This is a genomic window from Mesorhizobium sp. M2E.F.Ca.ET.219.01.1.1 (genome assembly GCF_004016445.2).
In the GTDB taxonomy this organism is placed as follows: Bacteria; Pseudomonadota; Alphaproteobacteria; order Rhizobiales; family Rhizobiaceae; genus Mesorhizobium.
On sequence record NZ_SADT02000002.1, the window covers coordinates 1,010,400 to 1,117,253 of the forward strand.

The following is a 106,854-nucleotide window of genomic DNA, read 5'->3' on the forward strand; positions in this document are numbered from 1 at the left end:
TCCGGGGCTGACCATGAGCCCGCCGCTCAACCGCGAACGACCGCCGTTAACCCGCAGTCCGCCCCTATCTTTCCGCAAATGCCCGCGCGAAGGAATCCATCATCGGCCGCACCAGATATTCGAAGAAAGTCCGGTCGCCGGTGCTGATGAAGGTATCGACCGGGGCGCCGGGGTAAAGCTGTTCGACCTTCACGCCGGGCGGCAGGGCGTCTGCGATCTTCAGCCTGGCGCGGAAATAGGGTTCGTGCGTGGTTTCGTCGATCAGCCGGTCGGCGGAAATCTCGCTCACCGTGGCCGGCACCTCCGGCGTGAGCCGCGCGTTGAGTGCCGACAGCCTGAGCTTCGCCTTCTGGCCGACATGCACCTGGTCGATGTCCCTCGGCCTGAGCTTTGCGTCCACCGCCAGGCCCGATGACGTGGGCAGGATCTCCATGATCTTCTCGCCGGGCGCGACCACGCTGCCTTGCGCATTATAGGTCGAGGACACGACGATGCCCGCCGCCGGCGCGGTGATCGTCGTGCGCTTCAGCACGGCTTCCGCCGCGCGCATCTGCTCCTCGATGTCGGCGAGGTTGGTGCGCACGTCGTCGAGCTTGGTCAGCGCCTCCTCGACGCGCTGCGTCGTGGCGCGCTCGGTCTGCGCCTCGGCCTCCGCGATCTGCGTGTTGGCGGAGGCAAGGTACGCCGCCAGCGCGCCGGCCTGGCCGACAAGGTCGGCCTCGGAGCGCAGCAGCTGCGAATATTCGCTGCGGTTGGTGAGGCCCTTGCTGAGAAGGTCGGTCTTGATGCCGAGCTCCTTCTTCACCACCTCGGCCTGCTGCTCGATCGCCGCCTTCTGCGCGTTCAGGCCCTTGACGGATTCGCGATGCATGGCGACGCGCTGCGCCAGGATCGACTGTTCCGAGCGGAAGCGCGCGAGCCTGGCGTCGAACTCCTTCTGCTGTTCGCGGATGAGGTTCTGGAACTCCGGCTGGAACGGCGCCGGCGCGGGCTCGGTCATCGGCGCCAGCCGGTCCAGCCCGTCGCGCTCGGCCTCCAGCCGCGCGGCGCTCGCCTTGAGCGCGATCCACTGCCGGGTCAGCCGGTTGAGATCGGCCTCCGGAGCGGTCCGGTCGAGCAGGATGAGCTCCTGGCCCTCGCGCACGCGGTCGCCTTCATGCACAAGTAACTTGCTGATGATGCCGCCCTCGCGATGCTGGATCAGGATGTTGCCGCCGGTCGCGGCGATCGTGCCTTGCGTGATCACCGCGCCGGCCAGCGGCGCGCTCGCTGCCCAGTAGCCGAAGCCGCCGACTAGCAACGCGATTGCCGCGTAGCCGGCAAAGGCGGTGCGGCGGAAGTCTGTGCGCGGCCGGTTGTCGAAGGTGAGGCTTGGCGCGGACATCGTCTACGACCCGTGGCGGATGGTTTGCGAGGCGCGGATGGTCGGCACGAACGAGCCCGTCACCACCGTGTTCTGCCGCGCGCCTTTGCCCTTGTCGACAGTCGATTGCCGCAGCACCTCGGCGCTCGGTCCGAACGCCTCGATCACGCCGCCGCGCAGAACCATCACGCGGTCGCAGGCCGCGGCGATCGAGGGCCGGTGCGTGATCACGATCGTGGTGACGCCCGCCGCGCGCGCGGCCGCAAGCACCGCTTCGAGCGCCGTTTCGCCGGCGCCGTCGAGATGCGTGCTCGGCTCGTCCAGCACGAGGATGCGCGGATTGCCGTAGAAGGCGCGCGCCAGCCCGATCCGCTGCCGCTCGCCGCCCGACAGCGTCCCGGCGACCATCGTCTGGTAGCCGTCGCGCAGCGAAAGGATCAGCTCATGCGCCTCGGCGCGCTTTGCCGCCTCGACGATCGCGGCGTCGTCCGCGCCTGCGTCGAAGCGGGCGATATTCTCGCTGACCGAGCCGGGGAAAAGCTCCACCTCCTGCGCGAGATAACCGATATGCCGGCCAAGCTGATTCTCGTCCCAGGTCCTAAGCTCGGCGCCGTCGATCCTGACCGAACCGCCGCTCGGCTGGGCCGCTCCGACAAGCAGCCGCGCCAGCGTCGATTTGCCGGCGCCGCTCGGGCCGACGATCGCCACCGCTTCGCCGGGCTGAATCGCGAAGCTCAATCGCTTCAGGATCGGCTCGGCGCCGAACGTGGCATCCGGAGCGATGAAGAAAAGATCCTGCGTTGCAATCGCGCCGGTCGGATCGGGCAAGGCGAGTTTGCTTGCCTGTGCCGGCTGCCCCGCAAGCGCGACCTGCAGCCGCGACCAGGCGCGCCTGGCCTCGCCGATCTGCCGCCACGAGCCGATCAGCTGGTCGAGCGGCTGCAGCGCGCGCGACGACACCAGCGAGGAGGCGAAGATCATGCCGGCCGTCATCTCGCCCTTCAGCACCAGCCAGGCGCCGGCGCCGAGGATCGCGAGCTGCAGCATCATGCGCAGCGCCCTGGAAGCGCCGCTGAAGACGGCGTTGGCGCTGGCCGAACGGTCATGCAGCACAAGCGCCTCCGCCACATGCCGTCCCCATGCGCGCGCGGCGTTTTCCACCATCCCCATGGCGCGCAGCGTCTCGGCGTTGCGGGCAAAGGCCTGCTCGGCCCGGCTGGCCAGAGCCGAGCGCTCCGCCGACATCGCATCGTTCCTGCCGATGGCAAGCTGGTTGGCCACGACCAGCACGACCAGCAGCGCGGTGCCGCCGAGCGTCACCCAGAACAGCACCGGATGGATCAGATAGAGCAATGCGAGGAAGACCGGCGCGAAGGGCAGGTCGAACAGCACCGCTACACCGCGCGAGCGGATGAAGGCGCAGACCGCGGCGAGGTCCGTGAGCGGCGACGGCGCGCTGCTGGCGCCGAGCGAGGCGGCGAACATCCTTGCGCCCAGCCTGTCGTTGACCGTCGCGGCGATACGCTGCGTGTAGACCGCGCGGATGGCGTCGAGGAAGCCGAGGAAGCCAAGCGCCGCGACCGCGATGACCGACAGATAGACCAGCGTCTCGACGCTGGAGGAGGGCAGCACCCGGTCATAGACCTGCAGCAGGTAAAGCGGGATCACCAGCAGCAACAGGTTGATCAGCAGCGAGAACAGGCCGACATCGCTGACTGCGCGCAGGAACACGCGGCGAAGGGGGACCGGCCGCAAACCGGTCGGAGCGCTCTCGCGCGACATCGCCCCGCCGCCTAGGCCGTATGCTCGCCCGTGACGCTCAAATGGCTTTGCTGCAGCTCGTCCAGCGTGTAGGCGTGGATGTAGTCGATCTTCATCTGCGCCGGCGTGGCGAGATGATCCGGCGGCGCGCCGGCCTGGCCGCCGACCGCGAGATCGACCAGCATGTACATCGGTTTGTTCATGTCGGATGGCGTTGCCGCCCACGCGACCTGCACGCCGTCATAGGTCCAGACCAGCTTGTCCGGCGTCCACAACAGGCCATAGGTGTGGAAGCCGGCGGTGTCCATGACGTTCACCGTCGAGCCGACCGTCGTGTGCTGGCCCGTCTGCATGGTATGCGCGGTCATCAGCAGCGAATTCGGCTTCTGTCCGTACATCTCCATCACGTCGAGCTCCGGTGGCCACGAGCCGTCTTCCGGCAGCAGCCAGAAGGCCGGCCAGGCGCCGGCGTTTTCCGGCAGGTCGGCGCGCATTTCGAAATAGCCATAGGTCTGTGAGAACGAGTCGTGCGTGGTAAGCAAGCCGGAGGTGTATTCGTAATTGTTGATCAGCGGCTTGATGTCGGCCGATGCCTGCGCCGCGGTGATGGTGAGCACGCCATTGTCGACGCTGAACGGATGCACCGAGCTGGTCGGCGCGTAATTGGCGTCGATATACCATTGCAACTCGTTGTTCCGGACCAGCGTGCTGCCGTTCGCCGCGCCCCACCAGAAGTTAGTGTCCCAGGTGCCGCCCTGGCTGTTGTGCAGGTTCAGCGTGTTGAACTCGTCGCTGAAGGACAGCGTCATGCCGGACTTGTCGATCGGCAGCTGGAAATTGTTGGGCTGCAGTTTGTCGATGGTGGTGTTCTTGAATTCGAGGATTTCGCCCGATCCGAGGTTCAGCACCACATTCGGTCCCGCCTGCATCATCGCGTCGTGGACGGCGGCGAACGAAGTGAAGCCGTAGCCATCGAGCCGCACGGCATCGTTCGAGGCGAAATTGAGGATCGAGTCACTGCCATTGCCCTTGGCGATGATGAAAATGTCGGCGCCGCCGCCGCCGTCGATCAGCACATCGTTGCCCGCGCCGCCGTCGATCGTCTGGCCACCGCCCGTGGCGGTGATGATGTTGTCCAGCGCATTGCCGAAGGCATAGTTGTGAGCGTTGGTGACGACGAGGTTCTCGACATTGTTCGGCAACGTGTAGCTCATCCATGTGTTGATGGTGTCGACGCCCTGGCCGGCGTACTCGACCACCTTGTTGCCCGACGAATAGAGGTAATAGATGTCGTCGCCTTGGCCGCCATACATGGTGACGTTGACGCCGCTGGAGGCCCAGATGGAGTCGTTGCCGCTGCTGCCGTTGAACGTCCCGGGCGAGGACGCCGAAAACCAATGATTGGAAGCGCCGCTGTAATAAAGAGGAACGCCTATCGCGTTGACGACGAAGCTCATCGGACACTCCCTTCCTCGGTGGTGGCTGGTTTTCAGGCCAACCTACAAAGCCGGCCTATGGTTCCAAGGAATCGCGTAACAGTACAGATAAAAAATTACCGTTCATCGATTAATGATCGGAAATAGACATAACAAGCGGTTTCTAATACAATTTAAGCGCGATAATTACACCTTGAATTACTCAATTTTACTCAAAATTGCGAGGCTCATGCTGAAATATTTGGCAAGATGCTGCTCGTGGCCGAATTGATCAGCGTAGCCGCGTGCGATGAACGAGGGCTGAGTCGCCAAGTGCGACGGTGGACATTCGAGCTGGAATGCGGATCGTAGCACCTACGTCCTGTCCCCGTTACAAAGTGGCGCGCTAGCCGCCGGGCAAAAAATTCGGCAGCCTCTGTCGGATCGGCTGGAGGCCGCCCGTCCTTGGGGCATCGATCAACGAAACCAGAGAGAGGATATCGAGACATGCCGAGCACCATCCATCTGCACCGCGTCCTGGCGACCAAGCCGGAGAAGGTCTACCGCGCATTTATCGAAGCCGATGCGCTGGCCAAGTGGCTGCCTCCGAACGGCTTCACCTGCACGGTGCATGAGTTCGAGGGCAAGGTCGGCGGCGCCTACAAGATGTCCTTCCGCAACTTCACCACCGGCGGCAGCCATTCCTTCGGCGGCGAATTCGTCGAGCTCGTTCCGGGCGAGCGCCTGCGCTACACCGACCGCTTCGACGATCCCAATTTGCCGGGCCAGATCGAGGTGACGGTGACCTTGAAGAAAGTGTTGGTCGGCACCGAGATCAACATCACCCAGGCCGGCATCCCGGACGCCATCCCCGCCGAAGCCTGCTATCTCGGCTGGCAGGAATCGCTGCGCAACCTGGCCAAGCTCGTCGAGCCGGAGATCAATCAGTGATCGCGGGTAAACCGGCGCGGCAGCAATCTTTCCGTCTGCGCGTGCGTCAAACCGACAAATGTGGCGGCTGGTTTTCCGGCCGTCGCGTTCCTCAAGGTAAGCAAAATTTCACCAAGCGCTGATAAAAGCCGCTGCCATGGATCGCAACAAGAACAACGACCTATTTGTCCTGATGGCGGCGCTTGCCGCCATCGCGATCTACAACATTGCCTGCGGCATTAGGACAGGCGAGGTCCGAGGCAAGTTGCATTGGGTCGCGCTCTCGGATGATCCGACACGATTCTGGAACATCGTGGTCGGCAATTCGATCGTCCTGGTGGGCTCGATAGCCTTCCTATGCGTTCTGTGGGTGCTCAATTCCCGCAGGCCGGGATGATCTGAGGCGGCGTCCTGGCCGTCCTCACAGAGCCCTTGTGATGCCGCCGTCGACGCGGATGTTCTGCCCCGTAATGTAGGCCGCCCCATCCGAGGCGAGGAACGAGATCGTCGCGGCGATCTCTTCCGACGTGCCGTAGCGCTTCATCGGCACAGCATGGCGGCGCTCCTCGGTCGCCGGCAGGCTGTCGATCCAGCCGGGCAGCACATTGTTCATGCGGATGTTGTCGGCGGCATAGGTGTCGGCGAAGATCTTGGTGTAGGCGGCAAGCCCGGCGCGCGCCACGGCCGAGGTCGGGAACATCGCGCTCGGCTCGAACGCCCAGGCGGTCGAGATGTTGATGATGACGCCGGATTTCTGTTTCTGCATCACCGGCGTCACCAGCCGGGTAGGGCGCACGGCGTTGAGGAAATAGGTGTCGATGCCCTTATGCCAGTCCTCGTCGCTGATCTCGATGATCTGCGCGCGCGGTCCATGGCCGGCGCTGTTGACCAAAACGTCGATGCGCCCCCAGCGCTCCAGCGCGCCGTCGGCAAGGCGCTTCAGGTCGTCGTTCGACTGGTTGGAGCCGGTGACGCCGAAGCCGCCGAGCTCCGTGCCCAGCGCCTCGCCCTTGCCGGAGGAGGAGAGCACGCCGACCTTGAAGCCGTCGGCCGCCAGGCGCTTCGCCGCCGCCGCCCCCATGCCGCTGCCGCCCGCCGTCACCAGAGCTACTTTTTCGCCTGCCATGTCGCTGTCCATCTGTTGAAATTGTTGAAAGCGCCTCTGTTAGCATGCGCAGGGCAGGGGAATGAACTAGATTGGATTGCGCCAGGTTGGTGATTGGCGAAAGCCGCGGAGCTGCCAATCTCCCCCCTTGCGGGGGAGATGGTCGGCAGACCAGAGAGGGGTGCTGTCCCGCCGACGTATCAGCGGCTATCCTTGCCTCAACTACCAAAGAGGTTCGCATCCAAGGAGTGTCAGCGCCGCGTTCCGTCACACCCCCCTCTGTCCTGCCGGACATCTCCCCCGCAAGGGGGGAGATTGGCAGCTCGCGCGCCGGCTCACCCTAAAAAAACCCATCAGCACCTTCGAAACCCTCGCGCAGCGCCCCGGCTTCACGTCGCCCGCCTTGAGCGGCACGCCTTTTCCCGGCGCCACCGCCGGCTGGTACCAGCTCCGCAGCGCCTGGTCGGCGGCGCAATAACCCCAGTTCACCAAATCGACGGTCTCTTCGCTGCCCAGGAAATGCAGCGATGTGCCGATATCGGCCGGCGCGGTCGCGGCGGTCTGCACGAAAGTCGGCTCGGTCGCGTCCGGCTTGCTGGCGATCGACCAGAAGACGCCGCGCGTCGCCGCATAGTCGGGCCGGGTCGCGTCTTTGGGCAGGCCGCGATCGTCGGCGTCCTTGGCCGCCTGGAAACGCGCCACCAGATCCCGTCGCCGCAGTGAGCGCACCTGGTTGTCGGTGGTGTCGAGCACGCGTTTGAGCTGCGAGAACCAGTTCCAGTAACCCGCCTTCGAAGCCTGCCACGGCGCGCCGGCATCGCTCACCAGCAGCCAGCGGCAGCGCTTCAGCGCCGGCTCGATGCCGTGATTGTCGTAGACGCCGCCATCGGTGAGCACGGCGCGGGAAGGCGGCACCGGCGCGCCGACACCCGGGTCGAGCTTGTCGTTCTTCCACGCGAAGGGCGTGAGGTCGAGCCGGAGCGGCGACAGGAAAGGCGGGAAGGCCGATGAGGCGGCCACCGCGGTTGCGACTGGCAGGTCGGCCTGGTAGGCGACGCCGATGCGGTAATCGGCGATGTAGCGCCGCGACAGGCGAAACAGCGAGCCGGTGCCAAGATTGCTCGAGCAGAACACGAACCAGGGCTTTTCCGGCAGGCCCTTCAGCATCGGCCTGGAGCCGTCGAACAAGTTCCGCTCGTAGCAGGCGGCGACCTCGCGCGCGGCGCTGGAAAACGGATTGAACAGGCCCTTGAGGATCGACGGCGCGTCGAGAAAGACCTGCGAGAACTCCAATATCCTGTGCAGATAGATATCGAAATTGGTGGCGACACCGCCAGCGAAGACGAAGCGTGGCCAGAGCACCGCGAGCAGCCCGGCCGCGATCGAGCCGCCCGAAACCGAGCTCACCATGTCGAGCTTCTGGAGCAGGCCCGCCTCGTTGAGACGGCAGAGCGCGCCGGCATGAAACAGCATGGCGCGGTAGCCGCCGCCGGACAGACACAGGCCGAGGTCGTAGCGCTCGGCCTTGTTGTCGATACTAACTGGCGCCGCCTCGGTATCCGGCGCTGCCGTCTCACTGGCCATGAATGACTCCGATCGTTCGGGCATGGCTGTTCCGGCGCCTAATCCAGCCCAGCACGGCCATTCTGGCAAGCGGCGGAATCGCGGACCTTCGGGGGTGTGCTGGTGATCGGCGAAAGCGACGAAGCTGCAGATCTCGCCCGAAAGGGGAGATCAAGCACTCCGCCCCCTACAGCTCCTTCTCCGCCAGCTCCCGGAACCCGTCCGGCACCGAGCGCGGGCCTTCCAGCGCCACCGTGCCGTAGCCGACGGCTTGCCTGCCGAAACGCTGGCGGATCTTGTCGATGGCGCGGTCGGCGCCGAAGCGGGCGAGGCCCTTGCGGCTGCCGGGCTTGCGCTTCTCATCCATCAGGCCGAGCGGCAGTTCGAGCTGCAGCTCGGCATGCTCCTCCAGATGCGAAACGGAGATGGCGAGCAGCGATATGTCCCGCTCGCCGGGATGAGCGGCCAGCACGCCGCGCACCAGCTCCTCGGCGATCTCGGCCAGCATTACCGTCGCCTGGATCGGCTGCTCCAGCGTCACCGAGCGGGTGACGGCGCGCAGATCGGCGAAGCGCACCCGCACCGTCACCGTGCGGCCGGGCCGGTCCTTGACGCGCAGGCGGCTCGCCACGCGGTCGGCCAGATGCAAGAGCGTCGGCACGAAGACGCGCGGCACCGCCGGCTTCCTGCCCAGCGCCGATTGCGCGCCGGCGGAAATCGCGCGCCGATGCGTCTCGAGCTTGCGCGGGTCGCGGTTCCAGGCGAGCGCGGCAAGCTTCTGGCCGGCGGCATGGCCGATCAGCCGCTCCAGCGCGCCGCTATGGGTGCGCGCCAATTGCCCGATGGTCTCGACGCCGATCTCGGCGAGCCGCGCCTTCGTCGCCGGGCCGACACCCCACATCAGCGTGACGGGCAGGTCGTGCAGGAACGCAAGCTCGGTGCCGGGCTCGACTACCACCAGCCCGTCCGGCTTGGCCACCTGCGAGGCGATCTTGGCGAGATGCTTTGTCCGCGCCACGCCGATCGAGATCGGCAGGCCGAGCTCGGCCTTCACGCGCTCGCGGATTCTTCGCGCGATCTCCTGCGGCGGACCGAACAGATGCGTGCAGCCGGCGACGTCGGCGAAGGCCTCGTCGATCGAGATGCGCTCGACCACCGGCGTGAAATCGTCGAGCACCTTGATCGCGGCGTCGCCGAGGCGCTGGTACTCGGAAAAATGACCGCCGACGAAGATGAGCTGCGGGCAGAGCTCGCGCGCCTTGCGGCCGGGCATGCCGCCGCGCACGCCGAACACCTTGGCTTCATAGGAAGCCGCCAGCACCACGCCGCCGCCGACGGCGATCGGCTTGCCGCGCAGTGACGGATCGAGCAGCTGCTCGACGGAGGCGTAGAAGGCGTCGAGATCGGCATGCAGGATGGTGGCGGCCGCAGCTTCATTCGTGGCGGCCATCGCGCGCTCCCATGGCCATTTGTGTGGCATTGCAGCATTAGCTGCGTCTTTTGTAAGGGGAATTAGTAGAACATAAAGAGAACAAAAGAAGCTCTCTGTCAAGCCGCCACGCTTGTACGTGCAAGCTTCCACAACCTGAAGCTACAGCCGCGAATGGACCGCAGCCTGAGATCACCCCTGGATCAGATCCTGCGAACTCGACAGGAAGCCGCCCACGGCGCCCCGTTCTTCACTGCCGAAATGAGGGCGAGGTCTGCGCTACGCCGGCTTGGCGTATTGTTCGGCGCTCAACACCTCGATGCACTGGAACGGCTGGTTGCCCTCCACCCAGGCGTCATGGCCGGGCGGGATGGTGTAGGAAGTGCCGGCCTCGAAGGTCTTTTGCGTGCCGTCGGTCATCCGCACGGTGATCGCTCCGGATACGACATAGCCGACATGCGAGACCTGGCAGCTCTCGGTCTTGACCACCGGCTTGACGCATTCGGACCATTTCCAGCCCGGCTGCATGTTCATCCGCCCCAGCGTGTAGCCCGGCAGCCGCACGATCTCGACACGCGTCTTGGCGGGCGCGCGGACCTCGTCGGGATTGTTGTGCGATTTGGATTCGAGTTTCGTCACCTGCATTGCAACTTCGGCCATGGTTTCCCTCCCATGTGAAGCGGCGCCCGACGTTGCGATCGTCGGCGACCGCAACCGGATTCATACACCCGATTATGAGAGGTTGCTAATACTTGAGCGCTCCCGGCGCTCGAAGATTTTTTTGGCGCCTTATCGGAAGTTAATGCGGAACCTGGTCGCCGGTGCTTTCCTGTTCTGGCGCTGGCACGGCGGTGGTTGAGGGACCCATCCGTTTTCGCCCGACAGGGAGAGAATTCGATGCGACCCTCGGCAACAATCAAGGCGCTATCGTCGCGGCCTCGTGCGTTCCCCCATCAGCCTCATGCCGAACCTGCTTCACCGCTGGCCGAGTGCCACGGCGGCGCGACATGTCGGCCAGGGAGGAACCTTGGGCGGGGATAATCGACAACCACCAGGAGGAAACCATGCTTGATCAAGCCGTCAAAGCCTATTCGCGTCCGCCGGTCATTGCCGCTCGCCGCGGCTCCCCGGCGCTTCGCCAATGCTGCGACAGCTACATCTCTCCGGTCTGCACGCAGGTCGTCGAACTGACGGATTATCGCCAGGTGCTTTGGCACCAGCAGCCCGGTCATCAGCCGATGGACCTCGAGGCCTGAATTCTACGTTGAATTGAAGGAGCAACAGTTGGCGCGGCCTGTCAAAAGGTGAAGCCGTCAGTTGGCGATGTCTTTTCTCCTTTCGCCGATTTCGAGGGCCGGGCAACGGCAGCCGAAAACGACTGTTCGGGCCTTCGGGCGACGGTCCGAGCCCTTGTTCGGACTGAAGTCTCATGCGTCGAGCGCAGAGGCCCGAGGCGCAGATTTTCGAGCAACAAGAGCGCCATCAATTCATTTGACTAGCAAGCCGCCGGACAAAGTCCCTTCATCGGCGGTCGACCACGGAGTGCCCATCATTCCTGCGATGTGATGGGCACTCCATTCCCTCTGGAAATCGACTTGGAGTTGCTGCCGTGCAACCCGGCAACATGATCGCGAACCTGATTGCCGCGCTGCTCCTGGCGCTGATGATCGGCGGCGTCTTCCTCCTCTTCGGCAGGCCGCTCTGGCCGCAACGCGATGCCCAGATGATAGTCCTTCTTCCAATCGACACCATGGCAACCGGATCGGTGCGCAGGGCCTGTGTCGAGCCATGCCTGCCGGCCCGCTTCGACCTCAAGCTCGCGCCGGCAAGGCCGCAGGGATGAAGCCGGCACGGGAACCGGTCCGCGCCTCACGCCGTTGACTGAGCGAAGGGATGGCCCAGCGGAGGCCGCCATGGACAATTTCGAACTCATCGATCTTCTGTGCGTCATCGACGCATGCGTGAGCGACCGTTCGGCCGGGCGCGTGGTGCCGATGTCGAGGGCCGTCGAGGAACTGCGCGTCCTGACCGGCGATTTCGTCTCGTCGGACGAGGATGCGGCCAATGCCTTGACGCAGGTCGCGCTCGAGCGCGGCTGCTCGGTTCTTTTCGACGAGCGGCCGGGCGCCGACATTATCGCGTAATTCAGCGCGGCGGCTGGGGCGACGGTTCCCGGCAGGGATCGGTCGTCGCGGCCCTTGGGAGCCGCCGCTTTGCGTCTCACTTCACCAGGGTGATCATCCGGCCTGCATACATCTCCCGGTTCCCCAGTTCGGCCGTGCAGTCCGACTTCACCGCGGAGTTTCCCGTCATCGCCACGGTGTCGCCCACCAGCCGCAGGCAACTGCCCTGCGCGCTCATGTCCGAATTTCCGGTATAGGTGATGGCCGCGTCCGGCGCGTAGATGAAGCCGCTCACCAGCGAGCCGGATCCGCCGTTCAGCGTCAGCGCCTGCGTGTTGCCATGCGCCTGGTAGATGGTGATGCCTTGATAGGGGCCGCTGGTGGGCGGCGAGAGGTTCACCTGCTCGTTGGCATTGATGTAGAGCTGCGAGTTCTCCATCAGGAAGATCGTCACGCCCTGGCCGCTCAGGCTGCCGTTGCCGCCCGGCTTTATGACGACGTTGCGCATGATGTAGGTGCCCGGATTGAGGGTGATCTTTCCCGACAGGCTCTTGTCGCAATAGGTGCCCGGCGAGAGCGTTATCGTCTTGCCGTTGGGCACCGGCAGGCAGAGCGTGTAGGCGGGCGGAACGACGTCGGCCAATGGATCGAACGAGGCGTACTGCTTTTCGTGCGGCGTGCCGCAGGAAAGCGTGGCGCTGGGCGGCGTCAATCCTTGCGTGCCGCCGACCGTCGAGACGCAGGCGGCGCTGACGATCGCCGAGCCGCCGCGATTGACGGAATCGGCGGCGTCCGAATTGGCCGCGATCACGCAGCCGGTCATCGCCACATTGGTCGAGCCCTGCAGGTTGACCGCGTTGTCGGCATGCTGGTTGAGCGCCAGCACGCAGGCCTGCGCGCCGGGCTTGATCTTGACCGAGGCGGTGCGAGTCGCCTGCCAGGCCGGCATGGCGCCGATGAAGGCCGGCCGGCTGATGCTCGACGACGCCGAAATGAAATAGGCGCTTGGATCGCCGCTGGCGGCGGCCTGGAAGGCGGCGAGGCTGCCCGACAGCTCCTGCGCGTCGGCCGCGCTCATATTGGCCGCGAAGAAGGTCTGGCCCAGTTGCTGCACGTCACCCGCCGACATGGTCGGCTGGTACTTCGTGCCGATTGCAAGGCCGGCGGCGTCCAGGGAATTCTGCAGCTGGGCGGCGTCGTCGCTGGTGCCGATCAGGTCGACGGAAGCTGCCACGCCAAGCATCAGCGGCACCATGGCAACCGCGGTCGCGACCGCGAAATTGCCGCGCTTCGAAACCCAAAACCGTCCAAGCATGGAGCCCGCCCTCGTCGTATTCCACAGAGTGATATGCGTGCCGTCTCTACGGGCGATTTCCAAAAAAGTTAAAATGCAGAAAGTGCTAAAATATTAGGTTTTACTGACGCTTAAACCTTAAGTCCTAAAGCAGTTGGGCCTTAAGTCTGAGTGTGCGCGGCGCAAGATGGGGGCCGAGGCCCGCTGCGGTCCTACCGATGCAAGTCGAGCGAAATAATTAGGCATTCGTTCATAAGGCAATGATGACGTGACCGCTGGGATACCGTGGGTGCGCTCGGCCATGGCCTTTTCAGGTCCATTCTTCAGGAATTTTTTTTCTCGGCTGACCCTTCGGCGCTTTTGCGAAGGCAAGGGCGGCAATGTCGCGACCATCTTCGCGTTCACCCTGCCGGTCGTCGTCGGCGGCGCGGGGCTGGGTGTCGAGACGTCCTACTGGTACTATTCGAGCCTGAAGCTGCAGGCGATCGCGGACGCGGCCGCCTATGCGGGCGCGCTGGAAAAGATCCAGGGGTCCGACACGGCCGCCATCACCGCAGCCGCCACGACATCGGCCGCCTCGAACGGGCTGGGCGGCGGCACCATCGTCGTCAACACGCCGCCCACCTCGGGACCGAACACGGCCAACAAGGCGGTGGAGGTCATCCTCGACCAGAACCTCGACCGGATGTTCACCTCCATCTTCACCCAGACAAAGGTGCCGGAACACGCGAGGGCTGTTGCGTTGATCACCGACGCTTCAAAGGCCTGCGTGCTGGCGCTCAACCCCTCCGCCTCGTCAGCGGCGCTGTTTTCCGGCAGCACGAGCGTGAAGCTCAACGGCTGTTCCGTCATGTCGGATTCGATCGCCAGTGACTCCATCAAGGTGCAGGGCTCGGCTGGGTTGCAGACCGATTGCCTGATTACCGCCGGTGGCGTTTCGCTGAGCAATCCGGTGACCACGGTCTGCAAGTCGCCTATGACCCAGGCCTTGCCGGCGTCCGACCCCTTCTCCAACGTGCCGGCGCCCGCGGCGACCAACCCGTGCAAGAACGTCAACGGCAACAAGACATCACAGACGCTGCAGCCCGGCACCTATTGCAGCGGCATGAGCCTCAACGGCATTGTCACGCTTTCTCCCGGGGTCTATGTCGTTCAGGGCAATATGAAGATCAACGCCAACGCCGTCGTTGTGGGCGCCGGGGTCACCATCTTCATGTCCGGCAGCAACACCGTCAGCATGAACGGCAACGCCACGGTGACGCTGAGCGCGCCGACCTCGGGCACCTATTCCGGCGTGCTGTTTTACGGCGACAGGACCGGCACCGCGGCGCAGAGCACCTTCAACGGCACCGCGGACTCGCTGTTGACCGGCGCGATCTATTTTCCCAGGCAGCAGGTCAATTATCTCGGCAACTTCTCAGGTGTGAACGGCTGCACGCAGGTCGTAGCCGATACCATCCAGTGGTCGGGCAACTCGACCATCAACCAGGACTGCTCGAGCCTCGGGATGAAGGACATCCCGGCCGCCCAGGCGGTTGCGGTCGTCGAGTGAGACGCCTGGTCCATCCATTGGTCCGGGCCATTCGCGATGAAACGGGCATCGCCGCGGTGGAGCTTGCCATGGTGCTGCCGGTCCTGTGCGCCGCATTGCTCGGTACCCTGGACGGCTGGTCCTATGTCACCAGCTCGATGTCGATGCGCGCCGGCGTGAAGACGGCCGCCAACCTCGTGATGGCCGGATCCTCCGACGACACGGCGATCCAGGCCGCCGCGCTGGCGAGCTGGGAAAACAAGCCTTCCGATGCCCAGGTCGTCATCAGCCGCATCTATAAATGCGGAACGACCGTCGTCGACGCCTCAACCCTTTGCAGCGGCCCGAAAGCGCCGTCGGTCTATGTCCAAATCCAGGCGACCGGCACCTGGACACCGCCCTTCACCTTCGGCCCTTACCCAGACAACACCACGCTCGGTCATTTGCAGGTGGTCCGTGTTCGATAGGGCAGTTCCAGGAGCGCGCAGCGGTTGGACCCGGCGGCTCCGGGCATTTGCCGGCAACGTGTCCGGCGGAAGCGGCATTGAATTCGCCCTGATCGCGCCCGTCCTGATCATGCTCTTGTTCGGAATCTTCGCTTTCGGCTGGTCGATGAACTCTACCTCCAGCGTGCGCTATGCGCTGGAAGCCTCGGCGCGCTCGCTGCAGCTCAACAACACGCTGACGCAGGCCGACATCCAGGCGGTCGCCACGCAGAAGCTGAAGGCGCTCGGCCTGAAGAATGTGAACGTCACCATTAACACCGATCCGGCGAGCGGCGGCTTCCGCATGGCCCATGTCAACGCCAGCTACGCCTTCGTCATCAACTTCCCCTATTTCAGCGACTATCAGATCAACTACACGACATCCGTGACCGTGCCGCTGGTCGGCGGCTAGTGCGTTTCAAGGGCACGCGCGAGCCGACATGGGCCAGCGGCATATATCCGCTCCGGCCGGCGCGTCATCTTAGCAATCCCTAAAGTCGCAAGCTTGACGCCAGCCAGGAATGCTAGGGATTTGCCGTCGTCCTGTCAGGAGGCAGCCATGACTTCTCCCGTTGGAAGCCAGCATTCCGCTGGCATCGTGCATCATTCGAGCAAACCTCAGGGATCGTCGGAAACCTTCCCGGGCAAGAGCGCGCAAAGCGTCGGCCACCTTGCAAAGGCCTCGGTTACCGAGACGGATGCGGGCGAGCCGAACGCGCAGGGAAAAGCCGCGTCCCGCATCGCCCGCATGGATCTGACGGTGCTCTCTCCAGCCGGCTCGGGCGAGGAATCGGATACCGCGCCCGACGCGCCCAACGCCGCCGGCGACGTGGAAGCCGCGTGAACCGGCTTTCCGTCCGCACTTGCGTCAAGTTGGCCTATCAACGTCCGTCTGGAATAGTCAGTGCAAGCGCTGGTGGTGAGCTGAAGGCTCTGAACCTCGTCATTCCAGGGCGGAGCAAGGAGCGAAGCGACGCGCGCAGACCCTGGAATCCATGCCATTACCTGGACCGAGGTGTGCAACGGTGCAGAATTTCTGGACCGCCGCGGCGCTTCCAAGTCACGGCATGGATCCTCGGGTCTGCGCGCGTCGCTTCGCTCCTTGCTCCGCCCGTGGATAACGACCGCGATAGGCGTCTCGGCCAATCGCCAAGGCATGGGATCTACCAACGCACACTAACCAACCGGTCAAAACTTCTGTGTTAAGGAACAACTAGCAGCCTTGCGTCGTCGTCTTCATCTGGCCGGGAGCGTTCGATTTGGCGCTGGTGTCCTGTTGTCCAGGGGCCGCCTGCTTCGCGGTTCCGGTCGTCTGTTGCCCGGGCGCGCAATCCTTCGCCGAATTCGGGTTGGTCGAGTTTGTTTTGGTCTGATCCGTGTCCTGGCTGCTGGGCATCGTGGTCGTGGATGAAGAACCCGACGAAGTGCCTGACGAAGTTCCAGACTGCGCTGCAGCCAGCCCCCCGGACATGGCGAACAGGGCGGCGACAAGAATAATGCGTTTCATCACGATTGGTCCTTTTGGGTAGCGTCCCTTCAGGTGTTTAACATCGGCCGGGCATGAGTGTTCCCGCGACCCGAACGCTCCCGATTTGCGGACTTTCGTATACCCAAATGCCCCCTAGGGACCATGGTCCGGCGAGACAAGGGCCCTCATTGTTCCAAACGGCCCAAACACGCACGGCCCTTTGTATTTCTGTTTTATTTCAACGGGTTAATGTAGTTTTTCGCGAAAAGCACCGGGCAAAGGCCGCAATGCTCTCATTTAACGACCGCAATTGCCTAAAGTTTATCCGACGCCGTTAGGAAATTCTCATATGAGGCTGCCTAGCGGTTGGGCCATACGAAGATTCATCTGCGGAGAAGCACAATGACATTGCGTAAGACACTTCTGGCATCCCTTGCCATTCTGGCCCTCGCGGCGGCCCCGGCGCTTGCCGACAACGGGCATGGCGGCGGCAACGGCAATGGCGGCAGCCATGGCGGCGGCAATGGCAATGGCGGCAACGGAAACGGCGGCGGCAATGCCGGTGGCAACGGCAACAGCGGCGCCACGCATGGCAAGTCGGCCTCGGCCCCGGGCCACAACAAGACCACCGACGACGGCTCGACCGACGACACGACGACCGCCGCCGCGCCGACCGCCGCCACGCCGAACATCCATTCCAAGCTCGGCCGGTTGAACTCCTTGCAGCGCAATATCAACGCCTACATGCATTCCAAGAGCAAGAAGTTCGCCGGCATCCAGTCCTATGTGACCCAGGCTGCCGCGGCCCAGAACGCCCAGGCCGCGCTTGACGCGGCGAACGCCAAGCTGGCCGCCGACCAGGCGGCCCTAACCGAACTTAGTGCCCAACTGGCCGCGGCGCAGTTGGATCCGACCACCCCGCCAGCGACAATCACCGACCTCGAAAATCAGATCGCAGCTCTGAACACGGCGATTACCGTTGACGATCCCCAGGCGATCGCCGATGCCCAGGCCGCGGTTACCGCTAATCCTGCGCCCACCGATGCGTCGCTCGACACGGCCCTGCAGGACATGGCCAACAAGCCGGTCGATCAGGAAGTGACGGACTGGGCTAAGGGCGTCCTGGCTGACAAGATCGACCAGGCCGCCGCGGCGACGGCGCCATAAGGCCGGCCGAACCGACCAGAGGGTGGACGAAACGCCGCCGGGCCTCGCCCGGCGGCTTTTTTGTGCGCCATAGCCTCAGCATGAAGCCATCCTCTTCGGCGTGGCCAGGCCGGGCCCATTTCGGCGGCGCGTCAGACCTCAGTCGTCTTGTCTTCGGCGGCGCACGGGGCCTATTTCATTGCTGCGCTCCCTGTTCTTGCCCTTCATGGCGCATGGTTCAGGCTCCGCTCTACCCCAGCGGAACCGAGCCCAGATATGGGGAGTTCAGGAGACGACAGTCGATTCCCCCGGGATGTAGCTGCTCCTTCATCGAGCCCGCCGCTGGTTCAGGCACCAGTAGGCGGGCTTTTGATAGGTCGGACGACGCAGCCCGGCCGAATGCAATTCGAGGGAAGTAACCTTCAGCCCCGTCCGACCAAACAGATGCAGCGTTTCGCCTTTTCCCGGAAACGGTGAAACGCTCTAATCGGCGTGATCGAGCAGGCGGGTGGCGTCCGGGCGGTCCCGGCCCTGTTTGCTCCCGGCGTGGTCGATGCCCTCGACCGTGATGGCGAACGTCCCGTTCTCGGTCCTGCCGATGAAGCCCTTCGCCTTGAGGTACCACAGGTGGAATTCGAGGTGCTCGCGCGGGCAGCCCGACAGGCGTTCGAGCTCCTCGTCGCCGATGCCCGGATTGTTGACGTCGCGTCGGCGCCGCACATAGAGAAGCGACAGCAAATTGGCCTGGATGACCGCATCCCTGTCCATGCCGCCGCCGTCGCGCGCGCCATCCGTGAGTTCGTGGCGAAGGCCCAGATGCTCGCGGTAAAGGATGTCGTACTGTGCCCGCTTGACTGGATCCCGCAGCGTATTGTGGGCCTCAACAATCTCGCTGAAGCGCGATTCATTGCCTGTTTCCCGATTATCGGGATGGTAGCGCATAGCAAAATAACGGAAAATCCGCTCGATTGTCTCAGAATTGGCGTTCGGGCTTATTTCCAGAACTTCGTAGTAGTCAATGAACATTAATCGTGCTTCCGAAATTACGGAAACCACTCCCCGAATCCAAGCATTGCCCAAACGCTGCGCATATGCAAGGCGGGCTTCGACAATCAGCCAAGTGAAAAGCCGTTCTTCCCGGGACGACACTCCCGGCGGAAACCGCTCACACATTTCCTGGAATTGCTCTAGGTTGGCGCGGTTTGAAATTCAGGTGGCAACCTGGATGGGAGCCGACCTCAAGCCCGGTTCCCTTTTGGCTCGCCTCGAAAGAGGCGAGCCTTTTTTTCGCGAAGCGCCTTTCGGCTTTCGTCCGAAGGTTTCACCGACCTAAAGCATGTCTCCCGAAAGTGGGAACCGGTTTCCGGATAAAGACATGCGTAAAATAAAATACCCTGAAGCGCATGGAGCGAATCTGAAAGATCGCGACGCGCTTTAGGTGTGCCATGGCTAATATGGCTTGGGGGATATAGACTTCACAGAGTCGGGTCCACAGAGGCATTGGGAGGGACAACAGAATGCCACGCGTATCGGAACTCTTCTTCAAGACGGCCATCGTTTTTCTCATCCTTGGCATCGCCGCCGGGCTGCAGATGGCGATTTCGGGCGATCACGGCGCCTTCCCGGCGCATGCCCACATCAACCTTCTTGGCTGGGTCACCAGCGCCATCTTCGGCGGCTATTATGCGCTCAATCCGGCCAAGGCCGAGCGCCGCATCGCCATGATCCACTACGGCCTCTATACGGTCGGCATCGTGATCATGCTGCCGGCGCTCTACTGGATGCTGGCGGCAGGCCATCCGGAGATCGAGCCGGTGGTGGCGATAGGCTCGCTGATCGTCGCCGCTGCGGTGCTGGTCTTCGGCTTCGTCGTCTTCTCGTCGTCGGAGACGGTGCGCTCCGCCTCGCCAGCCACGGCGTGCTAGCTTGCGGTCGGGCAGGGGCTTCAGCCTGGACGGGCTGAAGCCTCCGCCGGCTAAGGCAACAGCTTCGGAAACAGCAGCGAAATGACCGCCTGGATGATGCCGTCGCGCTCGAACGGGCCAGGCAATTTCGCGGGCGAGGCGCCGTCGCTCGACTTGGCCTCGTCGGTCACGCGGGCCTCGCCATGCACCAGCCACAGCACCGCCGCGAAATAGCCCGCCTGCAGAATAACCGCGGCAAGGACCGTCCAGCCCAATGCCGCCCAGAGCGATCCGGTGGACGCGAATGTCCAGCCGAGGACCACCAGAAGCGTCGCCGCCATTCCCACAAGAAACTGCGGAAAATACATTTGCCCAACCGAGCGCCGCGACCATTTCCAGTCGTCGACGACCTCGCCCATGTCTCTACCCGTCATGACCCTTGCACCTTTTCCGGGTGGACCGCAAGCTTGAACAATCTGCCCGGCGGCTTGGTCGCACCATCGTCCGCCCCCGACAGGGACCAAGGATGCAGGACTTCCTTGCAACAACCGGCAATTGCGCCGATCGTTCCGTGGGCCCGCATTCAAGCAACACTTATGGAACGTGCCGTCGGCCGCGCTGGCTATTTTCGGGCCGCGGCGGGACCTGGAAGAAAAAGGCCCGCATCGGCGGGCCTTGTTCTCTTCGTGCCGGTCCCTGTCAGGTCAGGATCAGGACGATCTTGTAAGTGTCGGGGTCGACGATGACGATACGCCCGTCGGCCAGCACGAAATAGTCGTAGGATTCATAAGCGGGCACGATCTTGACGATGCGGGCCGGCAGGCGGTGCAGCCGCACCTTATGCCGCGGCACCTCGACGCCGACCGAAATGTCGAAGCTGACGTCGCGGACCGGTTCCACCCTGGTCTCGTGAATGATCTGCGTGATCTGCGTCTTCTGCTCGACGGTCACGTTGTTGATCGAGGCCGTCTTGTCCTGGTCGGTCTGGACGGTGGTGTTGCCCTGCGCATTCTGCTGGGTCTTCGTGCCGGTGTTGGTCTGGGCATTCTGGTCGGTCTTGGTGCCGGTGTTGGTCTGAGCGTTCTGCTCGGTCTGCGTCTTGGTGTTACCCTGAGCATTCTGCTCGGTGGTGGCGCCGGCCTTGCCCTGAGCCTGCTGCTTCTTCTTGAGCTGCGTGTTGTCCTGGGCATTCTGGTCGGTCTTGGTGCCGGTGTTGGTCTGAGCGTTCTGCTCGGTCTGCGTCTTGGTGTTACCCTGAGCATTCTGCTCGGTGGTGGCGCCGGCCTTGCCCTGAGCCTGCTGCTTCTTCTTGAGCTGCGTGTTGTCCTCGGCGTTCTGATCGGTCTTGGTGCCGGCCTGACCCTGGGCCTGCTCATCGGTCTTCATCTTGGCCTTGCCCTGAGCCTGTTCCTGCGTGTTGGCGCCGGCCTTGCCCTGGGCGTTCATCTCGGTCTTCGATTTCGTTTCGCCCTGGGCCTGCCCGCCTGCCTTGCCGCCCTTCTGGCAATCGGCCGTGCCGGCCGCGCAATTATTGTCGCCGCCGCTTGGCTGCGCGGATTCGGTCTGCGCCATCGCGGCGCCGCAACTCACACTGAGCGCAATCATGCTCGTGATCAGCAGATGTTTCATTAGATTTCTCCTCGGAAAGTCGGTCCCTTCGCATGGGTAACCCCGCCCGAAACGCATTGTTCCGAAATTGCAGCAAGGGGCGATGAGCATGGTTTTGCGGAACACGGCGGCATAAATTTTTTGCAAGCGCCGGTCCGAAATTCGCAGGAACAACGCCGGACGATCGGCGTTACGAGAATGCCGACCGCTGTGGAAAATCGCAGGCGCAGCATCAAGGCGATTGATCCCACATAGGAGAGACGAACAATGAAAATGCACATCACCTCCGCCGCCGCCGGCCTGCTGCTTCTTGCCGGCATTGGCGCCGCTGCCGCGCAGGATGTCGTCATCGCGCCTGAGCAGGAAACCGTCATCAAGGAATATGTCCACAAGCAGCCGCTGGCTTCAGTGAAGGTTCCGGGTGTCGAGTTGAACATCGGCAGCACGGTTCCCGACACGGTCGAACTGCACGAGGTGCCGAACGTCAAATACCGTTACGTTGTCGTCGACAACCGGACGGTCATTGTCGACCCCGGCACGCGCAAGATCGTCAAGGTCATCGAATAGTCGTGATCGAATAATCGATACCGTGCCGCAAGCAGTTGGCCCGTCGTTCTGCGGCGGGCCATTAACCGATTATTATTTTGTTACCATATGCTAACGGAACCTTCCCGCCGCGCTTGAGTTAGCGGCTCTGGGCCCACGCTGTCTCAGAGACAACACAAATCAATGGCAGCGTGGAGATTCGGGCGGCGGCGAACAGGTACGGGCGGGGTCCAGGAGGAGTTTGACCAACATGTCGAAACGAGAAATCGGAACATCCCGTTCGCTCGGGATGCGCGTCGCCGATCTCAAAGCCAGGATGCGCGACGCCCGGATCACCGAACATGAGATGAAGACCTTCCAGAAGGTCGCGGCCATCATGGGGGGCGGCGAGGGCTCCCTACGCATCGAAGCGGACGACCTGATCGCCGCGTCCTTCGTCACCGAGGCGCTGGGCGAGTCGGCGCCGACCTGACCGCGGCCACCAGCCGAAAATCCCCGATCGATCCAGTCGACCGTCAGCCGCCAGGCGGCGGTCCGCGCGGACCGCCAGGCGGACCGCTCGTCGGGTATTTCGTCGGTCAGATCCTGAAACCTGCAGGCAACGCCAACGCGGCGGCCGTCAGTGCGCCGGCCGCTGCTGAGCCCGGCTTTCGCGCGCCCGGTTGCGCCGGATCTTGGCCTCGCGCAGCACCGCGACCGGATCGGCCCCGGTCCACTCGATCCCCGCCTTCTTCGCGAAGGCCAGGAACGCCTGCCGCGCCTTGTCGAGATCGATCTCTCCGGACCGCGCCGCCTCGCAGGCGCGCAGCGCCGTTGCGTGGCTCTCGCCCCGCGAGGCCGGTGGCCATTCCTTGAGGAAATTCTGCATCCCTGTGAGCGTGGCGATCTCGCGCTTGAACCCGGCGCCGACGGCGATCACCACTGGGGCGCGAAGTTCAATGTCGCTTCTGATGTAACCTTCTTGCATGACGGCGGCGCCCTTTGGATTTCAAAGTCTTGCGGAGTTTCAATGCCTTCCAATGCGGAGCCCATGCGAAGGTTCCGCCACATCAATTAGTCGTCGCTGACGGAACAACACCTCACCGGGGACGTTTGCCCCGGGAGCTCAACTATTCGACCTGCCGATGTTTCCGCCACCCGCGGAGGCAGGGCGGAGCTCGCCAACACGCGATCCGCAGGATCGCTTTGAATCCAACAGGAGAGAAACGATGAAACACACCCTCATTCCAGCTGTCGCCGGCCTGGCTCTGATGGCCGGTATCGGCATCGCGGCCGCGGACGAGGTGATCGTCACCCCCGAGCAGCAGACCGTGGTCAAGGAATATGTCCACAAGCACCCGATCGCCTCGGTCAACGTGCTCGGCCTCGAGCTCGGCGTCGGCTCGACCGTGCCTGACACCGTCGAGCTGCAGTCGGTTCCGGATGTGCAGTATCGTTATGCGGTCGTCAACGACCACACGGTGCTGATCGATCCTGGCACGCGTCGCGTTGTCCAGGTGATCCAGTAACATTTAGTTCCGAAGAGCCCGATCCTTGCCCGATGCTTCGGTGAGGGACCGGGCTCTTCTCGCATCAGGGCAAAACGCCTAGAATGCAGTGGTTTGGGAGGCAACGAAGCGCGGAAGGAGTCGTTGCCATGCATCATCCACATGTCGAATCACCGAGTATCGCCGCCACGGTCGACAAGCTGCTGGCCGAGCACAGGACCGGCCTCCTGACCATGCAAGAGGCAATTTCCCTGCTGCGGCAGCGCACGGGGACCGACCGCTCTGACGCGGATTTAGCCGGACTGATCGCAAAGAAGGCAGCGCATCTGGGCATCGCGGTCGTCGTCGACGGGCATTGAGCGAATTTGCCGTCTAAGTCGGTCGCATATGCGTGAGAGCGAAGACGCCGCGTGAAAATTCCGCTAGTGTTCGCCTTGGGGAACCCGTCCCAACCTTAGGAGGCGACAGTGACGGACGACAGGCACGAACGTATTCGCCAGCGCGCGCACGAGATCTGGGAGCAGGCCGGTCGGCCCGAAGGTGCTCATATGGAGCATTGGGAACAGGCGGCCGCCGAGATCGACGCGGCAGGCAAGCCGAAGAAAGCGCCGAAGAAGGCCGCTGCCGCCAAGGTCGAGAAGCCGAAAGCCGCCAAGGCGGAAAAGCCCGCTAAGGCCCCCGCCAAGGCAAAGGCGGCCAAGCCGAAAGCCAAGGCCTGAATCTCCGGCGGCCGCGCCGCCGGCTATCCCGACAAGGATCTCCGACAACGACCGGACGTGGCTGCGCTGGCCCCGCCGGTAGCCGGCGCCGCCGTGCTGAGCGAAGGCTTCGCCCATGGCGGCCGCCTGACCGCCACGCTCGGTATCGCCTTCGCCGGCCGGCAGGTTGGCGGCAATGCGGGGCTGCAGTGTAGGAAGAGGAAGAAGAGGGAAGGCGCGCCGCCGAACCGCTCTAACTCTTTGTTTTTACGCAATTCCGGACGGAAGGCTACGGCGAAGGCGCCGAGCCTAACCGCTCACACTTTTCTGCTCTAGCGCCCTCCCTGCTTCCTGGCGTATTGCGCGACTGCGCAGAGAAGGGCAAGCGCCGCGGTATCGCAGGCGGCCCGCGACGGCGACGGGCCTTTGGCGAAAAGGACCGCGTCCGCGACCGGAACCGTCAATCCGTGCTTTCTGGCAAATGAGGTGACTTCGTAGGGCTGATCCTCGGGCAGTGCGCCGATGTCGATTTGCGGTTGCATCAAACGTGTTCCTCCCTGGTATGCGTCTCTGTCCCTCCTTCACCCGGGAGGAATTAACGCCCGGCCACTCACCCGCGTCCACCAATTGGCGATTGTGTGAAACGATGCATTTGCCGGGGCGGCGAGCCAAGGGTTGCAGGCGGCCGGTTGAGGGGTCTGCGGCGCGGGCTTCTGCATTCTTCCGCATGGGGAGAGGGAGCCGCCTCACCATGCATCACTCGACCTGGCGAACCTCACCCCCGCCGCGATCATCGCGCTTTCGCACTCGCTGATCAGCCTGAGGTTTCGCAGATATCGCGCCACCGTTTCCGGCAGCCAGGCGGCGCAGGCTTCGACATAGGCGCGGCCATGCACCAGCGTGCCGGTCGAAAGCCGCTCGTCCTTCTCGGCGATCACTTTCAGATATTGCCGGATGAAGCGGATGTCGTCGGCTATGTCCTGGCTCGCCATGCGCCAGGCTCCGGCGAGGCGTTCGCGCTCGGCGAGCGGCAGCGGCGACAGCAAAGGGCGGGAGAGGTCGGCAAAAGCGGCATGATTGGCGGTGTTCAAGCAGATTCCCTCAAAGAAAGGTATCGTACTTTATGTACGAAATGCGGTCAAGCAAGGTTCGTACAATTTGAACGATATACTTCGACTTGAGGTAAAGATCAGGCGATCCGCACCGAAAAGCCTTCGAGCTGTATGCCGACTTCGCCAAGTGCCCGCCCCAAGACCGACTGGACCATTTCATGCCTGTCCGGCTTCAGCAGGCCCAAGCCCTTCCGCAATGCGTCCCGCCAGGCATCGCCGCGCTCCCACGCCTCCGCGAAAGCCAGTGCAAGGTCATCCTGTCGGCGCGTCGTATCCAGCGCCTCGACCAGGAGGCCCGCCTGATGGAGGTCCTTCTCCCGCTTCGCCGCCGCGCCTCGCTCGCGGCGGGTCGCCACGATCAGCTTGTGGACGGCGAAGCGTTCGGGCGAGGGGACAAGCACCGGCACGCCGGAGCGATGCAGCAGCACCGTCCTTACCGGATCGCGGATCAGGAAATCGAGGAAGCGCAGCGGCTGCGCCGAAGCGCCGCCGAGCGACGGCATCGGGCTGGCGCGGTCGGCGTGGTTGTCGCTGCCGCGGTTGGGGGTGAGAAACTCGATCCTGTAGCGCGAGGCGTTCTCGTACTGCGTCGTGCGGCCGGCATCGGTCCGGTGCGGGATTTCGCGAAACTTCGGGTCGACGGCCCTCAGCACGTCGATGACCGGCGGCATGCTGTCTTCCACGTCGGCCGAAACGGAATGGAACTGCGCGAAATCGGCATCGCCTGTCTGCAGCGCGGCGCCCGGCAGCCGCACGCCGAGATGCCCGGCATAGGTCTGGAAAGCGACGGTGCCCACCAGCACTGCGCGCAGCCGGAAGAGCCCCGCCTTTGCCAGCGCCTCGACGACATCGCCGGTGAAGGTCTCGGGTGCTGTCAGGCCGGCATCGCGCACCAGCGTGGAGACCAGCTTGCGCCGGTTCCTGAGATCATCCTTGATCTCCCTGAAGGCCGCAACCCGCCTGGCGATCTCGGGATCCTCGGCCGGACCGACATAACGCCTCGTTTTCTCGGGGCGGGTTTCCTCGAAATACCAGTAGTCGCGGCCCTTCACCGGCACGCGCACGAAATTGCCCGCCGTCGAGAAATCCGTCTCGAAGGAAGCATCGAGGCTGCGCTGCACCAACTCGGCGTAGAGGGTGCGGTAGGCGAGGTCGATGGTCTTCATGGCTCGTACCAGCGTTATAAGATTTCTGCAGTTTTCTTATAATTGCGCGTCGCCGGACGTATTGCAAGTTCGTTATAAGAAATTCGTGAAAATCTTATAACAACGGACATCTCCCCCTAGGGGGAGATGAGACTCGTGGCCCAATTGGCTTCGCAAAAAACGCTTTCCGTTTCGCTCGAACAGTGCTTTAACGCGCCCATCCACAGGGGTGCTCCGTACGGTCGGGGCTGAGATGGTGGCGGCAAGCCTCCGGACCCTAAAGCTGATCTGGATAATACCAGCGGAGCGAGGCGGGCCATGTTTTCCGGCGCACAGATTTCCCTTTATCCCATGGCCGACGATTTCGTCGGCGTCATCCTCGGCGCGTTGGGCGCGCTCGATCCTTACCGCGACAGGCTCAGGATCGAGACCGACGACATCTCGACGCTGCTGGTCGGGCCGCCCGAAGTGCTGTTCCCGGCCATGCGCGACCTGTTCGTGGCGGCGGCGAAAAGCGGCAAGCACTGCGTGCTGTCGGCGGCGGTCTCGCGCGGCTGTCCCGGTGAGCCGGACGACCCGATCTGCCGCTCCGACGAGATCGGCGGCCCGGCGATCCCGCTCGACGAACGCAAACGCGCGGCGCTCGGCGCCGTGCGGTCGACGCCCTCGACCGACCAGCCGGTGGCGGCGCAATTCTCGCTCTATGTGATGGGCGCCAGTGACCACATGGACGAGATCTATGGCTGCATCGATTTCCTGAAACAGTCCGGCGTGTTCGACCGTTCCAAGAACTTCTGCACCCGGCTGCGCGGCGACGCCGGCGCGGTGTTCGCCACGCTCAACGAAGCCTTCTGCCGCTTCGGCCCAGGCGCGGGCCACGTGACCCTCGACATCACGATTTCGGCGAACAGCCCGACCGCGGTTTGAGCGCAAGCTCTACCTGTCGAGGTGGATGCCATGGCCGCCATGTGTGATTCCGTGCCGCAAGAGCAACCTTCCGCGATTGGCGAAGGCCGAGGCGACAGCCGATCTCCCCCCTTGCGGGGGGTAAGGAGTGGTCCGCAAAGCGGACGCGAAGCCAATTGCTTGGCTTCGCGAACGACGAACGCCCGGAGCGACAGCGAAGGGCCGGCCAACCCGGCAGGGCAGAGGGGGGTGCTGTCCCGCCAGCCTCTCAACTGGTTACGTGTGCGGCATTCATCGACTTCTCACGCGGAAGTCTCGAAGGCCGGCGTTCCGTCACACCCCCCTCTGGCCTGCCGGCCATCTCCCCCGCAAGGGGGGAGATCAGCTCTCACGACCGCCTTCGCCAAGCTGGCGCCAGCCGCCATCTCCCTCGCGCTCGTCCTCCTCGCCTGGGAGCTCTACGCCCGCCTCGGTGGCATCGCGCCCACCGTGCTTCCCGCACCCTCGCACGTGCTGGCGCAAGCCTGGGAAAACCGAGCGGCACTCGCCGAAAACACACTCCCCACCATCCGCGCCACGCTTGCCGGCTTCGCCTGCTCTCTCGCCGCCGCCTTCGTGCTTTCGGCGCTGGTCGATTTCCTGGCCCCCCTGCGCCGCGCGCTATTCCCGCTGCTGATCGCCAGCCAGACCTTGCCGCTGGTGGCGATCGCGCCGCTGGTGGTGTTGTGGTTCGGCTTCGGCCTGCTGCCAAAGATCCTGCTGGTCGCGCTGGTCACCTTCTTCCCGATGATGGTGGCGCTGGTCGAAGGCTACGCCGCCACGAGCGCGGAAATCAGCCAGATGCTTGCCGCCATGGGAACAGGGCGCTGGCGCATCTTTTGGCTCGCCCGGCTGCCGTCGGCGCTGCCCTATTTCTTCGCCGGACTGCGCATCTCCATCACCTATGCGGTGGTCGGCGCGATCTTCGCCGAATATGCGGGCGCCGCCAAGGGGCTGGGCATCTACATGCTCAGCGCCAAGAACAACTTTCGGCCCGACCTCGTGCTTGCCGCCGTTGCCGTCAGCTCGGCGTTGACGCTGGCATTGTTTGGTCTGGCCGTCCTGGTGCAGCGCCTCGCCATGCCGTGGGAGAGGGCCGGGCGCGACCGCAAGGCCGAACCCTCCGAGCGACGGTCATGACCCGGCTCGAGCTCCGCGATGTGCGAAAAAGCTTCGGCGCGCTCGAGGTTCTGGCCGGCGTTTCGCTCGATGTCGGCGCGGGTGAGTTCGTGTCGATCCTTGGGCCCTCCGGCGCCGGCAAGTCGACGCTGTTCCAGCTCCTCACAGGCGCGATCCGGGGCGAGGGCGAGATGCGCTTCGACGGCGCGCCGCTCGATGGCGCCCGCTTCGCCTTCATGCCGCAGCGCGACGCGCTAATGCCGTGGCGGCGGGTCATCGACAACGCGACGCTGGGGCTCGAAGTGCAGGGCATGAAGCGCAGCGCAGCGCGCGAGCGCGTGGCGCCCTTGTTCGCCGAATTCGGTCTTGCCGGCTTCGAGCGCGCCTGGCCGGCCGAGCTGTCGGGCGGCATGCGCCAGCGCGCGGCGCTCTTGCGCACCGTGGTGCAGCAGCGCGACATGCTTTTGCTCGACGAGCCGTTCGGCGCGCTCGATGCGCTGACCCGCGCGGCCATGCAGCGCTGGCTGGAACGCATGTGGCGGAGCCACCGCTGGACCGCGCTGCTGATCACCCATGACGTGCGCGAGGCGGTGCTTCTGTCCGACCGCATCTATGTGCTTTCGGCACGGCCCGCGCGCGTGGTCGCCGAAGTGGCGGTGCCGCTGCCGCGTCCGCGCACCGAGAACGCCGCGCTCGCCCGCGAGGCGGCCGCGATCGAGGCCGGCATCCTCGACATCTTGCTGGGCACCGCCGATCCGATTTCCGACCATCCTATGGAGAGATGAAATGACCGCTTTCACCCGCCGCCAGGCGCTGTTCCTGGCCGCCAGCCTGCCATTTGCCGGGACCGTCACACGTGCCCGGGCCGCCGCGCAAAAAATCACCGTCGCGCTCGACTGGACCGTCAACACCAACCACATCGGCCTGTTCGTCGCCCGCGACAAAGGGTTCTATCGCGACGCGGGGCTCGACGTCGAAATCCTGCCCTATGGCGACACCGGCTCAGGCACGCTGGTGGCCAGTGGCAATGCCGATTTCGGCATTTCGGGTTCGCTCGGCCTGTTCACCCAGAAAAGCGCCGGCGCCGACCTGAAGGCCGTCTATGCCGTCGTCCAGTCGGAGACCGGCCGCGTCGTCTTCAACGCCGACCGCGCCGCTATCAAAAGCCCGAAGAATCTCGACGGCCTGACCTATGGCGGCTTCGGCAGCGCCTGGGAGAATGCGCTGCTCCAGACCATCATCCGCCATGACGGCGGCAGGGGCGATTTTTCGACCGTGACGCTGGGTACCTCGGCCTACGAGGCGCTGGCCAATGGCGCGGTCGACTTCACGCTCGAAGTCTCGACCTGGGAAGGCGTCGAGGCCGAGCTGAAAGACTTGAAGCAGCGCAGCTTCCGCTACGCCGATTACGGCGTGCCGGACGAGCACACCACGCTGATCGTCTCCAGCAACGCCTTCCTCGCCGCCAATCCGAAGACCGCCGCCGCCTTCGTCCAGGCGACGCGGGCCGGCTATGCGTTCGCGGTCGATCACGCGAAGGAGGCGGGCGAGCTGCTGGTCGCCGCCAACAAGAATACGCTGACCAACCCGGCGCTGATCGATGCCTCGCTGAAGGCGCTGAACGACGGCCATTTCCTGAAAAGTGCTGCCGGCGCCATCGGCACCATGGACAAGGCCAAGATGGAAGCGATGGGCGGATATCTGTTCGCCTCGGGGATCCTGCTCGATGGCAACGGCAAGGCGCTGAAGAACAAGCCGGATCTGTCGGCGTATTTCACGAACGAGTTTCTGGTGGGGTAGGAAAGGCCCAGGCTTGGCGCGAAGGGACGCCGCGCCTCGCCAGGCGCGCCTAGTTCCTCGACGTAGCGTAGAGCAGGGCGGTTTTGATATGCCGGCCGGGCTCGCCAGGCATCGACAGGGCTGCTGTATAGAATTTCGCCACGGCGGGACAGAGTCCCGAGAAATCCTGGTCCATATTCGCGATCGCATCCATCTCGGCTGGCGTGCCGCCGCTCCTGGTGAAGGCGTCGGCGATCAGCGACCAGTCCTCATCGCTAGGCTCGGCCGCGGGAAGGCTGCTCCTTTTGGCTGCGCCGTAGGCGTGGAACAGCGTCGCGCCTATCCGGTCCAGGTCCACCAGAAAATCGTTGCCGGGCGCGCTGACCGCGTCCGGCCCGTTGCGCAGGTAATTGTTGCAGGTGGCCGGCGTTTCGCGTGCCATCAGGTGATTGACCATGGTGAGCTGGGCGGCGAGCGCCTGCGAGACTTCACGATCTGGGGCGGAGGGCAAAAGCGGCGCGTATTTGCGCCGCAGGTCGGCCACCGCCACCCTGCTCGCGTCGCGCACCGCCTGCTGGTTTCCCGAACCGGCCGCGAGCGTGATCTTGTCGATGAAGGCATTGTAGTCGTCCGGAAATTCCTGGGCGATCGCCTTGAAGATCTGAAAATCCTGTTTCTCGATTTCGGCATTGACGTCGGCTCTGGTCGGCGCCTTGCGCGCGGTCGATCCCGCCACGGTCTGTTAAAGATATTTGCCGCCGGCGAAACCGACCCCCCACGGCAGCACCTTCACCGCGACGAAAGCCAAGGCGGCCACCGCCGCCGCGCCCAATCCCTTCCACCGCGCCATCCGTCGGCCCTCCCGATCCCGTCAATTTCCCCCGAGGCTCAGCGCCTTCTTACGGTCGGCCTTGGCGCGTTTCAAATCGCCCTTGGCTGCCCAAGCCAGGCTTCGGGCGGTGTAAGCATCTGCATATCTGGGGTAAAGCTTGATGGCTTGATTGAAGCTGTCGATTGCCCCGTCCTGGTCGCCCGCTCGCGCCCGCAGAAGGCCTCTGCCGTAGTAGCCGCCGGGGCTGTTCCGGTCGATCTGGATAGCCGTCTCAAAGTCGGCCTGGGCTTGCTCCAAGTTGCCTTTGACTACCCACAAAATTCCACGATCGACATGCACCTTGGCAACGTTCGGATCGAGTTCGATGGCCTTGCTGTAGTCTGCGATCGCGCCATCGTAATCCCCGACGATCATTCGGCTGATGCCTCGACCATGAAAGTTCGAGGCGTAGGTGGAATCGAACTCGATCGCCTTGCCGAAATCGTCGATGGCACGCTTATGGTCGTTCTTGGCCGTCCAGGCGAAAGCGCGAGCGGAATAATAGCTGCTGTTCTTTGGCTCGATCGCGATCGCGCTGCCATAGTCCGTTATGGCCCGATCGTAATTGTCCTTCTGCCCCCACGCGAGACCGCGATACCCAAAAGCCTTGGCATTGTTGGGATCGAGCGCTATCGCATGGTCGAATTTCGCGATTGCAAGATCGTATTGACCCTTGTTGTAAAGGGCTATGCCGCTCTTTGTGGCGTCGTCCACCGCCGCGTCCGCAGTCGTTGGCTTGTATGAAGCCTTCGCCGCGGCCGCATCGTCGCGCTCCTTGCGGGCGTTGGCGTAGTTTGGATCGAGGCGCAAGGTTTCATCGAGGTCGGCGATGGCGCGGTCATATTGCTTCTTCCTGTTCCAGCAGAATCCGCGATTGAACCATGCTTCGGCATTCGTTGGCTTCAGTCCGATCGCCTTTGTCGAATCGGCGATGATGCCCTCGCAATCGTGCTTCACGGCTCGGGCTCGGCTGCGCAGCACATAGGCGTCGACATTGTTCGGCTGCAACGAAATGATGGTGGTCAGATCCGCGATGGCGCGGTCGATCTTGCCCCTCTGCCGCCAGATGAGAGAACGATAGAAATAGCTGTCAGTCGACTTGGGATCGAGTTCGATTGCCTTGTTGTGGTCCGCCAACGCCCGGTCTGAATCGCCCTTCAGCGTATAGGTGAAGCCGCGCAAGGTATGAGCGTGGGCATTTGATGGGTCGGCGGCGATCGCTATGCCGTACTGCTCGAGCGCGCGGTCGAGTTGGTTTTGACCGCGCCAGACATCGCCCGCTCTGATAGCGTCTTCCGCTGCCTTGTTCCGAAGCCGGTCGGTTGGTTGCGAGGCTGCGGTTTTGTCCCTCGCCGCCACTGCCAGATCGCGGCCTTTGAGGGCAAGCGTCATCTTCGGATCGAGCTTCAGCGCCTGTTCGAAATCGGCGATCGCCCGGTCGTAGTCGCCCTTGGCGGCGAAGGCGCCGCCGCGCCCGAAATAGGCCTGCGCGTCTTTGGCGTCGAGCTCGATCGCCCGGCTCAAGTCGGCGATGGCGCGATCCGGTTGGTTCTTTTTGGTCCACGCGACGGAGCGGCCAATATAAGCATCCGAATAGTCGGGGTAGAGCTCGATGACCTTGTTGTAGTCCTTGATCGCCGCGTCGTACTTGCCTTTCTCGACAAGCGCGATGGCCCGTCCGACATAAGGCGAGGCATCTTGCGGATCGATCGCCATCGCCTTGTTGAATTCGGCGATCGCACGATCATATTTGCCCTTGTGGTAGAACGCATAGCCGCGATCGACGACAGCGTTGAGCTTCTTCGAGGACGGCGCGATCGCATTGTCGCCGCCGCCTCCTTTCGCCTGCGCGGCCGTTGCTGCCTTGCGCGCGGCGGCGTAGTTTGGATTGTGCGGGTCTAGTTTGGCCGCTTCGTCGAAGTCGCCGATGGCATCGGCGTAGTTTTTAGCGTCGACCCGCGCGTTGCCGCGTCCATAGTAGCTGGCGGCGTATTTGGGATCGATCTCGATCGCCGACGAAAAGGCCTCGATCGCTCGCTTCTGGTCTCCGGTGCCGTACCAGGCCGCGCCGGAACAGAAGAAGGCCCGGCTTGCTTTCGGGTCTAGCCTGATGGCTTTGATGCAATCGTCAAGCGCGCCGTCGGCGTCGCCCGCCGCGCCCTTGGCTAGACCGCGGAGCGTGAGGGGCACGGCGACGTTGGGAATAATGGCGATGGTCTTGTCGTAATCGGCGATGGCGCGGGCAAAATCCTTCTTGCCATCAAAAGCCTTGCCTCGACCGAAATAGGCGAGCGGACTATTGGGATCGATCGCGATGGCCTCTTCATAGGCCTTAATCGCTTCGTCATAGTTTTCTTCGTGCAAGAGGCTGTCGCCCTTGGCCACCGCGACCAGGACACGGGGATCGCTGGTGTCGATAAGCTTCGCCAACTTCGGATCGGCAGGCGAAAGCTCGTCACTCGCGCCTGGCTCGGCCGAAGCCGCGGTCTCAGCCGGCGCGACGGCGGCGGTGTCCGGTTCGTTTGCCGCGATGTCGGAACCAACCGCGTTGGCAATGCCCGCGGCGGGCTCCCCGCTGGCCGCTACCGCCGCCTTGCGGGCTACGGTGTAATCGGCATTGCCGGGATCGAGCTTGAGCGCTTGGTCGAAATCGGCGATGGCGCCGGCATAGTCCTTGCTGTCGGCGCGAGCCATGCCGCGTGCGTAATAGCTGGCGTCGGCCTTGGGATCGATGCCGATCGCCACCGTATAGGCGGCGACCGCGCGTCCGGCGTCGCCCTTGGCGTGCCAGGCCATGCCTTTGCAATAACGGGCGTCGCGCGCCTTCGGGTCGAGCGTGGCAGCCCGGTCGCAGTCGGCAAGGGCGCCATCAACATCGCCGGATGTCACCTTGGCGAGGCCGCGGCGGAAATATGCTGCGGCAAAATTGGGGGCGAGCTGGATGACCCTGTCGAAGTCGGCGATCGCCTGGCCGTAGTCGCGTGTGGCGGCCCTGGCCCTGCCGCGGCCGAGATAGCCGAAGCGGTTGTCGGGTTCGAGCGCGATCACCACGTCATAGGAGCCGATCGCCTTGTCGTATTTGCCCATGTCCAGCCAGGCATCGCCGCCGAGGATTGCTTGCAGCGCGCGCGGGTCTTTTGTCTCCAGCGACTTTGCAGCCAGCGTGTCGTCCGTCGCCGCCAAATTCGGATGTATTGTTTGCGCGTCTGCAGCGGCAGCGGCTGGCTTTGACCGCCCCGAGTCCTGCGCTTGTTCAGCTTTGCCCTCATCGCCGGCAGCCTGCTGATCGCAGCTTCCCGATCGGGCGGGATCCAGCTCCGCGGCACGCCGGCAATCCTCCGCCGCGCCGGCCTGGTCGCCCTTGAGCGTCCTGGCGCGGCTGCGGCCGAGATAGGCGTCGGCATTTTTGGCGTCGAGGCTGATTGCCTTGTCGAAATCGAGCAGCGCGCCGTCGACGCCGTATTTTGCCAGGCGCGCACCGGCGCGTTCGACCAGTATCCTGGCGGCGGCCCTATCCTGGGCAGTCTGGTCTTGTGTCGTGGCGGCCGGAACGGTTTGCCGGCCAGCCATGAGCGCGGCGCACGCGTCGGCGCGTCGCGGGTCGAGCTCGACAGCGCGCCGGCAGTCGCTCGCGGCAAGGGCATTGTCTCCTTGCGAGGCCGCGGCGACCGCCCGGTCGTAATAGGCCTCGGCATTGTCGGGATCGAGTGAGATGGCATAGCCGAAGGAAGCGATCGCGCCCGGCACGTCGCCGGAGACCTGCTGCTTCAATGCATCCCGGATTTGCGCGGCAGCTTCTTTGGAACGGATCTGCCTGCCGGTGGCCTCTATCTGCTTGGCCAAAGAGGAAAGATCCGGCTCGGACACCGTTTCCGCCGCGGGCACCTCGGCGTCGGCCAGCCCGGCATCACAACCGCCTGCCTTCTTCGGATCGAGCGCGATGGCCTTGCGGCAGTCGGCCGCCGCGCCGGCGCTGTCTCCCTTGCGTGAGCGCATCAGCGACCGGCCGAGCCACGCCCGGGAATCGGTCGCATCGAGCGCGACCGCCTTGTCGAAATCGGCAAGGGCACGATCGTCGTTGTCCTTGTTCGCCCAGGCGACGGCTCGGGCGTAGTAGGCATCGACCATTCCGGCATCGAGCTCGATCGCCTTGTTGGCATCGGCGATGGCGCGCGCCCAGTCGCTCTTGCCGATCCAGGCGGCGCTGCGGTTGGCATAGGCGTCGGCGCTCCCGGGGTCCACGGCCAGCGCGGCGTCGTAATCGGCAATGGCGCGGTCGAACTCGCCCTTGGCGGCGTAGGCGAGGCCGCGATTGACCAGCGCGATGAAATCGGCCGGATCGATGCGTATCGCCTTGTCATATTCTGCAATCGCCTTGTCGCGTTCGCCGGTCTTGCTCCAGGCGGTGCCGAGGCCCGTATGGGCGTCGCCGTTTTGCGGATCGGCCTCGATTGCCTGCTGGAAATCAAGCATGGCCGCGTCGATCTTGCCCTTGCGAAGGAAGGCCGAGCCGCGGCTGGAATAGGCGTCGCTGGCGGACGGTTCGAGGCTGATCACGATGTTGAAGTCCGCGATCGCGCGGTCGTAATCGCCCTTGTTGGACCAGTCGGTGCCGCGGTTGAACAGCGCCGAGGTCGCCTTTGGATCGAGCGCGATGGCCTGGCTGTAATCGGCAATCGCACCGTCCCAATCCTCCTTGTCGTCCCGGGCGGCGCCCCGATAGAAATAGGCTTTGATCCGCTGGCGCTGCGCTTGCGTATCGTCTTCGGCAATCGCCGTGCAGGCAGCGATACGCTGATCGACCGCGGCCTGGTCGACATTCGCTTCCTTTTGGTCACTGCCCTGATCGCTGCTTTCGTCGCCGAAGCAAAGGGCATAGTCCCCAGCAACGGCGGGCGCGGGCACGGCCAGGGCGCCGAGCACCACCGCAAGCGCCAGCCCATGCGAGAGCACGGCAACAAATATGCGCGAGACCGCGCCGGTGCGGCGAGACATGGTTTGATCCTCCCCCCGGAGATGCCGCGACGGCGGCTGGCAATTCCTATATAGTTCTGTTTTTGTTCCGGAATGCAAGCAGAAATTGCGAGAGCTGCGTTCCTGCGCTTCTAAGGTTAACGTCAGCGGGACCGAGGCGGCCTCTGGCCCAGTTCCACGCCCACCCCTCACATGTCGATTATCGACCTTCTCACCCGGCCGATGATGGTGATCGCGCCCTCCAGTTCCGGCGGGGGGATATCCAGGTAGGAAGCCGGCTGGAAGGGCGGGTTGTCGTTGGGGCGGTAGCGTTTGTAGGTGGCCCGTCCGGTCTCGTCCGAGATCACGTAGCAGCCATTGGTCACCAGCCGCTTGTCGCGCAAATTGACGAAGATGATCGAATCCGGCGGCGAGATCTTGTTCATCGACGGGCCGTCGACGCGCAGCGCGATCCATTCGCCTTCCTCGAGGTCGGCGGTGGGGATCGTCGGATAGTCGGAGAGGTTGACGACGCTGTCCTGGCTGCCGAGCTCGCCGGCGCTGATCCACGACACGATCGGCACGTCGACCGTGACGGGCGAGGGCATGAGATTGACCGGCGCCGCTTCGGCGCCATCGCCCCCCAAACTGCCATCGAACAGCAGCCAGCCGGGGTCGACGCCGAACAGCCGGCCGTATTTCTCGGCGGCTTTCCGGGACAGCGGCCGGTTGCCGTTCTCATGGCTGATGAGGGTGTTCTTATTGATGTCGCGCAGCGCCCGCGCGGCATCGCTGGGCGAGGCATAGCCGGCCTGGGCGCGCGCCTGCTGCAATCTGTGGCGGGAATCCATCATCGTACAAAATGCCTGAAAATTATCGTGCAAGATGTACGATTTCGCTTGCGCGCCATTCGTACATAACGTACGCTTAGCGCATGAATGAGCATCCCGCAAGCATTTCCGCATTACCCGTGATTCCGTCGCAGCCCACAAGCATCTCAGGTCTGCCCACGAGCATCTCGGGGCTTATCGACCGTTGGGGCAGCATCGGCGCTTTCGCTGCCGATGTCGGCTGCGGCTACGAGGCGGCGCGCCAGATGCGCCGGCGCGGCCGCATCGCGCCGCAGCACTGGCCGCATGTGGTGGCGGCCAGCCGCCGGCTGGGCATTGCCGGCGTCAGCTACGAATGGCTGGCCGGCTGCGCCGCCGCCATGCAACGGACGGCCGCCATGCAAGGGGAGGCGGCATGAACGCGCTGCCCTCACCATTGGAATTCCAATCGTCCGGCCTGTCTTCCTCCCCGGTCCGGGCGCATTCCGGGGCGCTTGCCCCGGATCCGGTCGAACCGCCCGCACCCCGGTTCACCGGAACGGCCGGAGCCGCTCCTCCCCCGGCTCCGGCCCCCAATCCGGGCACAAGCTGCATCCGCACCGAGGACGGCACCGTCATCCTGTTCGACCGCGTGTCGGGCCGGGCGGTGTCGGGCCTGACGCGGGCGGCGGCTGAAGCCAGGCTTCGCGAGCTGGAAGGGGCCGCGCGCCCCGCCTGATCCCACCCCTCTTTCCAAACCCCACCGACGGCCTCGCGGCCGAACCCAGGCGCTTGGGCCCAGCCCAACGCTTTCGCAAGCCCACGCCCCAGCAATCGACGGAATGAGAAGATGGCAGCCGCCTACACCGAAAAGGAAATCGACGAGATCGCCGCCTGGCTGAAGGAGGGGCTTTCGGCCTCGCGCATCGCCGGCCGCTTCAGCGCGCTGCGCGGCGCCCCGGTCTCGCGCAACGCCATCATCGGCATCGTCCACCGCAACGCGGGCTTGCGCGCCATCGGCTTCGCCAATCCCAAGGGCGGCCGCGCTGGCGGCAGGCCGAGGAAGCATGCCCGGCCGGATCGTCCGGGCAGGCGGGGCAGGACGGTGATTGGAGCGCTTTCCGAGCCGGCCGCGCTTTCCAGATATGCCGAGTTCGTGGAAGGCGCCGGCGCCGAAGCTGCCAATCTCCCCCCTTGCGGGGGAGATGTCCGGCAGGACAGAGAGGGGTGCTGTCCCGCCGACGTATCGGTCGTAGGCAACCCCACGCAGGCGCAAACTACCACTCGCACCCCCAAGCCGAAAAAACCCAAACCCCGCAAGCCCGCGCGCGCCTTGCCGCCAGCCTGGCTCGCCCCCGGCGAGCGCCAGAAATCCGAAGCGCATCTCTACAAGCTGCCGGCGCCGCCGCCTGCGGTAAACCCCGGCCGACAGCCGCATGTCGCGGCCATGCGCTTCCTCGATTGCCTGTTCGGCCGCTGCCGCGCCCCGCTCGACCTCGCGCTGCGCGAGGATGCCGAAGCCGATCCGCCGGGCGCGCGCCCGGGGCCGGACATGCTCTGCTGCGGCCTGCCGACATCGGCCACGCGCAGCTATTGCGCGCATCACCATGCAAGGTTCCACGGTCATCGCGGGAGGGGGATGTGATGGGCGGGGCGTATTCATGCTTGGGTTCCTCGCCCCCGCCAGAGGCGGGGGGTCCGAAGGACGGGCGAGACCCGTGGCTCGCCCCGGAACGGTGGCCGCGAAGCGGACGGAGAGGGGGCCTTCGTAGGGCGCTCCCCTCTCCGTCTCGGCTTCGCCGAGCCACCTCTCCCCACTTCGTGGGGCGAGGAACCTTAATCCTGAGGCGCTGCGATCCTTCGCGCCCCCCTCTGTCCTGCCGGACATCTCCCCCACTTGGGGGGAGATTAGCTAATCCCCACCGCCCTGCCTCTCGTCAGGCAATCCCATGAGCGGCACGATCTGGTCGAAATTCTTCTGGTCGGACTGGGAGTCCGATCCGAACCTGCGGCTGTGCTCGCTGGCCGCGCAGGGCCTGTGGATGCGCATGCTGTGCATTGCCGCCGCGCACGAGCCGGTCGGCTATGTCGCGATCGCCGGCAAGGGGCTGGAGGAGGCGGCCCTTGCCCGCCTGGCCGGCTGCGCGGAGGCGGAGCTTGGCGCGCTGCTTGGCGAGCTCGAGCAGAACCGCGTCTTCTCGCGCGACCGCTACGGCCGCATCTATTCCCGGCGCATGATCGCCGACGCCCGCAAGGCGCGCGCGGCGCGCAAGAACGGCTTGAAGGGCGGCAACCCAAGTCTTTCGAAGGAAAGGGTTTTTCCGCCCTCGGATAAGCGGCGGGCAAGGGCAAGGGATAAGGCGGGCGATAAAACCCAGAGTCCAGACTCCCAGAGTCCAGGATCCATCGATCCATCGGGAGAAAACGCCCCGGCGTTTTCTTCCCCCGCTTCGCGGGACAGGAATGGAAAAGCGTCTTCAGGGCAACGGACCGAACAGAAATGGCAGCGGCGCAGGACGCATGTCGACGCCGCCAACGCAATCATCGAGGAGATCAATGACCGCAGCCGAATTGCAGCAGGCGGCGAAGGCGCTGGCCGCGATGTTTTCCTGCTTCCCGCAATCCGCGCTGGCTGACGCCGAGATGCAGCTGCGCGGCTATCTGGCCGCCGTGCAGGATGCCGAGCTTCAAGACGTCGAGGCCGCCATCCGGCGCTTCATCCGCGGCGAGGCCAAGGTCGACAACGCCCAGTTCTGCCCGTCGAGCGCCCAGCTTTCGATCGAGGTGCGGGAGCGGCGCCTGATGCGGGAGCTGACGGCGAAGCGGGCCTCGCTGGGCGCCAGTTCCTCGCCCCCGCAACGCGGGGGAGAGGTGGCGCGGCGAAGCCGCGACGGAGAGGGGAGCGCCCTCCGCGAAGCCAAAGCCGGCTGAGAACCCGGCTCCTCGCATCACGAGCGGAAGCCACCACGAGGGCACCGCAATCTCCCACGCCATTGGCTTCGCGGAGGGCGTCCCCCCTCTCCGTCCGCTTCGCGGCCACCTCTCCCCCACCGTTGGTGGGGGCGAGGAACCCAAGTCCTGCAACGCTCACCCACAAAGGACCGCACCCATGCCCCGCAAGCCCGCCAAGAAACCCCAGCCGCCAAAACTCCCCAAGGGCGAGGCCGAGCAGGTGCGCATCCGCCGCGAGCTCGGCCACGACTTCGCGCTGAAACCAGACGCCTTCGGCCGCCAGCGGCTGACCGCCGGCACGGCCGAGGCGCGCCGGGTCTACGAGGTCTCGAACGGCGGCTACACCTCCACCGGCGGCATCGTGCGCCTGCGCAATGTCGATCCGCTCACCGGCATCACCTCGCTGACGCGCCAGCAGCGCGAGGCCGGCCAACGTTTTCGCGACGATTTCGAGCGCGCCGCCCGCCACGGCCTGCAGCCGCAATCCTGGAGCGAGCGCGTCGATGCCAGCCGCATGGGCGGCGTCCCCGACCGCGTCCTCTCAGCCGGCCGCGCGCATGCTCATGCAGCGGCCGCGCTCGCCCATTGGGAGGTGGCGGAGGTGGTGCGCGAGACCTGCCTCGAAGGCCGGTCGGTGAAAGCCATCGCCGAGCGCAGCGGCGACGGCCGCGACGTGGTGGTGAAGCTGCTGAAGGTCGGGCTGGACCTACTGGCGGTGCATTACGGGATGATGGGGAGGAAGGCGGGGTGAAAGTCTTGCCTGGCTTATGAGGTGGATTCTTAGGAAAGAAAGCACGATGGTTGAGATTCGAAAGATAGGAAAAAATGAACTGCCGCCGGACGAGGGGGATTGGGTTTTGATCGAGAGATTAGGTGATAGGTTTACAGCCAATGGTTCTGCCACCGGCAAAAAGAGTGCGAATTTCTATACTCCAGACCTGTTCAGCACGGTTGAAGCAGCTATTGCCGTATCTCGCCGATGGTGCGCAGAAAATAGTGTTTCGCTAGTCTATGTCAGGAACGTACACCGTTCCGGCCCGAGAACCCGATCTCAGGAGCATACGATTTTTTCGGGGAGGGGTTCTCACTAAAATCTTGTCGTGCTATGAAAAACTCATTCCTCGCTCGTTATCCGTGAATTGGTGCGACGCGGGTCGGAGGTCTGAGAAGCGAGGCTGTCATGTAACCGCTTTTGCACTGTCAGGAAAAAAGGCCGCATTTTGCGGCCTTTTTCACATGCTTAAGGCTACATGCAACGCTGAATTGATCACATAGGTGGCTTTTTCGCCTGCGCGTCTGGCCTCAGCCTCAAGCCGCTTAAGACTGTATTCATAGTCATATACGAAGCGCTCGCGCCCTTCGCTAGTCACAATTCCCAGCACCCCATACCAAAGCATCAGTCTGAATGCCTCATCAAGTGAGTCTTCGCTGAGCCCAGCTTTCAAAAATTGCGCGATCACGATGTCCTTTGTGACGTGCATGGGTAACCCAATCAGCGAATATAGAATATCAGCTGAAAATCCCGATACGTCTCTGATTTCGTAGCCAAAATCGCTTATAAGATAGTTGGAGTGCTGCCGAACGGCGTCCCTAAAATCATCGGCTTGAACCAGGACGTGACCGCGATTAACTCCATTGGCTATCGCACTTTCAACAATATTAATAAGAAACCGAGGTCGCATGAGGCAATGATCGATGCAATATTCGAGCGATGATCGGTCATCAACCAGGGGCACAAAGAGTTGAGCCCAGAGATCTTCGAAACCAAGCTGGTAATTATTGAGCGCCGTTTGCAATCGTCGATAAATAATTTGACGAAGCTTGGCGCGATCTGTCCAATCGATACGCAGTTGTCCGGATTTTCCTCTGTCCGGCGTCTCTTCAACCATAAGCTCGTATATGTCGTTGCGAAGAAATACGACGCTATTAAAGTCTCGATCAAGTACAGCGAAATCTCGCTTGATCTTGTCGAGTGTCTCAATCATTAGGCGAATCAAGCGAATGTCAAATCTTTCAACTCCATTTGTCGGCCATCCTTTGTCAAGATTGTCGAACAAAAGGAGTATGTTTGTTTTGCTATCGGTATACCTTATAATTGCATTGTTTATATCGGTGATCCCCCCACGGAAAACTATATTTGTTAATCGCTCGTAAGATATGGCTTCGCCTTTGGATTTTGCTGTATTTATTTCCTGAAGTATGTATGTGCCTAGTCTGTTTATCCTTGCTGTAAAATCCCCAGTTTCTGTAATGCCAAATTCGCCGAGGATCCTTTCGATATCATGTTCCGCGGCGAGGGTGGACGAACTGTACCGCGACCTTCTTTTCATATCGCGGAGTATCGTATAAAGAGTTTCTGACAAAAGTACGAAGTACCAAAAAGCAGCAAGGGTGTGGTCGAACACGCCCGTATCAACAAGCTTGAGTAACTCCTGCCTAAACAGGCTTAGCTGGTGCGACTCAGGTTTCAAATCCGTAACGACGGTATTCCTTTGTGTTCGGATTGTATTTCGGACCATAAAGAAAATGGCAGTTTTCCCTGATCCTTTCCTGCCGGCGACTACCCCTATCTCACCTCTCAGTGTCCTCAAATATTCAGAAGTCTCGACGAAATAGCTCTCCAAGGATCGAAATTCATTTTCTGCGGCAGACGCACCCAGAGTAATCGTCTGCAGAAGCGATTTGCGTGGGCGTTGAACTTCCGAGCGGGTTAAATTCTGTACAGCCAATACGCTGCCTTTGGCGAAATCGCTGACCGCTGCTTGGACGTCCTCGACGTTGTTGGCAGAGACCACAAGCTCTCGATAATCAATGGGAATCGTGGTTTCAGCAGTCTTTTGCTGTATCAAAAGCGTCCTGCGTTTAAGGCCGTGGGCAAGCCCCGCAAGGAAAGCTCCGCGCAGGTTGTGGCGCGCGGAGTCGTCTATCATAGGAGCGAGGATTGGGATCACAACTCCTGCTGAGGCCGTAATTTCCGCGACCATCGAGACCGATGAAAATCGCGCCATTTCGATCGGATCGAAGCTGCGATAGTGGACATTAGAGTCTTTGATAGTCGTCACTACTGAATTACGAAAATCGGTCTTCCGATAGGCATCGAGAAGAAAAAGAGGCTGTGCAGTATTGATTGGCTTGCTGTACAGCTCGCGCAGTCGTGTTTCGGGAAGCGTGCGCAGGAGCTCGGCAAGTTCGTCAGAATTCTCGTATGACTTAAAGCCTACTATGTCAAAAAAACCCTCAGCCTGCACTCGCTTCGATGCGTCTGAATAGGACACATTGACAACAGGGGCAAAGGCCTTCCCGCTGCCGATAGCGAATGCAGCTTCATAATACACGTTGTAGTTCGGAAAGGTGACGTCACAAACAATTACATCGGAGGATTGGATTTCGTCGCGGACCTTGTCCGGAAGATGTTGACCAAAAATTTCCATTTGAGGCCAAGGTCGTATAGCGATCCCGCCTCGGCGCGCGTTGGCGCGGATGCACGCTTGTTCTATAGTCTTTGCAAGTTCAGGCGGAGTAGCTGGAAAAGCAAAAAAAGCCTTCCGATTTGTACTGTAAGCCAGTTTCGCCTCCCCAGATCGCTGTGCAATTGATGACTTAGTATCCGCGCTTTCGCAAGCAGTCGCTTCTCAAATCCATTGATAAATGAAAGTCTGGGTTTGTGGCGTTCGAGTTGGAACACCTCACGCGGTTAAGGGTTCTTGATATCCGGCGGCCCCTCCCACCCAAACACACTCCGCCCGCCCAGAAGATGCGACTGGTCCATCTCGCCCGCCACGATCTCCTTCAGGCTCGGTCCCGTCACATACCTCTCCATCCGGCGTGACTCCCCATCCAGCCTTCGCAGCGCCTCCAGCTCCTCGCCGCGCCCGAGCTTCGCCTTCCCCACCGCCGATTTCAGCACCGAGATCGTCTCGTCATAGACCTTCAGCGGCACGGGGAAGGGGTGGCGGTCCTTGCCGCCGTGGGCGAGCGAGAAGCGCGCCGGGTCGGAGAAACGGTAGGGCGCGCCGTGCACCACCTCCGAGACCATGGCCAGCGCCCGCACCGTGCGCGGGCCGACGCCGGGGACAAGAAGCAGCTCCGGGAAATCCTTCGGGCCGCTTTCGATAGCCGAGGCGATGTTGCCGTGCAGGCGGCGCATGACGATGTCGCTTTCGCGCACGTCGTGATGCGCGGGCATGACGAGGTTGGGGAGCAGCGGCTGCGCGGCTGGTTCCGGCTCGGCCTTGACGATTTCCGGGGGTTCCAGCAGGGTAAGCTCGGCTAGGATCTTTTCCGGGCTCATGGTCTTGAGCAGCTCGACCTGGCCGCCGCGCGCCTTTTCGGCGCGATGGTCGGTGAGGTTGATGATCTCGCCCTGGCGCTCGCCCTCGATCGCCGCATGCGGCTGGTCGACGAAGCTGGTCAAGCCTTCCGACAGCCAGTGGTAGCGGCGCGCCTGGCGGGCGTCGCCGTTCATGCCTTGCTGCACCACCACCCAGCGCCCGTCATCGGTGACGATGAAGCCATGCAGATAGAGGTCGTAGCCGTCCTGCACGGCGGCGCTGTCAACCTTGGCCACCAGCCGGCTGGCGGTAGCGAGAGCTTCGCCGTCCAGGCCGACGCGCTCGCCGATAGCCAGCAATTCGCCCGGCGTCTTGCGCGAATGCGCGCCGCGCCCGCCGCAGACATGGATGCCGAGCTCGCCGGCCATCGGGTTCAGCCCGCGCTTCAGCGCGCCGATGACGGAAGTGGTGATGCCTGAGGAGTGCCAGTCCATGCCCATCACGGCGCCGAAGGACTGGAACCAGAAGGGATGCGCCAGGCGCCGCAAGAGCTCGTCGCGGCCGTAATGGTGGATGATCGCCTCGCACAGCACCGCGCCGAGCCTGGTCATGCGCTCGCCCAGCCATTTCGGGACCCGCCCGCCATGCAGCGGCAGGTCGGCGCTGCCGCTTCGCTGCGTCACGTGATTCTCCTGGATGCCGAGGATTTAGATGGCATTTTGGCGGGGATTTGCAAGGCGATGCACGAAGCGCTGGCGAACGAAGCCCAAAGCATCTTAGTCATCCTTGGGCTTGACTCAAGGATCCATGCCGTGACTTAGGCCGAGGAATGCCGCGGATCAGAATTCTGCGCCGTGGCAGCACTCGTACGTCACGGCATGGATCCTAGGGTCTGCGCGCGTCGCTTCGCTCCTTGCTCCGCCCTAGGATGACGACCGCGAAGCGTGGCCTACGCTTGCGTCTCGTCAATGCCGCTTCGGTACGCTGCTGCCCGCCGAGCCCGCCGCCTAGTACCTGTAATAGTACCGGTGGTGGTGATGCCTGTGGTGCCAGTAGTGGTGCCTATGGTGATACCGGTGGCGATACACGTAGTAGTGCCTGTAGTAGTACCGGTGCGGATAGCGGACATAGCCGGGATAATAGTCGTCATAGTAGCGCGGGCCGTAATAGCGGCCGCCATAGTCGTAGAACGGGCCGCCATACATCGGACCGCCATAGAACGGATAGCCGCCGAACCCGAAACCGAGACCGAAGAAGCCGTGCGCATCCGCCGGCGCTATCGTTGCCGCCGCCGACGCGACTGCGATCACCGAAGCAAACAGAAGTTTTTTCATGGGGCAACCTCCTCCTGAAGGTCGATCACCCTGTAAACGCGCCCAAGCCAGCCCGTGTTCCCGCAAGTGCTAATATTCGCTCGCGGGCCAGCAGCCTTAGCAAGATCGGAAAGGGTCGAGAACCGGACCCGACAACCCCACGCCCCTGTCCATGGCGCGAAATCGCGCGGGGCGGCAGTGCCGCCCCGCGCGGTCATTCAGGCTTACTGGCTCCTACTAGTAGTTGTTGTAGTAGCCGTTACCGCAGACGCGCACTTCCTCCACCACGCGGTGGTGGTGGCGCCAGTGGGTTATCAGCTCGGTGCGGCAATGATGGCGGTGATAGCGGTTATGGTAGCGCACCACATAGCCGCCATTGTCGTAGTAGTCGTCATTGTAGACATGGCGGTAGTAGCGGTGCGGGTAATAGCCGCCATAGTCGCCATAGTAGCCGTCATCATAGCCCGGGCCGACGCCGATTCCGAGCTGCACGCTGCCGGCGCTGGCCGGCGCGATCGCGAACGCCGAGGCGATGGCGATCATCGAAGCAAGCAGAAGCTTTTTCATCGCTGCCTCCTTGAGTTTCAAGGCCCCTTCGGCAAGACAACGATTTCGGGCGGTCCATGTTCCCGGCGCGCGGCCCGGTTGCCACCCCGGACAGGGCATGGGCGGCACGCAAGGCGGCGGATCCGGCGCTTCGTCCCCGCAACCTCATGAGCCCGGATATTTATTAGGGCAACTGCAACCGACCGGGCCCCGGCGCGTTGCACGCCGGCGAAGTATCTGGGATCATTGCCGGGCGGACGGCATGGAGGCTCGATGGTGGCGGCCAATCGCGGGAACGGGGCGTCAGAGCCAAGGCTGGCGAGCCTGCTTGCCGCTTCCGGGGGCCATTCGCGCACGGCGCTGCCGACGGTGGCGAGCGTGGTCGTCACGGTCGCCGCGCTCTATTTCGGACGCGAGGTGTTCCTGCCGATCGCCGTCGCGCTTCTTTTGACCTTCGCGATAGCGCCTGTCGTGTCCTCGCTGAAGCGCGCCGGCGTCCCGCGCATCGCGGCGGTCATCGCCAGCGTCGCCGGCGCCTTCGCCGCGCTTTCGCTGTTCTCCTTCGTCGTCGCCACCCAGGTCAGCGACCTCGCACAGAACATCCCCCTCTACCAGATCAACATCCTGACCAAGGTCCGCGCGCTGAAGGAAAACGGCCTCGGTGGCGGCATCATCTCGCGCCTCGGCGGCGTCATCGAGCGCGTCGGCCAGGAGATCGACCGCCAGGAGCCGCAACTGCCCTCGGCCGCCCAGGCGCCGAAGCGCGAGCCCATCCCGGTCGAGGTCGTCTCGCATGAAAAGCCGCTCGAAGTGCTGCAGAACCTGATCGGGCCGCTGCTCAGCCCGCTGGGCTCCGCCGGGCTCGTCGTCATCGTCGTCATCTTCATGCTGATGGAGCGCGAGGACCTGCGCGACCGCTTCATCCGGCTGGTCGGCTATGGCGACCTCCATCGCACCACGCAGGCGCTGCAGGATGCCGGCAAGCGCGTCGGCCAGTATCTGCTGATGCAACTGGTGGTCAACATCATCTACGCCGTGCCCATCACCATCGGGCTCTGGGTGCTCGGCATCCCCAACGCGCTGCTTTGGGGGCTGCTGGCGCTGGCGCTACGCTTCGTGCCCTATATCGGCCCGATCATCGGCGCGCTGCTGCCGCTGTTCCTGGCTTTGGCGGTGGCGCCCGGCTGGTCGCTGCTGTTGTGGACCGCCGCGCTTTTCGTGGTCGTGGAGCTCGTCACCGGCAACGTCATCGAGCCGTGGCTCTATGGCTCGCACACCGGACTCTCGCCTTTGGCCATCATCGTGGCGGCGATCTTCTGGACCTGGCTTTGGGGGCCGATCGGCCTGGTGCTGTCGACACCGCTCACCGTCTGCCTGGTGGTGCTCGGCCGGCACGTGCCGCAGTTCGAGTTCCTCGACGTCCTGTTCGGCAACGAGCCGGTGCTGGAGCCGCATGCCAGGCTCTACCAGCGGCTCCTGGCCGGCGATCCGGACGAAGCGACCGACCATGCCGAGGAGATGCTGGAGGAAAAATACCTGTTCCAGTTCTACGACCAGGTCGCGATTCCCGCGCTGCTGCTCGGCGAGCAGGACCGGGAGCGCGGCGTCATGGATGACGTGCAGCGCCGGCAACTCGCCGACAGCGCCATGACGCTGGTCGCCAATCTCGATGACAGCGCGCAGCAGGAGGCCGAGGAGGAAGAGAGCGAGCAGGCGGCCGCTGCCGATGAGAAGGCAGCCGAAAGCAAGGCTGGCGAGAAAAACAAGGCTGGCGAGAAAAGCTCTGGCGAAGCCAAGCCTGCCGAGGAGGAGGAAGAAGAGGTCGATCTGCCCGACGGCTCGGGCATCGCGGTGCTCTGCGCCGGCGGGCGCGGCGAGCTCGACGACGCCGCCGCCGCGATGCTGGCGCAGGTGCTGGAAGTGCAGGGGGCTTCGGTGTCGAAGACGAGCTTTACCGAACTTGAACCGCTAGCGATCCGCCGTCTCGACCTCGAAACCATCGATGCCGTCGTGATCGGCTTCCTTAACCGCCAATCCACCCGGCACGCGCGCTTCATGGTTCGCCGGCTGAAGCGCATCAAGGCGAAGCTTCGCGTCGGCATCGTCTTCTGGTCGGAAGTCGGCAATGGTGACGTCGAGGCCGCGGCAGAACTGGCTACCACTCTTAACGCCGACTTCGTCGCCTTCGGTATGATCGACGCGGTGACCGGAGCGCTTTCCAAAAAGACGGCCGTCACGCTCAAGGCCGGCCACCGGCGCAGGCAGCCGGCGCGCAGGAAGCAGTTGCAGGCCGCGGAGTGAAGGCGGGGCGCCCGCCACTGGCGTAACCGTGTCGGCATAACGGTGGGAAAAGAAAAACTCGCCGGACCTACCCTGATGCCCAAAAGCCCACAGGCCCGGCGAGATTTAAACCTGATCCCCCGATCAGGACCGGCGGGAGGACACCGGCAATCTCTTCATAGCAAGACGGATGCCAGTCCCGAAACGGGACAGTGATGCTTAATGCCGAAAGCCCTGCGGAACGTCTGTGAACTGTTGCTAATGTGCTACAGATGTTGCGAGGCTGCAACAACTGCTCGCCACCAAACCCGTCGCCTCCTCGCCTCGCATTGTCGCATCGCCGGGTGCATTGCGCGCCATCATCGGCTATGCCGTCCCCAGCCAATACCGGCGAACCGAAGGAGCATCCGATGACCAGACCCACCATCCTCAAATTCGGCGCTGTCGAGCATGCGGAGGCCGGCGACCTGCCGGGCTGGATCGTCGTCGAGGGCAGGCCGACCATGCAGACCGCCGTGCAGCACACGACCGAGGACGGCAAGGTAATGTCCGGCACCTGGCGCGCCTCGCCCGGCACCTACCATGCCACCTACACCGACTATGAATTCGTCCACATGATCCCCGGCCGCATCATCATCACGCCCGACGGCGGCGAGCCGGTCGAGGTCGGCCCCGGCGACGCCTTCGTGGTCGAGGCGGATTTCAAGGGCACGTGGAAGATCCTCGAGCCGGTGACCAAGCATTTTGTGGTTGTGGTGGGGTAGGAGGACGAGGGTGAAGGAGCGCCGACGCTCTTCCGGTCGTCATCCTCGGGCTTGACCCGAGGATCCATGCCGTGACCGCCGCCGTAGAGCGTGACGGTGCAGAATTCTGTAACCGTTGCAAAGCCTTACCGTCACGGCATGGATCCTAGGGTCTGCGCGCGTCGCTTCGCTCCTTGCTCCGCCCTAGGATGACGAAGGCGCGGGGCCCGCCCTACCGCCCCACCTTCGAGATCACCCTCTTCTCCACCTCCGGCTCCAGCGATTCGGCGAAGGGCGTGGCCATATGGTGCTGGTCGCGGAAGGCGAGCTTGCCGTTGATGAAGGCGTGGCAAACGGTGGCGCTGCAGAAGCGGTCGGTGAGGTCGACGTAAGCGGCGTTGGGGATGCTGTCGACGATGTCGCGCTCCACCGCCGCCATGGCGTCGTTGGCGGCATAGGCGCGCGTCTGGTCGCAGCGCGAGGGTGCTTCGTCCCGCCACAGCGCCCGCGCCACGCAGGTGTCGACATTGGCGTTGTTGAACGGCACGTCGCGGATGAAGGCGACCTTGAGGCCGGCCTTGCTCAGGCTGGTGAGGGTGGAGCGCAGGCCCGCCCGCCATTCGGCATCCTGCCTTGCCGTGTCGCCGTCGCGGCCCGCCATCTTGCGCCCGCTGGTCAGCGCCAGCTCGGAGATGACGACCAGCGCCGGCTTCGCCTTGATGATCCCGGCGATCGCCTGCTCGCGCCAGCGGTCGCATTCGGCATAGGGGCGCTTGAGCTCGGCCGACCATACGCTGATGCGCGAGGCGCGGCAGGAATTCTTCAGCCACGTCACCACCCGGTAGCCGTTCTTCCGGCCCGCCTCGATCAGCGGCGTCGACCAGTGGTCGGCGTGCGAGTCGCCGAACAGCGCAATAACGCGCCGCCCGTCGCCGAAGACGCAAGGGGCCGGTGTCACCGTCTCGTAGTCCTGCACGCAGCCCGCCCTGGCGCGGGCGGTGGAAGGCTCGGCCGCGCTCGCGGCGATGATGCGCTGCTGCGGATCGAGGTCGCGCACGGCAAGCCTGGCATTGCCATAGGCGGCTGCGACGCCGGTGCCGGTCAGGAGGAGGGCCGGCACCAGCGCCCGCGCCGCATTGGCCATCAGCCAGCCGTTGCGACGGATCGGGTTCTCGATGAGGTGGTAGGTGAGGGCGGACAGCGCCAGCGTCAGCGCCAGGCAATAGAGCCGCTCGATGGGCGTCAGCTCCGGCGCCAGCATGCCGGCATAGACGATGACCGGCCAATGCCAGAGATAGATCGAATAGGAGAGCCTGCCGGTCCACTGCAAGGGCGACAGCGCCAGGGCGGCATTCACCCAATTCCGTCCGGAATTGGGCGAATAAGGAGTGCCGTCCCTGGCGCCGGCCGCTCCCGCCTTGAGCAGAAGGACCGTGCCGGTGACAGGCAGAAGCGCCAGAAAGCCGGGGAAGGGAGCGTCCTCGCTGAAGGTGAGATAAGCGGTCCCGATCATCGCCAGGCCGGCCAGGCTCAACGCCCGCCCCAGTAGCGGACGCTTCTGCAACAGCCGCGCCGGCACCATCGATGCGAGGCCGCCGGCGGCAAATTCCCATGCGCGCAGCGGCGAGAAGTAGAACGCCCAGGGCTGCGAAACGCTTGTCAGCCAGGCGCAGAGGATGAAGGAGACGAGGCCGACGACGCCGATGGCAACGATGATGGCGCGCTTGCCGGGTTTCATCCACGCGGCCAGCATCAACAGCGCCGGCCAGGCGACATAGAACTGCTCCTCGACCGACAGCGACCAGTAGTGGATGAACGGGTTGGATGTGGCGTCATTGGCGAAATAGTCGAACGACCAGCGGATCAGCCACAGATTGATCATATAGGCCGAGGCGAACATCGCGCCCTTGGAATAGAGCGCCTGCTCCTCCGGCGACAGGATGATCGCGCCGGCGGCAAGCGTCGCGGCGATGACGAAAAGCGCTGCCGGCAGCAGGCGCCGCGCGCGCCGGGCATAGAAGCGCAAGAGGTCGAGTCGGCCTGTTTGAGATATCTCGGCGACCAGATGCCGGGTGATCAGATAGCCCGAGATGACGAAGAAGATGTCGACCCCGGCAAAGCCGCCCGGCAGCGCCTTGAGGCCGAAATGGTAGGCGACGACGCCCGCCACGGCCACCGCTCGCAGCCCTTCGATATCGGGTCGGAAATCCTGCGCCGATGCTGACACGAATACGAACCTCGTAAATGCTCGCTCGTATCCCGCCTGTGGCAAAGCCTCGGCCCTGTGCGCCGATATCGCAATGCAACAAATCTAACGCAGTGCAACATAAGGGGAGATTGGCCCCCCAATCACGCCTTCTTCAGGAACTCCGTCTTCAGCACCAGGCCCTTGACCTGCTTGGTGTTGCATTCGATCTCGCCGGGATTGCCGGTGAGGCGGATGTTCTTCACCAGCGTGCCGCGCTTGATCGTCTCGGATGTGCCCTTGACCTTGAGGTCCTTGATCAGCGTCACGGAGTCGCCATCCTTCAGCGGCGCGCCGTTGCTGTCTTTCACGATAGGGTCGGTCATGGCGGTCTTTCATCAATCGGATGGCCTGCGCCCGCCTATCGCGCCGGCCATGGCCTGGTCAAGCCGCGCGTTTGGCCCGCGCCGACCGCATCGCAATCCGCGCGAGGGCAGAGGCCGCGCCGCCGCGGCGCCAAGCTCCCAGCCCTCAGGCTGGCCGGGTAGCTGTTGGCTGGGGTTCGCCCACTGCCTTTCCTCGCCGATCCCGGGTGGCCGCCATCGGTTTAGGGCGGTTGCCGACCCGCACCGCCGGGCGCGTTCCCTGCAATTGCCCTAGAAGGGCAGGTCCAGCGCCTCCGGATAGGCCTGGCCCAGATCCGCGGTCTTCGGCGTCTGGCCGGCCAAGGGCTGGATGCCGCCGGTTGCCGTCTCATCGAGCGGCGGCCGATGCTTGCCGGTTGTTGTGGCGGCCTTTTTTTCGGTCACCACGATTTTCGTCTTGGCCCCGGCGCCTTGCATCAGCGCGACCGAGACGAGAAGCGCCGTCAGCGCGGATAGGAGGATCTTCATGGCAGGTTTCCTTTCCTGGTTCTGCGGCCTCCTCATGGCTTGAAGCCAGATGCGTCGAGCAGCGCGACCTGCTTGCCGTCGACATAGAAGCGTATCGCATGCGCGTCGTTGTCGATGTCTATGCGCGTGGGCGACGCTCCTTGCGTGGCGGGCGTTGCCTTGACGTATTTCGACTGGAATTCCCCCTGCGGCGCGTTGATGAACAGCAGCGCCAGGGCTATGCATCCCGAAACAAACAAGACGAAGGTGAGTGTCGAAGAGGTGGTCGAGGTCATCTGAACATTCCTCCAGGATGAGGTGGCAACACGGTTAGCTCGTCGCCGGCTTTGGGCCGGGACTCGCCGTCGCTCGAAATCGAGCGTGTCACAGCTCTGCGAAGGAAGGGGATGACGTGCTCAAGCCCACATTCAGCGCGTTTTTCATGACGGTCTGCCCCTTGCCCGATGCGAGCTTAGCGCCGGCTCCCCGGCGGCAAAGGGCGGGCGTGTGGAAGGGCGTGGAATTCTGCGGAATTTCCACGGCATCGACCTGTGGAAGGTCGCAGCACCGGACGTCGGGCGCAGGACGAAAGTCCGGCGCGCAGCGTCGCGACCATGCGTATCATCACGAGTCGACGCCGTGCCCCGGGGGCGGCCGCGGCCAGGCATGATTCTCGGAAGGGCATGGGGTCCGAGGGGGGCTTCGATGGCACAACATATCGCGCAGAAGCTGCGGCTGACATCGGCGCTGCTCGGCACCGTCACCCGCAAGGATCTCGCGGCGGCGTTCCGTTCCGTCAATGCGAGAACGGCATTCGACCTTGGCCGCGCCGACAAATGGCTGCAGGGCCGGGCTCAGCCGCGCGAGCAAAGCGTCTACGACGATTGGGCGAAAGTGCTGCGCCTCGAGCAGCCCGGCGCCTGGATCGCTGAGAGCGATCTGCCGAGCTTCGCGTCCGCCATCGCGGCCCGCCACGGCATCGGCGTGGCGGAGCTCGAACGCCGCGCCCACGCGCAGTCCGCTGCCTTGCCAGGGCATGAGGACAGAGGCATCGGACTGGCGCTCGCCGGGACCTATGCGTGGTACACTAGAGCTTGGTCGCCCTATTATCGCGGCCAGCTCATCAGGGGCCGCCTAACGATCGAGGCGGGGCCCGGTGCGCATGCCTTCACCGCCATATATCGCGAGACATCGCCGACCGGGCAGTTGCAGTTCTCCGGGCCGGTCACGCCGGCAAAGCGCAGCCTCTATCTGCATCTGAAAGAGGTGGGCGGCGAGGCGCAGTCCTTCCTTTGCCTGTTCCCGCATACGCAGCCGGTGAGCGTCCTCGGCGGCTATATGGTCGGCACCGCCATCTTCGCCCCGGAACCGCAGCCCTCGCTCACCAGGATCCTGTTGGTGCGCCTGCGCGATGCGCCCGCCGCCGAACAATGGGGCCCCCTGCCGCCCGGCATCTCGATCGCCGCCGACCTGGCCAGCCTCGGCATCGTCATGGAGCACCCGGAAGCGGTCGACCGCCAGCTCGGCCAATTCCTCAGCGCCGACGGCGATGGCGGCGTCAACCAGATCCCCCCGTCCGAGTTCCGCGCCATCCTCGACGTGTTCGACCGCCATTGGCTGCAGCATGCCGGCTAATTGTCCTGTGTCATTCCCGGCGCGCAAGCGCGATCGGTTACGTTGCAAGCAGCGGCAGAACTGGAGGCCGGGCTGGCCAGGAGCGGGCGGTACACTGCATGTGCCCGCCCGTCCGGCGCCGCCGCCAAGCTGCTGAAACCCCGTCCGTCCCCAACAGCAACGGTCATGGCGTGACCAGTGCTTGCGGAGTGCCATTGGCGCGGTGCCCTGTCAACGCCGGCGGCGGTCGACCCGGAAGCGGCTTTTGGGCCGGCTTTTCGTGCTGGAAGTGTCCCTTGCAGCCATTCCCGCGCTGCCGCGAAATGGCGGGATTCCGGGCTTTTCCCGCTTGGAGGAGCTTATATGCCTATCTGCTTGAATAGGCTGATTTTTCGCCGGCCGACATTTCCCGCCGCCCCCGACTTTTTTTGGGTGCATTTGGCGGCGCGGCATCGGGCGGCCGGCAGCGGCCGATTCCCCTTGAAGCGGCATCGGAGGCTGTGTGAGTCATTTCATGATGTTCTCATGAAAGGCATGCTACAATGTCGCGCAGCGAAGGGGGGAAGTTGCGATGGCCAATCGGTTGTTCGAGATCCTTGCCAGACGGCGCGCGTGGCTGGATCGGCTCGCACTGGGGCTGCTTGTCTTCCTGGCGACCTTGGTCGCCGCGCTGATGGGCGGCGCCAGCGCCTGAAGTGCGCCGCGATATTTCGGATTCGCTGCATGCGCCACAGGCTGGCCAGCCCAGATGCCGCGATCGCCCTGTCGCGGCTTAGTCCTGCAAAAGAGGGGGTGCGCCGTAGCCGCGCAGGCCGGTTCCGTTGCAGGCCTGGCAGGAAACCCGTTGTCCAGGGCAATTGTCGCGCAACATGCCCGAGGGACAGCATGAGCCTTTCGACGCCACCTGCTTTTCACACTCGAACACCTTGCCGGCGCCCAGGCACCGGGGGCACGCGAACTTCCTGAATTCGCTCAAGCGAGCCTCCGGCTGTTTCAAAAGCGCCCGGCAACGCGCTGACCATGCCACGGGTTCCATGAACGGCGCGCATTATACGTTAGTAATGACTAATATTAAAGAAGTGTCCCGCGGACGCGTGGCCGGTTCCTCGCCGCGTTGATCTCCTCTCAAGGGCCGGGACTACGCGCTCCGCCACACACCTCCTTCACAAGCCCCCGCAGCCAGCGATGCGCCGGATCGGCGTCGAGCCTCGGGTGCCACAACAGCGAGATCGTCAACGGTGCAAGCTTGACCGGCAGCGCGAAGGTGAACAGGCCCTCGCGCAGCGTGCCCGTATAGCGCTCCGGCACCGTGGCGATGAGGTCCGAGCCGCGCGCCAGCGCCAGCGCCTCGGCGAAGCCGCCGACCACGGTCGCGATCGTCCGCGTCAGCCCGGCGAGCTCCAGCGCGTCATCCACCGGGCCGCGATCGAGCCCGCGCCGCGAGATCAATATGTGCCGGCCGGCCGCGAAGCGGGCGGCGGTGACGCGGCCTTCGCTCAAAGGATGGCCGGCCCGCGCGACGCCGACGAAGCGGTCGCGGAACAGCGCCCGCGAACGCACCTCCGGCCCGGTCGTATTGCCGATCACGCCGGTCTCCAGATCGACCGCGCCCTCGCGCATCGGGCCGCTGTCCTTGTCGGGCTTGGGCACGAAGCGCAATTGCACGCCCGGCGCTTCCCGCGACGCGCGGGCCAGCAGCGCCGGGCCGAAATTCTCGACGAATCCGTCGCTGTTGCGCAGCGTGAAGCTGCGGTTGAGCCGCGCGAGGTCGAGCCGCTCGGCGGGCCGCAGCACCGCTTCCGCCTCCTTCACCAGCCGGCCGACCTCCGCGCCGAGCTCGACGGCGCGCGGCGTCGGCACCAGGCCGCGCCCGGCGCGCACCAGAAGCGGATCGCCGGTCGCCTCGCGCAGCCTCGCCAGCGCCCGGCTCATCGCCGAAGGGCTGAGCTTCAGGCGCCGCGCCGCATTGGCGACGCTGCCTTCGGCAAGCAGCACTTCCAGCGTGACGAGCAGGTTGAGATCGGGTCGCGACATGAGCGCAACCATAGCATGGTTGTCGCTCGATGACATGGCGTTCCATGCACTGATCAAGTGCAAATGCTGCGCGTTCCGCCACATCGGCTGGACGCCTATCTTCCCGCCGAGTTCACCCGACGGAGAAGACATCATGGCCGATATTGCCGAGACCCGCGCCGCGCCCCTAAGCCATTCGACGGCGGGCGCGCTGGCCAGCCTGTCCTTGGCCATGCTCGTCTCCTCGCTCGCCACCAGCATCGCCAATGTCGCGCTGCCGACGCTGAGCGTTGTCTTCGCCGCGTCCTTTCCGGCGGTGCAATGGGTGGTGCTCGCCTATCTGCTCGCCATCACCGCGCTGATCGTCAGCGTCGGGCGCCTCGGCGATCTCGTCGGCCGGCGGCTCTTGCTGATCGCCGGCCTGGCGCTGTTCAGCGCCGCCTCGTTTGCCGCCGCGCTCGCGCCGTCACTGGCGCTGCTGATCGCCGCGCGCGCCGTGCAGGGGCTGGGCGCGGCAGTGATGATGGCGCTGACGATAGCCGTCGTCGGCGAGACGGTGCCGAAAGAGCGCACCGGCAGCGCCATGGGCCTGCTCGGCACCATGTCGGCGATCGGCACGGCGCTCGGCCCCTCGCTCGGCGGCGTGCTGATCGCCGCTCTCGGCTGGCGCTCGATCTTCCTCGTCAACGCCGCGCTGGGCGGCGTCGCGCTGCTCGCCGCCTGGCGCTTCCTGCCGGCGGCGGGCATCGTGCGCCAGGCGACGGGCGCGAAGGCCCGCTTCGATGTGCCGGGCACGCTGCTGCTCGCCGCGACGCTTGCCGCCTATGCGCTGGCCATGACCATCGGGCGCGGCCATTTCGGCGGCCTCAACGCGGCGCTGCTCGGCGCGGCCATGGCTGGCGCGGCGCTGTTCGTCGTCGCCGAGGCCAAGGTGGCATCGCCTCTGGTCAAGCTCGCGCTGCTGCGCGACAGGGTGCTGGCGCCGAGCCTCGCCATGAATGCGCTGGTCTCGACGGTGATGATGGCCACCCTGGTCGTCGGACCGTTCTTCCTGTCGCGGGCGCTGGGCTTGAGCGAAGCGGCGACCGGGGCCGTGCTGTCGATCGGCCCCGTGGTCTCGGCGGTCTGCGGCATCATTGCCGGGCGTATCGTCGACCGGCTGGGGGCGGCCGCGATGGTCATCGCCGGCCTGGCGCTGATGGTCGCCGGTTGCGCCGCGCTCGCGGCACTCCCGAACCTCTTCGGCGTCGTCGGCTACGCGGCGGCGATCGCCGTGCTCACGCCGGGCTACCAGCTCTTCCAGGCCGCCAACAACACCGCCGTCATGGCCGATGTCGACGCTAACGAGCGCGGCGTCGTCTCGGGCATGCTCAGCCTCTCGCGCAATCTCGGCCTCGTCACCGGCACGGCGGTGATGGGCGCGGTGTTCGCCTTCGCCGTGGGGACGAGAGATATCGCGGCGGCAGCCCCCGCGGCCGTCGCGCACGGGATGGCAATGACCTTTGCGGTGGCCGCGGGCGTGGTCGCGGTCGCGGCAGCGATTGCGTTTGCTGGCGGTCGGAGGGAGCGCTGCAGCGCCTGATCTCCGCAGCCAGCCTGCTGTGACACAAGGATGCGGGCGGGAGCCGATGCCGGGTCGGAGGAAAAGGGAGACGCCGTTAACAAATGCAAGTGTCAGAACTGAGAAGTGTGGGCAGTGTCACTCTGGCCAATGCATGAAGGTCTATAACGTCTCCACGGGCAGGGCGGGGCAGCGGTTCTGCCGGACTGTCGAGTGGGCGTCGCGGGGAGGTAGAAGCGATGCATGAAACGTGGTGGCGGCGGCGGGAAGCTCAGCCTCTGATTCCGGAACGTGAACTTCGCTTTATGATGAAACTCGGGCGTCTGGAGCGCGACGAGGCAATGAGATTGCTAGGACGGTACCGTGGGCACCGCGAGGCGGTATATGCCGAGTTGAGAGCGCGCGATCTGATCAGGGAACGCAACGCGCGGCCTCACTGACGGTTCATGCCGCCCTTGCCAACTCACCACCGGTCACAGCCCGAGCGTCCAGCCGGCCGCTGTTTGAGGTTTCCTGTCTGACCGGAATGGTGCAACGAAGATGGTCGGCCGATGGGTCGCCTCGACGAAAGCGGCCGCGGCCCTCTCGGCAGCATCGGCTGAATGATCGACCCTGTCGAAGCGCTTTACCACGCGGTCATGAAGCAGCGACAGCCTTGCGGCCCGGTGGAGATCGGCGCGCTTCTCGCCGTGCATATCGAGGGGAGCGAACATAACCATCCCCACAAACGGCGACGCCGGGCGTTTGTTCCGATCGGCCCCGCCGGGGTGGCTTCACGGGCGCTTCCGCGATCGCGTAATTTCGCCGCCGCCCGCGAGGCCTATCTTTGCCTGGCGGCGGTGCCCATTCCGCCTTCGGCCGGTGCCTCAGCTACCCCAACGAAGCCCCACCCACTGGGGCGCCGGCCTCATCCCTTGCCCCCGTTCAACGTTTCCGAGGCCGCCAGGCGCTCGGCCTCAATCTCCAGTTCCACCAGCTTGGACTTGATCTCATGCGGCTCGGAATGTTCGAGCCCGACCACGTCGTTGCGCGTCTCACGCAGCGCAATGACGATCTCGTCGAGCTTGGCGTGGATGGCGGCGGTGTCCCGGTAGCCCTGGATGAGAACCACCCCGGTGATGATGATGGCCGCCACCGACAGGGCATAGGTCACCACGTTTGTAAGCCCGAACGGCACCAGCAGCGTGCAGGCCGCCATGGCGGCAAGCATCGCGTAGAAGCCTGGCGGACGCGACAGGAAATCCGCCGCGCGGAAGAGCAGGCGGTTCATCGGCCGCCTATCCGAGCAGCATGCCGGCTATCAGCACGGTGAGCAGCACCGATGCCGGCACGGCCAGGAGCCAGCGCGCCTCCAGAACACTGTTGCGATTGTCGTCCATGTTCGTTGCTCCTGTTGGCCGGCACTATGCCGCAAATTCACGTCGGCAAACGAAGCTGGGAAGCCTTCGTTCCCACGATCGGGCGACGGTCGCAAAGCGGTGTCGGACTGAGGTCGGACCGGCGCGCGAAGAGGGCTGGGCGCCGCAACCAAAGCCAGCGCTCCGCATTGGCACGCGCGCCGACTTCCGCGCGCCGCCGATAGGGAGCAGACATGAGCCTCGATAGACCGACAGACGATGTGGACGACCAACCATACGAGCCGGCGTTCTTCGCCAGCAAATACGGCCTGCCGCCTCGGCTCGCCAAAACGATGATCGAGGCCAACGGCCCCGGGCGGCGCGCCTGCGACGCCGCCGCCAAGACCTACCTGCGCTACATGGCGCTTCGGCGTCAGCGCGACAGCTGAGCCTCGCCGCCGGCTGGGCTTTTCCGTCTGCCGCAGTCCCATTGCGCAATGCAACCCGGGCCGGAACCAAAGCGGCGGGCGTCGGTTTATCCGGCGAAGGGATGAATTCAGGAATTAGGAATAGAGCAATGAAAACAGTGCTTCTTGCTGCCCTGGCGCTCTGTGTCGCCGCGCCCGCCGTCGCTTCCGCGGCGGAGGCCGATGTCGTCATCAGGACGCATCACAGGCATTACTATCATCACCGCCCGGCGGTCGTCATCAACGACGAGGGCCACCGTCTTCACCACCGCCACCACGGCACGATCGCCTTTTATGACAATGGCGAGCGCGGCTGGCGTCACCGCCATCACCGCCGCGACGACACGGTGGTCGTCACGGGTTCGATCGGCCACCGGCACCATCACCGTCCGGTCGTGGTCGAGAGCAACACCGACTATTGACGTAACGCGGCCGGGTTGTGCGCAACGAAGCACGGGCCGGCCGCGTTTGTTTGCCGATTTTATTTCCTCGCGCAGGCCTCCCGCGCCGCCGGATGATCGCAGTAGGGATGGTCGCTTCCTGATCTCGCCCTAGCGGCCTTGCGGGGAAGATAGCGCGTTGTGTCTTCAACGCCCCATTGGACTTCACCGCGACACAACCCCATATTTGGGCCATGGAGCTTTGAGCGTGAGCATCGCGCGGGTGGCCCTTTTCGCCGCTGCTCTTTTGGGCGCGGCCGCCGTTTCTGCCTTCTCCTCCGCCGGGAGCGGGAAGGTGGCGTTGAGCATCGCCGTTGACGGCGCCATCGGGCCGGCAAGCACCAGGCAACTCGAGGACGCGCTCGACACCGCCGCCAGGCGCGACGCCGCGGTCCTCATCCTTCAGCTCGATACGCCGGGCGGCCTTGTCACCTCGATGCGCGAGATGATCGCCGACATCCTGGCCTCGCCTGTGCCTGTCATCGGTTATGTCGCGCCCTCCGGCGGCCACGCGGCCAGCGCCGGCACCTACATCCTCTACGCCACCCACGTCGCGGCGATGGCGCCCGGCACCAATCTCGGCGCCGCGACGCCGGTCGAGCTCGGCGGCCTGCCGTCGCTTCCAGGCGGCGAGAAGGACAAGAACGAGAAGGACGGGGACCAGAAGGACGCAACCGGACAGCCGGCCGGCGACGCGATGATGGCCAAGGTGACCAATGACGCGGTGGCGCTCATCCGCTCGCTCGCCGAGATGCGCGGGCGCAACGGCGACTGGGGCGAGAAGGCGGTGCGCGAGGCGGCGAGCCTGTCGGCCAACGCCGCGCTGCAGGAACATGTCATCGACTTCGTCGCCCGCGACACCACCGAGCTTCTGCAGCTTGCCGACGGGCGCACCGTCGAGGTGGCCAGCAGGAAAGAGGTGCTGGCGACGAAGGGCCTGCCGGTCGAGACGCTGGAGCCCGGCTGGTTCATCCGGCTCCTGGCCGTCATCACCGACCCGAACACGGCCGTCATCCTTATGCTGGTCGGTGTCTACGGCATCGTCTTCGAGTTCACCAGCCCGGGCGCCGTGGCGCCGGGCGTCGTCGGCACCATCTGCCTGGTGCTCGGTCTCTACGCGCTGAACCTCCTGCCGATCAACTACACCGGTCTCGCCCTGATGATGCTCGGCGTCGCCTTCCTGATCGTCGAGGCCTTCAACCCAACCGTGGTGCTGGGGCTGGGCGGCGTCGCCGCCTTCCTGCTGGGCTCCGCCATGCTGCTCAAGGTCGAAGGGCCGGGCTTTGCCATGTCCTGGGCGGTCATCGGCCCGGCCGCCGCGCTGACGCTCGGCCTGGCCTTGCTCACCGGCACCTATGTCTGGGCGGCGCGCAGGAACCCGCCGCGCGTCGGCGGCGAGGCCATGCGCGGCCTTCCCGTCGAGATCCTCGACTGGCAGGGCGGCGAGGGGCATGTGCTGGCTTTGGGCGAGCGCTGGCGGGCGAGGGCAGGCGAGCCCATGCAGCCCGGCGACCGTGTCGAGGTGACCGGTGTCAGCGACCTCGTGCTGACGGTGCGGCGTCGCGATGCAGGCAACAACGGAGCAATAAAATGATGGTCGGTTACGTGGCCTATCTCATCATTGCGGTGGCCGCGATCATTTTCCTGGCGGCGGCAATCCGCATCCTCAGGGAATATGAGCGGGGCGTGGTCTTCACGCTCGGCCGCTTCACCGGGGTCAAGGGTCCCGGCCTGATCATCCTCGTCCCCTTCGTCCAGCAGATGGTGCGGGTCGACCTGCGCGTGGTGGTGCAGGATGTGCCGCCGCAGGATGTCATCTCGCGCGACAATGTCTCGGTCAAGGTCAACGCCGTGCTCTATTTCCGCATCGTCGACGCCGAGCGGGCGATCATCCAGGTCGAGGATTTCATGGCCGCCACCAACCAGCTGGCGCAGACCACGCTGCGCTCGGTGCTCGGCAAGCATGAGCTCGACGAGATGCTGGCCGAGCGCGACAAGCTCAACAGCGACATCCAGGAGATACTCGACCAGCGCACCGATGCCTGGGGCATCAAGGTTTCCAACGTCGAGATCAAGCATGTCGACCTCAATGAGAGCATGATCCGCGCCATCGCCAAGCAGGCCGAAGCCGAGCGGCTGCGCCGCGCCAAGGTGATCAACGCCGACGGCGAGCAGCAGGCGGCGGCGAAGCTGGTCGAGGCCGGCCGCATGCTGGCAACCGAGCCGCAGGCCATGCAGTTGCGCTATTTCGAGGCCCTGCACGACATCGCCGGCGAGCGTTCGTCGACGGTGGTGTTCCCCCTGCCGGTGGAACTGCTCGGGCAGTTCATGAAGGCGCAAGGCAAGTGAGGCACTGAGCCTGCTCCTTCCCATGGTGTGGGCGAGGGGCTTCGCCAAAGGAGGAGCCGAGTTCGCGACGCAACCGGGGAACCACCTTGGGTGGCGGCCTTAACCCGGAAACAACTTTTCAAGTGCTTTTAATGGCCCGATCGGAGATGGGTATCGGCGCCATGTGGCAACATCTTACGGCAAATCTCGCTGCGGTGGCGCTGTTCGTATCCGGCTGGAACTACGTGCAGCCCTGGCTCGAGGGCCGCTCGCAAAGAGTCAGGCTGCTCGTCTTCGGCTGCATCATGGGCTGGGGCGCGCTGGCCTCCATGCTGTTGACCGTCGAGGTTAAGCCGGGCGTCCTGCTGGATCTCAGGACGTCGCTGGTTGCGACGGCCGGCCTGTTCGCCGGCATGCCGGGCGCATTGGTGGCCACCGCTTTTCCGCTGGGATACCGCATCGCGATCGGCGGCCACGGCCTGACCGCCGGCCTGATCGGCATTGCGGTGGCATTCGCCGCCGGCGTTCTTGCCAACCGCCTCATCGGGCGCCGCCAGACGCGCGCCTGGCAAGTGCTCGTGTTTGCGGTTTGTGTTGGCCTGTCTGGGCTTGTGCCCGTATCGATCCTGCCGCAGACGGCCGCGCCCGATATCGATGTCCATCTCGTGCTGCCGCTCATCGCGCTCAATATCGCGGCAACCGCCGTGGCCGGCCTCGTCGTGCTGCACACACAGCTTGTCACCAAGGAGCGCGATCTGCTGCGCGCGGCGGTCGCCCAGGCGCCGGACTTCTACTATGTCAAGAACGCGCGCGGCCAGTTCGTTGCCGTGAACCAGACGGTCGCCGCCTACAATGGCTATGACCACCCCGTGCAGATGACGGGCAAGACCGACTTCGACATAGCCGACGCCGCTCGCGCCCGCATCCTTTCCGGGTTGGAGCAGAGGATGCTGAAATCGGGCGAGGGGATCGCCGGCTTCGAGGAACAGATTCCGGACCTGAAGGGTAATCTTCGCTGGTTCTCGACCTCCAAGACACCTTTGCGCGATGTCGACGGCAACGTCATCGGCCTTGTTGGCGTCACACGCGACATCACGGCCCAGAAGCAACTCGAACAGACGCTGCTGGAGGCCAAGAACCAGCTCTCCTATGCGCTGTCCGAGATGTCGGACGGCCTTGCCATGTTCGATGCCGAGGGGGTTCTGGTCTTCTGCAACGAGCAATACCGCGAGCTGTTTCCGCTGACCGGCGACCTGCGCGTTCCCGGCACAAGGCTGCGCGACATCCTGGAAGCCGTGACCGTGACCGGCGAGCAGGTGGGCATCCCCAAGGGCCACGAGCGGGAATGGATAGACAGCGTCGTGGGCGCGCTCCACACCCCCGGCGAGCAGCAGATCAAGCTGTTCGACGGCCACTGGCTGATGCTGAGGACGAGACCCACCCAGGCCGGCCTGGCGCTGGTGGTCGTCTCCGACATCACCGAGATCAAGAGCACCGAGGGAGAGCTCACCACGCTCAGCAACCAGCTGGCGCAGCTCGCCAACACCGATCCGCTGCTGGGTGTCGGCAATCGGCGCGCTTTCGATCAGGCGCTGGCCGGGGTGGTTGCCGATACCAGCCAGTCCGAGCGGGACGTCGCGCTGCTCTTGATCGATGTCGATTCGTTCAAGGCCTATAACGACCGTTACGGACACCTTGCCGGAGACGAATGCCTGCGCCAGATCGCCGACTGCCTGCGCCAGCGCACGCGCGCCGGCGATTTCGTGGCGCGCTATGGCGGCGAGGAATTTGCCGTCATTCTCCCGGATACGTCGGCGGCCGGCGCCATGCGTGTCGCCGACAATCTGCGGGCCGCGGTGCGCGAGCGGGCGCTGGAACATGATCGCAGCGCGCGCAAGGTCGTCACCATCAGCGTCGGTGTCGCCATCAGCGGCCCGACCGCCCGCCACGACCCGACCAGCATGATCCTGCAGGCGGACAAGGCTCTCTACGCCGCCAAGGCAAGCGGGCGCGACGCCACGCGACTGGCCGAGCCGGACGCCGGCTTCCAACCCATTCCGCTTCCGCGCAAGGCGTGACCAGCACGGCGGGAAAGGCATCGGAACAAGCGGGTGCTTGCGGCCAGGCGTCAATCCGCCTCGCCGCCGGACCCCTTGCCGCACTCGGCCAGCACCTTGCCGATCGCGGCGCCTGAGCCTTTCAGCGGAAATGTCGCCTCGCCATACTTGTCCGCGCTGACCGTCACGTCCCCCTTGCCGCGCAGCAGCGAAAGCAACGGGTCGGCAGGGCCGGAAAGTTCGGTGGTGAAGTTATTGTACATCGCCTCCAGCTCGAGCTTCTTCGTCAGGCTCTTGGCTCCGGCCTTGAAGGTGAAGGAGCCGCTGATGCCAGGCTCCAGCTGCCCGCCCGCAGCGCCGAGATCGTAGCTCAGCACCGGCTTGCCGAAACAGGCGAGCATCAGATGCGCGTCCCCCTTCGGGCCGCCGCAGACCGAGGCCATCATCACGCTGCCGCCCTCGTCCTCCTCCATCTTGGCCGACCAGGAGCAGGACGCGGCATGGGCGGGCAGGGCGGTGAGCAGTGCCAGGATGAGTGTTGCCAGCCCGCGTTTCATGATCGCTCCCCTCGTGATGCGGTGATCATACAGAGATTGGCGAAAACGGGCGAGTGCGCAATCTCCCACCCTTTCGCTTCGTCATTCTAGGGCGGACCAAGGAGCGAAGCGACGCGCGCAGACCCTAGAATCCATGCCGTGACGCGGGCCGTAAGATGCAGCGGTGCAGAATGGCTACTTGCAACATCGCCAGCTAAGATCGCGACATGACAGGCTACGTCTACATGACGGCAAGCCAGAAAGGCGGCACGATCTACATCGGTGTCACCAATGACCTCGCTCGCCGGATGCCCGAGCACAAGGCTGGCCAAGGCTCTAGCTTTACCAGCCGCTACGGTGTGCAGCGTCTGGTCTGGTACGAGGAATACTTCGACATCGCCGATGCTATCCAGCGTGAGACATCGCTGAAGCGCTGGCCACGCCAATGGAAGGTCGAATTGATCGAGAAGACCAATCCGGAATGGTTCGAACTCTTTCGCGGGATCGGCTGGTGAGCGTTCTGCACCGTGGTGGCTCTCAGGCGTCACGGCATGGATTCTAGGGTCTGTGCGCGTCGCTTCGCTCCTTGCTCCGCCCTAGAATGACGAAGTCTAGCGGCTAGCGTGTCGCGATTTTTGCCGCGGTCCTCACCGCCGCCAGGGCGGTTCTGGCGAAAATCGCTTGCCGATCCAGTCGGCGAAGGCGCGGGTCTTGGCGGCCTGGCCCTTGGCGGAGGGCATGACGACATAGACCGCGCCCTCGTCGGCCAGCGTCCAGTCCTCAAGGATCGGCACCAGCCGGCCGCTGGCGAGCTCGCGTCCGACCAGCCAGTCGGTGCTCATCATCAGGCCGACGCCCTGCACGGCGGCCTCGACCAGCACCTCGGCGTCGTCGCTGGTGAGCGGCCCCGAAACCTCGACGCGCACGCGCCGGCCCTCGCGGTCGGTCATCTCCCAGGCCGGAAAGGTCTGGAAGCCGGTGAAGCCGAGGCAGGAATGCTCGAGCAGCGCCTGCGGCGTTTCCGGCCGACCCCTTCGAGCGAGGTAGGAAGGGGCGGCGCAGAGCAGCCGGCGCCGCGTCGCCACCTTGCGCGCCACCAGGCGCGAATCCTCCAGGCTTCCCAGCCGCACGGCAACGTCGAAATTCTCGGCGACGAGATCGGCGAAACGGTTGGAGAATTCGGCCTCGATGCGCAGGTCCGGGAATTCGGCGAGGAACTGCGGCAGGAACGGGGCTATCCACATGCGCCCGAACGTTCCGGGCAGCGCCAGCCTGAGCAGCCCGCGCGGCCGGCCGCCGGCATGCGCGGAGGCGGCGGCCTCGGCCTCGTCGACAGAAGCCAGGATGGCGCGCACGCGGACAAGGAATTCCGCGCCCGCCTCGGTCAGCGACACGCTGCGCGTCGTGCGGTGGAGCAGCCGCACCCCCAGCCGCTCTTCCAGCGATTGCAGCCGGCGCGACAGGATGGTCGCGTCGCGCCCGACCCTCGCCGCAGCCCGGGTGAAGGAGCGGGCCTCCGCGACGGCCGCGAAGGCGGCCATTTCGGCAAGAGCGGCGGGTTCGTGGGATTGCTGCATGATTTGCAATACTCAAATGCAAAAGCCGACAATTATCGAGGAATAGCGCAGCAGATAGGTTCACTCAACCGTCAATCGACCACCCACGGAGTGAACCCATGAAAGCCATCGAACTCACCCAGCCCAGGCTCGACGCCTTCCGCGCCGCCAGCGTCGCCACACCCGAACCGCAGCGCGGCGAGGTGCTGATCCGCCAGCGCGCGGCGAGCCTGAATTTCGTCGACGTCGCCGTGGCGAGCGGCAATTATCCCGGCCCGGTTTTTCCGCTCATACCCGTCGCCGACGGCGCCGGCGAGATCGTTGCGCTCGGCGAGGGCGTGACGAGGTTTGCCGTCGGCGACCGCGTCGTCGCCCATGCCAAGCCGCGCTGGATCGGCGGCCGGCCGCGCCCATACGAGATGACGCAGATGCGCGGCATCTCGCTGCCCGGATCGCTCGCCGAATATGTCGCCCTGCCGGCCAATTCGGTCGTGCCGGTGCCGGCGCATCTCTCCTTCGAGGCGGCCTCGACGTTGCCCATCGCCGGAACCACCGCGTGGAACGCCATCCGCGCCGCCGATGTCGGGCCGGGCTCGGTCGTCGTGCTGCTCGGCACCGGCGGCGTGTCGATCTTCACGCTTCAGCTTGCCAAGGCGGCCGGCGCCACCGTGATCATCACCTCGTCCTCGGACGAGAAGCTCGAGCGGGCCAAGGCGCTCGGCGCCGATCACCTCATCAACTACCGCTCGACGCCGGACTGGGACGGCAAGGTGCTGGAGTTGACCGACGGCCTCGGCGCCGACCTCGTCGTCGAGACCGGTGGCGCCGCCACCTTCGCCCGAGCGGTCAACGCCACCGCGCCCGGCGGCACGCTGTTCACCATCGGCTTCGTCACCGGCGCCGAGGCGACGGTCAACCTGCTGCCGATCATCATCAAGGCGCTGAAGGTGGTGGGCAACAACACCGGATCGGTGTCCGACCTCAAGGACGCGGCGCGAGCCATCGGCGCCGCCCGGATCGAGCCGGTCGTCGACAAGGTGTTTTCGCAAGAAGAGGCGACCGAGGCTTATACCCATATGGCAGCCGGCGGCCTGCATTTCGGCAAGCTGGTGTTCGGGCTGGATTGGTAGGAAGGGCAGACGTCGCAAGACGTAGTTTCCTCGCCCCCACGAAGTGGGGGAGAGGTGGCTCGGCGAAGCCGAGACGGAGAGGGGGAGCGCCCTACGAAGCCCCCTCTCCGTCCGCTTCGCGGACACCTCTCCCCCGCCTTCGGCGGAGGCGAGGAACCCAAGCCTTAGGACGCCGGCGGGACAGCGCCCCTCTCTGGCCTGCCGGCCATCTCCCCCACAAGGGGGGAGATTACGCGCTCCGTCCGCGGTGCTCCGCTAGATCAACTTCTCCAGCGTGATCGGCAGGTCCCGCACCCGTTTCCCCGTCGCGTGGAACACCGCGTTGGCGATCGCTGGCGCGATGCCCACGATCGCCAGTTCCCCAACCCCCTTGCCGCCGAGCGCCGAGGAATGCGGGTCGGGGATGCCGACCGAGATCGTCTGGATGTCGGGAATGTCGGCATTGGTCGGCAGCATGTAATCGGCGAAATTGCCGTTGACGATGCGGCCGTGGCGGCGGTCGACGATGCCTTCCTCGAGCAGCGCCTGGCCGATGCCCATGATGATGCCGCCCTTCCACTGGCTTTCGGCCAGCTTGGGGTTGTAGAGCCGGCCCGAGTCCAGCGCCGACACCACGCGCGACACGCGCACCGTGCCGAAATCCTCATCGACCCTGACTTCCACGAAGTGCGCGCACCAGGAATAGCGCGAATAGTCGCCATCGGTATGCGGGATCGACATGGCGATGGTGGTGTAGTTCTTGTAGCGCTCCTCCGCCGTCGTGCTGGCCGGCAGTGTGTCGCCCTTGGCCTCGATCTGGTCGCGGCCGATCGCCGCCATGAACTCGGCGATCGACAGCTCCGGCCCTTCGCCACGCGGCGAGGCGATGCGGCCGTCCCGCACCTGCAGCGTGTTTGCCTGCAGCGCCTGGAAGGGCGAGCGCGGGTCGGAAAGCGCCAGCCCGATCAGCTCATCGAGCGCCTGGCCGGCCGCCTTGTAGACGGTGCCGGTCATGACGCCGGCCAGCCGCGACCCGCCGGTGACACCGGCGCGGGCGAAGTGGGAGTCGCCGAGCTTAACCGACACGCGTTCCACCGGCACGCCGAGCGTCTCGGCCGCAGTCTGCGCCAGGATCGTGTAGGTGCCCTGGCCCATGTCGATGGAGGAGCTTTCGACCTCGACCGAACCGTCGGCGAGGATCTTGACCACCGCCTCGCCATGCGCGCGCCGCACCGGATAGGTGCCGGCCGCCACGCCCCAGCCGATGAGCTGATGGCCGTCCCGCATCGAGCGTGGCTCAGGCGGGCGTTTCGCCCAGCCGAAGGCTTCCGCTCCTGCTGCAAAGGCCTCGCGCAGCTGCCTGGTCGACCACGCCTTCTTCGTATGCGGATCCTGTTCGGCATAATTGATCAGCCGCATCTCCAGCGGATCGATGCCGAGCTCATATGCCAGCTCGTCTATGGCGCATTCAATGCCGAAAGCGCTCGGGTTCTCGCCCGGCGCGCGTTTTGCTCCCGGCACCACCGTGTTGACCCGCACCACATTTTGCCTCGAGGAGAAATTCGGCGTGGCATACATGATCGAGGTGACCGAGCCGAGCGGCTCGACCCACATGCCGTCGACCGCCGTCTCGTTGACGCCGCGATGCACAATCGACTGGATCCTGCCATCCCTGTCGGCGCCGATCGCCACCGTCTGCCGCGTCGCCGCGCGGCCGCCATAGGACGTGAAATTCTGCGGCCGGTTGAGCACCAGCTTCACCGGCCGTCCGAGCATCTTGGCGGCGGCCGCCGCCACCGCACTGTGCGCCAGCGCCAGCGCCTTCGAGCCGAAACCGCCGCCGATATAGGGCGAGACCAGCCGCACATTCTCGAACGGCACGCCGAACCACTCGGCGTAAGTGCGCGCCATGCCGTCGAGCCATTGGCTCGGCTCCCAGATGGTCAGCTCGTCGCCTTCCCAGCGCGCGATCAGCCCATGCGGCTCCATCGCCGCCTGGAATTCGCGCGGCGTGTTGTAGGCCGCGCAGATGCGCACCGGGGCGGCGGCGAAGGCGGCCTGCGCGTCGCCCCATTCCTTGGTCATGGCGTCGATCGGGATGCCGTCGCCGGCCTTGCCGTCGCTGAGGTCGACGATAGCCGGCGTCTCGTCATACCAGACCTTGAGCAGCGCCGCGGCGGCCACCGCCTGCTCGAAGGTCTCGGCCACCACCGCCGCGATATGCTGGCCCGAATAGGTGACCTCGCGGGCGAGAGGGTTATAGGTCTGCTGCGACGGCGGGTTGCCCAGCCAGTCCGACGCGCCCTTCAGTTCCATGATGGTGTCGGGTGTGAGCACCGCGAGCACGCCGGGCGCGGTCTCGGCAGCGCGTCTGTCGATGGCCGAGACCTTGCCGGCGGCGATGGTCGCGCCGACCAGCACGGCGTGCACCAGCCCTTCGAGCTGCTGCTCGAAGGCATACTTTGCCGCGCCGGTGATCTTGGCCGGACCGTCGACGCGCGACAGGCGTCCGCCCACCGCTTCGAGGCGCGCGCTGTCGGACGCGGCGTGTTTCATGTCATGAACGGTCATGCCGTCTCTCCCAATTTGAGGATGGAGCGCGCGATCACGCGCGGCGCCAATGCGATCTTGTAGTGGTTGGCGCCATGGTCGACAGCGCCCTCCATGGCGAGCTCGCTCGCCTTGCGGATCGTGTCTTCGGAAAGCGCCTTGCCCTTCAGCGCGTCCTCGACGGCGCGCACCCGCCACGGCTTGGTGGCTACGCCGCCAAGCGCCACGCGGATGTCGCGGACGGTACGGCCGTCCCCTTCGAGCTCCAGCCCGACGGCGGCGCTTGCCGCGGCGAATTCATAGGACTGGCGGTCGCGCACCTTGATGTAGGTCGAGCGCCTGGCGGCGGCCGAGCCGGGGATTTCGATCGCCGTGATCACCTCGCCGGGATGGATGTCGTGCTCGCGCTCCGCCGTGGCGCCGGGGGCGAGGAAGAAATCCTCGATCTTGAGCTTGCGCTGGCCGAGATCGACCTCGGCGTCGAAGGCGACGAGCGCCACCGCCAGATCGCCCGGATAGGTAGCGATGCAGGCCTCGCTCACGCCAAGCACCGCATGGCCGCGCGTCACCCCGCCGATCGCCGAACAGCCGCTGCCGGGCGCGCGCTTGTTGCAGGCCGGGAAGTTCTGCGGATCGCGGAAATAGGGGCAGCGCGTGCGCTGCATCAGATTGCCGCCGATGGTCGCCATGTTGCGCAATTGCGCCGAAGCGGCCTGCCACAGCGCTTCCGAGACGGCCGGGAAGAGGCTCTTCACGCGCGGGTTGTCGGCGACATGGCTCATCCTGGCCAGCGCGCCGATGACGGCACGGTCGGCGGTCACGTCGATGGCGTTGAGCCCCTCGATATGGCTGATGTCGATCACGGTCGAAGGTTCGGCGACGCCGCATTTGGCGAGGTCGATCAGCGTCGTGCCGCCGGCAAGCAGCATCGCGCCGGGGAGGGCGGCCGCGTTACGCGCGGCCTCGATGCTGTCGGCGCGGAGGTAGGAAAAATCTCTCATGAGCGCAGCTCCTGTGCGGCCTGGCGGACGGCAGCGACGATGTTCGGATAGGCGCCGCAGCGGCAGAGATTGCCGGCCATGTATTCGCGGATTTCCTCATCGGAGCCGGCATGCCCCTCACGGATGCAGGCCACCGCCGACATGATCTGTCCGGGTGTGCAATAGCCGCACTGGAAGGCGTCCTGTTCGAGGAACGCGGCCTGTACGGCGTTGAGCGTGCCGTCCTCGTCGGCGAGCCCCTCGATGGTGGTGATCTCGCGGCCTTCGACCTGCGCTGCCAGTGTCAGGCAGGCAAGCACCCTTTGGCCGTCGACATGCACGGTGCAGGCGCCGCACTGGCCCTGGTCGCAGCCTTTCTTGGTGCCGGTGAGGTTGAGCCGGTCGCGCAATGCATCGAGCAGTGTCACGCGCGGCTCGATCTCCAGCGCCTGGTCGCGGCCGTTGATGGTGAGATGGACGGAAAGCGTGGTGGGACTGATGGTGACTTGGTCATTCATGAGGCGTCGGGCTCCAATTGCTGGACGCTTGAGCGGATGGAAATGGGGCTTGGGGGGTGGGGGGCAAGGCGTGGAAGCTGCTAATCTCCCCCCTTGTGGGGGAGATGCCCGGCAGGGCAGAGGGGGGCGCGAAGGAACGAGGCATTTGAACGACAAGGTTCCTCGCCCCCATGAAATGGGGGAGAGGTGGCTCGGCGAAGCCGAGACGGAAAGGGGGCTGCGCCCTACGAAATCCCCCTCTCCGTCCGCTTCGCGGCCACCTCTCCCCCGCCTTCAGCGGGGGCGAGGAACCCAAGCTTCGCGACGCTGGCGGGACAGCACCCCCCTCTGGCCTGCCGGCCATCTCCCCCGCAAGGGGGGAGATTGGCAGCTCAGCCGCCCCAACCTCACTCCACCAACCAGGTGAAGCTTTCCGTCCATGATCTGGTGACATAACGCTTCCCCTGGTTATATGATAAAAGCACTCCACTAAAACGGAGGTGCCTCCGTTTATCTAACTGGGGTCTGGCCAGCCGTGGTTCAACCCCCCATATTGCGGTGGTGGAGAAAAAAGTGCCCGACCAGGAAATGACCGCTGAAGCGACGCGCGATGCGCCGGCGCCAAAGCCGCTGCGCGCCGATGCGCAACGCAACCGCGACAGGCTGGTCGAAGTGGCGGCGCAAATGTTTGCCAGCGACGGCGTCGATGCCTCTCTGGAGGAGATCGCCAAGCGGGCAGGGGTCGGCATCGGCACGCTCTACCGCCATTTCCCGACGCGCGAGCATCTGGTCGAGGTGGTCTACCGCCGTGAGGTGGAAGGCCTCTGCCACGCCGCCGAGGACCTCGCCCGCGAGCACCCGGCCGATGTCGCGTTGGAGCTTTGGATGCAGCGCTTCGTCGATTACATCGCCACCAAGCGCGGCCTCGCCACCAGCCTGCGGCTGCTGCTCACCGCCAATTCCACGCTGTTCTCCGACACATCGGGGCGCGTCTCCGGCGCCATGCGAGGCCTGGTCCAGGCCGCCGCCGCCGCGGGAAAGATCCGCGCCGACGTCGACTCTTCCGATGTCATGCATGCGCTCGGCGGCATCTACTCCGCGCCCAACACGCCCGACTGGCGCGAGCGCTCAGGACGGCTGGTGAAGCTCCTGATGGATGGGCTGAGGTTCGGGGCGACCGGTTAGGAGCATGGGCGAAGGTGGAGGCGAAGTCCGATCCTCGCCGAAGCGGGGAGATTGCCGGTAGGGGAGGTTTCGCCGGCATGCGGCGAGCAGTCCGGACCGAGTGCCTGTTAGTTGGGATCGCCCGACCTGGCTCCCCCGTGAGACCCGCCGCCATAGTTGTCGCCGCCGCCGGAGCGGCCGAAATTGAGGCTGCGAGGGCGGGGGTGGAAGGGCTTGCCTCCCGCTCCATTGCCCCAGGTCGATCCGCCAGAATTGCCCGGACTTGATCCGCCCGATTTGGCGATCGCTGCGGAGCTGAGGCTTGTACCGAGGAGAAGTGTTATGGACGGCGGGGTCACCGCCGCGAAGCGCCCAGCCTTCTTGAGAAAATCGCGGCGCGCCTCTAATTCTGAAACCAGACTGTCGGGCTCCCGCTCTGAGCGCTTTCTGCTTTCGGTTTCCATGTTAATACACCCCACATTCGCCGAATTTACTTTAGTATTTTTCATATAGGGGCACGAGTTCTCCAAAAGGCTTAGGTTTCGGGTAAGAATTTGAGAAGATGCGGGCGATTCGCCGTGCGAGATCTGTTGGGGCGCCGACGCGAGGCAGTTGAGCGCGAACTACCCCACCTGGTGAAGAGTTCGGCAGGATGGAGGGGGCAGTCCCGCCGTCGCCTCACGACCGGCGCTTCAGCATGGTGCGTCTTACCCCCTTCAGCACCGTCGTGCGCCTCAACGCTCCGCGCCGATCCCTCTCTCCCACAAGGGACGAAGGCGGATTTCTCCGTCATCCTCTCGCATTGCGAAACGCGCAGCCTAGATAGAGGCGGGCCACCCACTGTGCAGAAGGACATCCGCATGCCGAAACAGCTGACATTGAACGACGGCGCTACCATTCCCCAGATCGGGCTCGGCGTGTGGCAGGTCGAGCCAAGCATCACCGCCAAGGTCGTTCGCTGGGGCATCGACGCAGGTTACCGTCTCATCGACACCGCCGAGGGCTACCGTAACGAGGAAGGCGTCGGCGAGGCGATCCGCGCGGCGGGCGTGCCGAGGAACGAGCTCTTCATCACCTCCAAGCTGCGCAACGGCGCGCATCAGCGCGACGCGGCGTTGCGCGCCTTCGACGACACGATGCAAAAACTCGGCATCGACCAGATCGATCTCTTCCTCATCCACTGGCCGGTGCCTGCCCAAAACAAATATGTCGAAGCCTGGAAGACGCTGGTCGAGTTGCAGAAGGCGGGCCGCGTCAAGTCGGTCGGCGTCTCGAACTTCAACCAGGATCATCTGGAGCGCATCATCGGCGAGACCGGCGTGACGCCCGTCGTCAACCAGATTGAGCTGCATCCGCGCTTCCAGCAGCGCGACAAGCGCGATTTCCACAAGAAGCACAACATCCATATCGAAAGCTGGAGCCCGCTGGGCAGCGGCCGGCTGCTTTCCGACCCGACACTGGAGAAGATCGCGATGAAGCACGGCAAGTCGGTGGCGCAGGTGACCATCCGCTGGCATTTGCAGGAAGGGCTGATCGTCATCCCGAAGTCGGTCCACCAGGAGCGCATCGCCGGCAATTTCGACGTCTTCGATTTCGAGCTGGACGCCGACGACATGCGGACCATCCGTGGTCTGGATTCCGCCGACGGCCGCACCGGACCTGATCCGGCGACGGCGGCGTTTTTGTTTTAGCGCTCTGATAGAAGGGAGCCGACGCCGAAACTGCTAATCTCCCCCCTAGGGGGGAGATTGGCTGTCGCCGCTGCTTTCGCCAATCGCCAAGGGGAGAAGGGACAGGCGCCCTAAATCCCTTCCCCATCCACCAGCGGCACGTCCTCGCCCTCCCAGGGGCTCGGCATCGAGCCTCGCCCGGCGCTCGGCAGCGGCATCCAGCATCTGAGCTCCGGCTCGGCATATTCGACCAGGCGGCCGGGTGAGGAGTCCGAGGCCCGCCAGCCTTCCTCGCCGAACTGGTCGGCGCGCGACCAGTACGCCATGTCGACCTCGGCCGGTCCCTGCTCGGAGGAGCGCACCGTCACCAGGATGCGGCTGCCGTCCCGCGGCGCGCTCGCCATGTTGCGCCAGTGGTCGGTGTCGTCCATGGGAGGTTCCTCCTGCTTCGTTCGGAGCTGCGAAAAAACAGCCTGCTTCGGCGATAGTCGCCGCCCGCCGGGGAGGGGTCAACCCGAACTTGCCGCGAGACATAAATATCGTTCAGAGCTAATGTATCCATCGGCCGCAATCGGATGGACGACGATGGACGAAGGATTGCTGTCTCAGGCCACGCGTCTCGGGCCGGTCCATCTCAAGGTGACCGACATTCCGGCCGCCTTGACCGTCTGGCGCGACACGCTCGGATTGACGCTGGCCGGCGAGGATGCCGCTCAAGCGGAGCTTGGCGCCGGCGGCCGGACGCTGATCGTGCTCCATGCCGGCGCGGAAGTCGCGCTGCCGCAGAAGTCTCGCGATCTCTTCCATGTCGCCATCCACGTCACCACCCGCCGCGACCTCGCCCACGCCGCCGCCCGCCTCAAGGCGTCGGGGTTGCGATACAGCGCCCAGGACCACCTTGTTTCGGAATCGCTCTACGTCTCCGACCCGTCCGGCAACGGCATCGAGATATGCTTCGACACGCTTGAGCGCCTGCTGCGCCGCGAGGTCTCGCCCGACGGCCGCGTGTCGCTGATCGCCGTCGACGGCAGCGCGCATTCCGGGATTGAGCCGCTGGACGTCTCTAGCCTGCTGCGCGATCTCGGCAATTCCGGCCATGTCGAGCCCAGGATGGCGCGGGACGCCTTCATCGGCCACATCCATTTGCGCGCCCGCGAGCCCGAGGCGCTGATGGAATTCTATCTCGGCGTGCTCGGCTTCCGGCCGCATATCCAGTCCCGGACCTTCGGCATGTTCGACTGCGGCACCGAGCGCCGCGCCCATATGATCGCCTTCAACATCTGGGCGCGCGAGGAGCTGCGCGAGCCGCCGCCCAATGCCGCCGGCCTCGACCATTTCACCGTCGAGCTCGGTTCCGCGCAGGAGCTCGCCGCCGTGGCGCGCAGGCTCGAAGCGGCCAATGCGCCGGCGAGAAGGGAAGGCGGCGTGATTTCGACCGCTGATCCGGAAGGCAATCACTTGCGGCTGCTGGTCCAGGGAGGGTGACAGCGGTCGTTTGACAAGGGCAAGGCACAGGAGGGGAAAAATGTCGCTCAGGGTGATAGGAACCGGCTTCGGCCGGACCGGTACGGATTCGATGCGCGAGGCGCTGACCATGCTTGGTTTCGGCCCGTGCCATCATATGTGGGAGGTCATGGGGCATGCGAAGCAGAAGCGGCTCTGGCGGGCGCTGGCCAAAGGCGCCGCGCCCGACTGGGCCCAGCTCTTCGCGGGATACAAATCCTGCGTCGACTGGCCCTCGGCGTTCTATTGGCGTGAGCTGATCGAAGCCTATCCGCAGGCGCGCGTCATCCTCACCTGGCGCTCGCCCGAAAGCTGGTGGGCGAGTTTTGAAAAAACCCTGCTGCCGGCGATCGCCGGCAGCACGGATCAGGAGTCGCTCGGCATCGCGCTCGTCGCCAACCAGGTCTTCGGCGGCCGCCCGCACGACCGAGCCCATGCCATCGCCGTCTACCGGGACAATGTCGAGGCGGTGCTGAACACCGTGCCGGCGGAGCGACTGCTGGTGCACAAGCTCGGCGACGGCTGGGCACCGCTCTGCAGCCATCTCGGCGTCCCCGTGCCGGACGAACCCTATCCCGCCCGCAACTCATCTCAGGAGTTTCGGGCGGCGCTGTCGTTGAACTAGACGAGATGGAAGTCGATGGACGCAGGCATCCGAACTTTCCGGCCCCTCACCGCATCCTGTCCTTTTTGGTATGATCAGGGCAGGGGATAAGGCGATGGGACAAGTCGGATTTGATCAAGGGCGAGGCCAGCCTGACGCGGCTCTGGTCATGGCGGCGCGCTTTGGCGAGGCACATGGTTTCGGCCGTTTGTTCGAGCGCTATCGCCCGCAACTCCACGCGATCGCCCTGTCGATGCTGGGTTACACCGGCGACGCCGAGGACGCGGTCCACGATACGTTCCTTACCGCCCTGGCGCGACTGGACGGCCTGCGTGATCCCGCAGCCGTCGGCGGCTGGCTGCATTCGGTCCTCAGGAACCACTGCCTGATGGCGCTGCGCCGTCGCCGTCCCCGTGCCGGGCCGGCCGAAACCGAGCGTGCCTTTCGCGAACTCGCCGACGAGGAGCGCATCGAGAGCCGGATCGAAAGCCGCGACCTGCGCGACTGGGTGTGGGCGGCGCTTGCGCATCTGCCGGAAATGCAGCGCGCCACGGTGATGCTGCGCTATTTCGGCAGCTCGCCAGGCTATGAGCAGATTGCCGCCATTCTGGGCGTGCCGGTTGGCACCGTGCGCAGCCGGCTGTCCGACGCCAAGATCAGGCTTTCGGAGCTGCTGCTGGCATCGGCCGGTCTGCCCGACCGGGAACACCACAAGCTGGTGGCCGAGCGGCTGGCCTTTTACACCGAGGAATACCGCTCGCTCCAGCACGGCGGCAAGGAGAGGGTGCTTGCCCACTATGCGGAGGATCTCGACATTGCCTTTGCCGGCGGGCCGCGTGGCGTCGGGCGTCACCTCTTCGGTGAGGCCATCGACGAGGATGTCGGCGCCGGCGTTCGCCACAAGCCGGTGCGGGCGTTGGCCAGCGCCAACGTCACCGTGCTCGAGGGCGACTTCGTCAATCCGCCCGAGAATCCGTTCCATTGTCCGCCGAGCTTTGCCATCGTCCTGGTCCATGGCGAGCGCCAGGTGCGTGTGATGCGCGTCCACACCTCAGAACGGCCACCGCGTCTAGAGGAATGACATCTTCGTGAAGTTCGCCAGCAGGGCGAACTTTTCGATGCGCCACGTCATCCTTTTTGGGTCACGCGGCCGGTTGCCGGCGCGTCAACCACAGCAAGGAGATATCCCGATGTTTGCCTTTTCCGCAGTCAAATTGAGCCGCGCCGTCGTTCTCGGCTCGCTTGCCGTGCTCGCCACCCCGTTGCTCGCTCACGCCGACGACTATGATGCGACGCTGAAGGACATCCAGTCGACGATGGGCGGCGTGCCGAGCTTCGTCAAACAGTTCCCGAAAGCCGGTCTGCCCGGCGCCTGGGCCGAGGTCAAGGCCATCGAGCTCAGCGACAAGACGGCGCTGCCGCCGAAGGTGAAGTCGCTGATCTCGCTCGCGGTTGCGGCGCAGATTCCCTGCAGCTACTGCATCTGGTCCGACACTCAGGACGCCAAGCGCGCCGGCGCCACCGACGAGGAAATCCAGGAGGCCGTAGCCATGGCGGCGCTGACGCGCCACTGGAGCACCATCTTCAACGGCATGCAGGTCGACTTCGAGACCTTCAAGAAGGAGATGGGCGGGCAGTAGGGCAGTAAGGGAGCAGGGCAGTAGGGAAAATCCGCGGACGGCCGATCCCTACAGCCCATTGCCTGACCTGACCAGGGAGGAACCGCAGATGAACGCCACACTTGCCACCGACACCACCTTCCTCACCGCGACCCAATTGGCGGCGGCGATCCGCGAGCGGCGGGTCAGCGCGGCCGAAGCGATGGAGGCGCAGTTGGAACGGATCGCCGCCGTCAACCCGCTGCTCAACGCCATCGTCACCCTCGACGAAAAAGCTGCACGCGACGGCGCGAGGGCGGCCGATGAAGCCATTGCGCGCGGCGAGGCGGTCGGGCCGCTGCACGGCGTGCCGGTCACACTGAAGGACGGTCACGCCACGGCCGGCATGCGCACCACGATCGGGCTGACGGCCTGGACCGACTACATTCCGACCGCCGACAGCACCGTCGCGGCCAGGCTGCGCAAGGCCGGTGCGATCATCATAGGCAAGACCAACGTGCCGCCGCGGCTGCGCGACCTGCAGACCTCCAACCCTATCTTCGGCCGTACCAGCAATCCCTGGGACGTCAGCCGCACGCCGGGCGGCTCCAGCGGCGGCGCAGCCGCGGCGGTTGCCGCCGGGCTCGCGCCGCTTGATATCGGCAGCGACGCCGGCGGCTCAGTCCGCGTGCCGGCGCACCTATGCGGCGTTTATGGCTTCAAGCCGACCCAGTCCTCGGTGCCCACCACCGGCAGCTATGCCGATCCACCCGACATGCCGCGCAGCTTCCGGTTGCTGTTCGACATCGGGCCACTGGCGCGCGGCGTCGACGATCTCATCCTCGCCCACCGCATCATCGCCGGCGCTGACGGCCTCGATACCGAAGTGCCGCCCATGGCGACGGACGAGGAGCCGGAACCGCAGCTGGACCGGCTGCGCGTCGCCTTCGCGCCGGAATTCCCCGGCGTGCCGACCGCTCGCGATATTGCCGAGGCGATCGCCGGCTTTGCAGGCGCGATCGACATCGGTGGCGCGCGGGTCGGTCAGGTTCTGCCGCCGCACGATTTCGCCGCCGAGCGGGCATTGTTTTCGGATTTCATCACCTGGTTTTCACAGGCCTTCCAGGCACCAAGGGAAAATTCTCCAACGTTGTCGGCCTATCTCGAGGCGCTCAACCAGCGCGACGAATTCATCCATGCGTGGGAGCGCTTTTTTGACGACTGGGACGTGCTGGTCTGTCCAGCGATGATGTGCACCGCCTTCCGTCACCAGGAAACGGGGATGCCGATTCCGGTCGACGGTGTCGAGACGTCCTATTGGAGCGCGCTCAGCCACGCCTGCCGCTTCAATCTGACGGGTCATCCGGCCGTCGTTATTCCGATAGGCGTCGACCGCGAAGGCCTGCCGATCGGCGCCCAGCTCGTCGGCCGCCGCCATTCGGACATGAAGCTGCTGGCAATTGCCAAGGCGCTGGCCCGCCTGACCGAGGGCTTCGTCAGGCCGCCGGGATTGTGATCGCGCCGCGCCTCGCATCAAGCATGGTAAAACGGCTCGTCGCGCGGCCAATCACACATGCACGTCGCCGAAGGACAGCTCGCCGTCATCGGCGCGGATGAGGAAGGCGGCGGCCAGCAGCGCGAGATAGCAGGCGGCCACGCCGCACACGACGACGCCGCCGGGGATCGGCCCGAGCGTCGCCACCCGGAACGTGTCGACCAGCGAGGCGCCGAAGCCGATGGGCGAGCCTTCGCGCGACAGGCTCGGCGTGGTGATCTTGAGGATCCAGGCAAGCAGCAGGATCGTGTACATGAAGATGTAGTTGCGGCGCAGCCGGCGGATCAGCGCCGCGCGCTGCGTGATCAGGAAACGCGGCGAGCGCAGGCCTTCGCCCAGGATGGCCAGCCAGTTGGATGCGTAATCCGGCTGCGGCGAAAAGATCTGCGCGAAATAGTAGCGTTCGAACTGCCGCACACGGGCGCGGTAGACGTCGAAGAAGCGGTAGCGCCGCGCCTCGATCCACAAAAGCAGCGTGATCAGGAGCATGGCGAACAAAAGCACGCCGTGATGCGCGCTGGGCGTCGACAGCGACACCGACAGCATCGCCGCCACCACGGTGATCGCCCAGTTGCTGGTGCGGTCGAGCCGGTCGCGCCAGCCGGCCATGCGCGCGATCTCGGCCCGGTGGAAATGCGACAGCGTCGAGGTGAATTCGGGAGAGCTGAGCTTCAGCGCCAGCGTGTCGGACGCCCGCGGCGGCGCTGCCTTTTCTGTTGATGTTGCCGGCGCGTTCGCCTCGATGGATTTCGGGGCCCTGGCCGCGTCGGTGGATCTTGCGGCCTTCGTCTGGGACATAGTGCCATGCGCCTCCCGCCGCCATGGCCGGCCGATCCCTATTTTAAGAACAGGCCGGCCACACCCCATATAGCACAACGTGTGGCCGGCCCAAAATGTTCCCGCCTTTTCAGGCGGATAAGTCAGGATGCAAGCGGTGGAACGCCGCCATTCGCGCGCCGCTGAAAGGGCAGCACGTCGGCCATCGGCCTGGCATGCTGGGCCGCCGCCACCGCGTCGATCACAAGGTCGAGTGCCTGAAGCGCCGCGCGGCTCGTTTCATCGTCGCCACGCAGGTAATGGCATGCCCGGTCGAGGTGCAGGTGGGCGGCGGCAAAGTCGCTTTTCATTAGCTTCTCCTTATTGCCCCGCCTTGGCGGCCAACATCGTCGAGTCGCTTTACCGGGAAGCAAAGATCGGTAGTGGCATTTGATTAGAATTGTAGGGAGCTTTTCCTCGCCCCCGCAGAGCGGGGGAGAGGTGTCCGCGAAGCGGACGGAGAGGGGGCTTCGTAGAGCGAAAGTCTTCCTCTTCGAGACACTTTCGCCAATCGGTTCGGCGCTCCCCCTCTCCGTCTCGGCTTCGCCGAGCCACCTCTCCCCCATTTCATGGGGGCGAGGAACGGCTGGCATGGGCCCGTGCAACCGATCCTCCCGCCAGACCGTTATGCCGAAGCGAGGAATGAGGGGGCATCTTGTCCAACATACTCAATCGGCGCCGGCCGCCGTCGGTTTGGATTGCGCTTGCAGCGGTGGCGCTCGCCTTGATGCCCGCCGTCGCCTTCGCCGCCGAGAAGACCGGCATGTCCTCGGAAGGCGTTTTCGTCGCCGAGCTGATCCTGCTCCTGGTTGTCGGCCGCGGCATCGGCGAGGTGCTGGAAGCGCTGGGACAGCCGGCGGTGATGGGGCAGCTGATCGGCGGCATCCTGCTCGGGCCTTCGCTGCTCGGCTGGGTCTGGCCGGCGGCCGAGCGGCTGATCTTCGCCGGCGACCCGTCGCAGAAATCGATGATCAACGCCATCGCCCAGCTCGGCGTTCTGATGCTGCTTCTGCTCACCGGCATGGAGACGGATCTAAGGCTCGTGCGCCGTGTCGGCCGCGCCTGCTTTTCCATTTCGGCGGCCGGCGTCGCCGCGCCCTTCGCGCTCGGTTTCATCGCCGCGCAGTTCATGCCCGACACGCTGCTTGCCGCCGGCGGCGAGCGCATCGTCGCCGGGCTGTTCCTCGGCACCGCGCTCTCCATCTCCTCGGTCAAGATCGTCGCCATGGTGGTGCGCGACATGAACTTCATGCGCCGCGACCTCGGCCAGATCATCGTCTCCTCGGCCATCATCGAGGACACGATCGGCTGGGTGGTCGTCGCCATCACCATCGGCATTGCCACCAAGGGGCGGATCGAGATCGCCAACCTGACCTTCACCATCGCCGGCGTCGCCCTCTTCATGGCGTTTTCCTTCACGGTGGGCCGCCGCATCGTCTTCGACGCCATCCGCTGGACCAACGACACCTTCCGCTCGGAATATGCGGTGGTCACCGTCATCCTCGCCATCATGGGCGTGATGGCCCTGATTACCGATCTGATCGGCGTGCACACCGTGCTCGGCGCTTTCGTCGCCGGCATATTGGTGGGTGAATCGCCGATCCTGTCGCGCCATATCGAAGGGCAGTTGCGCGGTGTCATCACGGCTCTTTTCATGCCGGTGTTCTTCGGCGTCGCCGGACTGTCGGCCGATCTCACTGTGCTGGTCGATCCGCAACTGGCGCTGCTCACCGTGGCTCTGGTGGTGATCGCCTCGATCGGCAAGTTCGGCGGTGCCTTCATCGGCGCCGAGGTGGCGGGCATGAGCCGCGCCGAAGGCATCGCTGTTGGCTGCGGCATGAACGCGCGTGGCTCGACGGAGGTCATCGTCGCCTCGATCGGCCTGTCGATGGGCGTGCTGTCGCACACGCTTTTCACCATGATCCTCACCATGGCCGTCGTCACCACGCTGGCCATGCCGCCCACATTGCGCTGGGCGCTGCGTCGCCTGCCGATCGGGGACAACGAGAAGAAGCGCCTGGAGCGCGAGGAAATCGATCAGCGCGGCTTCGTCGCCAATCTGGAGCGGCTTCTGGTGGTGGTCGACGAGGGCGTCGTCGGTCGCTTCGCCGCCTATCTCGCCGGGGTCATCGGCGCCGGCAAGCCGACGACGGTGCTGCATTCCAGCGGCGAGACCGATGCCGAGCCGGCCGAGGGCCTGCATCTGGAGGAAATCGAGAAGGGCGCGGAGGACAGCCGCGAGGCGGCCAAGGAGGGCGACGAGGAGCCGGTGCGCGAAGCGCCTGTCACCCGCCGCCAGCATGAGGAGCTTTCGGCTGAGGCGGTCGCCAGGGAGGCGCGCAAGGGCTACGGCATGCTGCTTGTCGGCCTCGGCCGCGCCGTCACCGCCAAGGGCGGCTTCTCGCACCGGTTGAACGAAGTCGCCGGCGCCTTCGACGGGCCGCTTTGCCTGGTGCTGAAGCCGGCGAGCGCCGGCCGCCAGATGCCGAAACTCGGTCCCGGATCGGGCAAGATACTGGTGCCGGTCAACGGCACGGCGGTTGCCCGCCGCGGCGCCGAGCTGGCGCTCGCGATAGCTGCCGTCACCGGCGCGCCGGTCAAGATGCTCTATGTCGCGCGCACCGGCCGAGAGGAGCCGCGCGACACCGTCTCGCATCGTCGCCGGGAAGCGGTGCTGAAGGACATCGTCACACTTGCCGACCGCTACGGGGTCGAGATCGAGACCGCCATCCGCTCCAGGGCCGCGGCCGCCGACGCCATCGCCCGCCAGGCTGGCCGCAACGTGTCCTTGATCGTCATGGGTGTGGCGCGGCGCCAGGGCGAGGAGCTCATCTTCGGCGAGACGACGACGGCCGTCCTGCGGCGCAGCCCATGCCCGGTGATGCTGATCTCCGACGAGCGGGTGCAACGCGACGAGAGCGAGCGCGAGGCGGTGCGTTCGGGGGCGGGGACCGGGTGAAGGGAGAGCCTCGCTTCAAAGTGGGCCCGGACCAGTTATCTTGCGCAAGGAGGCGCCGATGGGCTTCAGCACAAAACCTCTCGACATGACAACCTGGCCGGATTTTGCCGCGCTGGTCGAGCGGCATAATGGCGTTTGGGGCGGCTGCTGGTGCATGGCCTTCCACGCCAAGGCCGCAGGCGCGGCGGGCAACCGCGACGCAAAGGAGGCGCGGGTGCGCGACGGCAGCGCGCATGCCGCGCTTGTCTTCGATGGTTCGGCCTGCGTCGGCTGGTGCCAGTTCGGCTCGACCGGCGAATTGCCGCGTATCAAGCACCGGCGCGCATATGAGGAAGGGCTGACGGCGTTGCCCGACTGGCGCATCACCTGCTTCTTCATCGACAAAGGACGCCGCGGCGAGGGTGTGGCGGCCGCAGCCCTCGGGGGCGCATTGGCCGAGATCGCCCGCCTCGGCGGCGGCAGGGTGGAGAGCTATCCCGAGGACACCTCAGGCCGCAAGGTCGCCGGCGCCTTCCTGCATAACGGCACGCTGGCGATGTTCGAGCGCCAAGGTTTCAGCCGCAACCGCCAGATCGGCAAGCACCACTGGGTGGTTGAGAAGTGGGTAGCGGCCCGGGGCTGAAGCATATATATGAGTATTTACTAATATATATTGGGAAGGAACGATCAGAACGGGAGAACGACGATGGCCGCCTATCTGATTGCCGATGTCGATATCACCGACATGGCCATGTTCGACGAGTACAGACGCGAAGTCCCGGCGACCGAGGCCCGCTATGGCGGGCGCTATCTCGCGCGGGGCGGCGCGACGCGGGTGCTTGAAGGCGACTGGGAGCCGCACCGCCTGGTCATAATCGAGTTTCCCGACATGGCTGCGATCACCGCGTGGTACGACTCACCGGAGTATGAGAGGCTGAAGCAAATCCGTTTCCGCTGCGCCCACACACGCATCATCGCCTTGGAAGGGGTGGCGCCCGCCTGACGGTCCAAGCCTGACGGCTGCGGTTCACTTGCCTTCGAAAAACGCGTGGATCGTGGCGTCGAGTTTCTCGATGAGCTCGCTGTTGCGGGTGCTGCCGGCCCAGATCAGCGCGTTGAGCCGCATGTCCTTGTTGAGGAAGTTCACCTTCCTGGTCTCAAGCAGATACTGCGCAACCGCGAAGTGCCGCCCTTTGATGGCTTCGATGAGGGCGCTGTTTCGCCCTGTCTTGTCGGCCGCATTGACGTCCGCGCCATGCTCGACCAGCAGCGTGACGGCATCGAGATGCCCGTTCCTTGCCGCTTCGATCAACGCCGTGCGGCCATAGTAATCGGCGCGCGCGTCGATATCGATCTGAGGGTGTCGCACCAGCGCCTGGATGCAGTCGTAGTGACCCTTGGCCGCGGCAAGGCTCAAGGGCGTGCTCTTCCATTTGTTCCTGGAATTGACGTCGATCGTCGGCTCGGCGATCAGCGCCTCGAGCGCGGCCAGGTGGCCATTGTGGGCGGCAAGATGCAGCGCCGTCCAGCCGCCTTCGTCGGTCTGGTTGATGTCCGCCCCCGTCGCGAGTTCGGCACGTACGGACGCGGCGTCGCCTTTCTCGGCTGCGGTCAGCAGGTTGGACCAATTTCTGGCGTCTTCGGCTTCCAAGCTTGCCATCACCGCAATGCTCCTGGACGATGGATCGCGCCGGCGCGCGGCCAGCCTGACTTGCGAAGCGTTTCACACTCGCCGGCATCGGGCAACGAATTTCGCATTCGATGAAGCGTAGCGAGATGCGGCCGGGGCGGAAGAAGCGCTATTCGCCGGCATCTCAAGGCTTGGCTTCCTCGCCCCGCCAAAGGCGGGAGAGAGGTGTCCGCGAAGCGGACGGAGAGGGGGTCTTCGTAGGGCGCTCCCCTCTCCGTCTCGGCTTCGCCGAGCCACCTCTCCCCCATTTCATGGGGGCGAGGAACCAGGTTTCTCTCACGCCATCTGCAGCTTCTGCCGGCTGGGCTGCGGCGGGAAGGCGATGGCGATGCCGGCAGCACCCAGCCCGATCAGCGCCGAGCCGATGAACAGCCAGTGGTAGCTCGCGGTGGCGTCGTAGATCATGCCGCCGGCGAGCGGCCCGAGCGACATGCCGAGGCTGGACAGCAGCGTCGCGGCGCCAAGCACCGTGCCGATGATGCGCAGGCCGAAATATTCACGCGCCAGCACCGCGTAGAGCGGCATCACGCCGCCATAGGTGGCGCCGAAGATGACGGCCAGAAGGTAGAACTGCTCGATCCGGCCGACGGTGAGATAGGCGGCGATCACCAGCCCCTGGATGGCGAGACCGGCGACCAGAACCGGCTTGACGCCCAGCCGGTCGGCGAGCACGCCGTAGAGCACGCGCCCGCCAAGGCCGGCCAGGCCCTCGACGCTGTAGATCGATACGGCCGCCATCGGCGCCACGCCGCAGGACATGGCGTAGCTCACCATGTGGAAGATCGGGCCCGAATGCGCCGCGCAGCAGGCGAAGAAGGTGAGACCCAGCACGATGAATTGCGGCGAGCGCAGCGCCTGGCCGACGCTCATGCCGGGATCGTCGGCGGCCGGCGCCGGCGTGCCGCCGGTGGCAGCGGTCGCGACGGGCGGCTGGCGCACCAGCAAGACGGCGGGCAAAAGCAGCACCCAGGCCATGACGCCGATATCGAACATGGCGGTGCGCCAGTCATAGGCGGTGATTAGCCAGCGCGCGAAGGGCGAGATGGTCATCGGCGCCACGCCCATGCCGGCCGAGACCAGCGACACGGCGAGGCTGCGGTTGGTGTCGAACCAGGCGGTGGTGAGCGCGATCATCGGCGCGAAGAAGGCGCTGGCCGCCAGCCCGACGATGATGCCGTAGCTGAGCTGGAAGACGATGAGCGAGGTGGCGCGGCTCGCCACCACCAGCGAAAGGCCGAGCAGCACCGCGCCCGCAAGCACGACGGGCCGCGCGCCGACCCGGTCATAGATCGAGCCCCAGGCAAAGCCGCCGAGGCCCATCACCAGGAAGTTCAACGTCATGGCGCTGGAAATGCCGGTGCGCGACCAGTTGGTGTCGAGCGATATCGGCTCCAGAAAGATCGCCAGCGAGAACATGGCGCCGAGCGCCACGCAGGTCATCAGCGCGCCAGCCGCGACGATGACCCAACGATAGGAATGGTTCATGGTTCTTCTCCATGCCGTAAGGCATCCTGTTTGATGCGGCGCGGTTTTTCCAGTTTCACCGGGCCGCTTGCGTCCGGAGGACGCCAGGGTGCGAGGCGATCCTACAATCTGGTTGCATTTTTTATCCGGATTTTTCTAGGGGCGGCGACCGCCGATCACGTTGGGAGCGCTGCCCCGTCGGCGGCTCCAACTGTCAGCAGCCTGCAAGACCCCGCATTGACCGGGCTGGGGACCCTTCTAGATTGAGCCGCAGCATCCAGGAGACGTCACCCATGGAACTCTATCGCGGCCGGCTCATCGACCACATCCAGCTCGTGGTGCGCGACCTTGCGGCCAGCCGGCGTTTCTACGCCGCCCTGTTCGAGGTGCTGGGCATTCCGATCGGCGGCGAGGCGCAGGACTATTTCTGGGCCGATGACTTGTTCGTCTCCAGCGCCGACAGCCGCGCCGCGCTCGGCGTGCTGACCGGCCGCCATCATCTCGCTTTCCAGGCGAAGGACCGCGACATGGTCGATGCCTTCTACAAGGCCGGGCTCGCCGCCGGCGGCAAGGACAATGGCGCGCCGGGCGAGCGCCATTACCATCCCGGCTACTATGCCTGCTTCCTGCTCGATCCCGACGGCAACAACATCGAGGCGGTGTTCCATGGCGAGGCCAGGCGAAGCGCCGCGGCGGTGGAGATCAGTTTCTAGCCGGACATGCTTAAAGCATGTCTCCCGAAAGTGGGAACCGGTTTCGGGATAAAGACATGCGTAAAATCAAAGACCTAAAGCGCATGGAGCGAATCCGAAGGATCGCGACGCGCTTTAGATGGCCGTGTCCCAGCCGGCGAGTTCGAGCCCGCGACGGAGTCGTTCGCGATCCTCTTCGCGTTCCATGCGCATGTCCTGGACGATCTGGGCGATGGTGAGGTCTGGCTCCAGGGCGCGACCTTCCATGACGCAGGCCAGCGCCTTCCCGTGGTCGCTGGCAAATGCGTGGCATGCGGCCAGCCGCGCCCATTGCCAGGCGCTCTTGCGGGGCAGACAGGAGAAGGACGCGGCCGCTTCCTGATACCGCCCGAGCGCCAGCAGGGCTTCGCCCCGGTCGTAATAGTACCAGGTCGGATGCATCGGATTGAGCTGGACGGCCTTGTCGAGCAGCGCGAGCCCAGCCTCGCCGTCGCCGCGCAGCGCCCGGAAGAATCCAGTTTGGGCCAGCGTGTCGGCGTCATAGGGATTGAGATCGAGCGCCCTGGCGAAATGTTTCTCGGCGGCGTCGTATTCGTCGCGGCCTCGGTAGAGCAGGATTAGCGCCAGCATCCGGTGGCACCGCGCCTCGTCGGGGCTGAGCGCGATTGCGTGCAGCGCGCGATCACGCGCCTGGTCGAGCACGGCGCGCGGCGCATCGGCGTAGCCGCCGATGATGACATCTGCAAGCGCCAGATAGGCGTTCGCCAGGCCAGAACGAGGATCGAGTTCGATCGCCTTGAGGAAATGCTCGCGCGCATCCTGGTTGACCCGTTCGCCATAGCTGCGCAGCAGCTCCTTCCCCCGCAGGAAATGCAGATAGGCTTCGACATTGGCCGCAGCCGCGGGCAGGCCGCGCCGCATCACCGCGCTTTCGATGTTGGCGACCAACGCCGTCACGATGCGTTGCGCCACCATCGTCTGGAACGTGAAGATCTCGCCTTTGGCGAAGGTGAAGGTCTGGCCCCAGACGCGTCGCCCGGACGCCGTCTCGGTAAGCACCACGCGTGCGCTGTATTCCGCTTCGGAAGTCTCGACGCTGCCTTCGGCGACGTAGTCGGCTCCGAAGCGCTCGGCGGTCGTCCGGATGTCCTCGCGCGAATGCTCGGCCAAAGCGAAGGCCGAATGACGCGCCAGCACGGCGACGGTCTTGAAGTAGGAGAGCGCGTTGGTGATTTCCTCCACCGCGCCGTCGAACAACGCCTTGGCGGTGCCGTCGACCGGATCGACCTGGAACGGCAAGATAGCCACCATCGGCTCCGCCCGGGCAGCAGCCATGGCGCCGGCGAGCGCCGGTGCCGCCTCGATCTGCGGCTGGAACAGGTAGCCCCGGCGCGGCACCGTGCGGATCAGCGCCTGCGCCTCGTCGCCGATCGATTTGCGCGCGTCGCGGATCGATTGGGTGAGCGAGTCCTCGGTGACGATGATGCCCGGCCAGACTGCCTGCATCAGCTCGTCCTTGCTCAGCACCCGTCCCGGATTGCGCGTCAGGAAAGCGAGCAGCTCCAGGGTTTTTGGCCGGATGGGCACAATCTCGCCGTCGCGCCGGAGCGTACCCCGGTCAAGATCGAGAACAGCGCCGCCAATCCGTAGCGCCAAGCCCTTGCCCCATCGACACGCCTGATTGCGCAGGGTTCATTGGGAGGGGCAAATCCCGGCAAGGTCAAGCCAGAAAGATGCCGAGCAGGCCAAGCCATGAACGGCGGCGCCCGGCGTTCGGTTCGACGCGAGCCTCGCCAGGCGCGGTCTCGTTGAGCGGCAGCAGGGAAAGCCAGGCCAGCATCTCGTTGGCCTCGCCGCAGCAGGGGCCCGCGATCCCCGCGGAAAGCATGCTCAGCGCTTCACCCCGCGACAGCGACGTCGGTGCAAATGATGTGTCAGTCCTCGCATGCATGATCGACCTCCGAGCCTGGCGTCAGCGCCATGTGCCGCCCCATGAACGCCATCATCGTCCCGAGGGTGTCCGTTTGTCCTGAAACAATCCTGATTTTTCGCTGAATCCGTTCCGGCTAGAGCGTTTCACCGTTTCACAAAAATCACAAAAACGGCGAACCGCTCTATCTCCTTGTTTTTTTGCTATTGCGGACGGAAAACCGTCACACGCTTTTCCTGGAATTGCTCTAGCGGCGCCACAAGGGCTTGGCGAGCTCATCGCGCACCTGGTCCATCGTCAGGCCGATATCGCCGATGAGATGCGGTGTCTCGCGCGCCATGATCGCAAGCTCGTGACGAAACCGCGCCCGCTCCTCCCATGCCGACAGCAGGTCGAACAGGCCGGGCCGGTGCTCGGCCAGGTTGGCGTCCGCCCGCGGCTCGCTGAGATCGAGCCGCACAGCGCCGTAGAATCCGGATATAGTGTCCAGCATCGTTTTCATGGTCGGCTCCCTTGTTTGAAGCGCTGCCCTGTGAAGGCATAGGGGGAGCCTGAACCTTCACGATCTGCCGAACCATCGGCCGCATGCAGTGTTTTGGGTCCTGCATTTGTAGTATTTTGATGGTTCTACGATTGAACGCATCTATGTCCGCTGGCAGGACAGGGCATGAACCGCATCGTGACGAGCTCGGAGGCGTTGTCGGACCGCGAGCGCGCGGTGGCGGAGAGGTTCGCCGCCGGCATGACCTATCGCGAGATCGGCCAGGTCCTTTTCATAGCACCGTCCACCGTGCGCACGCATCTTGCGGCGATCTATGAGAAGCTTGGCGTTAGCAACAAGGTCGCGCTCGCGCGGCGTATCAGCACCGTCGCCGATACGGCGCCTGCGGCAGCGTCGCCCGACGCCTCGCCGGTGCTCGCCGTGTTTCCGATCGAATGTTTGAGCGGCGATGAAAGCTGGCGTCGGTTCGCCGAAGGTCTGTCGTCAGACATCACGATCGATCTCGCCCGCTATGCCGGAATTCCCGTCATTGCTTTCCACACCATGAAGTCGCTGGGCAGCAAGCCCGCTGATTTCGCCGCCGACGGCAAGGCGCTGGGCGCCGCCTACCTCGTGTCGGGGCAACTGCGCGCCGACGACACACGTGTGCGTCTGACCGTCGAACTCGCGGATGCGGCTTCCGGCCTCAGGCTGTGGAGTGAGCGTTTCGAGCGTCCGGTCGAGAACCTGTTTGCGCTGCAGGACGGGCTGACCGACAGCGTTGTCAACGCGCTCGCCGGCTGTTTCGGCGCCATCGCCACGGCCGGCCGCAATGCCATCCGCCGCAAGCAGCCGGCCAGCCTGCGCGCCTATGACCTTTATCTGCTCGGCGTGGAACAACACAACAAATTCAGCCGCGAAGGAAATGCGGAAGCCATCCGCCTGTTCACCCGCGCGCTTGAGCTCGACCCGACCTTGGCCAAGGCCTGGCTCGAACTCGGCTACGCCTACTCGATCCAGTCCTGTAACGGGTTCGGCGGTGAACCAAAGGCGGCAGCCGAGAAATGGCGGATGGCGGTCGAGAATGCCCTGCAACTCGATCCGACAGACAGCGCGGTGCATGTTTGCCTTGGCGATGCCATGGGCTGCCTCGGAGATTTGGCGGCGGCGGAGCGCTGCTATCGTCGCGCCTTCGAATACGGCTCCAACCAGGCGGACACGCTGGCGCTGCTTGCAGGCAGCAGGGCGCTGGTCGCCGGCGATCCGGCGGAGGCGATCCCGCTGATGGAGCGCGCAATGCAGCTCAACCCGCTCGCTCCGCCTTGGTATTTCGGCATGCAGGGTCGCATCCTGTTCGTGGCCGGCCGCTACCGGGAAGCCATCGCCGCGCTGCGCAGAAGCACACCGGATTCCACCAACGTGCTGATGTTTCAAGCGCTCGCCCATGCGGCGGCCGGCGAGGACGCCGAGGCGGCTGGCTTCGGCGCCAGGCTGAATGCCGATTTCCCGGATTTCTCCGTCGAGGGCTTCATAGCGGGCTATCCCGTCGTCAATCCGGACGCCGTGCGCGCGATCCGCGACGCGGCGAAGCTGGTGGCGATCCGCTAGAGCGTTTCACCGTGTCACGGAAACGGCGAACCGCTCTAACCCCTTGTATTTTCGCAATTGCAGACGGAAACCGTCACACGCTTTTCCTGGAATTGCGCTAGCCACCCAGAAACGCCGCGATCAGCTTCAGCATGTTGCCGTCCTGACCGAACTCTTTCGTGTCGAAGTCGCGGCTGCCCTGGCGCTGCGCCCTGGAGAGCTGGTCGAGATAGGCCGTCAGTTCCGCCCTGACCTTCTTGCAGCCGGGATCGTTCTCGGCGGTGAGGCCGGTGCTGAAGGCGACGATCCTGTCGACCATGTCGATGATGCCGGCGCCATGCACCTTCTCATGCGCGATCAGCCCGGCGGCGAACCTGTCCCAGCGCGCCTGCAAGGCAGGGTCCAGCTTTCCGGCCGGCTTCGGCAGCGTGTAGGTGATGATCAGCTTCGGCCGCGCCGACTTCAGCACGCAGGCGCTGCCTTGCGGCTGGTAGTCGCGCTGCCAGGTCAGCTTGAAGAAAGTATGCGCGATGACGCGCCGCCCGCTGCCGGCCGCGCCGACCACCGGACCCTTCTCGCCGATCGACAGATAAACCTGCTCCGCGCTCTGGCCCGACACGGCATAGGTGTCGATCCTCTCGATGGGCTTCCAGTCTGCCTGGGCAGGGGAGGCAAGGAGCAAGGCGCAAAGCAGGATGGCGAATTTCATGAAGGACTCGATGGGATTTCGTCCATGAGGTGCATAGCGGTTGTCTCGCGCGAGATCAAAGCGCGCGGGCAATCCGTCCTTCGAGGAAGGAGACTACGAGAGGCCGCGGCGGAACCCGCTCCGCCCGTCATCCGTTTCCTCGGGCAATCATCCCAACCGATGGGGGAGGACAAGATGACCCGCAACGAGATCATTTCCGTGCTTGGACCGGTCGACGAGGCCGTCATTGCCGACATCGCGCTCACCGGCGCAAGCCTCGAGGAACTGCGCGAGGCCTTCGCCTGGATCGGCGCCGACGAGGCGCTGGTCAATGAAGGTCACGCCATGCCTGGCGCCCGCGTGGCGAAACTGATCGAGATCCTCGAACCGCCGGAGGACGAGCCCGAGGTGCCGCGCGCGGCAGACTAGGGCGCGGGTGTCGTCGAGGCCATTATACTCATTAGTCATCGCTAATATATGCTGGAAGCGAGCGCCTATCGGGTGTAGCTTTCTCCTTATCGGCGCGGCGTGCCTGATGAGGCCGATCGGTTGAACGTGATCGCCTATCTTAGAACACTCGCCGACGCACCGGTGCCACTGCCCGTAGGGGGGTGCGTTTAGCACGGCCATGTGTAGGTTGATCCTCACCCTTGCCTTCGTGCTCACCTGTGGCCCTGTGTCGGCGGCAGAGCATTGGTCTGCTGAGGATGGCGACACGCTGTGGCACGACAAAAAACGAATTCAGTTGCTCGGTTTTGATGCCCCCGAACTTTCGCAGGTGTGTTTTGATGCCGCTGAAAAGATCTGGCCCTGCGGCAAGTATGCGCGTGACCACATCCAACATCTTATTGCCTCAGGCGATGTATCCTGCATCATCGAGGGCAAGGACGGTTACAACGACGACGTCGGCGTCTGCTTCGTGGGAGGCATCGATCTCGGGCGGGATCTGGTGAAACACGGATTGGCGGTAGCCGACACTCGATACCTTGCCGAGGAGCAAGAAGCCCGCATTGCCAGACGCAACTTGTGGGCAGGGAGCTTTGTCAAGCGGCGATAGCAGCTAGCGCGCACGGGAAGCGTATACGTTCACATCCCTGAAACAAAGGCCGCGCCCCGGCGTTTGCGAATGCAAACTCGCAAGGTGCGCCATTGCCGTCCACCTCGATAAAGAAGACAGAGTACGATCCGACCAGCAGGATCCTCTCTGTGTGGTTCGTGGCCAGCGGCAAGCGCTACGATTTTGAGGGGGTGCCTCCTGAGACCTTTGCAGCTTTCCGGTCGGCATTCGTCAAGGGTCGCTTTTTCAACGACCACATTCGAAATCATTTCCCGTATCGCCGCGTTCCGGACTAAGCGTCCATATCAGGCAGGCTTGACCTGACCCCTTTAACATTTGTGGGCGCGGCCTCGACCCGTCCTGTGCACATGATTGGTCGCTCGGTCCTGGCGGGTCCGAGCCCAACCACCTCTCACCCGCTGGCTTCGGCCGGCGGGTTTTTTGTTTCGCGCTCTCGCGGAATGTAAAGGGCCTCTCCTGATGGCACCTTTGCAGCGAACTGGAGAGTGAACAGAAGCCGATTTCGATCATCCGTGACATTCATGATCCAAGGGGTCATATGCTCCCAGAAAGACCTCTTGCTGTCGTTTATCATCTCGCTGGCTGCGCGCACTGCTTCCTGGCGCGCGGCATCGAGATCGGGGAGATCGACGCCTTCGTCATCGGGGTTGAATTCGCCGTTGTCGACGTGGAAATAAAAAATGGGCATGCCGCTAGCCTTGTTGAACAGCAGAACAACGTTCGCTCCATCGCTTTGTTTCGCAGCGGTTGCGACTTAACCCACGAATAGATTCGGCGCCTTTGAGGGCCATCCTGGGCGCGGGGCAAGAATGTTATTCGCGGCTGGGCGCCGGAGCCTGAAATTTCTCTCCACAGGCCTTACGCTGTAGCCGCGATAGATGCACGCGGTGCAGCATTTGCACCTCTTCGAGCAGATGCAGGAACTCGATGGCATCGACGGTCGAGTGGCCGTCATGATCAAGCTGAGCGATAAGTTGGTGTTGGCGGGTCAAATGACGCTCTCCCAGCCGGACGTGCCGGGCCGACATGGCGATGTCATCCGCAAGTGTCATCGGGCAGAACGCGCCTTAATATTGCTGGTTCCGCTTGTCCGGCGAGGGCTATTTGAACGTATACCTGAAAACCGCTTGCTTGCCCTCTTCGGTGACGCGAACCCATAGACGTTCGTCGCTGCGAGCCTTGACCTCTCTCTTGGTGCCTATCGTCGCGGCCTCCCATGGCGTGGTTGCGATCACGGTGTAATGGGATACTGGCGTCTCGCCAGCCATCTCTTCGACCCGGTAGGTTTTCATCCAATTCCAAGGCGTTTAATCGAACTTTGCCCCCGCCCTCATCCTCCATCATATGAGGTTGGCGCTGGCATTAACCCACGTTAGTTTAGCTACATGGCAGATGATGAAACCGAACTGGCGACCGTTGATCGGCACATCGTTAACGGTATGCGCCACATCGAGCACCAGCGCAAAGTTGTCGCGAGGCTCCGCGCCTATGGCTCTAAAACCAAAACAGCAGAAGAATTGCTAAAAGTGTTTGAAGCCGTCCAAGAGACCCACATAGCCCACAAAAGCCTGCTCATCCGAACGGACGACCTTCTGAGGAACGCGCGCTACCCCGGCCCCAGCAAGGGTTGACTGAGCCAGCCGCGTATTTTGGCTAAGTTTTGATGCTTGGTGCTGGTGGTATCTCTCGGGGCTCAAAGCTCAGCCGCTCGACCGTGGCAACAATCGCAACCGACAATGCCTCGGCCTCGTCGAGCACCGAGGGGCCATAATGCCCGTTCACCTGCTCCTCGCTCATTAGCACGCCTGGCGGGCAGTGCTCCTCGATCGTCGCTCGGATCATGCGCAGCGCGGCGCGGCATTCAGGATCGTTCTTCATAACCAAATAAACATTCAATTTTGCTAAAATGTTCCGGAACCAAGGCAGCGGCTGGCGCCTTGAATTGCGTTGTGTTGGGGTTGTGCGTTGCGTCTCTCTTTCATCAGACCGATGGAGCCGGAGCTTGTCGACCAGCCGCCGGCAGGCGAGGGCTGGTCGCACGAGATCAAATTCGACGGGTACAGAACGCAGCTTATCAAGGATGATGAAGGCGTTCGCATCTTCACAAAGTCAGGCATTGATTGGACCGCGAAGTACAAGCCGATCGCCAACGAAGCCGAAGGACTGAGGGCCGAAAGCTTCATCATCGAAGGCGAGATGATTGTGCTCAACGAAAAGGGCCTGTCCAACTTCGATGCGCTTCGCTCGGCCATTACGCGGCGGCCTCAGGATCTCTATCTCGTTGCCTTCGACCTCTTGAACCTCAATGGCCATGATTTGCTTGATATGCCGCTCCAGGATCGCAGGGAGGTGCTACAGGCGCTCATACCGGCCGGCGGGCATATCCAGTTCTCAGAAGCTTTGCCTGGTGCTGGCGACGCCGTTTACCACCTGGCGTGCGAGACAAACCTGGAAGGCATCGTTTCGAAGCGCCTCGACAGTGTCTATCGCTCTGGCGCGACCATGAACTGGCGGAAAATCAAGTGCTACGTCGAAGCCGAAATGGACATCATCGGCGTGCAGCGAGAGGCCGGGAAGCCTGCCATGGTGCTGATGGCCCATGAGGGCCGCTATATGGGCGGCGCCTTCGTGACGTTCAAAGCCGACAAACGAAAGGCTCTCTGGGATCGCGTGCAGGGCAAAGCTGGTGCTCCGCCTCCAAAGGGATTGGCAAAGCAGAAGGCGGAATGGCTGAAGCCGGGCCTGGTCGGACGGGTGAAGTTCCTCAAGGGCGAGGAGACGTTGCGCCATCCTCGCTGAAGGATTTTCGGGAAAAGTAGGTGGAGTTACTGCGATGCCAATCCGCCAGAAGGCACAGGACGCCGGTATTTTCGAGCCTCAAGAATTGGAGTTCCTGGCAAGGGTGTTCGACCGCCTGAAATATGAAGAGCAGACTGCCGATGAACGTGAGGCTCTGGCGTCCCGAATCCTCGCGAACTTCATGGCCGGCATCGAGGATGAGGAAGAGCTTGTTTCGCTGTCACGGCTGCCTCTGGGCCGCTCACACATGTCGTAAGCGGCATCGCGGTCGTTGCCTCATGAGTCGCGCTAGCTGTTGCCGCCAAGCTACAGTCCTTTACCTGAAATTCCATTAGGAAAGGCTTGTGCGGGGCTTCCTGGGTTCGGGCGGACCATCCGGGGAAAGGGGCGCACAGCAGTTTGAGGGAAGATGACCCGTCGGCTTAGGTCGGCGGGTCTTTCTTTCGAGCCACGGCTCTCATTTGCGATCGCCCCTCGGATCGGTCGCGAGTCAAGGAGCGGTCCGCCAGCCGTCGGCGCCACGTTCTGTTGTCGGCAGTGATCTGGCCTTTCGGATCCACTATTGAAGCGCGCCCGTCCGGCGCAAAGACAATTCCCCCAGCCTCTAAAGCCAGCCGCACAGCAAGCACACTGCTGGGCCGGGTGTTCTTTAGGCCGTTTTCGATTCCGCTGATCGTTGCTTCGCTGAGGTTGGCCTTGGCAGCAAGTCGCACCCGCGACCAGTTCAAAAGGGCCCGGGCGAGTCTGACCTGTTCTGCGGAGAGTTCATGTCGGCTGTCCATACGTCTGGAACATTCAATCTCGCTAAAATGTTCCAGGCCGATTTTACAACCAAGTCAGGTGGGCAACACGGCTACAGGTTTTAACATTTGACATCGCGGTCTTGGTGGCGATGCGTCAGTATCGGGCCCGTTCCATTTCTACCCAGGAGTGGACACCGGTCTGCGATCGAGTGTCACGGCAAAATCGCAGACCGGCCCCTTCGGGCCGGATCAGCCCTGCCTTCACTGGGATTGCTGAAGATCATCTATTGCCACGAAAGCCGCTCTGCCGGCCGCGACGATCGGAATTTGCAATTCACGAACCTGGCTTTGACGCCGGAGCAGCGGAAGACGGCTTGTCCGTAAAAGTCTTGGCACGAGCAGCTTTCAAGTCCGGTTGCTTTGCCTTGCCCGCCGCTGCAGGCAGCTCTGCCGCGCTCGCAAGGATCTCTCGGGACCGCTCTATGAGTCGGCGGTTCTCCTCTATGAGTTCCTCAGCTTCCTCAATGCGCGTGATGGTTTGCTGCTCCATCTCATCGAGGGACTGAACTGGGCTGTTGGACTCGCCGACCTGTTGCATGACCATCCTCAATCTATGAGTCACCCGCGATCCGCCGGCGACAAAACTCGTGAGGACTGGAAACAGTTCCCTAAGAGGCCCGAGAGTTCCGCGTTCGGTCGAACCGCCTGGGGGGAATATAAGGCGCCGGCGCTCCGTTCCGCCCCACGCTGTCAAGCATAGGTGCTTCTCCCTACTTGCCCCTCCAACCCCTCCCGTCATAGCTTTTGCCGCTTTGGCGGGAGGAAAAAGGCGTTTGGAGACCAATGTCGTCATTGTCGGCGCCGGCCCTGCCGGGCTCGCCGTCGCGGCCTGCCTCAAACAGGCGGGCGTCGATTTCGTGATCCTCGAAAAGGCCGGCGAGGTTGCGCCCTCCTGGCGGCGGCATTACCGGCGGCTGCATCTGCACACGGTGAAATCCTTCTCCTCCCTGCCTTTCGCGCCGTTCCCGAAGAGCCATCCGCGCTACGTTCCGCGCGAAAAAGTGGTGGCCTATCTCGATGCCTATGCCGAGCGCTTCCGCCTTGAGCCGCGCTTCGGCGTCACGGTCAAATCCATCCGCCGCGAGGGCGATCGCCTGCTGGTGCAGACCGATGCCGGGCTGTTCAGCGCCCTCAGGATCGTTGTCGCCACCGGCAACAACGCCCAGCCGATCATGCCGGATTTCCCGGGTATCGAGGATTTCAAGGGCAAGGTGCTGCACAGCGCCGCCTACACCGAAGCGGCCCCCTATGTCGGCAAAAACGTGCTGATCGTCGGCATGGGCAATACGGGCGCGGAGATCGCGCTCGATCTTGCCGAGAGCGGCGCCCACCCGACCATCTCTGTGCGCAAGGGCGTCCACATCGTGCCGCGCCAGCTTTTCGGTGTGCCCATCCAGATGGTGGGCATCGCGAGCCGGACAATGCCGCGGTCGGTCAATGACTGGATGTTCCCGAAGATTCTCGACCTGGCACTGGGCCGGCTCGAAAAATATGGCATCGTGCGGCCAAAGCAAGGGATCCTGCAAGGCATCGATGCCGGCCGCATCCCGGTGATCGATGTCGGCACGGTGGCGGCGATCAAGGCGGGAAGGATCGGGATTGCGCCGGACATCGCAAGCTTCACCGGAGCCGGCGTGAAATTCGTCGATGGCGTGGAGAAGAAATTCGACGCTGCGATTTTCGCCACAGGCTATCGTCCTGCCTATGACGCCCTCCTGCCGGAGGAGCTCAGTCCGGGCAGGAGCGGCGTGAACGCGCGGGCAAGCGAATTGGGCGTCTATCTCGTCGGCTTCCACAACCCCGTCACCGGCCTGCTGCGCGAGATCGGCATCGAGGCGCAGGCGGTGGCGAGGGATATTGCGGCGAGGTGAGGGGTATCTGCGGTCAATATGATAGGCCGAGTTCCTTCGCCCCCCTCTCTGTCCTCCCGGACATCTCCCCCGCAAGGGGGGAGATCAGCAACTCCAGCACCGGCCATTTCCTGAGAACGCTGTAGACGCTGGTGATTGGCGAAAGCATACATGACATCCAATCTCCCCCCTTGAGGGGGAGATGCCCGGCAGGGCAGAGAGGGGGGCCTCGCGCCGACCTTGCTGAATCATGAATCGGGTGGCGCTAGTTTCTTCCCGCATGCGAAGCCACCTTACCAACCGGGGACCCGCGCCATGCTCACGCTCTACGATTATCTCCCGTCGCAAAACGCCTGGAAAGTCCGCGTCCTGCTCGGCCTGCTCGGCATCACTTACGAAACCCGCATCGTCTCGATCTTCGAGGGCGAGAGCCGCACGGAGGCATTTCTGAAGCTCAACCCGGCGGGCGCCGTGCCGGTGCTCGCCGTGGAGAATGGCCAGGCGATCGCCGAGTCCAACGCGATCCTCACTCTTGTCGCCGAGGGTACGCCCTATCTTCCGGCGGACCGGCTTGCCCGCGCCAAGGTGATGCAGTGGCTGTTCTTCGAGCAGTATTATGTCGAGCCGGTCATCGGCTCGTTGCGCTTCTGGACGCTGACCGGCCGGCTGGAGCGCAACCAGGCGCTGGTTGCTGGCAAGCGCGAAGCGGGCGCGCGGGCGCTTGGCGCGCTGGAGCGCAGTCTTCGGAACACGCGTTTCCTGGTCGGCGATACGCTCACCATCGCCGACATCGCCGTCTATGCCTACAGCCACCGCGCCGAGGATTGCGGCTTCTGGTTCGCCGATTATCCGGCGGTCAAAGCCTGGGTGGAGAGGGTAGGCGAGGCGATCGGGCCCGGCTATCCGGTGCATCCCTACAGCATCGATCCGCATTCGGGCGGCTGAGCCGCCGGAACACGGCGGCGGGCAGGGCGTTTCCTAATAGCGGCATGTCGGCGTCGCCTCAATCCGGCGCCCGCCGCAGCGCTCCAACCAGAGCCATGGAGGTCCGCTATGGTCCGCACCCTCGCCATCGCAATCCTCGCCACTGGTATCGTCAGCCTGCCCGCCATGGCAGCCGAGAAATATTGGGTCGCCAGGGATGCGGTCTCGAAGCAGTGCGAGATCGTGCCGAAGAAGCCGGATGGCACGCTCGTCGTCGATCTCGACAAGAAGACATACGCCAGCGAGGGCGAGGCGAGGAAAGCGATGGAGGCGAGGGCGGATTGCAAGAATAAGTAGGGGCGTTCAGAACCGCCCCTACCGGTCCACCAGCGACATCGTGCGCTCGTTGTACCTTGGCCCGGAAACCTTGTCGGGCGTCAGCGCCATGTCGAGCCCCAGCATCTCGGTCGCATCGAGCGTGATGTCCGCCGCCGCGACATTTTCCTCCAGATAGGTCCGCCGCTTGGTGCCGGGGATCGGCACGATGTCGATGCCGAAGTCCGGCCCCTTGGCGAGTAGCCAGGCGATCGCGATCTGGCCAGGCTTCACGCCCTTGGCGTCGGCGATGTCGCGCACCGTGCTTGCCGCGGCGACATTCAAGTCGAAATTCTCGCCCTGGTAGCGCGGGTCGCCGCGGCGGAAATCGCCCTGCGGATAGTCTTCCGCGCGCTTGACGTCGCCGGCGAGGAAACCGCGGCCGAGCGGCGCGAACGGCACCAGGCCGATGCCCAGCTCCTTCAGCGCCGGTATGATCTCGGGCTCGAGGTTGCGCTCCCACAGCGAATATTCGCTCTGCAGCGCCGAGACCGGATGCGCGGCATGCGCGCGGCGGATATTGGCAATGCCCGCTTCCGACAGGCCGAAGAAGCGCACCTTGCCCTCGGCCACCAGCTCACCGACCGTGCCGGCGACATCCTCCATCGGCACGGCGGGGTCGACGCGGTGCTGGTAAAGCAGGTCGATGCGGTCGGTGGCGAGCCGCTTCAGCGAAGCGTCGACCACCTCGCGGATGTGTTCGGGCCGGCTGTCGGTGCCGGACTGCTTGCCATCGACGATGCGGAAGCCGAATTTCGTCGCGATCGTGACCTGGTCGCGCCGGCCCTGCAGCGCGCGTCCAAGCAACTCCTCGTTGACGAAAGGTCCATAGACCTCGGCCGTGTCGAGAAAGGTGCAGCCGAGCTCGATCGCCCGGTGGATCGTCGCGATCGATTCCTGTTCGTCGGCCGGGCCGTAGGACTGGCTCATGCCCATGCAGCCAAGGCCGATGGCCGAGACTTCGAGCCCCTGGCTGCCGAGTTTGTGTCTGCCGAGGCTCATAAGTCCTTGTCTCCCGCGAAAGATCAGCGCTCGCGAAATTATAGGGCGGAGACAGGACACGTCCAGCGCCGGGCCGGCAGCGCTTGATCCAGGTCAAGGAAACCGCAAGACGGCGCCGTATAGTCGGCCCGTCTTGGGAAGGACACAAGGCGGGCGGGTGGTTCCGCCGACTCCACGGGGACCCGGCGGAACCACCCACACCGACGTTTGGACAAAGGCCTTCAACGCGTCGCCCGAACTTGTTTCGGCGCGACGCGCTTTTTCATGCACCCACAATCCACGCCGCGCCCGGCTCAACCATACGGCGACCGGCACTGCTGGCGAGGGCCATCATAAGGCTGGTAGCTGTTGTCCCAGGCGCGGTAGGAGCGGTAGCGGTCAAAGCACCAGCGCACATGGGCGGCCGCCAGGCGCGCCGCGGGGGGCGGGGGTGGCGCGACCGTGGCGGCCGCCACGCCGGCCGCGAAGGCGGCGGCCGGGAACCAATAGCCATTGTAGTAGCGATAGCCGGACCGCATGCGCCAATAGCCCCTGAAGCCGTTGTAGTAGTAGGCGCCGCCGACGACGTAGAAGCCGCGCCGGTACCAGATGGGCGTCGCCTGGCTGGTCACGAATGCCTGACCCGGGGCGGCCACGATCGGGACGGCTTCGGCCGGCGAGGCCAGCATCGATACGCCGAGCACCAGGCCGCATAAGGCCGTCGATATCCACTTCATCGTCTCTCTCCTTTGTCTCGTGTCCTGGGGATCACGGGCGCTTCAGCGCCCGCAATTCGGAAATCGAAAGCGCGCCGTCGCCATCGGTGTCCGCCTGCAGCAGGCGGTCGGGAATGGCGGCCGTGAATTCGTCGCGTGAGATTTTGCCGTCGCCGTTGCGGTCCATGCGGCTCGCCTCGGCTTGCAGCCCCGCGAAGCGCGCGGCCTGGATGTCGCGCTTCGAGTTGACCTGCGCCACGGCCGCGCGCACCTCGTCGGGGTCGAGCACCCCGTTGTGGTTGGCGTCCAGCCGGTCGAACATCCGCGCCCGCGCTGCCTGGATCTCGCTGAATTCGAGCTTTCGGTCGCCATTGGTGTCGATGCGCCGGAACGCTTCCCGGGCGCCCGTGTCGGCGGCGAACGCGCTGCAGCCGCACAAAAGCAGCCCGGCGAGGGCGGTCACGATCTTGGTCATCTGGGTCTCCGCTGAAATCGACGACCCGCCGCGGACCGTCCTTGCAGCGTCTCCTACGCGGGAGTTCGGCCGCTCCTACGCCCGGCGGCAGGATTTTTTCGCGGCGCTATTGGCGCCGTCGCGAGGGTCGCTACCCCGAAAAATTCGTGGGCGGCGCGTAGGAGCACGGGCCGGGCTGCGTATTGGCCGACAGTCGCCCCCCGCGACGTGACAGTCGAAAGGACCAACCATGAAACGCTCAGCAATCCTTGCGGGCCTGCTTCTCGGGCTCGCTCCGGTCTGCGCCGCCGTGGCGCAGGACATGCCCGGCCAGCGCATCCTGCAGCGCCTCGACACCAATGGCGACGGCGCGATCTCGAAGGACGAGATGCTCGCCGCCCGCGAACGTCTCTTCAAGAGGCTCGACCGCAATGGCGACGGCGCCATTGACGAGAAGGAGATCGAAACCGCCCGCCAGGCCATCGAGGACCGCGCCCAGGCAACCGAGGCCCGCCTCGGCACTCGCTGGCGGCGCATGGACAGGAACGGCGACGGCAAGGTCACCGAGAACGAGTTCCAGGCAGGCACGCCGCTCTTCGATCTCGCCGACCGCAATGGCGACGGCAGGCTCTCCGCCGACGAGATCGCGGCCATCCGCAAGATCGTGGCTGCTCACGCCAACTGACCAACTGCCTTCCAGAAAGGAAATGACATGCTTTCAAGATTCAAACTTCCGCTGCTTTGCCTCGGCGCGATGGTCGTCTGGTCGGCCGCTTCCCCGGCCTCGGCCGAGGAATGGACGCGCAAGACCGTGCATGGCGGCGAACTGAGCCGCAGCGTCGGCAAGGACGGCGACGTCTATACCGGCTCGACCACGCGGACCGGGCCGAACGGCGGCACCTATACGTCCGGCTCCACATGCACGGCAGGCGTTGTTGACCGCTGCTCTAGAAGCTACTCTGGCACCGGGCCGAACGGGAAGACATTCTCCGGCGAGCGTTACAGCGCGGCCGGACCGTTTCGCGGCCGTTCCGTCGGCAGCTTCACGGGCCCGAACGGCAACACGGTTCACGGCTTTCGCCGTTGGCGCCGCTGACATCTGGTGGTGGACTTGACGTCGGAATTCGCTTTTCTCCCGAGCCGGATCGTCGCGGATTTCTCCCTCGTCGCCGGAGGCTCGCCGATCGGTGCCCGCCGCCGTGCGGGATGAAGGCGCCGATGGCGACGAGGAGCTTCTGGCCCGCATCGCCGGAGGCAGCCAGGCGGCTTTGTCCGCGCTCATGGCCCGCCACGGCCGTGGGCTGCGGACATTCGCCGCACGCTATCTCGGCCATGCGGCCGATGCCGAGGACGTGGTGCAGGAGGTGTTCGTGACCGTCTGGAAACAGGCCGCGCGCTTCGATCCCGGCAGGGCGCGCGCCTCGACATGGCTCTACCGGATCACCGCCAACCGCTGCATCGACCAGCGCCGGCGCCGCGCGCTGCGCAATTTCTTCGGCCTGGACGACATCGCGGAGGAGCCGGCCGCGCCGGAAGCGAATGCCGAGACCGCGACGGCGGCGAGGCAGGAGCTGGCGATCGTGCGCGATGGCCTGTCGCGCCTGCCGGAGCGCCAGCGGATGGCGCTGCTTCTGAGGGCGGTGGGCGAGCTTGACATCGGTGCGATCGCCGAGGTGATGGGCGCCAGCGCGGGCTCGGTCGAACAGTTGCTCGTGCGCGGGCGCCGTGCGCTCAGGGATCATTTGGCAGATGCGGCCGGGAGCCGCGAAAGGAAGTCCTCATGACACGCGAGGAATTCGACAAGAACCGGCGCCGCTTCGGCGACGACATCGATGCCTGGCCGCCGCCCTTGAGAGAGCCGGCCCGCGCGTTCATGGCACGTGAAAGCGACGACGCGCTCGACAGGCTCGTGCGGCAGGCCGCGCTGGTCGAGGGCGACGATCGCGCCCTGGCGCGCAAAGTGATGGCGCGTATCGATCGCGGCGCGCCGCATCCTTCGCTGCTGCCGCGCTTTCTCATTGCGCCGACGGGCTTCGCCGCCAGCGCCGCCGCTCTCCTCATTGCCGCGACAATCGCCGGTTACCAGGTGGCGCGCCTTCAGGACCAGTCGCAGGATTCCGAGCTTCTGGCGCTCGCCGCGGGCGCCAGGCTTCCCGATGACGGCGGACAGGCGATCGCGGGCGATGCGGGCGAGGGGGACGCGCTATGACCGGTCGTTCATGGATCTGGGCTGCGGTGCTGGTTGTGCTTGCCCTTTCGCTGGCGCTGAACTTCTTCTTCATCGGCTATGCCGCGCATGGCCTGCGCCAGGCGGTCGCCGCGCGCGGGCTGCTGGCGGAGGTCGCGGGCGCCTACTCGCCGGAGGTGCGCAAGGAGTTCCGCGCGGTCATGCGCGACAACCGCGCCCGCACGTTCGAGGCGCTGCGGCAGCTGCGCGCGGCGCGCGCCGACCTGGCTGCGGCCGAGAAGGCACAGCCTTTCGACGAGGCGGCGGTCAGGCAGTCGATGGCGGCGGTGCGTGCCGCCACGACCAACCTTCAGGCAACGGTGCAGGACTACCTGCTTGCCGCCATGAAGAACGTCAACGCGAAGCCGAACGGGTGAGCCATCGCCCCACTCGCGGCACAATTGCCGTGACCTATTCCCGTGTCGGAACCATGATGACGAACCAATGCGGCACGACGGGCTTTTCCTGATATTGCTTTGGCGCGAGCTGGTCCTCGGCCTGCGGGCGATGCGGCGCCGCGATCTCGCCTGGATCGGGCTCGGCGGCGGCGCGCTGCTGGCCTATGCGATCGCCGATATCGTGCTCGCCCTCCATGCCGCGGCGCCGAAATTGCGGGATGACGAGCTGCTGTGGACTCTTGGCCTGCCGCTCACCCTGGCCGTGCTCGGGGCACTCACAGGCAACGCGGTCGCCAGGCTCTGCCTTGAACGGGCTTTCGCGCCCTTCCTCAAGGCGCTGCCGCTTGCGCCCGGACAGCGCCGCCGCATGGCCGGCAGGGCGACGCTGGCGATCTTCGCACCGCTGGGCGTCCTGGTTGCCGTTTTGGTCGGCTTCGCCTGCGCCGTCATTGGAAAGCCGTTGCCGGCGGCCTGGGGCGTGGGCGCGGCGGTCCTGTTTGCCCTGGGCTTCGGCACGGCCGCCCTCTGGCGCTTGCGGCGGCCACGCCTTCTCCTGGATGAGGCGGCAGGCGAGGCGGCGCCGGTCGGGAGGCCGTGGCTCGGCCGTCTCGACCGAGCGCGTCCGCGCTGGCTTTCGAGCTGGGCCTGGAAACTGCCGGGTGGCCATTTGCGGCCGTCATGGAAGCTGGCCGCCGCCAGCCTCATGCTTGCGGTCGCGGCCATCCTTGGCGCATGGGCAAGCCTTGCCGGCGGCACGGCCGGGCCGGCGGCGGTCGCGGGCCTGGCGGGCGGCATTCTCGTCTTCATGCTCAGCCTGCGCTGCCAGCCGGTCGGCTCGCCGGTGCTGCGCACGGCGCCCATCGGCTTCACCCGCGTTTGGCTGCGGCTGGTGCAACTGCCGCTGCAATTGTCGCTCGCCTTCTTCCTGCTGCCGGCCGGCGCGGCGCTCGCGGCCGAGCCGTCGGCATGGGCCGTGCCGGTGGCAGGTGGGCTCTGGCTGCTGGTGCTGAACGGCGCCTATGCGGTGTTCGGCGCCTATTTCCTGAACGCGCCCTTCGTCGCCATGCTGAGCTTCGCCAGCGCGCTCGCCTATGCCGGCTATGAAACGCTCGAATATGGCCGCACCGTGCTGATCGGCCTGGCGGCGCTGGTGTTCTTCCTGTGGCACCGAACCCGACAGAGGTATCGTAATGGATGAAGTCCTGGCCGTCAGCGGGCTCAGCGCCGGCTATCGCGGGCGCGCTGTGGTACGCGGCATTGATCTTTCGCTCCGCCGGGGCGACATACTCGGCCTGCTCGGCGCCAACGGTTCGGGCAAGTCGACGCTCATCAGGGCGATCACCGGCCAGATCCCGTTGCTCAGCGGCAGCGTGACGGTCGACGGCGTTGACCTCGCCGCCGCGCCGGAGCGTGCCAAGGCCCGCTTCGGCCTCGCCATCGAGCCGCATGAGTTGCCGGCGCCGCTTTCGGGACGCCAATATATCGAGCTCGTTGCCTCGATCCGCGGCTGCGCGCCAAACGACCTGCCAAGTGCCGATCTGCCGGGCGGCGACCTCCTGGAGCGGCTCGAACTCGGCCGCTGGATGGACCGTCCGATCGCCGAATATTCGCTCGGCACGCGAGCCAAGGTCGCGATCTTCGCGGCACTTCTCGGCTGGCCGCCGCTGCTGATTTTCGACGAGACGCTGAACGGCCTCGATCCGGTCGCCGCCTGGGAGGTGAAACGCGCGATCACCGCGCTCTGCGCGAGCGGCCGTCACGCCGTGATCGTCTCGACCCAGGTGGTGGAGGCCGTGCCGGCGCTTTGCAATCGCGCGGTGCTAATGGCCGATGGCAGCCTGAGCCGGAGCTGGGATGCGGCGCAACTGGCAGAGGCAGGCGGGGCGCCAGGCGCGTTCGAGGCAAGCGTCATGCAAGCGCTGCGCATGCACGCCGCTGCCTGATCAAGAGCAATTCCAGGAAAAGTGTGAGGGGTTTTCCGCCCTGGAATTCTGGCCAAAAACAAAGCTCTAAGCCCTCGGCAGCATGCGGCGCATGATCAGCGAGGCGTGGCCGCCGACGCCATGCGCTGCTTCGCGGCGTTCGACCACCTCGAAGCCGTGCTTGCGGTAGAAGGCGATCGCGCGGTCGTTGCCTTCGATCACCTCCAGCGCGATCGAGGGGATGCCGGCATGGGCGGCAAGCACGGCATGTAGAAGGTCGACCGCGAGGCCGCTGCCGAACGCCTGCGGCTCGATATGCAGCCGCTCCAGCGTGACGTCGCCCTTCCCATCCATCGCCGCCATCGCATAGCCGGCGATCGAGCCGTCGGCGCGCTCGGCGACGAAGGACATCTTGTCCTCGTCCTCCAGTTCTTGCGCGAGCGCGTCCGGCGCATGCCTCTGGTCGGAGAGCCGGGCCACGGTCTCGTCGCCCATGATCGGCGCGTAGGTCCGCCGCCAGGATTGGCCGAGTAGCCGCGACACGTCGGCAAGATCGTTCCTCGTCATCGCCCGGATGCTGGTCATGGTCGTTGTCCTTGTTTCGATCCGAAGATAGGGCGAAGCGCGGTGCGGGGCCAATCCCCGTGCGCGGAAGGCGCGGATCCTGTCGGTGCTCTTTCGGGGCGTTCAAGCGGATATCATGGGCGGCTGAAACGATCCTGCATACCCGGTAGCCCGCTGCCGAACCGATAGGGGCGGCAGCGGGCCAAAAGCGACGCTGTCCCGCCGAGCAGGAGACACTGCTCAATCGTGAAACTAAACGGGCTTCGCCGCGACGCGCGACTTACGGATTCGTAAGCTTACGGTCATGCTCCCAGGCGCGGCCCGGCGTGTAATTCCTGCGCCGCCTTGTCGGTGTGGTCGAAAGCAGCTCCTGTTACGCCAAGTGCGGCGCCGCTCGGATTTCCCGCCTCCCGGAACCGGCGGGCGAAGATCATCAGGCGCCGCGCGGTGTTGTTGCGCAGGCGGCGCAGGCGCCATTCCAGTCCCGTCTCGGTGGTGATGCGCCTGGCATAGATGCTGGCGCGCATGGCTCTTTCATCGGCGGCGACCTTGACCGGATCGTCGTAGAAAGCGGTGATCTTATCAGC

General features: G+C 64.7%; 123 protein-coding genes and 1 riboswitch (1 of these 124 cut by a window edge). Of the genes, 67 read left to right on the top strand and 56 right to left on the bottom strand.

Annotation, left to right across the window (positions count from 1 at the left end; genetic code table 11):
- Positions 1-64: 64 nt before the first annotated feature.
- The 3 genes from EN862_RS15490 to EN862_RS15500 are packed head-to-tail and all read right to left on the bottom strand — an operon-like array spanning position 65 to position 4,581.
- On the bottom strand, positions 65-1,384 hold the full coding sequence (locus EN862_RS15490; protein WP_127865165.1) for an HlyD family type I secretion periplasmic adaptor subunit: 1,320 nt from the start codon (positions 1,382-1,384) through the stop codon (positions 65-67).
- A gap of 3 nt (positions 1,385-1,387) precedes the next feature.
- Positions 1,388-3,145, bottom strand: coding sequence for a type I secretion system permease/ATPase (locus EN862_RS15495; RefSeq protein ID WP_127865166.1), 1,758 nt, complete (start codon positions 3,143-3,145; stop codon positions 1,388-1,390).
- An 11-nt stretch (positions 3,146-3,156) separates the two neighbouring features.
- Entirely contained in the window at positions 3,157-4,581 is a 1,425-nt protein-coding gene (locus tag EN862_RS15500) for a family 16 glycosylhydrolase (RefSeq protein ID WP_127865167.1), read from the bottom strand.
- 465 nt (positions 4,582-5,046) lie between these two features.
- Between EN862_RS15500 and EN862_RS15505 the strand changes: the two genes are divergently transcribed.
- The gene (locus EN862_RS15505; protein ID WP_127865168.1) at positions 5,047-5,490 is read left to right on the top strand and encodes an SRPBCC family protein; all 444 of its coding nucleotides are present in this window, start codon (positions 5,047-5,049) and stop codon (positions 5,488-5,490) included.
- Between the two features lie 136 nt (positions 5,491-5,626).
- Positions 5,627-5,866 carry a hypothetical protein gene (locus tag EN862_RS15510; protein ID WP_127238136.1) on the top strand — a complete coding sequence of 80 codons (240 nt, stop codon included), beginning with the start codon at positions 5,627-5,629 and terminating at the stop codon, positions 5,864-5,866.
- A gap of 24 nt (positions 5,867-5,890) precedes the next feature.
- Here EN862_RS15510 and EN862_RS15515 read toward each other — a convergent pair whose 3' ends face one another.
- The 4 genes from EN862_RS15515 to EN862_RS15530 form a co-directional block, all read right to left on the bottom strand.
- Positions 5,891-6,595 carry an SDR family oxidoreductase gene (locus EN862_RS15515; protein WP_127865169.1) on the bottom strand — a complete coding sequence of 235 codons (705 nt, stop codon included), beginning with the start codon at positions 6,593-6,595 and terminating at the stop codon, positions 5,891-5,893.
- A 246-nt stretch (positions 6,596-6,841) separates the two neighbouring features.
- The gene (locus tag EN862_RS15520; RefSeq protein WP_127865170.1) at positions 6,842-8,158 is read right to left on the bottom strand and encodes a patatin-like phospholipase family protein; all 1,317 of its coding nucleotides are present in this window, start codon (positions 8,156-8,158) and stop codon (positions 6,842-6,844) included.
- 166 nt (positions 8,159-8,324) lie between these two features.
- A complete protein-coding gene (gene dinB / locus EN862_RS15525) occupies positions 8,325-9,587 on the bottom strand; it encodes a DNA polymerase IV (RefSeq protein ID WP_127865171.1) in 1,263 nt (420 codons plus the stop codon).
- Positions 9,588-9,845: 258 nt separating this feature from the next.
- The gene (locus EN862_RS15530) at positions 9,846-10,226 is read right to left on the bottom strand and encodes a cupin domain-containing protein (protein ID WP_127865172.1); all 381 of its coding nucleotides are present in this window, start codon (positions 10,224-10,226) and stop codon (positions 9,846-9,848) included.
- Between the two features lie 404 nt (positions 10,227-10,630).
- Between EN862_RS15530 and EN862_RS15535 the strand changes: the two genes are divergently transcribed.
- The 3 genes from EN862_RS15535 (at position 10,631) to EN862_RS15545 (ending at position 11,710) form a co-directional block, all read left to right on the top strand.
- The gene (locus EN862_RS15535) at positions 10,631-10,822 is read left to right on the top strand and encodes a hypothetical protein (protein WP_127865173.1); all 192 of its coding nucleotides are present in this window, start codon (positions 10,631-10,633) and stop codon (positions 10,820-10,822) included.
- 353 nt (positions 10,823-11,175) lie between these two features.
- A complete protein-coding gene (locus tag EN862_RS15540; protein ID WP_127865174.1) occupies positions 11,176-11,409 on the top strand; it encodes a polymerase in 234 nt (77 codons plus the stop codon).
- A 70-nt stretch (positions 11,410-11,479) separates the two neighbouring features.
- Positions 11,480-11,710: a hypothetical protein gene (locus EN862_RS15545; RefSeq protein WP_127865175.1), complete on the top strand. Its 231-nt coding sequence runs from the start codon at positions 11,480-11,482 to the stop codon at positions 11,708-11,710.
- Between the two features lie 76 nt (positions 11,711-11,786).
- On the opposite strand, the gene EN862_RS15550 is transcribed toward EN862_RS15545, so the two are convergent.
- Positions 11,787-13,004 (bottom strand): TadE/TadG family type IV pilus assembly protein, encoded by a 1,218-nt coding sequence (locus EN862_RS15550; protein ID WP_127865176.1) that lies wholly within the window; start codon positions 13,002-13,004, stop codon positions 11,787-11,789.
- 247 nt (positions 13,005-13,251) lie between these two features.
- Between EN862_RS15550 and EN862_RS15555 the strand changes: the two genes are divergently transcribed.
- The 4 genes from EN862_RS15555 (at position 13,252) to EN862_RS15570 (ending at position 15,843) form a co-directional block, all read left to right on the top strand.
- The gene (locus tag EN862_RS15555; protein ID WP_245519592.1) at positions 13,252-14,535 is read left to right on the top strand and encodes a pilus assembly protein TadG-related protein; all 1,284 of its coding nucleotides are present in this window, start codon (positions 13,252-13,254) and stop codon (positions 14,533-14,535) included.
- Positions 14,532-14,981, top strand: a complete 450-nt coding sequence (locus EN862_RS15560) for a TadE/TadG family type IV pilus assembly protein (RefSeq protein WP_245519593.1) — start codon at positions 14,532-14,534, stop codon at positions 14,979-14,981. Before EN862_RS15555 ends, EN862_RS15560 begins: the two co-directional genes overlap by 4 nt.
- Before the next feature lie 58 nt (positions 14,982-15,039).
- Positions 15,040-15,411, top strand: coding sequence for a TadE/TadG family type IV pilus assembly protein (locus tag EN862_RS15565; protein ID WP_245519594.1), 372 nt, complete (start codon positions 15,040-15,042; stop codon positions 15,409-15,411).
- 147 nt (positions 15,412-15,558) lie between these two features.
- Positions 15,559-15,843 (top strand): hypothetical protein, encoded by a 285-nt coding sequence (locus EN862_RS15570; RefSeq protein ID WP_127865179.1) that lies wholly within the window; start codon positions 15,559-15,561, stop codon positions 15,841-15,843.
- A 369-nt stretch (positions 15,844-16,212) separates the two neighbouring features.
- Here the strand turns inward: EN862_RS15570 and EN862_RS15575 are convergent, their stop codons facing one another.
- Positions 16,213-16,506, bottom strand: a complete 294-nt coding sequence (locus tag EN862_RS15575) for a hypothetical protein (protein ID WP_127865180.1) — start codon at positions 16,504-16,506, stop codon at positions 16,213-16,215.
- 363 nt (positions 16,507-16,869) lie between these two features.
- Here EN862_RS15575 and EN862_RS36175 point away from each other — a divergent pair, with 363 nt between their 5' ends.
- A complete protein-coding gene (locus EN862_RS36175) occupies positions 16,870-17,634 on the top strand; it encodes a hypothetical protein (protein ID WP_189401174.1) in 765 nt (254 codons plus the stop codon).
- Positions 17,635-18,096: 462 nt separating this feature from the next.
- Here the strand turns inward: EN862_RS36175 and EN862_RS15590 are convergent, their stop codons facing one another.
- The gene (locus EN862_RS15590) at positions 18,097-18,639 is read right to left on the bottom strand and encodes a J domain-containing protein (protein WP_127865183.1); all 543 of its coding nucleotides are present in this window, start codon (positions 18,637-18,639) and stop codon (positions 18,097-18,099) included.
- Between the two features lie 491 nt (positions 18,640-19,130).
- Here EN862_RS15590 and EN862_RS15595 point away from each other — a divergent pair, with 491 nt between their 5' ends.
- A complete protein-coding gene (locus EN862_RS15595) occupies positions 19,131-19,538 on the top strand; it encodes a hypothetical protein (protein WP_127865184.1) in 408 nt (135 codons plus the stop codon).
- A 50-nt stretch (positions 19,539-19,588) separates the two neighbouring features.
- Here EN862_RS15595 and EN862_RS15600 read toward each other — a convergent pair whose 3' ends face one another.
- The gene (locus EN862_RS15600) at positions 19,589-19,951 is read right to left on the bottom strand and encodes an exopolysaccharide production repressor protein (protein WP_245519595.1); all 363 of its coding nucleotides are present in this window, start codon (positions 19,949-19,951) and stop codon (positions 19,589-19,591) included.
- 265 nt (positions 19,952-20,216) lie between these two features.
- Positions 20,217-21,146 carry a DUF1236 domain-containing protein gene (locus tag EN862_RS15605; protein ID WP_127865185.1) on the bottom strand — a complete coding sequence of 310 codons (930 nt, stop codon included), beginning with the start codon at positions 21,144-21,146 and terminating at the stop codon, positions 20,217-20,219.
- A gap of 246 nt (positions 21,147-21,392) precedes the next feature.
- On the opposite strand from EN862_RS15605, the gene EN862_RS15610 reads away from it, so the two are divergent.
- Complete coding sequence (locus EN862_RS15610; protein WP_127865186.1) at positions 21,393-21,692, top strand: DUF1236 domain-containing protein; 300 nt, start codon at positions 21,393-21,395, stop codon at positions 21,690-21,692.
- A gap of 229 nt (positions 21,693-21,921) precedes the next feature.
- Positions 21,922-22,143 (top strand): hypothetical protein, encoded by a 222-nt coding sequence (locus tag EN862_RS15615; RefSeq protein ID WP_127865187.1) that lies wholly within the window; start codon positions 21,922-21,924, stop codon positions 22,141-22,143.
- Positions 22,144-22,290: 147 nt separating this feature from the next.
- On the opposite strand, the gene EN862_RS15620 is transcribed toward EN862_RS15615, so the two are convergent.
- Complete coding sequence (locus EN862_RS15620) at positions 22,291-22,638, bottom strand: DUF982 domain-containing protein (RefSeq protein WP_127865188.1); 348 nt, start codon at positions 22,636-22,638, stop codon at positions 22,291-22,293.
- A gap of 241 nt (positions 22,639-22,879) precedes the next feature.
- On the opposite strand from EN862_RS15620, the gene EN862_RS15625 reads away from it, so the two are divergent.
- The 4 genes from EN862_RS15625 to EN862_RS15640 all read left to right on the top strand — a co-directional run bounded on the left by EN862_RS15625 (position 22,880) and on the right by EN862_RS15640 (position 24,192).
- Positions 22,880-23,179, top strand: coding sequence for a DUF1236 domain-containing protein (locus EN862_RS15625; protein ID WP_127865189.1), 300 nt, complete (start codon positions 22,880-22,882; stop codon positions 23,177-23,179).
- A 128-nt stretch (positions 23,180-23,307) separates the two neighbouring features.
- Positions 23,308-23,517, top strand: coding sequence for a hypothetical protein (locus tag EN862_RS15630; RefSeq protein ID WP_127865190.1), 210 nt, complete (start codon positions 23,308-23,310; stop codon positions 23,515-23,517).
- Positions 23,518-23,625: 108 nt separating this feature from the next.
- Positions 23,626-23,877 (top strand): DUF2934 domain-containing protein, encoded by a 252-nt coding sequence (locus tag EN862_RS15635; protein WP_112125331.1) that lies wholly within the window; start codon positions 23,626-23,628, stop codon positions 23,875-23,877.
- A 57-nt stretch (positions 23,878-23,934) separates the two neighbouring features.
- Entirely contained in the window at positions 23,935-24,192 is a 258-nt protein-coding gene (locus tag EN862_RS15640; RefSeq protein WP_127865191.1) for a hypothetical protein, read from the top strand.
- On the opposite strand, the gene EN862_RS15645 is transcribed toward EN862_RS15640, so the two are convergent.
- The 3 genes from EN862_RS15645 to EN862_RS15655 form a co-directional block, all read right to left on the bottom strand.
- Positions 24,189-24,398 (bottom strand): hypothetical protein, encoded by a 210-nt coding sequence (locus EN862_RS15645; RefSeq protein ID WP_127865192.1) that lies wholly within the window; start codon positions 24,396-24,398, stop codon positions 24,189-24,191. The two genes, EN862_RS15640 and EN862_RS15645, sit on opposite strands and share 4 nt — an antisense overlap.
- 204 nt (positions 24,399-24,602) lie before the next feature.
- Positions 24,603-24,947, bottom strand: a complete 345-nt coding sequence (locus tag EN862_RS15650) for a hypothetical protein (RefSeq protein WP_127865193.1) — start codon at positions 24,945-24,947, stop codon at positions 24,603-24,605.
- 98 nt (positions 24,948-25,045) lie between these two features.
- Positions 25,046-26,134 carry a GSU2403 family nucleotidyltransferase fold protein gene (locus tag EN862_RS15655; RefSeq protein WP_127865194.1) on the bottom strand — a complete coding sequence of 363 codons (1,089 nt, stop codon included), beginning with the start codon at positions 26,132-26,134 and terminating at the stop codon, positions 25,046-25,048.
- Between the two features lie 194 nt (positions 26,135-26,328).
- A riboswitch (TPP riboswitch) is annotated at positions 26,329-26,441 on the top strand.
- Between EN862_RS15655 and EN862_RS15660 the strand changes: the two genes are divergently transcribed.
- From EN862_RS15660 to EN862_RS15675, 4 genes are all read left to right on the top strand, one after another.
- Positions 26,432-27,040, top strand: coding sequence for a YkoF family thiamine/hydroxymethylpyrimidine-binding protein (locus EN862_RS15660; RefSeq protein ID WP_127865195.1), 609 nt, complete (start codon positions 26,432-26,434; stop codon positions 27,038-27,040). Its footprint overlaps the riboswitch before it by 10 nt.
- 387 nt (positions 27,041-27,427) lie before the next feature.
- Entirely contained in the window at positions 27,428-28,198 is a 771-nt protein-coding gene (locus EN862_RS15665; RefSeq protein ID WP_245519629.1) for an ABC transporter permease, read from the top strand.
- Complete coding sequence (locus EN862_RS15670; RefSeq protein WP_127865196.1) at positions 28,195-28,962, top strand: ABC transporter ATP-binding protein; 768 nt, start codon at positions 28,195-28,197, stop codon at positions 28,960-28,962. The genes EN862_RS15665 and EN862_RS15670 overlap by 4 nt, the downstream gene beginning before the upstream one ends.
- A gap of 1 nt (position 28,963) precedes the next feature.
- Positions 28,964-29,977: an ABC transporter substrate-binding protein gene (locus EN862_RS15675; protein ID WP_127865197.1), complete on the top strand. Its 1,014-nt coding sequence runs from the start codon at positions 28,964-28,966 to the stop codon at positions 29,975-29,977.
- Between the two features lie 49 nt (positions 29,978-30,026).
- On the opposite strand, the gene EN862_RS15680 is transcribed toward EN862_RS15675, so the two are convergent.
- The 3 genes from EN862_RS15680 to EN862_RS15690 form a co-directional block, all read right to left on the bottom strand.
- Positions 30,027-30,692, bottom strand: coding sequence for a hypothetical protein (locus tag EN862_RS15680; protein ID WP_245519596.1), 666 nt, complete (start codon positions 30,690-30,692; stop codon positions 30,027-30,029).
- 135 nt (positions 30,693-30,827) lie between these two features.
- Positions 30,828-35,822: a tetratricopeptide repeat protein gene (locus tag EN862_RS15685; protein ID WP_127865198.1), complete on the bottom strand. Its 4,995-nt coding sequence runs from the start codon at positions 35,820-35,822 to the stop codon at positions 30,828-30,830.
- Between the two features lie 167 nt (positions 35,823-35,989).
- Positions 35,990-36,634: a S24 family peptidase gene (locus tag EN862_RS15690; RefSeq protein ID WP_127865199.1), complete on the bottom strand. Its 645-nt coding sequence runs from the start codon at positions 36,632-36,634 to the stop codon at positions 35,990-35,992.
- An 80-nt stretch (positions 36,635-36,714) separates the two neighbouring features.
- Between EN862_RS15690 and EN862_RS15695 the strand changes: the two genes are divergently transcribed.
- From EN862_RS15695 to EN862_RS15720, 6 genes are all read left to right on the top strand, one after another.
- On the top strand, positions 36,715-37,029 hold the full coding sequence (locus EN862_RS15695) for a hypothetical protein (RefSeq protein ID WP_245519597.1): 315 nt from the start codon (positions 36,715-36,717) through the stop codon (positions 37,027-37,029).
- Positions 37,026-37,328 carry a hypothetical protein gene (locus EN862_RS15700; RefSeq protein WP_127865200.1) on the top strand — a complete coding sequence of 101 codons (303 nt, stop codon included), beginning with the start codon at positions 37,026-37,028 and terminating at the stop codon, positions 37,326-37,328. Before EN862_RS15695 ends, EN862_RS15700 begins: the two co-directional genes overlap by 4 nt.
- Before the next feature lie 111 nt (positions 37,329-37,439).
- Entirely contained in the window at positions 37,440-38,234 is a 795-nt protein-coding gene (locus EN862_RS15705) for a GcrA cell cycle regulator (protein ID WP_127865201.1), read from the top strand.
- Between the two features lie 304 nt (positions 38,235-38,538).
- Positions 38,539-39,225 carry a hypothetical protein gene (locus EN862_RS15710; protein ID WP_127865202.1) on the top strand — a complete coding sequence of 229 codons (687 nt, stop codon included), beginning with the start codon at positions 38,539-38,541 and terminating at the stop codon, positions 39,223-39,225.
- On the top strand, positions 39,146-39,520 hold the full coding sequence (locus EN862_RS15715) for a hypothetical protein (RefSeq protein WP_127865203.1): 375 nt from the start codon (positions 39,146-39,148) through the stop codon (positions 39,518-39,520). The genes EN862_RS15710 and EN862_RS15715 overlap by 80 nt, the downstream gene beginning before the upstream one ends.
- A 178-nt stretch (positions 39,521-39,698) precedes the next feature.
- Entirely contained in the window at positions 39,699-40,292 is a 594-nt protein-coding gene (locus EN862_RS15720; protein ID WP_127865204.1) for a DUF6456 domain-containing protein, read from the top strand.
- 481 nt (positions 40,293-40,773) lie between these two features.
- Here EN862_RS15720 and EN862_RS15725 read toward each other — a convergent pair whose 3' ends face one another.
- The 4 genes from EN862_RS15725 to EN862_RS15740 form a co-directional block, all read right to left on the bottom strand.
- Positions 40,774-42,972 carry a hypothetical protein gene (locus EN862_RS15725; protein ID WP_127865205.1) on the bottom strand — a complete coding sequence of 733 codons (2,199 nt, stop codon included), beginning with the start codon at positions 42,970-42,972 and terminating at the stop codon, positions 40,774-40,776.
- A gap of 263 nt (positions 42,973-43,235) precedes the next feature.
- Positions 43,236-44,495: a DUF763 domain-containing protein gene (locus tag EN862_RS15730; protein WP_127865206.1), complete on the bottom strand. Its 1,260-nt coding sequence runs from the start codon at positions 44,493-44,495 to the stop codon at positions 43,236-43,238.
- Positions 44,496-44,819: 324 nt separating this feature from the next.
- Positions 44,820-45,146, bottom strand: a complete 327-nt coding sequence (locus EN862_RS15735) for a hypothetical protein (protein ID WP_127865207.1) — start codon at positions 45,144-45,146, stop codon at positions 44,820-44,822.
- A 216-nt stretch (positions 45,147-45,362) separates the two neighbouring features.
- Positions 45,363-45,692 (bottom strand): hypothetical protein, encoded by a 330-nt coding sequence (locus EN862_RS15740; protein WP_127865208.1) that lies wholly within the window; start codon positions 45,690-45,692, stop codon positions 45,363-45,365.
- A gap of 252 nt (positions 45,693-45,944) precedes the next feature.
- Here EN862_RS15740 and EN862_RS15745 point away from each other — a divergent pair, with 252 nt between their 5' ends.
- On the top strand, positions 45,945-47,972 hold the full coding sequence (locus EN862_RS15745) for an AI-2E family transporter (protein ID WP_127865209.1): 2,028 nt from the start codon (positions 45,945-45,947) through the stop codon (positions 47,970-47,972).
- A gap of 389 nt (positions 47,973-48,361) precedes the next feature.
- Positions 48,362-48,715 carry a cupin domain-containing protein gene (locus tag EN862_RS15750; protein WP_127865210.1) on the top strand — a complete coding sequence of 118 codons (354 nt, stop codon included), beginning with the start codon at positions 48,362-48,364 and terminating at the stop codon, positions 48,713-48,715.
- A 211-nt stretch (positions 48,716-48,926) separates the two neighbouring features.
- On the opposite strand, the gene EN862_RS15755 is transcribed toward EN862_RS15750, so the two are convergent.
- The 4 genes from EN862_RS15755 to EN862_RS15770 all read right to left on the bottom strand — a co-directional run bounded on the left by EN862_RS15755 (position 48,927) and on the right by EN862_RS15770 (position 52,047).
- Positions 48,927-50,921 carry an acyltransferase family protein gene (locus EN862_RS15755; RefSeq protein WP_127865211.1) on the bottom strand — a complete coding sequence of 665 codons (1,995 nt, stop codon included), beginning with the start codon at positions 50,919-50,921 and terminating at the stop codon, positions 48,927-48,929.
- A gap of 122 nt (positions 50,922-51,043) precedes the next feature.
- Positions 51,044-51,265, bottom strand: a complete 222-nt coding sequence (locus EN862_RS15760; RefSeq protein ID WP_127865212.1) for an alkylphosphonate utilization protein — start codon at positions 51,263-51,265, stop codon at positions 51,044-51,046.
- A 270-nt stretch (positions 51,266-51,535) separates the two neighbouring features.
- A complete protein-coding gene (locus EN862_RS15765; RefSeq protein WP_127865213.1) occupies positions 51,536-51,772 on the bottom strand; it encodes a hypothetical protein in 237 nt (78 codons plus the stop codon).
- A 32-nt stretch (positions 51,773-51,804) separates the two neighbouring features.
- A complete protein-coding gene (locus EN862_RS15770; RefSeq protein ID WP_127865214.1) occupies positions 51,805-52,047 on the bottom strand; it encodes a hypothetical protein in 243 nt (80 codons plus the stop codon).
- 409 nt (positions 52,048-52,456) lie between these two features.
- Here EN862_RS15770 and EN862_RS15775 point away from each other — a divergent pair, with 409 nt between their 5' ends.
- Both EN862_RS15775 and EN862_RS37405 read left to right on the top strand, forming a co-directional pair.
- Positions 52,457-53,386: a hypothetical protein gene (locus EN862_RS15775; RefSeq protein WP_127865215.1), complete on the top strand. Its 930-nt coding sequence runs from the start codon at positions 52,457-52,459 to the stop codon at positions 53,384-53,386.
- Positions 53,387-53,936: 550 nt separating this feature from the next.
- A complete protein-coding gene (locus tag EN862_RS37405; RefSeq protein ID WP_281035852.1) occupies positions 53,937-54,059 on the top strand; it encodes a hypothetical protein in 123 nt (40 codons plus the stop codon).
- Between the two features lie 431 nt (positions 54,060-54,490).
- On the opposite strand, the gene EN862_RS15780 is transcribed toward EN862_RS37405, so the two are convergent.
- Complete coding sequence (locus EN862_RS15780; protein ID WP_127865216.1) at positions 54,491-55,399, bottom strand: LysR family transcriptional regulator; 909 nt, start codon at positions 55,397-55,399, stop codon at positions 54,491-54,493.
- Between the two features lie 133 nt (positions 55,400-55,532).
- Between EN862_RS15780 and EN862_RS15785 the strand changes: the two genes are divergently transcribed.
- The gene (locus EN862_RS15785) at positions 55,533-56,960 is read left to right on the top strand and encodes an MFS transporter (RefSeq protein ID WP_245519630.1); all 1,428 of its coding nucleotides are present in this window, start codon (positions 55,533-55,535) and stop codon (positions 56,958-56,960) included.
- 452 nt (positions 56,961-57,412) lie between these two features.
- Here the strand turns inward: EN862_RS15785 and EN862_RS15790 are convergent, their stop codons facing one another.
- Both EN862_RS15790 and EN862_RS15795 read right to left on the bottom strand, forming a co-directional pair.
- Positions 57,413-57,652: a hypothetical protein gene (locus tag EN862_RS15790; RefSeq protein WP_127865217.1), complete on the bottom strand. Its 240-nt coding sequence runs from the start codon at positions 57,650-57,652 to the stop codon at positions 57,413-57,415.
- 194 nt (positions 57,653-57,846) lie between these two features.
- Entirely contained in the window at positions 57,847-58,209 is a 363-nt protein-coding gene (locus EN862_RS15795) for a low affinity iron permease family protein (RefSeq protein ID WP_127865218.1), read from the bottom strand.
- Positions 58,210-58,530: 321 nt separating this feature from the next.
- Between EN862_RS15795 and EN862_RS15800 the strand changes: the two genes are divergently transcribed.
- From EN862_RS15800 to EN862_RS15820, 5 genes are all read left to right on the top strand, one after another.
- Entirely contained in the window at positions 58,531-58,725 is a 195-nt protein-coding gene (locus EN862_RS15800; RefSeq protein WP_127865219.1) for a hypothetical protein, read from the top strand.
- 128 nt (positions 58,726-58,853) lie between these two features.
- On the top strand, positions 58,854-59,165 hold the full coding sequence (locus EN862_RS15805) for a hypothetical protein (RefSeq protein WP_127865220.1): 312 nt from the start codon (positions 58,854-58,856) through the stop codon (positions 59,163-59,165).
- Between the two features lie 226 nt (positions 59,166-59,391).
- Positions 59,392-60,777 (top strand): nodulation protein NfeD, encoded by a 1,386-nt coding sequence (locus EN862_RS15810; protein WP_127865221.1) that lies wholly within the window; start codon positions 59,392-59,394, stop codon positions 60,775-60,777.
- Positions 60,774-61,532: a slipin family protein gene (locus EN862_RS15815; RefSeq protein WP_127865222.1), complete on the top strand. Its 759-nt coding sequence runs from the start codon at positions 60,774-60,776 to the stop codon at positions 61,530-61,532. Before EN862_RS15810 ends, EN862_RS15815 begins: the two co-directional genes overlap by 4 nt.
- Before the next feature lie 161 nt (positions 61,533-61,693).
- Positions 61,694-63,589 carry a diguanylate cyclase gene (locus tag EN862_RS15820; RefSeq protein WP_189401187.1) on the top strand — a complete coding sequence of 632 codons (1,896 nt, stop codon included), beginning with the start codon at positions 61,694-61,696 and terminating at the stop codon, positions 63,587-63,589.
- Positions 63,590-63,639: 50 nt separating this feature from the next.
- Here the strand turns inward: EN862_RS15820 and EN862_RS15825 are convergent, their stop codons facing one another.
- On the bottom strand, positions 63,640-64,125 hold the full coding sequence (locus tag EN862_RS15825; protein WP_245519598.1) for a hypothetical protein: 486 nt from the start codon (positions 64,123-64,125) through the stop codon (positions 63,640-63,642).
- A gap of 206 nt (positions 64,126-64,331) precedes the next feature.
- Here EN862_RS15825 and EN862_RS15830 point away from each other — a divergent pair, with 206 nt between their 5' ends.
- Positions 64,332-64,619, top strand: coding sequence for a GIY-YIG nuclease family protein (locus EN862_RS15830; RefSeq protein ID WP_127865224.1), 288 nt, complete (start codon positions 64,332-64,334; stop codon positions 64,617-64,619).
- A 132-nt stretch (positions 64,620-64,751) separates the two neighbouring features.
- On the opposite strand, the gene EN862_RS15835 is transcribed toward EN862_RS15830, so the two are convergent.
- Positions 64,752-65,681: a LysR family transcriptional regulator gene (locus EN862_RS15835; RefSeq protein ID WP_127865225.1), complete on the bottom strand. Its 930-nt coding sequence runs from the start codon at positions 65,679-65,681 to the stop codon at positions 64,752-64,754.
- A 98-nt stretch (positions 65,682-65,779) separates the two neighbouring features.
- Here EN862_RS15835 and EN862_RS15840 point away from each other — a divergent pair, with 98 nt between their 5' ends.
- Positions 65,780-66,790, top strand: a complete 1,011-nt coding sequence (locus EN862_RS15840; protein ID WP_127865226.1) for an NAD(P)-dependent alcohol dehydrogenase — start codon at positions 65,780-65,782, stop codon at positions 66,788-66,790.
- 255 nt (positions 66,791-67,045) lie between these two features.
- On the opposite strand, the gene EN862_RS15845 is transcribed toward EN862_RS15840, so the two are convergent.
- From EN862_RS15845 to EN862_RS15855, 3 genes are read right to left on the bottom strand one after another with little or no spacing between them, the layout of a single operon-like run.
- Positions 67,046-69,340: a xanthine dehydrogenase family protein molybdopterin-binding subunit gene (locus EN862_RS15845; RefSeq protein ID WP_127865227.1), complete on the bottom strand. Its 2,295-nt coding sequence runs from the start codon at positions 69,338-69,340 to the stop codon at positions 67,046-67,048.
- The gene (locus tag EN862_RS15850) at positions 69,337-70,320 is read right to left on the bottom strand and encodes a xanthine dehydrogenase family protein subunit M (RefSeq protein ID WP_127865228.1); all 984 of its coding nucleotides are present in this window, start codon (positions 70,318-70,320) and stop codon (positions 69,337-69,339) included. Before EN862_RS15850 ends, EN862_RS15845 begins: the two co-directional genes overlap by 4 nt.
- Positions 70,317-70,817 (bottom strand): (2Fe-2S)-binding protein, encoded by a 501-nt coding sequence (locus EN862_RS15855; protein ID WP_189401191.1) that lies wholly within the window; start codon positions 70,815-70,817, stop codon positions 70,317-70,319. The genes EN862_RS15850 and EN862_RS15855 overlap by 4 nt, the downstream gene beginning before the upstream one ends.
- A gap of 567 nt (positions 70,818-71,384) precedes the next feature.
- Between EN862_RS15855 and EN862_RS15865 the strand changes: the two genes are divergently transcribed.
- The gene (locus EN862_RS15865; RefSeq protein ID WP_127865483.1) at positions 71,385-71,981 is read left to right on the top strand and encodes a TetR/AcrR family transcriptional regulator; all 597 of its coding nucleotides are present in this window, start codon (positions 71,385-71,387) and stop codon (positions 71,979-71,981) included.
- A gap of 107 nt (positions 71,982-72,088) precedes the next feature.
- Here EN862_RS15865 and EN862_RS36850 read toward each other — a convergent pair whose 3' ends face one another.
- Complete coding sequence (locus tag EN862_RS36850) at positions 72,089-72,424, bottom strand: hypothetical protein (protein WP_127865230.1); 336 nt, start codon at positions 72,422-72,424, stop codon at positions 72,089-72,091.
- Positions 72,425-72,820: 396 nt separating this feature from the next.
- Between EN862_RS36850 and EN862_RS15875 the strand changes: the two genes are divergently transcribed.
- Positions 72,821-73,651 (top strand): aldo/keto reductase, encoded by an 831-nt coding sequence (locus EN862_RS15875; protein WP_127865231.1) that lies wholly within the window; start codon positions 72,821-72,823, stop codon positions 73,649-73,651.
- Between the two features lie 110 nt (positions 73,652-73,761).
- Here the strand turns inward: EN862_RS15875 and EN862_RS15880 are convergent, their stop codons facing one another.
- A complete protein-coding gene (locus EN862_RS15880; RefSeq protein ID WP_127865232.1) occupies positions 73,762-74,061 on the bottom strand; it encodes a hypothetical protein in 300 nt (99 codons plus the stop codon).
- 154 nt (positions 74,062-74,215) lie between these two features.
- Here EN862_RS15880 and EN862_RS15885 point away from each other — a divergent pair, with 154 nt between their 5' ends.
- From EN862_RS15885 to EN862_RS15905, 5 genes are all read left to right on the top strand, one after another.
- Positions 74,216-75,115 carry a VOC family protein gene (locus tag EN862_RS15885; RefSeq protein ID WP_127865233.1) on the top strand — a complete coding sequence of 300 codons (900 nt, stop codon included), beginning with the start codon at positions 74,216-74,218 and terminating at the stop codon, positions 75,113-75,115.
- Between the two features lie 40 nt (positions 75,116-75,155).
- Positions 75,156-75,758 carry a sulfotransferase family protein gene (locus EN862_RS15890; protein WP_127865234.1) on the top strand — a complete coding sequence of 201 codons (603 nt, stop codon included), beginning with the start codon at positions 75,156-75,158 and terminating at the stop codon, positions 75,756-75,758.
- Between the two features lie 148 nt (positions 75,759-75,906).
- Complete coding sequence (locus EN862_RS15895) at positions 75,907-76,818, top strand: sigma-70 family RNA polymerase sigma factor (RefSeq protein ID WP_189401193.1); 912 nt, start codon at positions 75,907-75,909, stop codon at positions 76,816-76,818.
- A 109-nt stretch (positions 76,819-76,927) separates the two neighbouring features.
- Positions 76,928-77,377, top strand: coding sequence for a carboxymuconolactone decarboxylase family protein (locus tag EN862_RS15900; RefSeq protein WP_245519599.1), 450 nt, complete (start codon positions 76,928-76,930; stop codon positions 77,375-77,377).
- 88 nt (positions 77,378-77,465) lie between these two features.
- On the top strand, positions 77,466-78,851 hold the full coding sequence (locus tag EN862_RS15905) for an amidase family protein (protein ID WP_127865236.1): 1,386 nt from the start codon (positions 77,466-77,468) through the stop codon (positions 78,849-78,851).
- 51 nt (positions 78,852-78,902) lie between these two features.
- Here EN862_RS15905 and EN862_RS15910 read toward each other — a convergent pair whose 3' ends face one another.
- Both EN862_RS15910 and EN862_RS15915 read right to left on the bottom strand, forming a co-directional pair.
- Entirely contained in the window at positions 78,903-79,688 is a 786-nt protein-coding gene (locus EN862_RS15910; protein ID WP_127865237.1) for a DUF2270 domain-containing protein, read from the bottom strand.
- A 122-nt stretch (positions 79,689-79,810) separates the two neighbouring features.
- Positions 79,811-80,017 (bottom strand): hypothetical protein, encoded by a 207-nt coding sequence (locus EN862_RS15915; RefSeq protein ID WP_127865238.1) that lies wholly within the window; start codon positions 80,015-80,017, stop codon positions 79,811-79,813.
- A 416-nt stretch (positions 80,018-80,433) separates the two neighbouring features.
- Here EN862_RS15915 and EN862_RS15920 point away from each other — a divergent pair, with 416 nt between their 5' ends.
- The 3 genes from EN862_RS15920 (at position 80,434) to EN862_RS15930 (ending at position 83,647) form a co-directional block, all read left to right on the top strand.
- The gene (locus EN862_RS15920) at positions 80,434-82,665 is read left to right on the top strand and encodes a cation:proton antiporter (protein WP_189401337.1); all 2,232 of its coding nucleotides are present in this window, start codon (positions 80,434-80,436) and stop codon (positions 82,663-82,665) included.
- A 58-nt stretch (positions 82,666-82,723) separates the two neighbouring features.
- On the top strand, positions 82,724-83,287 hold the full coding sequence (locus EN862_RS15925; RefSeq protein WP_127865240.1) for a GNAT family N-acetyltransferase: 564 nt from the start codon (positions 82,724-82,726) through the stop codon (positions 83,285-83,287).
- A gap of 63 nt (positions 83,288-83,350) precedes the next feature.
- Positions 83,351-83,647 (top strand): DUF1330 domain-containing protein, encoded by a 297-nt coding sequence (locus EN862_RS15930; protein ID WP_095820724.1) that lies wholly within the window; start codon positions 83,351-83,353, stop codon positions 83,645-83,647.
- Positions 83,648-83,671: 24 nt separating this feature from the next.
- Here EN862_RS15930 and EN862_RS15935 read toward each other — a convergent pair whose 3' ends face one another.
- A complete protein-coding gene (locus tag EN862_RS15935; RefSeq protein ID WP_245519600.1) occupies positions 83,672-84,304 on the bottom strand; it encodes an ankyrin repeat domain-containing protein in 633 nt (210 codons plus the stop codon).
- Positions 84,305-84,610: 306 nt separating this feature from the next.
- Positions 84,611-85,819 carry an MFS transporter gene (locus EN862_RS15940; RefSeq protein WP_127865242.1) on the bottom strand — a complete coding sequence of 403 codons (1,209 nt, stop codon included), beginning with the start codon at positions 85,817-85,819 and terminating at the stop codon, positions 84,611-84,613.
- A 272-nt stretch (positions 85,820-86,091) separates the two neighbouring features.
- Here EN862_RS15940 and EN862_RS15945 point away from each other — a divergent pair, with 272 nt between their 5' ends.
- Positions 86,092-86,511 carry a VOC family protein gene (locus tag EN862_RS15945; protein ID WP_127865243.1) on the top strand — a complete coding sequence of 140 codons (420 nt, stop codon included), beginning with the start codon at positions 86,092-86,094 and terminating at the stop codon, positions 86,509-86,511.
- Between the two features lie 114 nt (positions 86,512-86,625).
- Here the strand turns inward: EN862_RS15945 and EN862_RS15950 are convergent, their stop codons facing one another.
- The 3 genes from EN862_RS15950 to EN862_RS15960 all read right to left on the bottom strand — a co-directional run bounded on the left by EN862_RS15950 (position 86,626) and on the right by EN862_RS15960 (position 88,922).
- Positions 86,626-88,146: a winged helix-turn-helix domain-containing protein gene (locus EN862_RS15950; RefSeq protein ID WP_189401196.1), complete on the bottom strand. Its 1,521-nt coding sequence runs from the start codon at positions 88,144-88,146 to the stop codon at positions 86,626-86,628.
- A gap of 64 nt (positions 88,147-88,210) precedes the next feature.
- On the bottom strand, positions 88,211-88,441 hold the full coding sequence (locus EN862_RS15955; protein ID WP_127865245.1) for a hypothetical protein: 231 nt from the start codon (positions 88,439-88,441) through the stop codon (positions 88,211-88,213).
- Positions 88,442-88,667: 226 nt separating this feature from the next.
- On the bottom strand, positions 88,668-88,922 hold the full coding sequence (locus tag EN862_RS15960; protein WP_127865246.1) for a DUF1127 domain-containing protein: 255 nt from the start codon (positions 88,920-88,922) through the stop codon (positions 88,668-88,670).
- 165 nt (positions 88,923-89,087) lie between these two features.
- On the opposite strand from EN862_RS15960, the gene EN862_RS15965 reads away from it, so the two are divergent.
- Entirely contained in the window at positions 89,088-90,509 is a 1,422-nt protein-coding gene (locus EN862_RS15965) for a LuxR C-terminal-related transcriptional regulator (protein WP_127865247.1), read from the top strand.
- A gap of 97 nt (positions 90,510-90,606) precedes the next feature.
- On the opposite strand, the gene EN862_RS15970 is transcribed toward EN862_RS15965, so the two are convergent.
- Positions 90,607-91,197 carry a DUF922 domain-containing protein gene (locus EN862_RS15970; protein ID WP_127865248.1) on the bottom strand — a complete coding sequence of 197 codons (591 nt, stop codon included), beginning with the start codon at positions 91,195-91,197 and terminating at the stop codon, positions 90,607-90,609.
- Between the two features lie 174 nt (positions 91,198-91,371).
- Here EN862_RS15970 and EN862_RS15975 point away from each other — a divergent pair, with 174 nt between their 5' ends.
- From EN862_RS15975 to EN862_RS15990, 3 genes are all read left to right on the top strand, one after another.
- Positions 91,372-91,605: a hypothetical protein gene (locus EN862_RS15975; RefSeq protein ID WP_127865249.1), complete on the top strand. Its 234-nt coding sequence runs from the start codon at positions 91,372-91,374 to the stop codon at positions 91,603-91,605.
- Positions 91,606-91,813: 208 nt separating this feature from the next.
- A complete protein-coding gene (locus EN862_RS15985) occupies positions 91,814-92,233 on the top strand; it encodes a thermonuclease family protein (protein WP_189401199.1) in 420 nt (139 codons plus the stop codon).
- Between the two features lie 92 nt (positions 92,234-92,325).
- Positions 92,326-92,529, top strand: a complete 204-nt coding sequence (locus EN862_RS15990; protein WP_127865251.1) for a KTSC domain-containing protein — start codon at positions 92,326-92,328, stop codon at positions 92,527-92,529.
- A 116-nt stretch (positions 92,530-92,645) separates the two neighbouring features.
- On the opposite strand, the gene EN862_RS15995 is transcribed toward EN862_RS15990, so the two are convergent.
- The 3 genes from EN862_RS15995 to EN862_RS16005 form a co-directional block, all read right to left on the bottom strand.
- The gene (locus tag EN862_RS15995) at positions 92,646-92,942 is read right to left on the bottom strand and encodes a hypothetical protein (RefSeq protein ID WP_127865252.1); all 297 of its coding nucleotides are present in this window, start codon (positions 92,940-92,942) and stop codon (positions 92,646-92,648) included.
- Between the two features lie 124 nt (positions 92,943-93,066).
- Positions 93,067-93,306 (bottom strand): hypothetical protein, encoded by a 240-nt coding sequence (locus EN862_RS16000; protein ID WP_127875258.1) that lies wholly within the window; start codon positions 93,304-93,306, stop codon positions 93,067-93,069.
- Between the two features lie 48 nt (positions 93,307-93,354).
- The gene (locus EN862_RS16005) at positions 93,355-93,546 is read right to left on the bottom strand and encodes a hypothetical protein (RefSeq protein WP_127875259.1); all 192 of its coding nucleotides are present in this window, start codon (positions 93,544-93,546) and stop codon (positions 93,355-93,357) included.
- A 93-nt stretch (positions 93,547-93,639) separates the two neighbouring features.
- Between EN862_RS16005 and EN862_RS16010 the strand changes: the two genes are divergently transcribed.
- Entirely contained in the window at positions 93,640-93,885 is a 246-nt protein-coding gene (locus tag EN862_RS16010; protein WP_127865254.1) for a hypothetical protein, read from the top strand.
- A 22-nt stretch (positions 93,886-93,907) separates the two neighbouring features.
- Here the strand turns inward: EN862_RS16010 and EN862_RS16015 are convergent, their stop codons facing one another.
- A complete protein-coding gene (locus EN862_RS16015; protein WP_127865485.1) occupies positions 93,908-94,132 on the bottom strand; it encodes a hypothetical protein in 225 nt (74 codons plus the stop codon).
- A gap of 111 nt (positions 94,133-94,243) precedes the next feature.
- On the opposite strand from EN862_RS16015, the gene EN862_RS16020 reads away from it, so the two are divergent.
- Both EN862_RS16020 and EN862_RS16025 read left to right on the top strand, forming a co-directional pair.
- A complete protein-coding gene (locus EN862_RS16020; protein ID WP_246693050.1) occupies positions 94,244-95,053 on the top strand; it encodes an RNA ligase family protein in 810 nt (269 codons plus the stop codon).
- Between the two features lie 34 nt (positions 95,054-95,087).
- Positions 95,088-95,309 carry a hypothetical protein gene (locus EN862_RS16025; protein WP_127865256.1) on the top strand — a complete coding sequence of 74 codons (222 nt, stop codon included), beginning with the start codon at positions 95,088-95,090 and terminating at the stop codon, positions 95,307-95,309.
- Positions 95,310-95,475: 166 nt separating this feature from the next.
- Here EN862_RS16025 and EN862_RS16030 read toward each other — a convergent pair whose 3' ends face one another.
- Complete coding sequence (locus EN862_RS16030) at positions 95,476-95,835, bottom strand: helix-turn-helix transcriptional regulator (RefSeq protein WP_127865257.1); 360 nt, start codon at positions 95,833-95,835, stop codon at positions 95,476-95,478.
- Positions 95,836-96,130: 295 nt separating this feature from the next.
- Positions 96,131-96,394 carry a hypothetical protein gene (locus EN862_RS16035; protein WP_127865258.1) on the bottom strand — a complete coding sequence of 88 codons (264 nt, stop codon included), beginning with the start codon at positions 96,392-96,394 and terminating at the stop codon, positions 96,131-96,133.
- Positions 96,395-96,629: 235 nt separating this feature from the next.
- Between EN862_RS16035 and EN862_RS16040 the strand changes: the two genes are divergently transcribed.
- The 3 genes from EN862_RS16040 to EN862_RS16055 all read left to right on the top strand — a co-directional run bounded on the left by EN862_RS16040 (position 96,630) and on the right by EN862_RS16055 (position 98,987).
- The gene (locus EN862_RS16040; protein ID WP_127865259.1) at positions 96,630-97,727 is read left to right on the top strand and encodes an NAD(P)/FAD-dependent oxidoreductase; all 1,098 of its coding nucleotides are present in this window, start codon (positions 96,630-96,632) and stop codon (positions 97,725-97,727) included.
- Positions 97,728-98,021: 294 nt separating this feature from the next.
- Positions 98,022-98,651 carry a glutathione S-transferase family protein gene (locus EN862_RS16050; RefSeq protein WP_127865260.1) on the top strand — a complete coding sequence of 210 codons (630 nt, stop codon included), beginning with the start codon at positions 98,022-98,024 and terminating at the stop codon, positions 98,649-98,651.
- A 108-nt stretch (positions 98,652-98,759) separates the two neighbouring features.
- A complete protein-coding gene (locus EN862_RS16055; RefSeq protein WP_127865261.1) occupies positions 98,760-98,987 on the top strand; it encodes a hypothetical protein in 228 nt (75 codons plus the stop codon).
- 18 nt (positions 98,988-99,005) lie between these two features.
- On the opposite strand, the gene EN862_RS16060 is transcribed toward EN862_RS16055, so the two are convergent.
- The 3 genes from EN862_RS16060 to EN862_RS16070 all read right to left on the bottom strand — a co-directional run bounded on the left by EN862_RS16060 (position 99,006) and on the right by EN862_RS16070 (position 101,177).
- Entirely contained in the window at positions 99,006-100,007 is a 1,002-nt protein-coding gene (locus EN862_RS16060; protein WP_127865262.1) for an aldo/keto reductase, read from the bottom strand.
- 293 nt (positions 100,008-100,300) lie between these two features.
- Positions 100,301-100,723 (bottom strand): BA14K family protein, encoded by a 423-nt coding sequence (locus EN862_RS16065; protein WP_127865263.1) that lies wholly within the window; start codon positions 100,721-100,723, stop codon positions 100,301-100,303.
- A 31-nt stretch (positions 100,724-100,754) separates the two neighbouring features.
- A complete protein-coding gene (locus tag EN862_RS16070) occupies positions 100,755-101,177 on the bottom strand; it encodes an EF-hand domain-containing protein (RefSeq protein ID WP_127865264.1) in 423 nt (140 codons plus the stop codon).
- A 229-nt stretch (positions 101,178-101,406) separates the two neighbouring features.
- Between EN862_RS16070 and EN862_RS16075 the strand changes: the two genes are divergently transcribed.
- The 7 genes from EN862_RS16075 (at position 101,407) to EN862_RS16105 (ending at position 105,724) form a co-directional block, all read left to right on the top strand.
- The gene (locus tag EN862_RS16075; protein WP_127865265.1) at positions 101,407-101,841 is read left to right on the top strand and encodes an EF-hand domain-containing protein; all 435 of its coding nucleotides are present in this window, start codon (positions 101,407-101,409) and stop codon (positions 101,839-101,841) included.
- 27 nt (positions 101,842-101,868) lie between these two features.
- On the top strand, positions 101,869-102,252 hold the full coding sequence (locus tag EN862_RS16080; RefSeq protein ID WP_127865266.1) for a hypothetical protein: 384 nt from the start codon (positions 101,869-101,871) through the stop codon (positions 102,250-102,252).
- Positions 102,253-102,343: 91 nt separating this feature from the next.
- Entirely contained in the window at positions 102,344-102,940 is a 597-nt protein-coding gene (locus EN862_RS16085; RefSeq protein WP_127865267.1) for a sigma-70 family RNA polymerase sigma factor, read from the top strand.
- Positions 102,937-103,365, top strand: a complete 429-nt coding sequence (locus tag EN862_RS16090) for a hypothetical protein (RefSeq protein ID WP_127865268.1) — start codon at positions 102,937-102,939, stop codon at positions 103,363-103,365. Before EN862_RS16085 ends, EN862_RS16090 begins: the two co-directional genes overlap by 4 nt.
- A complete protein-coding gene (locus tag EN862_RS16095; protein WP_127865269.1) occupies positions 103,362-103,760 on the top strand; it encodes a periplasmic heavy metal sensor in 399 nt (132 codons plus the stop codon). Before EN862_RS16090 ends, EN862_RS16095 begins: the two co-directional genes overlap by 4 nt.
- 67 nt (positions 103,761-103,827) lie before the next feature.
- Entirely contained in the window at positions 103,828-104,979 is a 1,152-nt protein-coding gene (locus tag EN862_RS16100; protein WP_127865270.1) for a hypothetical protein, read from the top strand.
- Positions 104,972-105,724 (top strand): ABC transporter ATP-binding protein, encoded by a 753-nt coding sequence (locus tag EN862_RS16105; RefSeq protein WP_127865271.1) that lies wholly within the window; start codon positions 104,972-104,974, stop codon positions 105,722-105,724. Before EN862_RS16100 ends, EN862_RS16105 begins: the two co-directional genes overlap by 8 nt.
- A gap of 66 nt (positions 105,725-105,790) precedes the next feature.
- Here EN862_RS16105 and EN862_RS16110 read toward each other — a convergent pair whose 3' ends face one another.
- Positions 105,791-106,288 carry an N-acetyltransferase gene (locus tag EN862_RS16110; RefSeq protein ID WP_127865272.1) on the bottom strand — a complete coding sequence of 166 codons (498 nt, stop codon included), beginning with the start codon at positions 106,286-106,288 and terminating at the stop codon, positions 105,791-105,793.
- A gap of 281 nt (positions 106,289-106,569) precedes the next feature.
- Positions 106,570-106,854, bottom strand: partial view of an NAD(P)/FAD-dependent oxidoreductase gene (locus EN862_RS16115; RefSeq protein ID WP_127865273.1) — the end only. It continues 996 nt past the right edge of the window; the window shows 285 of its 1,281 coding nt (coding positions 997-1,281); the start codon falls outside the window, past its right edge; it ends in the stop codon at positions 106,570-106,572.

Excerpts from the sequence above, each read along its gene's own strand:
- EN862_RS15490 (WP_127865165.1), bottom strand. The coding sequence starts at position 1,384 with ATGTCCGCGCCAAGCCTCACCTTCGACAACCGGCCGCGCACAGACTTC.
- EN862_RS15495 (WP_127865166.1), bottom strand. The coding sequence starts at position 3,145 with ATGTCGCGCGAGAGCGCTCCGACCGGTTTGCGGCCGGTCCCCCTTCGC.
- EN862_RS15500 (WP_127865167.1), bottom strand. The coding sequence starts at position 4,581 with ATGAGCTTCGTCGTCAACGCGATAGGCGTTCCTCTTTATTACAGCGGC.
- EN862_RS15505 (WP_127865168.1), top strand. The coding sequence starts at position 5,047 with ATGCCGAGCACCATCCATCTGCACCGCGTCCTGGCGACCAAGCCGGAG.
- EN862_RS15510 (WP_127238136.1), top strand. The coding sequence starts at position 5,627 with ATGGATCGCAACAAGAACAACGACCTATTTGTCCTGATGGCGGCGCTT.
- EN862_RS15515 (WP_127865169.1), bottom strand. The coding sequence starts at position 6,595 with ATGGCAGGCGAAAAAGTAGCTCTGGTGACGGCGGGCGGCAGCGGCATG.
- EN862_RS15520 (WP_127865170.1), bottom strand. The coding sequence starts at position 8,158 with ATGGCCAGTGAGACGGCAGCGCCGGATACCGAGGCGGCGCCAGTTAGT.
- dinB (WP_127865171.1), bottom strand. The coding sequence starts at position 9,587 with ATGGCCGCCACGAATGAAGCTGCGGCCGCCACCATCCTGCATGCCGAT.
- EN862_RS15530 (WP_127865172.1), bottom strand. The coding sequence starts at position 10,226 with ATGGCCGAAGTTGCAATGCAGGTGACGAAACTCGAATCCAAATCGCAC.
- EN862_RS15535 (WP_127865173.1), top strand. The coding sequence starts at position 10,631 with ATGCTTGATCAAGCCGTCAAAGCCTATTCGCGTCCGCCGGTCATTGCC.
- EN862_RS15545 (WP_127865175.1), top strand. The coding sequence starts at position 11,480 with ATGGACAATTTCGAACTCATCGATCTTCTGTGCGTCATCGACGCATGC.
- EN862_RS15550 (WP_127865176.1), bottom strand. The coding sequence starts at position 13,004 with ATGCTTGGACGGTTTTGGGTTTCGAAGCGCGGCAATTTCGCGGTCGCG.
- EN862_RS15570 (WP_127865179.1), top strand. The coding sequence starts at position 15,559 with ATGACTTCTCCCGTTGGAAGCCAGCATTCCGCTGGCATCGTGCATCAT.
- EN862_RS15575 (WP_127865180.1), bottom strand. The coding sequence starts at position 16,506 with ATGAAACGCATTATTCTTGTCGCCGCCCTGTTCGCCATGTCCGGGGGG.
- EN862_RS36175 (WP_189401174.1), top strand. The coding sequence starts at position 16,870 with ATGACATTGCGTAAGACACTTCTGGCATCCCTTGCCATTCTGGCCCTC.
- EN862_RS15590 (WP_127865183.1), bottom strand. The coding sequence starts at position 18,639 with ATGTTCATTGACTACTACGAAGTTCTGGAAATAAGCCCGAACGCCAAT.
- EN862_RS15595 (WP_127865184.1), top strand. The coding sequence starts at position 19,131 with ATGCCACGCGTATCGGAACTCTTCTTCAAGACGGCCATCGTTTTTCTC.
- EN862_RS15600 (WP_245519595.1), bottom strand. The coding sequence starts at position 19,951 with ATGACGGGTAGAGACATGGGCGAGGTCGTCGACGACTGGAAATGGTCG.
- EN862_RS15605 (WP_127865185.1), bottom strand. The coding sequence starts at position 21,146 with ATGAAACATCTGCTGATCACGAGCATGATTGCGCTCAGTGTGAGTTGC.
- EN862_RS15610 (WP_127865186.1), top strand. The coding sequence starts at position 21,393 with ATGAAAATGCACATCACCTCCGCCGCCGCCGGCCTGCTGCTTCTTGCC.
- EN862_RS15615 (WP_127865187.1), top strand. The coding sequence starts at position 21,922 with ATGTCGAAACGAGAAATCGGAACATCCCGTTCGCTCGGGATGCGCGTC.
- EN862_RS15620 (WP_127865188.1), bottom strand. The coding sequence starts at position 22,638 with ATGCAAGAAGGTTACATCAGAAGCGACATTGAACTTCGCGCCCCAGTG.
- EN862_RS15625 (WP_127865189.1), top strand. The coding sequence starts at position 22,880 with ATGAAACACACCCTCATTCCAGCTGTCGCCGGCCTGGCTCTGATGGCC.
- EN862_RS15630 (WP_127865190.1), top strand. The coding sequence starts at position 23,308 with ATGCATCATCCACATGTCGAATCACCGAGTATCGCCGCCACGGTCGAC.
- EN862_RS15645 (WP_127865192.1), bottom strand. The coding sequence starts at position 24,398 with ATGCAACCGCAAATCGACATCGGCGCACTGCCCGAGGATCAGCCCTAC.
- EN862_RS15655 (WP_127865194.1), bottom strand. The coding sequence starts at position 26,134 with ATGAAGACCATCGACCTCGCCTACCGCACCCTCTACGCCGAGTTGGTG.
- EN862_RS15660 (WP_127865195.1), top strand. The coding sequence starts at position 26,432 with ATGTTTTCCGGCGCACAGATTTCCCTTTATCCCATGGCCGACGATTTC.
- EN862_RS15670 (WP_127865196.1), top strand. The coding sequence starts at position 28,195 with ATGACCCGGCTCGAGCTCCGCGATGTGCGAAAAAGCTTCGGCGCGCTC.
- EN862_RS15675 (WP_127865197.1), top strand. The coding sequence starts at position 28,964 with ATGACCGCTTTCACCCGCCGCCAGGCGCTGTTCCTGGCCGCCAGCCTG.
- EN862_RS15685 (WP_127865198.1), bottom strand. The coding sequence starts at position 35,822 with ATGTCTCGCCGCACCGGCGCGGTCTCGCGCATATTTGTTGCCGTGCTC.
- EN862_RS15690 (WP_127865199.1), bottom strand. The coding sequence starts at position 36,634 with ATGATGGATTCCCGCCACAGATTGCAGCAGGCGCGCGCCCAGGCCGGC.
- EN862_RS15695 (WP_245519597.1), top strand. The coding sequence starts at position 36,715 with ATGAATGAGCATCCCGCAAGCATTTCCGCATTACCCGTGATTCCGTCG.
- EN862_RS15700 (WP_127865200.1), top strand. The coding sequence starts at position 37,026 with ATGAACGCGCTGCCCTCACCATTGGAATTCCAATCGTCCGGCCTGTCT.
- EN862_RS15705 (WP_127865201.1), top strand. The coding sequence starts at position 37,440 with ATGGCAGCCGCCTACACCGAAAAGGAAATCGACGAGATCGCCGCCTGG.
- EN862_RS15710 (WP_127865202.1), top strand. The coding sequence starts at position 38,539 with ATGAGCGGCACGATCTGGTCGAAATTCTTCTGGTCGGACTGGGAGTCC.
- EN862_RS15715 (WP_127865203.1), top strand. The coding sequence starts at position 39,146 with ATGACCGCAGCCGAATTGCAGCAGGCGGCGAAGGCGCTGGCCGCGATG.
- EN862_RS15720 (WP_127865204.1), top strand. The coding sequence starts at position 39,699 with ATGCCCCGCAAGCCCGCCAAGAAACCCCAGCCGCCAAAACTCCCCAAG.
- EN862_RS15725 (WP_127865205.1), bottom strand. The coding sequence starts at position 42,972 with ATGGAAATTTTTGGTCAACATCTTCCGGACAAGGTCCGCGACGAAATC.
- EN862_RS15735 (WP_127865207.1), bottom strand. The coding sequence starts at position 45,146 with ATGAAAAAACTTCTGTTTGCTTCGGTGATCGCAGTCGCGTCGGCGGCG.
- EN862_RS15740 (WP_127865208.1), bottom strand. The coding sequence starts at position 45,692 with ATGAAAAAGCTTCTGCTTGCTTCGATGATCGCCATCGCCTCGGCGTTC.
- EN862_RS15745 (WP_127865209.1), top strand. The coding sequence starts at position 45,945 with ATGGTGGCGGCCAATCGCGGGAACGGGGCGTCAGAGCCAAGGCTGGCG.
- EN862_RS15750 (WP_127865210.1), top strand. The coding sequence starts at position 48,362 with ATGACCAGACCCACCATCCTCAAATTCGGCGCTGTCGAGCATGCGGAG.
- EN862_RS15760 (WP_127865212.1), bottom strand. The coding sequence starts at position 51,265 with ATGACCGACCCTATCGTGAAAGACAGCAACGGCGCGCCGCTGAAGGAT.
- EN862_RS15765 (WP_127865213.1), bottom strand. The coding sequence starts at position 51,772 with ATGAAGATCCTCCTATCCGCGCTGACGGCGCTTCTCGTCTCGGTCGCG.
- EN862_RS15770 (WP_127865214.1), bottom strand. The coding sequence starts at position 52,047 with ATGACCTCGACCACCTCTTCGACACTCACCTTCGTCTTGTTTGTTTCG.
- EN862_RS15775 (WP_127865215.1), top strand. The coding sequence starts at position 52,457 with ATGGCACAACATATCGCGCAGAAGCTGCGGCTGACATCGGCGCTGCTC.
- EN862_RS37405 (WP_281035852.1), top strand. The coding sequence starts at position 53,937 with ATGGCCAATCGGTTGTTCGAGATCCTTGCCAGACGGCGCGCGTGGCTG.
- EN862_RS15780 (WP_127865216.1), bottom strand. The coding sequence starts at position 55,399 with ATGTCGCGACCCGATCTCAACCTGCTCGTCACGCTGGAAGTGCTGCTT.
- EN862_RS15785 (WP_245519630.1), top strand. The coding sequence starts at position 55,533 with ATGGCCGATATTGCCGAGACCCGCGCCGCGCCCCTAAGCCATTCGACG.
- EN862_RS15790 (WP_127865217.1), bottom strand. The coding sequence starts at position 57,652 with ATGTTCGCTCCCCTCGATATGCACGGCGAGAAGCGCGCCGATCTCCAC.
- EN862_RS15795 (WP_127865218.1), bottom strand. The coding sequence starts at position 58,209 with ATGAACCGCCTGCTCTTCCGCGCGGCGGATTTCCTGTCGCGTCCGCCA.
- EN862_RS15800 (WP_127865219.1), top strand. The coding sequence starts at position 58,531 with ATGAGCCTCGATAGACCGACAGACGATGTGGACGACCAACCATACGAG.
- EN862_RS15805 (WP_127865220.1), top strand. The coding sequence starts at position 58,854 with ATGAAAACAGTGCTTCTTGCTGCCCTGGCGCTCTGTGTCGCCGCGCCC.
- EN862_RS15815 (WP_127865222.1), top strand. The coding sequence starts at position 60,774 with ATGATGGTCGGTTACGTGGCCTATCTCATCATTGCGGTGGCCGCGATC.
- EN862_RS15820 (WP_189401187.1), top strand. The coding sequence starts at position 61,694 with ATGTGGCAACATCTTACGGCAAATCTCGCTGCGGTGGCGCTGTTCGTA.
- EN862_RS15825 (WP_245519598.1), bottom strand. The coding sequence starts at position 64,125 with ATGAAACGCGGGCTGGCAACACTCATCCTGGCACTGCTCACCGCCCTG.
- EN862_RS15830 (WP_127865224.1), top strand. The coding sequence starts at position 64,332 with ATGACAGGCTACGTCTACATGACGGCAAGCCAGAAAGGCGGCACGATC.
- EN862_RS15835 (WP_127865225.1), bottom strand. The coding sequence starts at position 65,681 with ATGCAGCAATCCCACGAACCCGCCGCTCTTGCCGAAATGGCCGCCTTC.
- EN862_RS15840 (WP_127865226.1), top strand. The coding sequence starts at position 65,780 with ATGAAAGCCATCGAACTCACCCAGCCCAGGCTCGACGCCTTCCGCGCC.
- EN862_RS15845 (WP_127865227.1), bottom strand. The coding sequence starts at position 69,340 with ATGACCGTTCATGACATGAAACACGCCGCGTCCGACAGCGCGCGCCTC.
- EN862_RS15850 (WP_127865228.1), bottom strand. The coding sequence starts at position 70,320 with ATGAGAGATTTTTCCTACCTCCGCGCCGACAGCATCGAGGCCGCGCGT.
- EN862_RS15855 (WP_189401191.1), bottom strand. The coding sequence starts at position 70,817 with ATGAATGACCAAGTCACCATCAGTCCCACCACGCTTTCCGTCCATCTC.
- EN862_RS15865 (WP_127865483.1), top strand. The coding sequence starts at position 71,385 with ATGACCGCTGAAGCGACGCGCGATGCGCCGGCGCCAAAGCCGCTGCGC.
- EN862_RS36850 (WP_127865230.1), bottom strand. The coding sequence starts at position 72,424 with ATGGAAACCGAAAGCAGAAAGCGCTCAGAGCGGGAGCCCGACAGTCTG.
- EN862_RS15875 (WP_127865231.1), top strand. The coding sequence starts at position 72,821 with ATGCCGAAACAGCTGACATTGAACGACGGCGCTACCATTCCCCAGATC.
- EN862_RS15880 (WP_127865232.1), bottom strand. The coding sequence starts at position 74,061 with ATGGACGACACCGACCACTGGCGCAACATGGCGAGCGCGCCGCGGGAC.
- EN862_RS15885 (WP_127865233.1), top strand. The coding sequence starts at position 74,216 with ATGGACGAAGGATTGCTGTCTCAGGCCACGCGTCTCGGGCCGGTCCAT.
- EN862_RS15890 (WP_127865234.1), top strand. The coding sequence starts at position 75,156 with ATGTCGCTCAGGGTGATAGGAACCGGCTTCGGCCGGACCGGTACGGAT.
- EN862_RS15895 (WP_189401193.1), top strand. The coding sequence starts at position 75,907 with ATGGCGGCGCGCTTTGGCGAGGCACATGGTTTCGGCCGTTTGTTCGAG.
- EN862_RS15900 (WP_245519599.1), top strand. The coding sequence starts at position 76,928 with ATGTTTGCCTTTTCCGCAGTCAAATTGAGCCGCGCCGTCGTTCTCGGC.
- EN862_RS15905 (WP_127865236.1), top strand. The coding sequence starts at position 77,466 with ATGAACGCCACACTTGCCACCGACACCACCTTCCTCACCGCGACCCAA.
- EN862_RS15910 (WP_127865237.1), bottom strand. The coding sequence starts at position 79,688 with ATGTCCCAGACGAAGGCCGCAAGATCCACCGACGCGGCCAGGGCCCCG.
- EN862_RS15915 (WP_127865238.1), bottom strand. The coding sequence starts at position 80,017 with ATGAAAAGCGACTTTGCCGCCGCCCACCTGCACCTCGACCGGGCATGC.
- EN862_RS15920 (WP_189401337.1), top strand. The coding sequence starts at position 80,434 with ATGCCCGCCGTCGCCTTCGCCGCCGAGAAGACCGGCATGTCCTCGGAA.
- EN862_RS15925 (WP_127865240.1), top strand. The coding sequence starts at position 82,724 with ATGGGCTTCAGCACAAAACCTCTCGACATGACAACCTGGCCGGATTTT.
- EN862_RS15930 (WP_095820724.1), top strand. The coding sequence starts at position 83,351 with ATGGCCGCCTATCTGATTGCCGATGTCGATATCACCGACATGGCCATG.
- EN862_RS15935 (WP_245519600.1), bottom strand. The coding sequence starts at position 84,304 with ATGGCAAGCTTGGAAGCCGAAGACGCCAGAAATTGGTCCAACCTGCTG.
- EN862_RS15940 (WP_127865242.1), bottom strand. The coding sequence starts at position 85,819 with ATGAACCATTCCTATCGTTGGGTCATCGTCGCGGCTGGCGCGCTGATG.
- EN862_RS15945 (WP_127865243.1), top strand. The coding sequence starts at position 86,092 with ATGGAACTCTATCGCGGCCGGCTCATCGACCACATCCAGCTCGTGGTG.
- EN862_RS15955 (WP_127865245.1), bottom strand. The coding sequence starts at position 88,441 with ATGCATGCGAGGACTGACACATCATTTGCACCGACGTCGCTGTCGCGG.
- EN862_RS15960 (WP_127865246.1), bottom strand. The coding sequence starts at position 88,922 with ATGAAAACGATGCTGGACACTATATCCGGATTCTACGGCGCTGTGCGG.
- EN862_RS15965 (WP_127865247.1), top strand. The coding sequence starts at position 89,088 with ATGAACCGCATCGTGACGAGCTCGGAGGCGTTGTCGGACCGCGAGCGC.
- EN862_RS15970 (WP_127865248.1), bottom strand. The coding sequence starts at position 91,197 with ATGAAATTCGCCATCCTGCTTTGCGCCTTGCTCCTTGCCTCCCCTGCC.
- EN862_RS15975 (WP_127865249.1), top strand. The coding sequence starts at position 91,372 with ATGACCCGCAACGAGATCATTTCCGTGCTTGGACCGGTCGACGAGGCC.
- EN862_RS15995 (WP_127865252.1), bottom strand. The coding sequence starts at position 92,942 with ATGCCCATTTTTTATTTCCACGTCGACAACGGCGAATTCAACCCCGAT.
- EN862_RS16000 (WP_127875258.1), bottom strand. The coding sequence starts at position 93,306 with ATGACACTTGCGGATGACATCGCCATGTCGGCCCGGCACGTCCGGCTG.
- EN862_RS16005 (WP_127875259.1), bottom strand. The coding sequence starts at position 93,546 with ATGAAAACCTACCGGGTCGAAGAGATGGCTGGCGAGACGCCAGTATCC.
- EN862_RS16010 (WP_127865254.1), top strand. The coding sequence starts at position 93,640 with ATGGCAGATGATGAAACCGAACTGGCGACCGTTGATCGGCACATCGTT.
- EN862_RS16015 (WP_127865485.1), bottom strand. The coding sequence starts at position 94,132 with ATGAAGAACGATCCTGAATGCCGCGCCGCGCTGCGCATGATCCGAGCG.
- EN862_RS16020 (WP_246693050.1), top strand. The coding sequence starts at position 94,244 with ATGGAGCCGGAGCTTGTCGACCAGCCGCCGGCAGGCGAGGGCTGGTCG.
- EN862_RS16025 (WP_127865256.1), top strand. The coding sequence starts at position 95,088 with ATGCCAATCCGCCAGAAGGCACAGGACGCCGGTATTTTCGAGCCTCAA.
- EN862_RS16030 (WP_127865257.1), bottom strand. The coding sequence starts at position 95,835 with ATGGACAGCCGACATGAACTCTCCGCAGAACAGGTCAGACTCGCCCGG.
- EN862_RS16035 (WP_127865258.1), bottom strand. The coding sequence starts at position 96,394 with ATGCAACAGGTCGGCGAGTCCAACAGCCCAGTTCAGTCCCTCGATGAG.
- EN862_RS16050 (WP_127865260.1), top strand. The coding sequence starts at position 98,022 with ATGCTCACGCTCTACGATTATCTCCCGTCGCAAAACGCCTGGAAAGTC.
- EN862_RS16055 (WP_127865261.1), top strand. The coding sequence starts at position 98,760 with ATGGTCCGCACCCTCGCCATCGCAATCCTCGCCACTGGTATCGTCAGC.
- EN862_RS16060 (WP_127865262.1), bottom strand. The coding sequence starts at position 100,007 with ATGAGCCTCGGCAGACACAAACTCGGCAGCCAGGGGCTCGAAGTCTCG.
- EN862_RS16065 (WP_127865263.1), bottom strand. The coding sequence starts at position 100,723 with ATGAAGTGGATATCGACGGCCTTATGCGGCCTGGTGCTCGGCGTATCG.
- EN862_RS16070 (WP_127865264.1), bottom strand. The coding sequence starts at position 101,177 with ATGACCAAGATCGTGACCGCCCTCGCCGGGCTGCTTTTGTGCGGCTGC.
- EN862_RS16075 (WP_127865265.1), top strand. The coding sequence starts at position 101,407 with ATGAAACGCTCAGCAATCCTTGCGGGCCTGCTTCTCGGGCTCGCTCCG.
- EN862_RS16080 (WP_127865266.1), top strand. The coding sequence starts at position 101,869 with ATGCTTTCAAGATTCAAACTTCCGCTGCTTTGCCTCGGCGCGATGGTC.
- EN862_RS16090 (WP_127865268.1), top strand. The coding sequence starts at position 102,937 with ATGACACGCGAGGAATTCGACAAGAACCGGCGCCGCTTCGGCGACGAC.
- EN862_RS16095 (WP_127865269.1), top strand. The coding sequence starts at position 103,362 with ATGACCGGTCGTTCATGGATCTGGGCTGCGGTGCTGGTTGTGCTTGCC.
- EN862_RS16100 (WP_127865270.1), top strand. The coding sequence starts at position 103,828 with ATGCGGCACGACGGGCTTTTCCTGATATTGCTTTGGCGCGAGCTGGTC.
- EN862_RS16105 (WP_127865271.1), top strand. The coding sequence starts at position 104,972 with ATGGATGAAGTCCTGGCCGTCAGCGGGCTCAGCGCCGGCTATCGCGGG.
- EN862_RS16110 (WP_127865272.1), bottom strand. The coding sequence starts at position 106,288 with ATGACCAGCATCCGGGCGATGACGAGGAACGATCTTGCCGACGTGTCG.